Annotated in this window: 99 protein-coding genes and 1 tRNA gene (1 of these 100 running past the window's edge); 53 read left to right on the forward strand and 47 right to left on the reverse strand. The window is 62.9% G+C overall.

The genetic code is table 11. The features are described from left to right. The coding region (locus AC5PZ0_RS21050) for a hypothetical protein (RefSeq protein WP_493855675.1) at window positions 1–189 on the forward strand (189 nt) is incomplete at its 5' end. A 59-nt stretch (window positions 190–248) separates the two neighbouring features. On the opposite strand, the gene tyrS is transcribed toward AC5PZ0_RS21050, so the two are convergent. Further along, window positions 249–1,448 carry a tyrosine--tRNA ligase gene (tyrS, locus tag AC5PZ0_RS21055; protein WP_085274082.1) on the reverse strand — a complete coding sequence of 400 codons (1,200 nt, stop codon included), beginning with the start codon at window positions 1,446–1,448 and terminating at the stop codon, window positions 249–251. Window positions 1,449–1,665: 217 nt separating this feature from the next. Between tyrS and AC5PZ0_RS21060 the strand changes: the two genes are divergently transcribed. Further along, window positions 1,666–3,087, forward strand: a complete 1,422-nt coding sequence (locus AC5PZ0_RS21060) for a peptidoglycan DD-metalloendopeptidase family protein (RefSeq protein WP_493855676.1) — start codon at window positions 1,666–1,668, stop codon at window positions 3,085–3,087. A 3-nt stretch (window positions 3,088–3,090) separates the two neighbouring features. After that, complete coding sequence (locus AC5PZ0_RS21065; protein WP_493855677.1) at window positions 3,091–4,182, forward strand: anhydro-N-acetylmuramic acid kinase; 1,092 nt, start codon at window positions 3,091–3,093, stop codon at window positions 4,180–4,182. Window positions 4,183–4,240: 58 nt separating this feature from the next. Here AC5PZ0_RS21065 and erpA read toward each other — a convergent pair whose 3' ends face one another. Together erpA and argC are read right to left on the reverse strand one after the other, a co-directional pair. Continuing rightward, a complete protein-coding gene (gene erpA, locus AC5PZ0_RS21070) occupies window positions 4,241–4,591 on the reverse strand; it encodes an iron-sulfur cluster insertion protein ErpA (protein ID WP_027594416.1) in 351 nt (116 codons plus the stop codon). Window positions 4,592–4,737: 146 nt separating this feature from the next. Next, window positions 4,738–5,772 (reverse strand): N-acetyl-gamma-glutamyl-phosphate reductase, encoded by a 1,035-nt coding sequence (gene argC / locus AC5PZ0_RS21075; RefSeq protein ID WP_008089527.1) that lies wholly within the window; start codon window positions 5,770–5,772, stop codon window positions 4,738–4,740. Window positions 5,773–5,914: 142 nt separating this feature from the next. Between argC and hemJ the strand changes: the two genes are divergently transcribed. The 6 genes from hemJ to AC5PZ0_RS21105 all read left to right on the forward strand — a co-directional run bounded on the left by hemJ (window position 5,915) and on the right by AC5PZ0_RS21105 (window position 10,340). After that, window positions 5,915–6,340, forward strand: a complete 426-nt coding sequence (gene hemJ, locus AC5PZ0_RS21080) for a protoporphyrinogen oxidase HemJ (protein ID WP_027594415.1) — start codon at window positions 5,915–5,917, stop codon at window positions 6,338–6,340. Between the two features lie 26 nt (window positions 6,341–6,366). Then, window positions 6,367–7,323, forward strand: coding sequence for an NAD(P)H-dependent flavin oxidoreductase (locus AC5PZ0_RS21085; protein ID WP_238212307.1), 957 nt, complete (start codon window positions 6,367–6,369; stop codon window positions 7,321–7,323). 68 nt (window positions 7,324–7,391) lie between these two features. Further along, complete coding sequence (locus tag AC5PZ0_RS21090; RefSeq protein WP_493855678.1) at window positions 7,392–8,174, forward strand: SDR family NAD(P)-dependent oxidoreductase; 783 nt, start codon at window positions 7,392–7,394, stop codon at window positions 8,172–8,174. 64 nt (window positions 8,175–8,238) lie between these two features. Next, window positions 8,239–8,577 carry a histidine triad nucleotide-binding protein gene (locus AC5PZ0_RS21095; RefSeq protein WP_027594412.1) on the forward strand — a complete coding sequence of 113 codons (339 nt, stop codon included), beginning with the start codon at window positions 8,239–8,241 and terminating at the stop codon, window positions 8,575–8,577. Between the two features lie 65 nt (window positions 8,578–8,642). Then, entirely contained in the window at window positions 8,643–9,290 is a 648-nt protein-coding gene (gene coq7, locus AC5PZ0_RS21100; RefSeq protein ID WP_027594411.1) for a 2-polyprenyl-3-methyl-6-methoxy-1,4-benzoquinone monooxygenase, read from the forward strand. A gap of 9 nt (window positions 9,291–9,299) precedes the next feature. Beyond that, complete coding sequence (locus AC5PZ0_RS21105) at window positions 9,300–10,340, forward strand: DUF2157 domain-containing protein (protein WP_493855679.1); 1,041 nt, start codon at window positions 9,300–9,302, stop codon at window positions 10,338–10,340. Between the two features lie 138 nt (window positions 10,341–10,478). On the opposite strand, the gene AC5PZ0_RS21110 is transcribed toward AC5PZ0_RS21105, so the two are convergent. Beyond that, on the reverse strand, window positions 10,479–10,901 hold the full coding sequence (locus AC5PZ0_RS21110; protein ID WP_027594409.1) for an OsmC family protein: 423 nt from the start codon (window positions 10,899–10,901) through the stop codon (window positions 10,479–10,481). A gap of 191 nt (window positions 10,902–11,092) precedes the next feature. Here AC5PZ0_RS21110 and crp point away from each other — a divergent pair, with 191 nt between their 5' ends. Next, window positions 11,093–11,737: a cAMP-activated global transcriptional regulator CRP gene (crp, locus tag AC5PZ0_RS21115; protein WP_027594408.1), complete on the forward strand. Its 645-nt coding sequence runs from the start codon at window positions 11,093–11,095 to the stop codon at window positions 11,735–11,737. On the opposite strand, the gene AC5PZ0_RS21120 is transcribed toward crp, so the two are convergent. The 4 genes from AC5PZ0_RS21120 to AC5PZ0_RS21135 form a co-directional block, all read right to left on the reverse strand. Beyond that, window positions 11,734–12,438 carry a lipoate--protein ligase family protein gene (locus AC5PZ0_RS21120; protein ID WP_027594407.1) on the reverse strand — a complete coding sequence of 235 codons (705 nt, stop codon included), beginning with the start codon at window positions 12,436–12,438 and terminating at the stop codon, window positions 11,734–11,736. The two genes, crp and AC5PZ0_RS21120, sit on opposite strands and share 4 nt — an antisense overlap. A gap of 144 nt (window positions 12,439–12,582) precedes the next feature. Beyond that, window positions 12,583–13,416, reverse strand: a complete 834-nt coding sequence (gene trpC / locus AC5PZ0_RS21125) for an indole-3-glycerol phosphate synthase TrpC (protein WP_265968369.1) — start codon at window positions 13,414–13,416, stop codon at window positions 12,583–12,585. Further along, complete coding sequence (trpD, locus tag AC5PZ0_RS21130) at window positions 13,413–14,462, reverse strand: anthranilate phosphoribosyltransferase (protein ID WP_027594405.1); 1,050 nt, start codon at window positions 14,460–14,462, stop codon at window positions 13,413–13,415. The genes trpC and trpD overlap by 4 nt, the downstream gene beginning before the upstream one ends. Before the next feature lie 9 nt (window positions 14,463–14,471). Further along, a complete protein-coding gene (locus AC5PZ0_RS21135; RefSeq protein ID WP_493855680.1) occupies window positions 14,472–15,065 on the reverse strand; it encodes an aminodeoxychorismate/anthranilate synthase component II in 594 nt (197 codons plus the stop codon). 373 nt (window positions 15,066–15,438) lie between these two features. Between AC5PZ0_RS21135 and estP the strand changes: the two genes are divergently transcribed. Next, window positions 15,439–17,328, forward strand: coding sequence for an esterase EstP (gene estP / locus AC5PZ0_RS21140; protein WP_493855681.1), 1,890 nt, complete (start codon window positions 15,439–15,441; stop codon window positions 17,326–17,328). A gap of 81 nt (window positions 17,329–17,409) precedes the next feature. Here the strand turns inward: estP and trpE are convergent, their stop codons facing one another. From trpE to AC5PZ0_RS21185, 9 genes are all read right to left on the reverse strand, one after another. Further along, the gene (trpE, locus tag AC5PZ0_RS21145; protein ID WP_493855682.1) at window positions 17,410–18,891 is read right to left on the reverse strand and encodes an anthranilate synthase component I; all 1,482 of its coding nucleotides are present in this window, start codon (window positions 18,889–18,891) and stop codon (window positions 17,410–17,412) included. Between the two features lie 70 nt (window positions 18,892–18,961). Then, window positions 18,962–19,780 (reverse strand): phosphoglycolate phosphatase, encoded by an 819-nt coding sequence (locus tag AC5PZ0_RS21150; protein WP_027594401.1) that lies wholly within the window; start codon window positions 19,778–19,780, stop codon window positions 18,962–18,964. Next, window positions 19,777–20,451: a ribulose-phosphate 3-epimerase gene (gene rpe / locus AC5PZ0_RS21155; protein ID WP_099430855.1), complete on the reverse strand. Its 675-nt coding sequence runs from the start codon at window positions 20,449–20,451 to the stop codon at window positions 19,777–19,779. The genes AC5PZ0_RS21150 and rpe overlap by 4 nt, the downstream gene beginning before the upstream one ends. A gap of 160 nt (window positions 20,452–20,611) precedes the next feature. Beyond that, window positions 20,612–21,439, reverse strand: a complete 828-nt coding sequence (locus AC5PZ0_RS21160; protein ID WP_099428183.1) for an ABC transporter permease — start codon at window positions 21,437–21,439, stop codon at window positions 20,612–20,614. Between the two features lie 11 nt (window positions 21,440–21,450). Further along, entirely contained in the window at window positions 21,451–22,698 is a 1,248-nt protein-coding gene (locus AC5PZ0_RS21165; protein WP_027594398.1) for an ABC transporter permease, read from the reverse strand. 153 nt (window positions 22,699–22,851) lie between these two features. Beyond that, on the reverse strand, window positions 22,852–23,886 hold the full coding sequence (locus AC5PZ0_RS21170; RefSeq protein WP_493855683.1) for an ABC transporter substrate-binding protein: 1,035 nt from the start codon (window positions 23,884–23,886) through the stop codon (window positions 22,852–22,854). Between the two features lie 40 nt (window positions 23,887–23,926). Beyond that, a complete protein-coding gene (locus AC5PZ0_RS21175; RefSeq protein ID WP_493855684.1) occupies window positions 23,927–25,051 on the reverse strand; it encodes an ABC transporter ATP-binding protein in 1,125 nt (374 codons plus the stop codon). Window positions 25,052–25,345: 294 nt separating this feature from the next. Then, window positions 25,346–25,978: a response regulator gene (locus AC5PZ0_RS21180; protein WP_172960400.1), complete on the reverse strand. Its 633-nt coding sequence runs from the start codon at window positions 25,976–25,978 to the stop codon at window positions 25,346–25,348. Window positions 25,979–25,985: 7 nt separating this feature from the next. Then, a complete protein-coding gene (locus tag AC5PZ0_RS21185; protein ID WP_493855685.1) occupies window positions 25,986–28,373 on the reverse strand; it encodes a PAS domain-containing sensor histidine kinase in 2,388 nt (795 codons plus the stop codon). A gap of 93 nt (window positions 28,374–28,466) precedes the next feature. Between AC5PZ0_RS21185 and AC5PZ0_RS21190 the strand changes: the two genes are divergently transcribed. After that, entirely contained in the window at window positions 28,467–29,465 is a 999-nt protein-coding gene (locus tag AC5PZ0_RS21190) for an alpha/beta hydrolase family protein (protein WP_085274075.1), read from the forward strand. A gap of 139 nt (window positions 29,466–29,604) precedes the next feature. Here AC5PZ0_RS21190 and AC5PZ0_RS21195 read toward each other — a convergent pair whose 3' ends face one another. The 3 genes from AC5PZ0_RS21195 to AC5PZ0_RS21205 are packed head-to-tail and all read right to left on the reverse strand — an operon-like array spanning window position 29,605 to window position 32,058. Beyond that, entirely contained in the window at window positions 29,605–30,369 is a 765-nt protein-coding gene (locus AC5PZ0_RS21195; RefSeq protein ID WP_027594392.1) for a TerB family tellurite resistance protein, read from the reverse strand. 1 nt (window position 30,370) lies between these two features. After that, window positions 30,371–31,042, reverse strand: a complete 672-nt coding sequence (gene murU, locus AC5PZ0_RS21200) for an N-acetylmuramate alpha-1-phosphate uridylyltransferase MurU (protein WP_099428179.1) — start codon at window positions 31,040–31,042, stop codon at window positions 30,371–30,373. Then, the gene (locus tag AC5PZ0_RS21205; protein ID WP_493855686.1) at window positions 31,039–32,058 is read right to left on the reverse strand and encodes an aminoglycoside phosphotransferase family protein; all 1,020 of its coding nucleotides are present in this window, start codon (window positions 32,056–32,058) and stop codon (window positions 31,039–31,041) included. Before AC5PZ0_RS21205 ends, murU begins: the two co-directional genes overlap by 4 nt. 130 nt (window positions 32,059–32,188) lie before the next feature. Here AC5PZ0_RS21205 and AC5PZ0_RS21210 point away from each other — a divergent pair, with 130 nt between their 5' ends. The 11 genes from AC5PZ0_RS21210 (at window position 32,189) to AC5PZ0_RS21260 (ending at window position 46,174) form a co-directional block, all read left to right on the forward strand. Next, complete coding sequence (locus AC5PZ0_RS21210; RefSeq protein ID WP_027594389.1) at window positions 32,189–34,996, forward strand: LPS-assembly protein LptD; 2,808 nt, start codon at window positions 32,189–32,191, stop codon at window positions 34,994–34,996. Further along, window positions 34,977–36,296 carry a peptidylprolyl isomerase SurA gene (gene surA, locus AC5PZ0_RS21215; RefSeq protein ID WP_027594388.1) on the forward strand — a complete coding sequence of 440 codons (1,320 nt, stop codon included), beginning with the start codon at window positions 34,977–34,979 and terminating at the stop codon, window positions 36,294–36,296. The genes AC5PZ0_RS21210 and surA overlap by 20 nt, the downstream gene beginning before the upstream one ends. Further along, the gene (pdxA, locus tag AC5PZ0_RS21220) at window positions 36,293–37,282 is read left to right on the forward strand and encodes a 4-hydroxythreonine-4-phosphate dehydrogenase PdxA (RefSeq protein ID WP_099428175.1); all 990 of its coding nucleotides are present in this window, start codon (window positions 36,293–36,295) and stop codon (window positions 37,280–37,282) included. Before surA ends, pdxA begins: the two co-directional genes overlap by 4 nt. Beyond that, entirely contained in the window at window positions 37,279–38,079 is an 801-nt protein-coding gene (rsmA, locus tag AC5PZ0_RS21225) for a 16S rRNA (adenine(1518)-N(6)/adenine(1519)-N(6))-dimethyltransferase RsmA (protein ID WP_027594386.1), read from the forward strand. The genes pdxA and rsmA overlap by 4 nt, the downstream gene beginning before the upstream one ends. Before the next feature lie 163 nt (window positions 38,080–38,242). Beyond that, entirely contained in the window at window positions 38,243–38,623 is a 381-nt protein-coding gene (gene apaG / locus AC5PZ0_RS21230; protein ID WP_027594385.1) for a Co2+/Mg2+ efflux facilitator ApaG/CorD, read from the forward strand. Then, window positions 38,623–39,489: a symmetrical bis(5'-nucleosyl)-tetraphosphatase gene (locus tag AC5PZ0_RS21235; RefSeq protein ID WP_027594384.1), complete on the forward strand. Its 867-nt coding sequence runs from the start codon at window positions 38,623–38,625 to the stop codon at window positions 39,487–39,489. The genes apaG and AC5PZ0_RS21235 overlap by 1 nt, the downstream gene beginning before the upstream one ends. Before the next feature lie 14 nt (window positions 39,490–39,503). Continuing rightward, window positions 39,504–39,833 (forward strand): thiosulfate sulfurtransferase GlpE, encoded by a 330-nt coding sequence (gene glpE / locus AC5PZ0_RS21240; protein WP_027594383.1) that lies wholly within the window; start codon window positions 39,504–39,506, stop codon window positions 39,831–39,833. Between the two features lie 283 nt (window positions 39,834–40,116). Further along, the gene (locus AC5PZ0_RS21245; protein WP_027594382.1) at window positions 40,117–42,039 is read left to right on the forward strand and encodes a PrkA family serine protein kinase; all 1,923 of its coding nucleotides are present in this window, start codon (window positions 40,117–40,119) and stop codon (window positions 42,037–42,039) included. 119 nt (window positions 42,040–42,158) lie between these two features. Next, window positions 42,159–43,430: a YeaH/YhbH family protein gene (locus AC5PZ0_RS21250; protein ID WP_027594381.1), complete on the forward strand. Its 1,272-nt coding sequence runs from the start codon at window positions 42,159–42,161 to the stop codon at window positions 43,428–43,430. Beyond that, complete coding sequence (locus AC5PZ0_RS21255) at window positions 43,427–44,995, forward strand: SpoVR family protein (RefSeq protein WP_027594380.1); 1,569 nt, start codon at window positions 43,427–43,429, stop codon at window positions 44,993–44,995. Before AC5PZ0_RS21250 ends, AC5PZ0_RS21255 begins: the two co-directional genes overlap by 4 nt. Window positions 44,996–45,055: 60 nt before the next feature. Further along, window positions 45,056–46,174, forward strand: coding sequence for a multifunctional CCA addition/repair protein (locus tag AC5PZ0_RS21260; RefSeq protein ID WP_493855687.1), 1,119 nt, complete (start codon window positions 45,056–45,058; stop codon window positions 46,172–46,174). Between the two features lie 138 nt (window positions 46,175–46,312). On the opposite strand, the gene folK is transcribed toward AC5PZ0_RS21260, so the two are convergent. Together folK and folB are read right to left on the reverse strand one after the other, a co-directional pair. Further along, on the reverse strand, window positions 46,313–46,822 hold the full coding sequence (gene folK / locus AC5PZ0_RS21265) for a 2-amino-4-hydroxy-6-hydroxymethyldihydropteridine diphosphokinase (protein WP_027594378.1): 510 nt from the start codon (window positions 46,820–46,822) through the stop codon (window positions 46,313–46,315). Continuing rightward, window positions 46,813–47,169 carry a dihydroneopterin aldolase gene (folB, locus tag AC5PZ0_RS21270; RefSeq protein ID WP_033703061.1) on the reverse strand — a complete coding sequence of 119 codons (357 nt, stop codon included), beginning with the start codon at window positions 47,167–47,169 and terminating at the stop codon, window positions 46,813–46,815. Before folB ends, folK begins: the two co-directional genes overlap by 10 nt. Before the next feature lie 74 nt (window positions 47,170–47,243). On the opposite strand from folB, the gene plsY reads away from it, so the two are divergent. Then, window positions 47,244–47,813 (forward strand): glycerol-3-phosphate 1-O-acyltransferase PlsY, encoded by a 570-nt coding sequence (gene plsY / locus AC5PZ0_RS21275; RefSeq protein WP_027594376.1) that lies wholly within the window; start codon window positions 47,244–47,246, stop codon window positions 47,811–47,813. Between the two features lie 6 nt (window positions 47,814–47,819). Here the strand turns inward: plsY and tsaD are convergent, their stop codons facing one another. After that, a complete protein-coding gene (gene tsaD / locus AC5PZ0_RS21280) occupies window positions 47,820–48,845 on the reverse strand; it encodes a tRNA (adenosine(37)-N6)-threonylcarbamoyltransferase complex transferase subunit TsaD (protein ID WP_099452716.1) in 1,026 nt (341 codons plus the stop codon). Window positions 48,846–49,049: 204 nt separating this feature from the next. Between tsaD and rpsU the strand changes: the two genes are divergently transcribed. The 5 genes from rpsU (at window position 49,050) to AC5PZ0_RS21305 (ending at window position 57,443) form a co-directional block, all read left to right on the forward strand. Continuing rightward, the gene (gene rpsU / locus AC5PZ0_RS21285; RefSeq protein ID WP_003255575.1) at window positions 49,050–49,265 is read left to right on the forward strand and encodes a 30S ribosomal protein S21; all 216 of its coding nucleotides are present in this window, start codon (window positions 49,050–49,052) and stop codon (window positions 49,263–49,265) included. A 312-nt stretch (window positions 49,266–49,577) separates the two neighbouring features. Continuing rightward, window positions 49,578–51,560, forward strand: coding sequence for a DNA primase (dnaG, locus tag AC5PZ0_RS21290; RefSeq protein ID WP_493855688.1), 1,983 nt, complete (start codon window positions 49,578–49,580; stop codon window positions 51,558–51,560). A 67-nt stretch (window positions 51,561–51,627) separates the two neighbouring features. Beyond that, window positions 51,628–53,475, forward strand: coding sequence for an RNA polymerase sigma factor RpoD (gene rpoD, locus AC5PZ0_RS21295; RefSeq protein ID WP_085274068.1), 1,848 nt, complete (start codon window positions 51,628–51,630; stop codon window positions 53,473–53,475). Between the two features lie 131 nt (window positions 53,476–53,606). Next, window positions 53,607–57,350, forward strand: a complete 3,744-nt coding sequence (locus AC5PZ0_RS21300) for a bifunctional diguanylate cyclase/phosphodiesterase (RefSeq protein ID WP_099428170.1) — start codon at window positions 53,607–53,609, stop codon at window positions 57,348–57,350. A 16-nt stretch (window positions 57,351–57,366) separates the two neighbouring features. Then, a tRNA-Ile gene (locus AC5PZ0_RS21305) sits at window positions 57,367–57,443 on the forward strand. 71 nt (window positions 57,444–57,514) lie between these two features. On the opposite strand, the gene AC5PZ0_RS21310 is transcribed toward AC5PZ0_RS21305, so the two are convergent. Both AC5PZ0_RS21310 and AC5PZ0_RS21315 read right to left on the reverse strand, forming a co-directional pair. After that, the gene (locus tag AC5PZ0_RS21310) at window positions 57,515–58,057 is read right to left on the reverse strand and encodes a DUF2442 domain-containing protein (protein WP_493855689.1); all 543 of its coding nucleotides are present in this window, start codon (window positions 58,055–58,057) and stop codon (window positions 57,515–57,517) included. 93 nt (window positions 58,058–58,150) lie between these two features. Continuing rightward, complete coding sequence (locus AC5PZ0_RS21315; protein WP_099428163.1) at window positions 58,151–58,720, reverse strand: serine acetyltransferase; 570 nt, start codon at window positions 58,718–58,720, stop codon at window positions 58,151–58,153. A 114-nt stretch (window positions 58,721–58,834) separates the two neighbouring features. Here AC5PZ0_RS21315 and AC5PZ0_RS21320 point away from each other — a divergent pair, with 114 nt between their 5' ends. The 10 genes from AC5PZ0_RS21320 to AC5PZ0_RS21365 all read left to right on the forward strand — a co-directional run bounded on the left by AC5PZ0_RS21320 (window position 58,835) and on the right by AC5PZ0_RS21365 (window position 69,972). Further along, window positions 58,835–59,296 carry an Lrp/AsnC family transcriptional regulator gene (locus AC5PZ0_RS21320; protein WP_493855690.1) on the forward strand — a complete coding sequence of 154 codons (462 nt, stop codon included), beginning with the start codon at window positions 58,835–58,837 and terminating at the stop codon, window positions 59,294–59,296. 478 nt (window positions 59,297–59,774) lie between these two features. After that, the gene (locus tag AC5PZ0_RS21325; RefSeq protein WP_027594366.1) at window positions 59,775–61,457 is read left to right on the forward strand and encodes a flavin monoamine oxidase family protein; all 1,683 of its coding nucleotides are present in this window, start codon (window positions 59,775–59,777) and stop codon (window positions 61,455–61,457) included. Between the two features lie 14 nt (window positions 61,458–61,471). After that, complete coding sequence (locus tag AC5PZ0_RS21330; protein ID WP_493855691.1) at window positions 61,472–62,266, forward strand: carbon-nitrogen hydrolase family protein; 795 nt, start codon at window positions 61,472–61,474, stop codon at window positions 62,264–62,266. 240 nt (window positions 62,267–62,506) lie between these two features. Beyond that, the gene (gene pqqF, locus AC5PZ0_RS21335; protein ID WP_493855692.1) at window positions 62,507–64,783 is read left to right on the forward strand and encodes a pyrroloquinoline quinone biosynthesis protein PqqF; all 2,277 of its coding nucleotides are present in this window, start codon (window positions 62,507–62,509) and stop codon (window positions 64,781–64,783) included. Between the two features lie 169 nt (window positions 64,784–64,952). Beyond that, window positions 64,953–65,024 carry a pyrroloquinoline quinone precursor peptide PqqA gene (gene pqqA, locus AC5PZ0_RS21340; RefSeq protein WP_003243383.1) on the forward strand — a complete coding sequence of 24 codons (72 nt, stop codon included), beginning with the start codon at window positions 64,953–64,955 and terminating at the stop codon, window positions 65,022–65,024. A 78-nt stretch (window positions 65,025–65,102) separates the two neighbouring features. Further along, window positions 65,103–66,014, forward strand: coding sequence for a pyrroloquinoline quinone biosynthesis protein PqqB (pqqB, locus tag AC5PZ0_RS21345; protein WP_099428159.1), 912 nt, complete (start codon window positions 65,103–65,105; stop codon window positions 66,012–66,014). A gap of 9 nt (window positions 66,015–66,023) precedes the next feature. Next, window positions 66,024–66,779, forward strand: coding sequence for a pyrroloquinoline-quinone synthase PqqC (pqqC, locus tag AC5PZ0_RS21350; RefSeq protein WP_027594362.1), 756 nt, complete (start codon window positions 66,024–66,026; stop codon window positions 66,777–66,779). After that, window positions 66,776–67,051, forward strand: a complete 276-nt coding sequence (gene pqqD / locus AC5PZ0_RS21355) for a pyrroloquinoline quinone biosynthesis peptide chaperone PqqD (RefSeq protein WP_027594361.1) — start codon at window positions 66,776–66,778, stop codon at window positions 67,049–67,051. Before pqqC ends, pqqD begins: the two co-directional genes overlap by 4 nt. Further along, a complete protein-coding gene (gene pqqE / locus AC5PZ0_RS21360; RefSeq protein WP_493855693.1) occupies window positions 67,023–68,183 on the forward strand; it encodes a pyrroloquinoline quinone biosynthesis protein PqqE in 1,161 nt (386 codons plus the stop codon). The genes pqqD and pqqE overlap by 29 nt, the downstream gene beginning before the upstream one ends. Beyond that, a complete protein-coding gene (locus AC5PZ0_RS21365) occupies window positions 68,149–69,972 on the forward strand; it encodes a S9 family peptidase (RefSeq protein ID WP_493855694.1) in 1,824 nt (607 codons plus the stop codon). The genes pqqE and AC5PZ0_RS21365 overlap by 35 nt, the downstream gene beginning before the upstream one ends. A gap of 33 nt (window positions 69,973–70,005) precedes the next feature. Here the strand turns inward: AC5PZ0_RS21365 and AC5PZ0_RS21370 are convergent, their stop codons facing one another. Then, on the reverse strand, window positions 70,006–70,164 hold the full coding sequence (locus tag AC5PZ0_RS21370) for a YqaE/Pmp3 family membrane protein (protein ID WP_007904205.1): 159 nt from the start codon (window positions 70,162–70,164) through the stop codon (window positions 70,006–70,008). A 457-nt stretch (window positions 70,165–70,621) separates the two neighbouring features. After that, window positions 70,622–71,902: an aspartate aminotransferase family protein gene (locus tag AC5PZ0_RS21375; RefSeq protein ID WP_493855695.1), complete on the reverse strand. Its 1,281-nt coding sequence runs from the start codon at window positions 71,900–71,902 to the stop codon at window positions 70,622–70,624. A gap of 211 nt (window positions 71,903–72,113) precedes the next feature. Between AC5PZ0_RS21375 and AC5PZ0_RS21380 the strand changes: the two genes are divergently transcribed. Beyond that, the gene (locus AC5PZ0_RS21380; RefSeq protein WP_085274061.1) at window positions 72,114–73,037 is read left to right on the forward strand and encodes a LysR family transcriptional regulator; all 924 of its coding nucleotides are present in this window, start codon (window positions 72,114–72,116) and stop codon (window positions 73,035–73,037) included. Between the two features lie 280 nt (window positions 73,038–73,317). Here AC5PZ0_RS21380 and AC5PZ0_RS21385 read toward each other — a convergent pair whose 3' ends face one another. The 9 genes from AC5PZ0_RS21385 to bioB all read right to left on the reverse strand — a co-directional run bounded on the left by AC5PZ0_RS21385 (window position 73,318) and on the right by bioB (window position 83,803). Beyond that, window positions 73,318–75,096 (reverse strand): acyl-CoA dehydrogenase C-terminal domain-containing protein, encoded by a 1,779-nt coding sequence (locus AC5PZ0_RS21385; RefSeq protein WP_493855696.1) that lies wholly within the window; start codon window positions 75,094–75,096, stop codon window positions 73,318–73,320. Window positions 75,097–75,219: 123 nt separating this feature from the next. Then, the gene (locus AC5PZ0_RS21390) at window positions 75,220–76,503 is read right to left on the reverse strand and encodes a GGDEF domain-containing protein (RefSeq protein ID WP_265968338.1); all 1,284 of its coding nucleotides are present in this window, start codon (window positions 76,501–76,503) and stop codon (window positions 75,220–75,222) included. Between the two features lie 261 nt (window positions 76,504–76,764). After that, window positions 76,765–78,570 carry a phenylacyl-CoA dehydrogenase gene (locus tag AC5PZ0_RS21395; RefSeq protein WP_027594354.1) on the reverse strand — a complete coding sequence of 602 codons (1,806 nt, stop codon included), beginning with the start codon at window positions 78,568–78,570 and terminating at the stop codon, window positions 76,765–76,767. Between the two features lie 365 nt (window positions 78,571–78,935). Next, on the reverse strand, window positions 78,936–79,232 hold the full coding sequence (locus AC5PZ0_RS21400; protein WP_099428155.1) for a pyrroloquinoline quinone biosynthesis protein PqqE: 297 nt from the start codon (window positions 79,230–79,232) through the stop codon (window positions 78,936–78,938). A 112-nt stretch (window positions 79,233–79,344) separates the two neighbouring features. Further along, complete coding sequence (bioD, locus tag AC5PZ0_RS21405; RefSeq protein ID WP_493855697.1) at window positions 79,345–80,025, reverse strand: dethiobiotin synthase; 681 nt, start codon at window positions 80,023–80,025, stop codon at window positions 79,345–79,347. Window positions 80,026–80,035: 10 nt separating this feature from the next. After that, on the reverse strand, window positions 80,036–80,854 hold the full coding sequence (gene bioC, locus AC5PZ0_RS21410; RefSeq protein ID WP_085274059.1) for a malonyl-ACP O-methyltransferase BioC: 819 nt from the start codon (window positions 80,852–80,854) through the stop codon (window positions 80,036–80,038). Beyond that, complete coding sequence (locus tag AC5PZ0_RS21415) at window positions 80,847–81,578, reverse strand: alpha/beta fold hydrolase (RefSeq protein ID WP_099428153.1); 732 nt, start codon at window positions 81,576–81,578, stop codon at window positions 80,847–80,849. Before AC5PZ0_RS21415 ends, bioC begins: the two co-directional genes overlap by 8 nt. Beyond that, window positions 81,571–82,743: an 8-amino-7-oxononanoate synthase gene (gene bioF, locus AC5PZ0_RS21420; RefSeq protein ID WP_493855698.1), complete on the reverse strand. Its 1,173-nt coding sequence runs from the start codon at window positions 82,741–82,743 to the stop codon at window positions 81,571–81,573. The genes AC5PZ0_RS21415 and bioF overlap by 8 nt, the downstream gene beginning before the upstream one ends. A 1-nt stretch (window position 82,744) precedes the next feature. Beyond that, window positions 82,745–83,803, reverse strand: coding sequence for a biotin synthase BioB (bioB, locus tag AC5PZ0_RS21425; RefSeq protein ID WP_027594348.1), 1,059 nt, complete (start codon window positions 83,801–83,803; stop codon window positions 82,745–82,747). Window positions 83,804–83,892: 89 nt separating this feature from the next. Here bioB and AC5PZ0_RS21430 point away from each other — a divergent pair, with 89 nt between their 5' ends. Both AC5PZ0_RS21430 and AC5PZ0_RS21435 read left to right on the forward strand, forming a co-directional pair. Continuing rightward, window positions 83,893–84,630 carry a double zinc ribbon domain-containing protein gene (locus tag AC5PZ0_RS21430; RefSeq protein ID WP_493855718.1) on the forward strand — a complete coding sequence of 246 codons (738 nt, stop codon included), beginning with the start codon at window positions 83,893–83,895 and terminating at the stop codon, window positions 84,628–84,630. 26 nt (window positions 84,631–84,656) lie between these two features. Continuing rightward, window positions 84,657–85,421 (forward strand): TOBE domain-containing protein, encoded by a 765-nt coding sequence (locus AC5PZ0_RS21435; RefSeq protein ID WP_493855699.1) that lies wholly within the window; start codon window positions 84,657–84,659, stop codon window positions 85,419–85,421. A gap of 1 nt (window position 85,422) precedes the next feature. Here the strand turns inward: AC5PZ0_RS21435 and AC5PZ0_RS21440 are convergent, their stop codons facing one another. Further along, window positions 85,423–86,766 (reverse strand): DUF1552 domain-containing protein, encoded by a 1,344-nt coding sequence (locus AC5PZ0_RS21440; RefSeq protein ID WP_493855700.1) that lies wholly within the window; start codon window positions 86,764–86,766, stop codon window positions 85,423–85,425. Between the two features lies 1 nt (window position 86,767). Continuing rightward, window positions 86,768–90,694 (reverse strand): DUF1588 domain-containing protein, encoded by a 3,927-nt coding sequence (locus AC5PZ0_RS21445; protein ID WP_493855701.1) that lies wholly within the window; start codon window positions 90,692–90,694, stop codon window positions 86,768–86,770. Between the two features lie 484 nt (window positions 90,695–91,178). Here AC5PZ0_RS21445 and AC5PZ0_RS21450 point away from each other — a divergent pair, with 484 nt between their 5' ends. Further along, entirely contained in the window at window positions 91,179–92,153 is a 975-nt protein-coding gene (locus AC5PZ0_RS21450; protein WP_027594344.1) for a serine/threonine protein kinase, read from the forward strand. Between the two features lie 64 nt (window positions 92,154–92,217). Continuing rightward, window positions 92,218–93,105, forward strand: coding sequence for an EamA family transporter RarD (rarD, locus tag AC5PZ0_RS21455; RefSeq protein WP_493855702.1), 888 nt, complete (start codon window positions 92,218–92,220; stop codon window positions 93,103–93,105). Between the two features lie 334 nt (window positions 93,106–93,439). Here the strand turns inward: rarD and AC5PZ0_RS21460 are convergent, their stop codons facing one another. Next, window positions 93,440–93,958, reverse strand: a complete 519-nt coding sequence (locus AC5PZ0_RS21460; RefSeq protein WP_027594342.1) for a glycine cleavage system transcriptional repressor — start codon at window positions 93,956–93,958, stop codon at window positions 93,440–93,442. 453 nt (window positions 93,959–94,411) lie between these two features. On the opposite strand from AC5PZ0_RS21460, the gene AC5PZ0_RS21465 reads away from it, so the two are divergent. Continuing rightward, complete coding sequence (locus tag AC5PZ0_RS21465; protein WP_027594341.1) at window positions 94,412–96,589, forward strand: malate synthase G; 2,178 nt, start codon at window positions 94,412–94,414, stop codon at window positions 96,587–96,589. Window positions 96,590–96,717: 128 nt separating this feature from the next. Here the strand turns inward: AC5PZ0_RS21465 and AC5PZ0_RS21470 are convergent, their stop codons facing one another. Beyond that, on the reverse strand, window positions 96,718–97,167 hold the full coding sequence (locus tag AC5PZ0_RS21470; RefSeq protein WP_493855703.1) for a response regulator: 450 nt from the start codon (window positions 97,165–97,167) through the stop codon (window positions 96,718–96,720). A 179-nt stretch (window positions 97,168–97,346) separates the two neighbouring features. Here AC5PZ0_RS21470 and AC5PZ0_RS21475 point away from each other — a divergent pair, with 179 nt between their 5' ends. From AC5PZ0_RS21475 to AC5PZ0_RS21510, 8 genes are all read left to right on the forward strand, one after another. After that, window positions 97,347–99,284 carry a DUF294 nucleotidyltransferase-like domain-containing protein gene (locus AC5PZ0_RS21475; RefSeq protein WP_493855704.1) on the forward strand — a complete coding sequence of 646 codons (1,938 nt, stop codon included), beginning with the start codon at window positions 97,347–97,349 and terminating at the stop codon, window positions 99,282–99,284. Further along, window positions 99,281–99,991, forward strand: a complete 711-nt coding sequence (locus tag AC5PZ0_RS21480) for a 3'-5' exonuclease (protein ID WP_493855705.1) — start codon at window positions 99,281–99,283, stop codon at window positions 99,989–99,991. The genes AC5PZ0_RS21475 and AC5PZ0_RS21480 overlap by 4 nt, the downstream gene beginning before the upstream one ends. A 397-nt stretch (window positions 99,992–100,388) precedes the next feature. Further along, window positions 100,389–100,907, forward strand: coding sequence for an RNA polymerase sigma factor (locus tag AC5PZ0_RS21485; RefSeq protein WP_099428143.1), 519 nt, complete (start codon window positions 100,389–100,391; stop codon window positions 100,905–100,907). Then, the gene (locus AC5PZ0_RS21490) at window positions 100,904–101,860 is read left to right on the forward strand and encodes a FecR domain-containing protein (protein WP_099428142.1); all 957 of its coding nucleotides are present in this window, start codon (window positions 100,904–100,906) and stop codon (window positions 101,858–101,860) included. The genes AC5PZ0_RS21485 and AC5PZ0_RS21490 overlap by 4 nt, the downstream gene beginning before the upstream one ends. A 251-nt stretch (window positions 101,861–102,111) precedes the next feature. After that, window positions 102,112–104,544 (forward strand): TonB-dependent siderophore receptor, encoded by a 2,433-nt coding sequence (locus tag AC5PZ0_RS21495; RefSeq protein ID WP_274887176.1) that lies wholly within the window; start codon window positions 102,112–102,114, stop codon window positions 104,542–104,544. 83 nt (window positions 104,545–104,627) lie between these two features. Next, window positions 104,628–105,740, forward strand: coding sequence for a PepSY-associated TM helix domain-containing protein (locus tag AC5PZ0_RS21500; RefSeq protein ID WP_493855706.1), 1,113 nt, complete (start codon window positions 104,628–104,630; stop codon window positions 105,738–105,740). Beyond that, window positions 105,737–105,913: a hypothetical protein gene (locus tag AC5PZ0_RS21505; RefSeq protein ID WP_172960334.1), complete on the forward strand. Its 177-nt coding sequence runs from the start codon at window positions 105,737–105,739 to the stop codon at window positions 105,911–105,913. The genes AC5PZ0_RS21500 and AC5PZ0_RS21505 overlap by 4 nt, the downstream gene beginning before the upstream one ends. A gap of 69 nt (window positions 105,914–105,982) precedes the next feature. Continuing rightward, the gene (locus AC5PZ0_RS21510; RefSeq protein ID WP_493855707.1) at window positions 105,983–108,997 is read left to right on the forward strand and encodes a dermonecrotic toxin domain-containing protein; all 3,015 of its coding nucleotides are present in this window, start codon (window positions 105,983–105,985) and stop codon (window positions 108,995–108,997) included. Here AC5PZ0_RS21510 and AC5PZ0_RS21515 read toward each other — a convergent pair. The 7 genes in view from AC5PZ0_RS21515 to waaF are tightly spaced (each overlapping or abutting the next) and all read right to left on the reverse strand, a layout consistent with a single transcriptional unit that may run on beyond the window. Next, the gene (locus tag AC5PZ0_RS21515) at window positions 108,958–110,400 is read right to left on the reverse strand and encodes a lipopolysaccharide kinase InaA family protein (RefSeq protein ID WP_027594332.1); all 1,443 of its coding nucleotides are present in this window, start codon (window positions 110,398–110,400) and stop codon (window positions 108,958–108,960) included. The genes AC5PZ0_RS21510 and AC5PZ0_RS21515 overlap by 40 nt on opposite strands. Continuing rightward, entirely contained in the window at window positions 110,400–111,152 is a 753-nt protein-coding gene (locus AC5PZ0_RS21520) for a lipopolysaccharide kinase InaA family protein (protein ID WP_085274048.1), read from the reverse strand. The genes AC5PZ0_RS21515 and AC5PZ0_RS21520 overlap by 1 nt, the downstream gene beginning before the upstream one ends. Then, entirely contained in the window at window positions 111,149–111,883 is a 735-nt protein-coding gene (locus tag AC5PZ0_RS21525) for a lipopolysaccharide kinase InaA family protein (protein ID WP_027594330.1), read from the reverse strand. The genes AC5PZ0_RS21520 and AC5PZ0_RS21525 overlap by 4 nt, the downstream gene beginning before the upstream one ends. Beyond that, window positions 111,883–112,689 carry a lipopolysaccharide core heptose(I) kinase RfaP gene (rfaP, locus tag AC5PZ0_RS21530; protein ID WP_085274046.1) on the reverse strand — a complete coding sequence of 269 codons (807 nt, stop codon included), beginning with the start codon at window positions 112,687–112,689 and terminating at the stop codon, window positions 111,883–111,885. The genes AC5PZ0_RS21525 and rfaP overlap by 1 nt, the downstream gene beginning before the upstream one ends. Further along, window positions 112,686–113,810 (reverse strand): glycosyltransferase family 4 protein, encoded by a 1,125-nt coding sequence (locus AC5PZ0_RS21535; protein ID WP_099428137.1) that lies wholly within the window; start codon window positions 113,808–113,810, stop codon window positions 112,686–112,688. Before AC5PZ0_RS21535 ends, rfaP begins: the two co-directional genes overlap by 4 nt. Next, a complete protein-coding gene (gene waaC / locus AC5PZ0_RS21540; protein ID WP_027594327.1) occupies window positions 113,810–114,868 on the reverse strand; it encodes a lipopolysaccharide heptosyltransferase I in 1,059 nt (352 codons plus the stop codon). The genes AC5PZ0_RS21535 and waaC overlap by 1 nt, the downstream gene beginning before the upstream one ends. Next, window positions 114,869–115,343 carry the 3' end of a lipopolysaccharide heptosyltransferase II gene (gene waaF, locus AC5PZ0_RS21545; protein ID WP_099428136.1) on the reverse strand. Its footprint extends 575 nt past the window's final position, so 475 of the gene's 1,050 nt are visible here — the last part of the coding sequence; the start codon falls outside the window, past its right edge; its stop codon occupies window positions 114,869–114,871.

Raw genomic sequence — 115,343 nt, forward strand, 5'->3', positions numbered from 1 at the left:
AAAGCGCTGTCAACCACCATTTCAACCGCTGACGATCTTTCGATCGAAGCCCTTTCAACACTACCTGAATCGATTAACTCGCTGATACTCAAGGAGTTTCTCGTTCCAATCACGCTGGAAGTGGGGCGCATTATAAGGGGATTCGAAACCCCGTCAACCTTTAATTTCACGAAACCTTTATATCGCTAAAAACAAAGCGGGGAGGCCTGTCGACCTCCCCGCTTCTATATAGCTATACCCACTAACGATCACTCAGCCTTTAGGGTGACCCGGGCAAACGCCTTTTTACCGGCCTGGCAAACGTGAGTGGCGCCCAGTGCAAAAACGAAGTCACGATCGACCACCGCACCATCTACCTTAACTGCACCGCCATTCAGCAGATCCCGCGCCATCGCCGAGTTCTTCACCAGCCCCGCCCGGTTCAGCACGGCAGCGATCGGCAGGTCTTCAGCCGCAGCAACTTCGATTTCTGGCAAGTCTTCTGGCAACTCGCCTTCCTTCATTCGGTTGCCCGCCGCACGGTGAGCATTGGCAGCAGCCTCTTCACCATGGAAGCGCGCCACGATCTCTTCCGCCAGCTTGATCTTGATGTCGCGCGGGTTCGCGCCACTGGCAACATCAGCACGGAACTGCTCGATCTCTTCCATCGAGCGGAAGCTCAGCAGCTCGAAGTAACGCCACATCAGCGTGTCCGGGATCGACACCAGCTTGCTGTACATCACCCCTGGCGCTTCCTGGATGCCCACATAGTTGCCCAGCGACTTGGACATCTTCTTCACGCCGTCCAGCCCTTCGAGCAGCGGCATGGTCACGATGTTCTGCGCTTCCTGGCCATAGGCACGCTGCAGTTCACGCCCCATCAGCAGGTTGAACTTCTGGTCGGTACCGCCCAGTTCCACGTCAGCTTTCAGTGCCACCGAGTCATAGCCCTGCACCAGCGGGTAGAGGAACTCATGGATGGCGATCGGCTGATTGGTGGTGTAACGCTTGTCGAAGTCATCCCGCTCAAGCATGCGCGCAACGGTGTACTGCGATGCCAGGCGAATGAAGTCAGCTGGCGTCAGCGTGTCCATCCAGGTGGAGTTGAACGCAACCTCGGTCTTGGCCGGGTCGAGAATCTTGAACACCTGCTGTTTATAGGTCTCGGCGTTATCCAGTACCTGCTCGCGGGTCAGCGGCGGGCGCGTGGCGCTCTTGCCGCTCGGATCACCGATCATCCCGGTGAAATCACCAATCAGGAAAATGACCTGATGCCCCAGCTCCTGGAACTGGCGCAGCTTGTTGATCAGCACCGTGTGCCCAAGGTGCAGGTCAGGCGCAGTAGGGTCGAAGCCTGCCTTGATGCGCAGAGGTTGGCCGCGCTTGAGCTTCTCCACCAGTTCCGACTCGACCAATACTTCTTCCGCACCGCGCTTGATAAGCGCCAGCTGCTCTTCAACCGACTTCATAGACAGACCCGCAAGGCTCAGATTCAAGGGGAGCCAACCATACAAGATCGGCCATCAAATACAAGTTTCGCAACGGAATGTGACCTGACCGCAGGCTTGCGGCGTCTACGCGCCCTTGCGTGAAAATGGATTTGGTTATATTTTATACAGTTATTTCATCTTCATCATGTCATTCATCTTTTCCATATTCACTTTTCTTCAAAAAGTCACCTTACCTATGACCAACGAACCGCCTAAAGCGCCCCCGCTTTATCCGAAAAGCCATCTGTTGGCCGCCAGCGGCATCGCCGCCCTGCTCAGCCTGGCACTGCTGGTATTTCCCTCCAGCGAAGTCGAAGCCAAGAAAACCACCCTCAACCTCGAACTGGAAAGCCCGGTCGAGCAACTGAAAGAAGAATCCAAGGCCGCGCCGCTGGTGCAGGCTGACGCTGAGCAAAGCTCGCCGTTCGCCCAGATCGAAGAGGCCGATTCGGCCACCGAGAAAGCTGAACAGGAAAAGCCTGCAGCAGCATCGGTAGCCGAGGCCGCCAAGCAGCCCGGCCACCGCGAAGTCACCGTAGCGCGTGGCGACACCCTCTCCACCCTGTTCGCCAAGGTCGGCTTGCCAGCCAGCGCGGTTCATGAGGTGCTGGCCAGCAACAAGCAGGCGAAGCAGTTCAGCCAGCTCAAGCACGGCCAGGTGCTGCAGTTCGAGCTCGACAAGGACGGCCAGCTGACCAACCTGCACAGCAAGGTCAGCAACCTTGAAACCATTCGCCTGACCAAAAACGCCAAGGGCTACACCTTCAACCGCGAAATCAGCAAGCCCGTGGTCCGCACGGCCTATGCCCATGGCGTGATCAAGAGCTCGTTGTCGGCCTCCGCCCAACGCGCCGGCCTTTCCCACAGCATGACCATGGACATGGCTCGCGTCCTTGGCTACGACATCGACTTCGCCCAGGACATCCGCCCGGGCGACGAATTCGACGTGGTGTACGAGCAGAAAGTCATGGATGGCAAGGTGGTGGGCACTGGCAACATCCTCTCTGCGCGCTTCACCAACCGCGGCAAAACCTACACTGCGGTGCGTTACACCAACAAACAAGGCAATACCAGCTACTACACCGCCGATGGCAACAGCCTGCGCAAAGCGTTCATCCGTACCCCGGTAGACTTCGCCCGCATCAGCTCACGCTTCTCCGCTGGCCGCAAACACCCGATTCTGAACAAGATCCGCGCCCACAAAGGCGTCGACTATGCCGCCCCCCGCGGCACACCGATCAAGGCAGCGGGTGATGGTCGTATCGAACTGGCCGGGCGCCGTGGCGGCTACGGCAATACCGTGATCATCCAGCACGGCAACCGCTACAAGACCCTTTACGGCCACATGCAAGGCTTCGCCAAAGGCATCAAGACCGGCGGCTCGGTCAAGCAAGGCCAGATCATCGGCTACATCGGCACCACCGGCCTCTCCACAGGCCCGCACCTGCATTACGAGTTCCAGGTCAACGGCGTTCACGTCGACCCGCTGAGCCAGAAAGTGCCGATGTCCGACCCGATCGCCAAGGCCGAACGCCAACGCTTCCTGCAGCAGAGCCAGCCACTGATCGCCCGCATGGATCAGGAAAAGGCCACCATGCTCGCAGCGAACAAGCGCTAAGCCATGGCGCTTTATCTGGGGGTCATGTCCGGTACCAGCTTAGATGGCCTGGACATCGCCCTGATCGAACAGCGCGAGCAGCCTCAACTGCTCGCCACTCACTATATCCCCATGCCTACCGACCTTCGCCAGGACTTGCTGAGCCTTTGCGCCAGCGGCCCTGACGAGATTGCCCGCGCTGCATTGGCCGAGAACCGCTGGGCCAGCCTGGCAGCCGAAGGCATCGGCCACCTGCTCGCGAGCCAGGGCTTGCAAGCCAACGCTGTCCGCGCCATCGGCAGCCATGGCCAGACAATCCGCCATGAACCCGCCCGCGGCTTCACGGTGCAAATCGGCAACCCGGCACTGCTTGCCGAGCTTACCCAGATCAGCGTGATCGGCGATTTCCGACGCCGCGATGTAGCCGCTGGCGGGCAAGGGGCTCCGCTGGTCCCGGCCTTTCACGAAACGCTGTTCGGCCACCTGGGCAAACGGCTCGCCGTGCTTAATGTCGGCGGCTTCAGCAACCTCAGCCTGATTGCCAACGACACGCCGGTGCATGGTTTCGACTGTGGGCCGGGCAACGTGCTGCTGGACGCCTGGATCGAGCACTCGCGCGGCCTGCATTACGATGCTGACGGCGCCTGGGCGGCGAGTGGCGTGGTGATCGAGGACTTGCTTGCGGCGCTGTTGCGCGACCCGTTCTTTGCAGGCGCCGGCCCCAAGAGCACAGGCCGCGAAGTGTTCAACCTGGCGTGGCTGCACAGCCACCTGAGCCAGCCGCCGCCCTATCGTGCCGAGGATGTGCAGGCGACCCTGCTGGAGCTGACCGCGCGCAGCATCATCGAATCACTGTGCACTGCGCAGCAAGGCACTGAGGCACTGCTGGTGTGCGGTGGCGGGGCCCGCAACGGCACACTGATGCGCCGGCTTGCCCAACTGTTGCCAGGTGCCCAGGTGGACAGCACCGCAGCGCATGGCGTCGACCCGGACTGGGTAGAGGCCATGGCCTTTGCCTGGCTTGCCCATTGCTGCCTGGAAGGCATTCCAGCCAACCGCCCCAGCGTGACAGCAGCCCGTGGGCTGCGCGTGCTTGGCGCCATCTACCCCGCTTAACACCCCGCCAGAATGCAAAACGCCGCGCAAATGCGCGGCGTTTTCGTACAGCCCGTGATCAGATCGAGAACGAAGAACCACAGCCGCAGGTGGTGGCGGCGTTCGGGTTCTTGATGATGAAGCGCGAGCCTTCCAGGCCTTCCTGATAGTCCACTTCGGCACCTGCCAGGTACTGGAAGCTCATCGGGTCGACCACCAGCGACACGCCTTCACGCTCGACGATGGTGTCATCTTCGGCCACATCTTCATCGAAGGTGAAACCATACTGGAAGCCAGAGCAGCCACCGCCGGTCACGAACACACGCAACTTCAGACGCTCATTGCCTTCCTCGTTGACCAGGGTCTTCACCTTTTGGGCTGCCCCTTGGGTGAATTCCAGACCGGTAGGGGTGAAGGTTTCGACGCTCATGCTGATTCTCCCGGCGCAGTTGCCGCCATAAAACTCGATGACGCGCATTATCCGCTTCTCCGAGAAAAATGGTCAAGAATTGTGCGGCTTTAGTCGCGCCCACAAAAAGGCCCGCACACGGCGGGCCTCTGTGCCAGCTTACCCTGTTAGGGGAGCAGGCCCGCGTGGGACAGGCCCATACGCTCATCCAGGCCGAACAGGATATTGAGGTTCTGCACCGCCTGGCCCGACGCGCCCTTGACCAGGTTGTCGATCACCGACAGCACCACCACCAGATCACCGCCCTGCGGACGATGGACAGCGATTCGGCAGACGTTCGCACCGCGCACGCTGCGGGTTTCCGGGTGGCTGCCAGCTGGCATCACATCGACGAACGGTTCATCCGCATAACGCTTCTCGAACAGCGCCTGCAGATCGACCGACGTATCTGCCACGGTGGCGTACAGGGTGGCGTGGATACCCCGGATCATGGGCGTGAGGTGCGGCACGAAGGTCAGGCCAATATCCTTGCCCGCCGCCAGGCGCAAGCCTTGGCTGATTTCTGGCAGGTGGCGATGGCCCTTGACCGCATAAGCCTTCATGCTCTCGCCAGCCTCACAGAACAGCGAGCCCACTGCAGCGCCACGCCCAGCACCACTGACACCCGACTTGCAGTCGGCAATCAGGCGCGACGGGTCGGCCAGGCCGGCCTCCAGCAGTGGCAAGAAGCCCAGCTGGGTGGCCGTCGGGTAGCAGCCCGGGACCGCAATCAGGCGTGCCTGGCGGATTTTTTCGCGGTTGACTTCAGGCAGGCCATAGACGGCGTCCTTGAGCAGCTCAGGCGCGCCATGAGGCTGGCCGTACCACTTGCCCCACTCGGTAGCATCCTGCAGACGGAAGTCGGCAGACAGGTCGATCACTTTGGTGCCGGCCGCCAGCAGTTCGCCTGCCAGGGCGTGGGCGACACCATGGGGCGTTGCGAAAAACACCACGTCGCACGCCGCCAGGGCCTTGCTGTCCGGCACGCTGAACGCCAGGCCATCATAGTGGCCGCGCAGGTTCGGGTACATGTCAGCTACCGCCACGCCCGCCTCGGAGCGCGAAGTGATGACCGCCACTTCGGCCTGTGGATGCTGCGCCAGCAGACGCAACAGTTCGACGCCGGTGTAACCCGTGCCGCCGACGATACCGACCTTGATCATAACGCTTGCCCCTTATCAACGAGCCCACTGGAAAGCGCACGATAATAGGGGCGCAAGCCGCCTGTAACAACTCTTCGGGTGACCCTTCGGGCGCTTGACCACTACTATCTGACGACCGTGAAAACCTGAAGGAACTCCCTCAATGCTTTACCTATGGATCAAAGCGCTGCATATCGTCAGCGTGGTCTGCTGGTTCGCCGGCCTGTTCTACCTGCCCCGGCTGTTCGTCTACCACGCCCAGAGCCAGGACAGCATCAGCCAGGACCGCTTCGTGACCATGGAGCGCAAGCTGTACCGCGGCATCATGAACCCGGCCATGATCGCCACCTATGTGTTCGGCGCCTGGATGCTCTACCTGACCCCGGGCTGGCTGAGCCAAGGCTGGCTGCACGCCAAGCTCACCCTGGTCATCCTGCTGACCGGCTACCATCACATGTGCGGCGCGCAGCGCAAACGCTTCGCCAGCGGCGCCAATACCCGCAGCCACGTCTACTACCGCTGGTTCAACGAAGTCCCGGTGCTGTTCCTGCTGGGTATCGTAATTCTCGTGGTGGTCAAACCGTTCTGACGGTAACCCCCTACAGGAGCCTTGCCATGTCATTGCCCGCCTCGCTCGAACAACGCCTGCGCCTGCCCGTGGTGGCAGCACCGATGTTCCTGATTTCCAACCCGAGCCTGGTTCTGGCCTGCTGCGCCAGTGGCGTGGTGGGCAGCTTCCCGGCGCTGAACCAGCGCGACAGTGCCGGGTTCAAGGCTTGGCTAGAAGAGATCGAGGCAGGCCTGGCACAGTTGCAAGCACCGGCCCCCTATGCGGTGAACCTGATCGTGCACCCGACCAACCCGCGCTTGCAGGCCGACCTGGCCCTGTGTGTAGCGCACAAGGTGCCGATCGTCATCACCAGCCTGGGCGCAGTGAAGGAAGTGGTCGATGCCGTGCACAGCTACGGCGGCCTGGTGTTCCACGATGTCACCACCCGCCGCCATGCCGAGAAAGCCGCCGAGGCCGGCGTCGATGGCTTGATCGCCGTCGCAGCGGGTGCCGGCGGTCATGCCGGAACCTGGAGCCCTTTCGCCCTGGTGGCCGAAATCCGGCAGTTCTTCGACAAGACCCTGCTGTTGGCGGGCTGCATCAACCATGGCCATGAAATTCTCGCGGCACAACTGCTCGGTGCGGACCTGGCATACATGGGCACCCGCTTCATTGCCACCGCGCAAAGCCAGGCCCAGGATGCCTACAAGCAGATGCTGCTCGATGCCCATGCCGTCGATATCGTCCACACCCCGGCGGTCTCCGGTGTGCCAGCGAGCTTCCTGCGCCCCAGCCTGGAGCAGGCGGGCTATGACATGAACGCACTCAAGAGTGGCCACGAACTGGGCAAGCTCAAGCCGATCGACGACGAAGCCAAGGCCTGGAAAACCGTATGGTCGGCAGGCCAGGGGGTGGGCGATATCCATGACCTGCCGGACGCCCGCGTGCTGATCGAACGCCTGCAAAGCGAGTACCGGGAAGCCCTGGATCGCTGCCAGGGTATTCGCGCTCAGGCCTTGTAGCAAAAGGCAACACCTTGCCCAGCCAAGCTGTACACTAGGCGCCCTCTTCAGCCCCCAGGAGCCTTTGCATGACCCGTTACGCCATGATCACTGGTGCTTCCAGCGGCCTGGGCCTGGCCCTGGCGGAAGCGCTGGCACGGCGCGGGCGCAATCTGATCCTGGTGGCACGTCAGCGCGAAACGGTGGAGCCGGTGGCCATCGAGCTGACCCAACGCTTCGGTGTCGAGGTGTTGTTCCGCGCCTGTGACCTCAGCCAGCCGCTTCGCCTTTCGGGCTTTGTGCTAGAGCTGGAAGAAGGTGAGCGGCGTATCGACCTGCTGGTCAACTGCGCGGGGCTGCGCACCTACGGGCCGTTCCTGGCCCACGAGTGGGCCGACGAGCAGGACCTGCTGGAGGTCAATATCCTGGCCATGAGCCGCCTCTGCCATGCCATCGGCAACCTGATGGCTGTACAGGGTGGCGGGCAGATCCTCAATGTCGCAGGCCTGGCCGGCGTCGCACCGGGCCCCTGGATGGCGGCCTACGCGGCCAGCAAAGCTTACGTGTTGAGTTTCTCCCAAGCATTGCGCGAGGAGCTCAAGCGCACCGGCATCAAGGTCTCGGTACTCTGCCCTGGCCCGGTACGCTCTTCGCGCCGGCGCATTCCGCGGCTCGAGGGCAGCACGCGCTGCTTCAGCCCCGAGGAAGTGGCGCTGTACACCGTGCGTGCCCTGGACAAAAACCGCACGCTGATCACCCCCGGTCGACGCAATCGCTGGCTGGCGTTCGCGCCACGCCTGCTACCGCGCTGGCTAGTGCGCAAGCTCGCCGGGGTAATCCATCGCCGTTACTGCCCGGTCGGAATGGAATAGCCACTGGGCGAGCGGCGCCCGGCTGAGTACACTCGGCCCGGACCCTCACCATGGAGCAAGTGCTGTGGACGATTTATTCACCAGGATCATCAACCGGGAAATCCCGGCGAAGATCATTTACGAGGACGACCAGGTTCTGGCGTTCCACGATATCGCCCCCCAGGCGCCCGTGCATTTTCTGGTCATCCCGAAAAAGCACATCCGCACCCTCAACGATTTGACCGAAGAGGATAAAGGCCTGGCCGGCCACATCCTGTTCACTGCTCAGCGCCTGGCCAAGGAACTGGGTTGCGATGACGGCTTCCGCGTGGTCATGAACTGCAACGAGCAAGGTGGGCAGACCGTCTACCACATCCATATGCACGTGCTTGGCCAACGCCAGATGCACTGGCCACCGGGCTGATCCAGGGCAAGCGACCCTGGCGCTATTGCGGTAAACTGTCGGGCACACTCTTGCGGAGGTGCCCGATGGCTACCGAACGTCACTACTCGCCGCTCGACCGCTTGTTGCTGCAGGCCGATACCGCCATGCGCACCTTGCTGCCCTTCAGCGGCCAACCGTCCCGCCCATCCCCGGCCATCGTCCAGCCGGATGCCGACCTGGACGACGCCCAGAGCCGCCACATTGCCGGCCTCATGCGCATCAACCATACCGGCGAAGTCTGCGCCCAGGCGCTGTACCAAGGCCAGGCCCTGACCGCCAAGCTGCCCCAGGTACGCAAAGCCATGGAGCACGCCGCCGAGGAAGAAATCGACCACCTGGCCTGGTGTGAACAGCGCATTCGTCAGCTGAACAGCCACCCGAGCGTGCTCAACCCGTTGTTCTACGGCATGTCGTTCGGTATTGGCGCCCTCGCCGGCCTGGTCAGCGACAAGGTCAGTCTGGGCTTCGTCGCAGCCACCGAGCATCAGGTGTGCAAACACTTGGACGAACACCTGGAGCAAATCCCGCACGAGGACGAAAAGTCCCGCGCGATTCTCGAGCAGATGCGCATCGATGAAGAGCAGCACGCCGAATCTGCCCTCGAAGCGGGCGGCTATCGCTTCCCTGCCCCTGTGCGTTTCGGCATGAGCCTGCTGGCCAAGGTCATGACCAAAAGCACTTACCGCATCTGAAGGCCCCCCATGACGGAACGTTTCAGCGCCAAGGACCTGGCGCGTGCCGTGCAAGCCGGCATCCTCCAGCCGGGCCAAGACCAGGCCCTGCTGCAGTTTCTGCGCCAGCAACCGGCAACACGTGGCAGCTTTCAGCTGGCGCACGTCGCCTTCTATTTCGGCGCCTTGCTCATCATGGGCGCCATGGGCTGGCTGCTGACTGAAGCCTGGATGTCGATCGGCGACTGGGCACTGCTGGCCATTGCCACCTTGTACATCGTCCTGCTAACCCTCTTTGCCATTAATTTGCAACGGCGCGCTCAGCCGATTGCCGCCGGTGTACTGGCGGCGGTCGCGGTCAGCATCGTGCCGCTGGCGGTATTCGCCATCGAGCGCCTGGTGGGCTGGTGGCCGATGGGTGACAGGCAAACCGCCTATCACCAGTACTACACCTATGTGCAGGGTGGCTGGCTGATGATGGAAGCGGCAACTGTGATTGCCGGGTTGCTCATGCTAAGGCTGATCCCCTTCCCGTTCATCATGATGCCGATTGCCGTGGCGCTGTGGTTCATGTCGATGGACCTCAGCGAATGGTTCTATGGCTCGCCGTTCAGCTGGGAACAACGACGCGAAGTGTCGCTGTGGTTCGGTTTGGGCATGCTGCTGGTGTTTCTGGTGGTGGACGGCCGCACGCGTGAGGACTATGCCCACTGGGGGTATCTGGCTGGGCTTGCGGCGTTCTGGGGCGGGTTGACCCTGGTGGACAGCGGTAGCGAACTGGGCAAGGCCCTCTACTGCCTGATCAATATCGGCCTGATGGGCATCGCCGTGCTGTTACGCAGGCCGGTGTTCATGGTGTTCGGGGCATTGGGCGTGGCGGCTTACCTGGGGTACCTGTCTTACGAGGTATTCGCCGAATCGCTGCTGTTCCCAGTGGTGGTGACGGTGATTGGGCTGGGGGTTATCTGGCTGGGTCTGGTTTACCAGAAGCGGCGGGAGCGGTTGAGCCAGGCCTTCAGAAACGGTTTACCGCAGTGGTTGCGGGTGGCCCTTCCGGCATTACGTGACTGAAGATAGCAGGGGCCGCTTCGCGGCCCATCGCAGGCAAGCCAGCTTCTACAGGTTAAACGCAAGCCTCCAAAACGGCGCGGGCCTGTAGGAGCTGGCTTGCCTGCGATGGGCTGCGAAGCAGCCCCAACAATCCAGCACTTAACCCAGCTCTACAATCTCGTAACCGTGGGTAATCTCGACACCTGCACGCTCCAGCATGATCGAAGCCGAGCAGTACTTCTCAGCCGACAGCTCCACGGCGCGTTTGACCTGGGCCTCTTTCAAGCCACGGCCCTTGACCACGAAGTTCATGTGGATCTTGGTAAACACCTTCGGGTCTTCACTGGCGCGCTCAGCCTCCAGAAACGCCTCGCAGCTTTCCACGGCCTGGCGCGACTTCTTCAAGATGCTCACCACATCGAAACTGCTGCAGCCACCCAGGCCCAGCAACAGCATTTCCATCGGGCGCACGCCCAGGTTTCGGCCACCGGCCTCGGGTGGGCCGTCCATCACGACGACATGCCCGCTCCCCGACTCGCCGAGGAACATCGCGTCACCGGCCCACTGGATACGTGCCTTCATCTACCCGGACTCCTAATATTCGGAAAAGGGTGTCAGCTTAGACCTTGTGTGGCTGTCGGAAAAGCTCGAGACGTGTCGGTTTAGTACCGAAACATCCTGTAGTGTCTGATAAGCTGGCGCCAAATGACTGGCGCGTTCTGCCAGACACTCTCTATAAGAAACCTATGCGTCGTATCGAACAGGATTTCGTGATGGTTGCCTCCGCCCTACCCGCCAAGATCAAGAACATCGACAAACTGCTGGTGCACTGCCAACGCCGCCGCTACACCGCTAAAAGCAACATCATCTGCGCCGGCGACAAGGCCGAAACACTGTCGTTCATCATCAAGGGTTCGGTGACCATCCTGATCGAGGACGACGATGGTCACGAAATGATCATTGCCTACCTCAACAATGGCGATTTCTTTGGCGAGCTGGGCCTTTTCGAGCCCGTAGAAGGCGAGCAGCAGCGCAGCGCCTGGGTCCGCGCCAAGACTGAATGCGAAGTAGCAGAGATCAGTTACGACAAGTTTCGCGAACTCTCCCGCCAGGACCCCGACATCCTCTACGCCCTGGGCGGCCAGATGGCACAGCGCCTGCGTAATACCACGCGCAAGGTTGGCGACCTGGCCTTCTTCGATGTCACCGGGCGTGTTGCCCGCTGCCTGCTCGAACTGTGCAAGCAACCCGATGCGATGACCCACCCGGACGGTATGCAGATCAAGATCACTCGGCAGGAGATTGGGCGTATCGTCGGTTGTTCGCGGGAGATGGTCGGCCGCGTCCTCAAAGACCTCGAGGAACGCAGCCTGGTGCAGGTCAAGGGCAAGACCATGGTGGTCTACGGTACCCGTTAGTCCTTGGGCAAATCGGCCAGCACCTTGGCATAAGCCTGTGACAGGCGCTCGAACCAGGGCGCTTGGGGCGCCACTTCGTGCAAGGCAATGTGCGCATCGGCGCGGCAGCGCTGCTCCAGTTCGCAGCATTCGTTGAAGCGGTTGACTGCCGCGACCATCGATTCACGCTCGTTATCCAGCAGCAACGCGCCATGCACCAACACCACCGGGCGTTTGCCACCCAGCCCCTGGCGCCAGCGTTGGGCCGTGCCGACCAGTTTGCGGCCATTGAGGTTGACGTTATAGCGGCCGTCGCAAAACGCCCCGTCGATCTCGCCCACCGAAGCCACCCCGCCCCACTCGCGTAGCACCTCGCACAGCGGCAGGCACAGCCGCTCGTAGGCATTTTCGATGCGTCCATGGTCACCTTCAACGCGCGGCGCCACATAGACCAGCGCCACATTGACCGTGGCATGCGACTGCGGCACCGGTTCACCGCCGGTCTCGCGCAACAGCACCGGCCAGCCAGCGATCGCCAGCTCGGCACAGGCGGCTTCGAAGTTGTCCAGGCGGCTCATGCGCCGCGGCATGACCAGGGCATGGTCGGTCGGGCGCCAAAACAGCACACCGCTGTCGCGTTCGCCGCGGCAGACAGCGGCCAGCAGGTCCTGTTCGGCATGCAGGCCTTGTTCAACGGTCAGTGCCAGGGGTTGATCGGTCATTGATCCACCTTTGATGTTGTTATCGATCCCCGCAGGTTCAACACAGCCCCAAGGGTGCCGAAGTACCTGTGGGTGCGGGTTTACCCGCGAAAGGGCCATTACAGGCATACAAAAAAGCCGGCAGTCACGCCGGCTTCGTTTCGATCAGTCCAGTGGCTGACCAGTCTTCTTCACCTGCTCCGGGAAGAACAACCGCTGCAGTTCCAACCCTGGCTGATCAGCGCGCATGAACGCCTCACCCACCAGGAACGAGTAAACCTCGTTGATTGCCATCAGCTCTACATCGGCCCGGTTGAGGATACCGCTCTCGGTAATCGCCAGGCGATCACGCGGAATGCGCGGCAGCAGGTCAAGGGTGGTTTCCAGGCTGACCTCGAAGGTGTGCAGGTTGCGGTTGTTCACCCCCACCAGCGGCGTGTCGAGGGTTTTCAACGCACGCTCCAGCTCATCGCCGTCATGCACTTCGACCAACACATCAAGGCCGACATCCTTGGCTGTGGCGGCCAGTTCGGCCATCTTCACGTCATCCAGCGCCGAGACGATCAGCAGCACGCAGTCAGCGCCCAGTGCACGGGCCTCGACGATCTGGTAGGGGTCGATCATGAAATCCTTGCGGATCACCGGCAGCGACACTGCCGCGCGCGCCTGCTGCAGGTACACATCCGCGCCTTGGAAGTAATCCACATCGGTCAACACCGACAGGCAGGTCGCCCCGCCCTTCTCGTAGCTGACGGCGATTTCCGCTGGCACGAAGTGCTCGCGGATCACGCCCTTGCTCGGCGACGCCTTCTTGATCTCGGCAATGACCGCCGGCTGCTTGCGCTTGGCCTGCTCGATCAGCGCATTGGCAAAGCCACGTGGCGCGTCGGCGGCCTTGGCCAGGCGCTCCAGCTCAGCCAGGCTGACCCGGGCACTGCGCTCGGCCACTTCCTCAACTTTGCGAGCGATGATCTTTTCCAGCACGGTCGGTACGCTCATGCTTCGTTCTCCAGCTTGAATACGGCGGTGAAGGCACCCAGCTCCTGCAGTTTTTCCCAGGCAAGGCCGGTGTGCAGCACGTCATGGGCAAGTTCCACGCCCTGTGCCAGGGTCATGGCATGATCCGCGGCGTACAGCGCGGCGCCCGCATTGAGCACGATCATTTCCGCGGCTTTCTGGCCGTTCTCGGTCTTGCGTCGGCCCAGGGCATCACGAATCAACTCGAAAGAGGCCTGTGGGCCTTCAACCGCCAGGCCATGCAGGCTCTGGCTCTTCATGCCGAGGTCTTCCGGCTCTACCCAATACTCGGTGATCTGGCCATTTTTCAGCTCGGCGACAAACGTCGGCGCCGCCAGGCTGAACTCGTCCAGGCCGTCCTTGGAATGCACCACCAGCACGTGCTTGCTGCCCAACCGCTGCAGCACTTCGGCCAGCGGGCGGCACAGGGCCTGGGTGAACACGCCGACCACCTGGTGCTTCACACCGGCCGGATTCGTAAGCGGGCCCAGCATGTTGAACAGGGTGCGCAGGCCCAACTCACGGCGCGGGCCAGCGGCGTACTTCATTGCCTTGTGATGGCTCTGGGCAAACATGAAGCCGATGCCCAGGCTGTCGATACAGCGGGCGACCTGCACCGGGGTCAGGTTCAGGTAGATGCCAGCGGCTTCCAGCAGGTCGGCGCTACCGCTCTTGCCCGAGACCGCACGGTTACCGTGCTTGGCCACCGGGCAACCGGCCGCGGCGAGCACAAACGAGGAGGCGGTGGAGACGTTGAAGATGTTGGCGCCATCGCCACCGGTGCCGACGATATCGACCACCCCATCGAGGCTCTTCAGCTCGACCTTGTCGGCCAGCTCACGCATCACCGACACCGCGCCGACGATCTCGTCGATGCTCTCGCTTTTCATGCGCATGCCCATCAGGAAGGCGCCGATCTGCGCCTCACTGCATTGACCGGTCATGATCTGACGCATGACGTCGCTCATTTCTTCGGTGGACAGGTCCAGATGACCGACGATGCGGCTCAGCGCGCTCTTGATATCCATGTTCGATCCTTAGCGGTGGCCGCCGGTCTGCGTGAGGAAGTTGGCGAACAGCTCGTGGCCCTGCTCGGTGAGGATGGACTCGGGGTGGAACTGCACCCCTTCGATATTCAGGGTCTTGTGGCGCAGGCCCATGATCTCGTCGACCGTACCGTCTGCATGGGCAGTCCAGGCAGTGACCTCCAGGCAATCGGGCAGGGTTTCACGCTTGACCACCAGGGAGTGGTAGCGAGTCACGGTCAGCGGGTTGTTGAGGCCGGCGAACACGCCCAGGTCGCGGTGCAGCACGGGGCTGGTCTTGCCGTGCATCACCTGGCGGGCACGCACGACGTCGCCGCCAAATGCCTGGCCGATGGACTGGTGGCCCAGGCAGACGCCCAGAATCGGCAGTTTGCCAGCAAAGTGCAGGATCGCCTCGATCGACACACCCGCCTCGCTCGGCGTGCAGGGGCCAGGGGAGACAACGATGCGCTCCGGGTTGAGGGCTTCGATTTCAGCGATGGTCATTTCGTCATTGCGAATGACCTTGACCTCGGCACCTAGCTCGCCGAGGTATTGGACGACGTTGTAAGTGAATGAGTCGTAGTTGTCGATCATCAGTAACATCGGGCTAAACCTCTTGAATCTACTGACTTCAGAATACGAACCTTCCTACACCGCCCGCAGCATGGCATTGCCACTAAGGGCATTCGGAAACGGATAAGAAGGCAAACAGAAACGGGCCGGGCTGGCCGGCAGGAGATAAAGTCAGGCGCGCCAACGCCAACGGGCGTGGGCCTTGATAACGCGCATCAAGAGTTTGCTGACGATCAACACAGGATAGGTCTCGCTCATACGTCCCGGCACAGTAGCCTACCGGGGCGATGGGCGCAATATGCCTGTAAACACGGGGAAACGAATGGACTTGGGAGACAAGCCCCGCGATTTGCTATGGTCGATCGGGTAGTCCTCATAAAAACAAAGAAAAGGATGTTCTCTGATGCGAAAAGCCCCCTTGTTGCGCTTTACCCTCGCCTCTTTGGCCCTGGCCTGCAGCCAGGCATTCGCTGCCCCTTCCCCTTATTCGACCTTGATCGTTTTTGGCGACAGCCTGAGTGATGCCGGCCAATTTCCTGACCTGACCGGCGGTACGGCAGGCCAGCGTTTCACCAACCGCGATGCCGACGGTAACTTCGCGCCGGTTTCGCCGATGATTCTTGGCGGTCGGCTGGGCATCGGGCAAGACCAACTCAACCCCTCCACGTCGGTCGGCATCCGGCCTGATGGCAACAACTGGGCAGTGGGCGGCTACACGACACAGCAGATTCTCGATTCGATCACCGAGTCATCGAAAGTGTTCGTCCCCCCCAATGGACCGGCGCCAGGCTTTGTCTTCCGTGAACGCCCCGGCTACCTGGCCAATGGCCTACGCGCCGACCCCAACGCGCTCTATTACCTCACCGGTGGCGGTAACGACTTCCTCCAGGGCCTGGTGAACAGCCCCGCCGATGCCGCTGCTGCTGGAGGCCGGCTGGCTGCCAGCGCCCAAGCCCTGCAACAAGGCGGCGCCCGCTACATCATGGTCTGGTTGCTGCCCGACCTGGGCCAAACGCCGAACTTCAGCGGCACCCCGCAACAGAACCCGCTGTCGCTGCTGTCGGGCGTGTTCAACCAGTCACTGCTCAATCAACTCGGGCAGATCGACGCCGAGATCATCCCACTGAACATTCCGGTATTACTGGGTGAGGCCTTGGCCAGCCCGACCCAATTCGGCTTGGCCAGCGGCCAGAACCTGGTCGGCACCTGCTACAGCGGTCAAGGCTGCGTCGAAAACCCGGTCTACGGCATCAACGGCGCCACCCCGGATCCAACCAAACTGCTGTTCAACGACTCGGTACACCCGACCATTGCCGGCCAGCAGTTGATAGCCGACTACGCCTACTCGATCATCTCCGCCCCCTGGGAACTGACCCTGTTGCCGGAAATGGCCCACGCCACCCTGCGCGCCCACCAGGACGAGCTGCGCAACCAGTGGCAAACGCCCTGGCAAGCCGTGGGGCAATGGCAGGCCTTCGTCGCCACCGGCGCGCAGGACCTGGACTTTGACGGCCAGCGCAGCGCGGCCAGCGGCGACGGCCGTGGCTACAACCTGACCCTGGGTGGCAGCTACCGTTTGAACGATGCCTGGCGCCTGGGCCTGGCGGGTGGCGTATACCGGCAGAAACTGGAGGCGGGTGAACAGGACTCGGACTACAAGCTCGACAGCTACCTGGCCACGGCGTTCGCCCAATACCGCCAGGACCGCTGGTGGGCCGATGCTGCACTGACGGCCGGGCACTTGGACTACAGCGACCTCAAACGCACCTTCGCCCTGGGCGTGAATGACCGCAGCGAAAAAGGCGATACCGATGGCGAAGCGTGGGCGGTGACGGGTCGGCTGGGTTACAACCTGGCCGCCGAGAGCAGCCCGTGGCAACTGGCGCCGTTCATCAGCGCCGACTATGCCCGGGTCAAGGTCGATGGTTATGACGAGAAGAGCGGGCGCTCGACAGCGCTGGGCTTCGATGACCAGGAACGTACCTCCCGGCGGCTCGGTATTGGGCTGTTAGGCAGTGTGCAGGTGGCAACGGGGACGCGGCTGTTTGCCGAGGTTGCCCAGGAGCACGAGTTCGAGGATGACCAACAGGACGTGACGATGCACCTGACGACGTTGGCGGCGCACGACTTCACCCTGACCGGGTATACGCCGCACAGTGACCTCACCCGGGCCAGCTTGGGCTTGAGCCATGAGCTGATGGCAGGGGTGCATGTGCGAGGGAATTACAACTGGCGCAAGAGTGATGAGTTGACGCAGCAGGGGGTGAGCCTGGCGGTCAGCTTGGACTTCTGAGTGATTTGGGCCCTGAGGAAGCGGGTTCACCCGCTCCCTCATGCCGGCAAGGGGCTGCACAGCAGCCCCCAATTCCCAGCATTACTTGGCGGACGTCTGCTCAGCCAAGGCCACCGCGCGGAACATTGCGCGGCGCTTGTTGATGGTTTCTTCCCACTCCAGCGCCGGCACGGAGTCGGCCACAATGCCGCCACCCGCCTGCACATGCAGCTCGCCGTCCTTGATCACTGCGGTACGGATGGCAATCGCGGTGTCCATGTTGCCGTTCCAGGCAAAGTAGCCCACTGCACCGCCGTAAACGCCACGCTTGACCGGCTCCAGCTCGTCGATGATCTCCATGGCGCGGATTTTCGGTGCACCCGACAACGTGCCGGCTGGCAGAATCGCCCGCAATGCATCCATGGCGGTAAGGCCTTCACGCAGCTGACCGGTGACGTTGGACACGATGTGCATCACGTTGGAGTAACGCTCGATCACCATCTTCTCGGTCAGGCGCACGCTGCCGGTCGAGGACACACGGCCCACGTCGTTGCGGCCCAGATCGATCAGCATCAGGTGCTCGGCAATCTCTTTCTCGTCCGACAGCAAGTCGTCTTCCAGCGCACGGTCGGCTTCTTCCGTCGCACCCCGTGGGCGCGTACCGGCGATTGGGCGCACGGTGACCAGGTTGTCCTCGACACGCACCAGCACTTCAGGCGAACTGCCGACCACATGGAAGTCGCCGAAATTGAAGAAGTACATGTATGGCGTCGGGTTGAAGCAGCGCAACGCACGGTACAGGTCGATGGGCGCAGACTTGAAATCGATCGACATGCGCTGGGACGGCACCACCTGCATGCAGTCACCGGCCAGGATGTACTCCTTGATGCGGCCAACCGCGTTCTCGTAATCCTCGCGGGTATAGCTGGAGCGGAATTCCGGCTCGGCAGCGAGCGGGCCGCTCAGGTCCAGGCCACGGCGCGGGGTAATCGGCTGGCGCAGGGTCTCCAGCAAACCGGCCAGGCGAGCCTTGCCCTGTTCGAAGGCTAGCTCTTCGGCCGGGTCGACCAGCACGATTGCATGCATCTTGCCCGCCAGGTTGTCGAACACCACCACGGCGTCAGACACCATCAGCAGGATATCCGGCACGCCCAGCGGGTCCGGGTTCGGGCTCGCGCCCAGACGCTTCTCCACATAGCGCACGCAGTCATAGCCAAAGTAGCCGACCAGCCCACCGTTGAAACGCGGCAGACCGGGAATATCCGCGACCTTGTAGCGGTCCTTGAACGACTCGACGAAGGCCAGCGGGTCGTCGACGTCGTGGCGCTCTACCTCGACCCCATCCTGCAAGATACTGACGTGGTAGCCATGCACACGCATCACCGTGCGCGATGGCAGGCCGATCATCGAGTAACGCCCCCACTTCTCGCCGCCCTGTACGGACTCGAGCAAATAGGAGTTGGGCTGGTCGGCCAGTTTCAGGTAGATCGACAGCGGCGTGTCGAAGTCGGCCAGGGTTTCACAGGCCAGGGGGATGCGGTTGTAGCCGGCAGCGGCCAGGCGCAGGAATTCTTCGCGGGTCATGAGTAGCCTCGTGGCAAGCAGCAGTAAGGTCAGGCAAACGGACGGGCCGGCAGCGGCCGGCGAGCAGAAGTCAGGCGCGCCAACGCCAACGGGCCAGGGCCTTGATGACTTTCATCCAGAATTTGCCAGTAACCGCCACGGTGGACTCTCTGTCTTGTGAGGCTTGAAGGTCCGCCAACGTTATCCCAGTGGCCGGGTCTGCGCAACCGGGCAGCAATGCACGCAGGTCGTCGATCACCAGGCTCGGCGATTCGTCGTTGATCGGCCGGCCGTGGTTGTAGCCGTAGGTCAGGCCCACGCACTGAACACCGGCAGCCTTGGCGGCCAGCACATCGCTGCGCGAATCGCCGACGAACAGCGACTGTTGCGGCGTGACACCGGCCATCTGCATGACGAACAGCAGTGCCGCGGGGTCGGGTTTCTTTTGTGGCAGGGTGTCTCCGCCGATGATCCAGCGGAAGTAGCGACCGATCTTCATCTGGTCCAGCAGCGGGGCGACGAAGCGCTCGGGCTTGTTGGTGATCAGCGCCATCTCCACGCCTTGCTTGCGCAGCCAGCGCAGGGTGTCGCGTACGCCGGGGTAGACCACGGTCAGTTCATGGCTTTCGGCATAAGCCTCCATGAACAGCGCCAGCGCCTGTTCGGCCAGCGCATCGTCCACCGAGGCATGCTCGATGCCCCCGGCCAGCGCCCGGCGCACCAGCACCTGGGCACCGTTGCCAACCCAGTGGCGTACGGCGTCCAAGCCCGCTGGCGGGCGCCCAAGTTCGAGCAGCATGCGGTCCACGGCGGCGGCCAGGTCTGGCACGGAGTCGATCAGGGTACCGTCCAGATCGAACATCACCAGCCTTGGCAGCGTCCCTGGGAACAGCTGCTCGAAGCCGCTCATGGGCGGGCCTGGGCCAGTTCGGCGCGCATTTTGGCGATGACTTCCTGATAGTCCGGGGCATTGAAGATGGCCGAACCGGCAACGAAGGTGTCAGCGCCAGCAGCGGCGATTTCGCGGATATTGTTGACGTTGACGCCACCGTCGATTTCCAGACGGATATCGCGGCCACTGGCGTCGATCAGCGCGCGCGCCTCACGCAGCTTGTCGAGGGTGCCCGGGATGAACTTCTGCCCGCCAAAGCCTGGGTTGACGCTCATCAGCAGCACCATGTCGACCTTGTCCATCACATACTTGAGGACATCCAGGCTGGTCGCCGGGTTGAACACCAAGCCGGCCTTGCAACCACCGTCGCGGATCAGCTGCAGCGAGCGGTCGATGTGCTGGCTGGCTTCCGGGTGGAAGGTGATGTAGGTGGCGCCGGCGTCGATGAAGTCGCCGATGATACGGTCGACCGGGCTGACCATCAGGTGCACATCGATCGGGGCGGTCACGCCGTATTTGCGCAGGGCGGTGCACACCATCGGGCCGATGGTCAGGTTGGGGACGTAGTGGTTGTCCATCACATCGAAGTGAACGATGTCGGCACCCGCGGCCAGCACCTTGTCGACGTCCTCGCCCAGGCGGGCGAAATCGGCGGAGAGAATGGAGGGGGCAATAGCGTAGGGCTGCATGGCGCACCTGTAGGTCAGAATCACGGTGGCGCGCATTGTAACTCAGGCGAACGGGTAGAGGCTGATTGGTATCAATCCGTGTCGACCGTTTCAACCTGTACCGGCCTCTTCGCGGGGGCAAGTCGGATCGCCGCGAAGAGGCCGGTACAGGCAACCTCAATCAAGCAGGCTGCTGGGTTCTCAGCTTCTCACTGCGCCCACGCAACCACTCCAGGGTCAGCAGCAGCACCACCGAAAACGCGATCAGCAGCGTGGCCGCTGCCGCAATGGTCGGGCTCAGGTTCTCGCGGATACCGCTGAACATCTGCCGTGGCAAGGTCGCCTGCTCAGGCCCGGCGAGGAACAAGGTCACCACCACCTCGTCGAACGACGTCGCAAAGGCAAACAGCGCACCCGAGATCACCCCCGGGGCGATCAACGGCAGCGTTACCCGGCGGAACGCCACCAGCGGCGAAGCGCCCAGGCTGGCCGCCGCGCGCACCAGGTTGTAGTTGAAGCCCTGCAACGTCGCCGACACGGTGATGATGACGAACGGCACACCCAACACCGCATGCACCAGGATCAACGAGGTAAAGCTGTTGCCCATCCCCAATGGCGCGAAGAACAGGTAACTGGCCACACCGATGATCACCACCGGCACCACCATCGGCGAAATCACCAGCGCCATCACCAGCGACTTGCCCGGGAAGTCGCCGCGGGTCAGGCCAATCGCCGCCAACGTACCGAACACCATCGCCAGCACCGTGGCCGCCGGAGCGACGATGATGCTGTTCTTCAGTGCCCGCATCCACTCGGCAGAGCCGAAGAAGTCCTGGTACCACTGCAGCGAAAAGCCCTGCAACGGGTACACCAGAAAGCTGCCACTGTTGAACGACAGCGGCACGATCACCAGCACCGGCAAAATCAGAAACAGCAGGATCAAGCCGCAAAGAATGCGCAGGCTGTAGTACCAGACCCGCTCCACGGGTGACATGTAAGGGCTCAGCATGACAAGGCTCCTCAGCTCAGGCGCAGGCGGCTGGCGCCGACCAGCCAGCTATAGATCAGGTACAACAGCACGGTCGCCAACAGCAGCAGGCCGCCCAGCGCGGTCGCCATGCCCCAGTTGATGCTGGTGTTGGTATAGAAGGCCACGAAGTAGCTGACCATCTGGTCGTTCGGGCTGCCCAGCAATGCCGGGGTGATGTAGTAGCCGATCGCCAGGATGAACACCAGCAGGCAGCCCGCGCCAACACCGGCGTAGGTCTGCGGGAAGTACACCCGCCAGAAGCTGGCGAACGGGTGGCAACCCAGCGAGATGGCCGCACGCATGTAGCTGGGCGAAATGCCCTTCATCACGCTGTACAGCGGCAGGATCATGAACGGCAGCAGGATATGGACCATCGAGATGTACACACCGGTGCGGTTGAACACCAGCTCCAGCGGTTCATCGATGATGCCCATGGCCATCAGCGCACTGTTGATCAACCCGCCCGACTGCAGCAGCACGATCCACGCCGCCACCCGCACCAGGATCGAGGTCCAGAACGGCAGTAGCACCAGAATCATCAGCAGGTTGCTCTGCCGGGCCGGCAGATTGGCCAGCAAGTACGCCAGCGGGTAGGCCAGCACCAGGCAGATGGCGGTGATCACCACCCCCATCCACAGGGTGCGGGCAAAGATATCCAGGTAAATGGCCTGGTCAGGCGTGGCCTTGGCCAGCTCGCCAAGGTCATCGATACGGTGGTCGAGCGACGCCAGCAGGTAGAACGAGGTGACCGAGCTGGTATTGCGGCGGATCGCCTGCCAGTAGGCGGGGTCGCCCCAACGCTCATCGAGGGTTTGCAGTGCTTCTTTATAAGAGGCAGGTTCAGCCTTGAACGGCAACGCTCGTGCGGTCTTGGTCAACAGGCTGCGGTAGCCCGCCAGTTCCATGTTCAGGCGCTTGGAGAGGTCGCCCAGGGTCTGGTTCTTGCGCGACTCGGCCAGGTCCTGGCTCAGTGCCTTGTATACCGCCTCACCGGGCAAGCTCTTGCCATCCCACTGCGACACCGCTTCGACGGTACGCGGCAGGCCGGCGACCACCTCCGGGTTGCCGACGCTCTTGTACAACAGCGCGGCGATCGGCACCAGAAACACCAGCAGAAGGAACAGCGCCAGCGGCGCGATCAACGCCTGCGCCTTCCAGCGGTTGACCCGCTCGGCGTGCTTGAGGCGCTGCTTGAGACTTGGACCTGCGCCTTCGTTGAGGGGCACTGCAATGGCCATGGCGAACTCCGTAAAAACCGGCTGAAATCAGGGCTGCTGCGCAGCCATCGCCGGCAAGCCGGCTCCCACAGATACAGCGTTGGGCTCAGGCGCTACGCCTGGCCTGTGGGAGCCGGCTTGCCGGCGATGAGCCGCGTAGCGGCTCCTTGTCGTTTACTTCTTCGCCGCCCAGGCGTTGAAGCGTTGCTCCAGCTGCTCGCTGTTGTCAGCCCAGAAGCCCACGTCGATCTGCACCTGGTTGGCAATGTTTTCAGGCGTGGTCGGCATGTCTTTCTTCACCTCGTCCGACAGCAGGCTCACGGCCTTGGAGTTGGCCGGGCCGTAGGCGATGTTCTCGGAGTAGGTTTTCTGCTGCTCGGGCTGAACGCTGTAGGCGATGAACTTCTTCGCCTCTTCGACGTTCTTGGCGCCTTTTGGAATTGCCCAGGCATCGAAGTCGTAGATGCCGCCGTTCCACACCACCTTGAGGTTGCTCTCTTTCTGCACGGCGGCGATCCGGCCGTTATAGGCCGAGCTCATGACCACGTCGCCCGAGGCCAGGAACTGCGGCGGTTGGGCGCCGGCTTCCCACCACTGAATGCTGGGTTTGAGTTCATCGAGCTTCTTGAAGGCGCGGTCTTGGCCTTCCTTGGTTGCCAGCACCTTGTACACATCCTTGGGCGCAACGCCGTCGGCCATCAAGGCGAATTCCATCGTGTACTTGGCACCTTTGCGCAGGCCACGTTTGCCCGGGAACTGCTTGGTGTCCCAGAAATCGGCCCAGCTGGTAGGCGCAGTCTTGAGCTTGTCGGCGTTGTAGGCCAATACCGTCGACCAGACGAAGAAGCCCACGCCGCATTGCTGGATGGCACCCGGCACATAGTCGGCTGCATCGCCGAACAGCGCAGGGTCGAGCTCCTCGAACATGCCCTCGTCGCACCCGCGGGACAGCTCTGGCGACTCGACTTCCACCAGGTTCCAGGACACGCTCTTGGTGTCGACCATGGCCTTGACCTTGGCCATTTCACCGTTGTACTCACCGGCGACGATCTTGCCGTTACCCGCCTTTTCCCAAGGCTCGTAGAACGCCTTGACCTGGGCGGCCTTGTTGGCGCCACCGAAAGAGATCACCGTCAGGTCGGCCGCCATGGCCTGGCCAGCGGCGAACAGCCCCAGGGCCAGGGCCGTCAGTTTCAACTGCTTGCGCATTATTATTCTCTCCACAGTACAGGGTTGGTGAAGCAATCCATCAATGGGCTTCGGCAATCGGATCGAGCGCGCGAGCGTGCTCCACCTCCCAGCCCAGCGGTACCACATCGCCCACGGCCAGCGCCGGGTCGAGCTCGGCGATCGGCTGCTTCACGAAGAAGTCGGCCTTGCCACAGACTTCCAGGCGTACCCGTACGTGGTCGCCCAGGTAAATGAACTCGGCCACACGGCCAGAGAAGCGGTTGACGCAATTTTCGCTGTGGCCATTGAGGCGCACCCGTTCCGGGCGGATCGACAAGGTCACCGGCTCGCCGGCCTGGCCGACATTCACCGCCAGTGCCTCGACCCGCTCGCCCCGCGCCAGCTGCACCTGGCAGCGATGGCCATCACTGGCCAGCAGGGTGCCGTTGATGCGGTTGTTCTCGCCGATGAAGTTGGCGACGAAGGTGTTGCACGGCTTTTCATAGAGGGTGCGTGGGTCGGCGATCTGCTGGATTTCGCCCTGGTGGAACACCGCCACCCGGTCAGACATGGTCAGCGCCTCGCCCTGGTCGTGGGTCACATACACCACAGTCACTCCCAGGCGCTGGTGGATATGCTTGATCTCCATCTGCATGTGTTCACGCAGCTGCTTGTCGAGTGCGCCCAGGGGTTCGTCCATCAGCACCAGCTGTGGCTCGAACACCAAGGCCCGCGCCAGCGCCACCCGCTGCTGCTGGCCACCGGACAGCTGGCCGGGGTAGCGCTTGGCAAAGGCATTGAGCTGCACCATGTTGAGCACACGCTTGACCCGCTCGCTGATGTCGGTCTTGCTCAGGTTGCGCACGGTCAGCGGGAAGGCCAGGTTCTCGGCCACGGTCATGTGCGGGAACAGCGCGTAGTTCTGGAACACCATGCCGATGTCGCGCTTGTGCGGCGGCACGTTGTTGATCGAGCGCCCGGCCAGCTGGATCTCGCCGGCGGTGGGGGTTTCGAAACCGGCCAGCATCATCAGGCTGGTGGTCTTGCCCGAGCCGGACGGGCCGAGCAAGGTGAGGAACTCGCCCCTGCGGATGTCCAGGTTGAGGTCTTTGACGATCAGCGACTCGCCGTCGTAGCTCTTCTGCACACCACGGAAGCTGACCAGCGTTTCGCTGGTTGCAGCGTTCGAATTCGCCTCGCTCATGCCTGCACCTTCTTGTTGGATGACTGCGTAGGCAAAGACTAGACAAGACGCAAACGCCCGAAAATCGGGGGTACTGAGAGAATGCCATCATCCAGATGGAAGATTCTGTGTAGGGATCGCCCTACAAGAATGACGGGATTGGAATGGACCCCAGGCACACCACTTCACCTTGTGGGAGCGGGCTTGCCCGCGAAAGCGGCAGCACAGGCACCGCGATCCGCAGGCCAGACCTCTTCGCGGGCAAGCCCGCTCCCACAAGGTCGGTGGCAGGCTCAAAAAGCCTGCAGGTCGCAATCAGACCAGCTTGTGCTCCATGGCGTACTTCACCAGTTCCGCCAGCGAGTTCACCTTGAGCTTCTGCATCAACCGCGCCTTGTGGGTACTGATGGTCTTGCTCGACAGCGCCAGTTGCTGGGCAATGTCGTTGACGTTGGCGCCCTGGGCCAGGCGCTCGAACACCGAAAATTCCCGCTCCGAGAGCAGCGTGTGCAACGGCCGGGACTCGGTCAGGCCCACCTCGAAGACCATGCGGTCGGCCAGCGCTGGGTCGATGTAGCGCCCACCCCCGGCAACCCGCCGAATAGCGGTCAGCAACAAGGCAGGGTCACTGTCCTTGGTGGCATAACCTGCGGCACCGGCCTTGAGCGCCCGCGCCGCCATCTGCGCCTCGTCATGCATCGACAGCATCAGGATCGCCGGAGGGTCGTTCAGGGCGCGGATTCTGGGGATGGCCTCAAGGCCGCTGACGCCGGGCATCGAGATATCCAGCAACACCACTTCACACGGCATATGGCGCAAGGCTTCGAGCAACTGCTCGCCATTGCCGGCCTCGCCCACCACTTGCATGTCCTTGGCCAGGCCAATCAATTGCTTGATGCCTTCACGGACAATGGTGTGGTCTTCCGCCACCAGCACTCGAATCACGATCGGTCTCCTACTCCAACGGAATGGCCACGCTCAGGCTGGTGCCCTCGCCCGGTTCACTGTCCAGCGTCATGCTGCCACCCAGCATCAGCACGCGCTCGCGCACGCCCACCAGGCCGAACGAGGTGGGCCGGGTCTGATCGCGGCAAAAACCCGTGCCGTCGTCGCTGACGGTCATGCGCAATTGCCCCGCTTCACGCACCAGCTCGATCTCTACGCTGTGCGCCTGGGCATGGCGCATGACGTTGGTCAGCGCCTCCTGAAGGATACGAAACAGCCCGGTCGCCTTGGCATCACTCAATGCTGGCAGATTATCCGGTACCTGCACCAGGCAGGGAATCTGTGTACGCGCCTCGAAACGCCGTGCTTGCCACTCGATGGCCGAGGCGATACCAGCGTCGAGAATGGGCGGGCGCAATGCCGTGGCCACATCGCGCACCAGCTGGAACAGCTGCGCGATCAGGCGCTTCATGCTCGACAAACGCTCGTTAAGCCCCGGATCCAGCTCGGCAAAGGCCAGCTCACACATCGAGACTTCGAGCTTGAGCACGGTCAGCATCTGCCCCAGCTCATCGTGCACTTCGCGGGCGATGCGGGCCTTTTCTTCTTCGCGCACGCTCTCCAGGTGCGCCGACAGTTCGCGCAGTTGCTCTTGGGAACGCGCCAACGCCAGTTCTGCCCGCTTGCCCTGGGTAATATCCCAGACGATACCGTCCCACACCACCCGGCCATCGGCCAGGCGCCGGGTACTGGCCTTGATGTCGGCCCAACGCTGTTCCCCCTGGCGCGTGAGGATGCGCCCTTGCCAGGACCAGTCCTGGTTGCTGGCCAGGGCCAGGTCCTGCACCCGGTGATAGTCGCTGCGGTCTTCGGGGTGCACCAGGTTGCGCAGGCCCATGTGGGGGTGCTGGATTTCGGCAGGTGCGTAGCCGACCAAGGCCTCGCTGCCTTCGCTAATGTAGGGGAACTCCAGGTCGCCTTCGGCCGGGTCACGTTCCAGCCGGAACACCAGCCCCGGCACGTTGCCGGCGATGCCTTTGAGGCGCGCTTCACTTTCGCGCAGCGCTGCCAGTGCGCGGTGGCGCTCGGTGACATCGGCGATGTACACCACCAGGTACTCGGCATCACGAAAACGCAGGAAGCTTAACGAAAGCTCCACCGGCAACACGCTGAGGTCGGCGCGCTGGCAGTGGGTCTCGAATTGCCCCACACCCCCTTCCCCCGCCCGCGCGCCGCGCCAAAGCTCCAGCCAGCGGTCCATGTTCAGGTTTGGCTCGAAGTCGCTCAGCGGGCGTTCCAGCAACGCGCCCTCACCATAGCCCAGCATGCGCTCTGCGGCATGGTTGGCATAACGGACATGGCTGTCCCAATTGACCCACAAAATGCCCACGGTGCTCTGGTCGATGGCGAACTGGCTCAGCCGCAGCGCCTCTTCACGCACTTGGCGCTCAGCCAGGTTCTCGCGGGCGGCCAGCAGGCTACGTTCCAGTTGGCGCTGCTGGCGGCGCTGCCAGATCAACGTGGCCAGCGCACACAGCAACAACATGCCAAACAGCATGGCGAGGTTTTGCCAGAAGCCTGCCGACTCGCTCAAGCGTGGGTACTTGGGTTGCAACCAGCGTTGGTGAAGTTGCTCCAAGGCCTTGGCCGGCATGGCCTGCAGGCCCCGTTCGAGCACGTCGGCCAGCAACGGCCAGTCGCGCCGCGACCCCACCCGCAGCAGCTGCGGCAGGCCAATATCGCCAACCACCGCCAGCTCGCCGAACTCGCTTTCACGCGACAGGCGGCTGAGCTGGGCTTCATCGAGCACCGCGTAGCTGGCCTGGCCACCCACGACCAACTGCAAGGCCTCGCGCTCGTTGGGCACGCCCTGCAGGTTGAGCGTGCCGTAGTTGCTGCGCAGGTAGTCCGCCAATGGGCTGGGCATGCGCACCGCGACGCGCTGATCGGGTTCGAGTTTTTCCAGCTCGACGGCCATGGCGCCTGTGCGTGGGCCGACCACCAGTTGCGGCACGCGCATGTACGGGTCGCTGAACAGCCACAGGCGCAGGCTTGCCGGGGTTTGTGTCAGGCCGGGGGCGAAATCGATTTCACCGGCCTGCAACGCGTGCTCCAGGCTGGCCTGGTCGGCAAAGTTGCGCCAGGTGAGGTCCAGCCTCAGTGCCTGCGCCAACGCGTTCACCAACTCGACGTTGGCCCCGTACAGTTGCTGCAAGCGCCGGTCGAACTGCGCATAAGGCGCTTGCAGCACCAGGCCGACACGCAGGCTGCGGTGGGTGTCCAACCACTGCTGTTGCGCGGGCTCAAGGGCAACGCTCGGCACGGCTTCAGGCCTTGCCAAGGCGATCAAGGGTAGCCACAAGCAGCCGATAACCAACAGGCGACGCATTCGCTTCATCTACACGCTCGTCTTGGCAAGGGCGGCCCTAACATGGCCGTCGCGGGCAAATACTATTAGGCTGCCGGTATCATTCTGGCCTTGGGTTGACGCATGTCCACACTTTATCGCACGACGCTGGCAATGTGCTGCCTAGCCTCGATCCTTCCGCTCGGTGCCATGGCCGCCGACGCTGAAAAACCACCGACCACCGCCGAGGCCCCACCGGCCGAAGCCACCCGCCCGCCCCTGCTGGAACGCAGCCAGGAAGACGCCCTGGCCCTGGAGCGCCTGGTGCCCAAGGCCGAGCAGCAAACCCTGCAGGCGGGTGCCGAAAGCTTCCTGGCACTGTGGAAGCCGGCCAACAGCAACGACCCCAAAGGTGCGGTGATCCTCGTGCCCGGTGCCGGTGAGACGGCCGACTGGCCGAACGCCGTCGGCCCGTTGCGGCGCAAGTTCCCCGATGTGGGCTGGCACAGCCTCAGCGTCAGCCTGCCCGACCTGCTTACCGACAGCCCGCAGGCGCGTGTCGAAGCCAAGCCCGCAGCGGCCCCTGCCAAGGACGAGGGCGAAACAGCGCCCGCCAAAGACACACCGACCGATGCCAATGCCAACGTCGCCCAGGCGACTGCCGCCGACCCCGACACGGCAGAAAGCACCGATGCCGCACAGGCCAGCGAGCAGAATGACCCGGCCGACGCCGAACGTATCTTCGCCCGCCTCGACGCGGCGGTGGCTTACGCGCAACAGCATGACTCACGCAGCATCGTGCTGATCGGCCATGGCAGTGGCGCGTACTGGGCAGCCCGCTACCTGAGCGAGAAACAACCCGCGCAGGTGCAAAAGCTGGTGATGATCGCCGCGCAGACGCCGGCCCGGGTGGAACATGACCTGGAAAGCCTTGCGCCGACCCTCAAGGTGCCGACCGCCGACGTGTATTATGCCACCCGCACGGGCGATCGCCGTGCAGCGGAACTGCGTTTGCAGGCCAGCAAACGGCAGAAGGACAGCCAATACCGCCAGTTGTCGCTGATTGCCATGCCCGGTAACAAGGCCGCTGAACAGGAACAATTGTTCCGCCGGGTGCGCGGGTGGATGAACCCGCAAGAGTGAGCTGAAATCGATGGGGTGCTTTGCATCCCTTTCGCGACACAAGGCCGCCCCCACAAGTTCGCGCAAAGCCCGAGGGATGCACAGCACTTGTGGGAGCGGCCTTGCGCCGCGAAAAGGGGCGCAAAGCGCCCCCGCTTTTCTACAACCCCCGCCGCTTGCGAATCAGCGCATACGCCTGATGCAACTCCCGGGTCCGCTCGGTCGCTGCACGCACCTGGGCATCCGTGGCACCGCTGCCCGCCAGCTTGTCCGGGTGATGGCGGCTAACCAGCCGGCGATAAGCCTGCTTGACCTTGTCGCCCTCGGTATCTGCCTCCACGGCCAGCAGGCGCATGGCTGCCGCGTACGTCATGGTGCCGCCGTCCAGCCCGGACTTGCGCGGCTCGTACTCCAGCGACATGGCTTGTACCTGCCGCCGGCTCAAGCCCAGCGTCTGCCCCCAGTCCAACAGCAAGTCGCGCTCTTTGGCGCCGACCTTGCCGTCGGCCCAGACCATGCGCCAACAGGCGCGCAAGGTCCCTTCGGCGGCATGCGGCTGCTCGCGGATACGACGCAGGTGGCCGGCCAGTCGGTCCTTGCCGGCCTTGCCGCGGTTGAACGCGGCAATCGCCCGCAGCCGGGCCGCGTCGGCCAGGTCCAGGCGCACCATCTCTTGGCGTGCCTGCTGGATATGCTGCTCGGCAACCCGGCCATCGCACTTGGCCAGCCTGCCCAGCAGCACGAACAGCAATTCTTCGTCACGCAAGGCCGGGCGCCCGCCCAAGCGCTCGCGCAGGTCCTCCCAGCCGCGCACCTGCAGGCGCCGGTCCATGGCCTGCCCTACCAGGGCACCGAGCAGGGCGCCCGGGATGCTGGCGACGGCAAAACCGGCCCCGGCACCAATTACCGTGCTTGGCCACCACATGTCAGGCGCGCTCGCCGATCAGGCGTTCAGCCTGCGCCAGGCGCTCGAGCGTACCGACGTCGACCCAATGGCCACGGTAGTGCTCACCACTGACCTTGCCCTGCGCCATGGCCTGACGCAGCAGGGGTGCCAGCTTGAAAGCACCCGGCTGGCAACTGGCGAACAACGCCGGGTCCAGCACCGACAGGCCACTGAAGGTCAGGGTACCCGGTGCGTCGTCGCCATCCACCACCTGCTGGGCTACCAGGCGGAAGTCGCCACGGCCGTGATGGCCAGGGTTGTCGACCAGCACCAGATGCGCCAGGCCCGCAAGCGGCGCTTTCAGGCGAGCGAAATCGTAGTCGGTCCAGACGTCACCATTGATCAGCAGAAACGGCGCCTCGCCCAGCAACGGCAGGGCCTTGAAGATCCCGCCACCGGTTTCCAGCGGCTCGCCCTCGGGTGAATAGCGGATGCTCAGGCCGAAGCGGCTGCCATCGCCCAGGTGATCTTCGATCTGCTGGCCGAGCCAGGCATGGTTGATCACCACCTCGGTAACCCCCGCAGCCGCCAAGGCGCGCAGGTGGTATTCGATCAGCGGCTGACCGGCGACGGGCACCAGGGGTTTTGGGGTATGCAAGGTCAAAGGGCGCATGCGCTCGCCCTTGCCTGCCGCCAGGATCATCGCCTTCATGCACGCGCTCCGGCCTGGAGGTCCGCGATCAGTTCACCCAGCTCCGCCAACTCGGGGCGGCGCTTGATCACTTCATCTATATAGGCGAAGAAGCGCGGGACGTCTGTCAGGTAACGTGGCTTGCCGTCGCGGTGGCAGATGCGGGCGAAAATACCGATGACCTTGAGGTGGCGCTGCACGCCCATCAGGTCGCTGGCACGGTGGAACGCCTCGAAGTCGGCCTGTACCGGAATGCCGGCCGCCTGCGCCTTTTGCCAGTAATCCCGCAGCCAGGCTTCGACACGGGCCTGTGGCCAGCTGAGGAAGGCATCCTTGAACAGGCAGGTGATGTCGTAGGTGACCGGGCCGTAAACGGCGTCCTGGAAGTCCAGCACGCCTGGGTTTGGCGTGCTCTGCATCAGGTTGCGCGGCATGTAGTCGCGGTGCACCAGCACCTTGGGCTGGGCCAGGGCACTGTCGATCAGCGCCTGGCTCACACGCTGCCAAGTGGCTTGCTGGGCTTCGGTGAGGGTCAGGCCAAGCGCCCGCCCGACGTACCACTCCGGGAACAGTTCAACTTCACGACGCAGCAAGGCATCGTCGTAGCTCGGCAGTGGCGCATTCATCGGCAGGCGCTGGAACGCCAGCAGCGCATCAATGGCGTCACTGAACAGGGCATCGGCGTTGTCGGCATCAATGATGTCCAGGTATGTCTGATGGCCCAGGTCGCCCAGCAGCAGGAAACCGCGCTCCAGGTCTTCTGCATGGATCACTGGCACATGCACACCGGCACTGGCCAGCAGGTGATCGATGGCGACGAACGGTCGGCAGTTCTCCTGCGGCGGCGGGGCGTCCATGATCACGAAACTGCGCCCAGCGCCCTGCCAGCGGAAGTAGCGACGGAAGCTCGCATCGCTACTGGCGGCCGTCAGGCTACCTGCTGGCACTTCGCCCCAGGCGTTTTTCAGAAAAAGATTGTTGAGCTGCTCATCGAGCCAGACAGTCAGTTGTTGCAAGCGTACATCGTGATCAGGCATTACAAGGGTCTCCGACGGCCCTAGCCGTCAAGCGGGTCATGCTTTATTATCCAGCATCTTTTTCAGACCATCGAGAGGCGTGCGGCCCCACACGCGGGCAGATGGCACGCAGGAAGCCCGGACTAATAAGATGGCATTGAAATCCCCCGCGTTTCGTAGAAAGTTTCCGTTGCTGGTCACCGGCGGTTTGCTGGCCCTGCAACCTCTGGCCACGTCGTACGTCGTGGCAGCCGAACAGTTCGACTGCCAAGTGTCCGCCTCCGGCGGTTGGGACTGCAAGCCCAAGACTCCAGTCAACAACCTGCCGCCGCGTCCGGTGCACGAGGGTGCTGCCCTCAGTTCCGGCACCGAGGCCCAGGCGGCCGAGGCCGAAACCGCGGACAAACCGATGCTGGTCACCGAGGCCAAGGGCCGTGGCCTGAAGTCGCGCAGCGAAGACTACAGCCACCTGGACTGGGTCCCCCGTGACAAGCTCACCGCAGCCCAGCTGGCCGAAACCGGCCCGTACTGCGGTGGCGCGTACATCGAGCCGACCCGCCCAGGCATGGCCGACACCACGCCCAAGGACGAATCGCCGACCTACATCAATGCCAAGGTTTCCAAGTACCAGCAGGAGCAGCAGATCGCTACCCTCGCCGGTAACGTGGTCATGCGCCAAGGCAGCATGCAGGCCGAGGCCGACGAGGCCAACCTCTACCAGACCGAAAACCGTGGCGAGCTCAAGGGCAACGTCAAGATCCGTGACAACGGCTCGCTGGTAGTGGGTGACGAGGCGCAGATCCAGCTCGACACGGGTGAAGCCCAGGTCGACAACGCCGAATATGTGATGCACAAGTCGCACATTCGCGGCAACGCCCTGTACGCCAAGCGTGGCGAAAACGCCATCATCCGTCTGAAAGACGGTACGTACACCACCTGCGAACCGGGCAGCAACGCCTGGCAGCTGAAGGGCAACAACATCACCCTGAACCCGGCGACCGGCTTCGGTACCGCGACCAACGTCACCTTGCGGGTCAAGGATTTCCCGGTGTTCTACACACCGTACATCTACTTCCCGATCGACGACCGTCGCCAGTCCGGCTTCCTGCCGCCGTCGTTCAGCAGCAGCAGCGACACCGGCTTCATGCTGGTCACGCCGTACTACTTCAACCTGGCGCCCAACTATGACGCCACGTTGTACCCGCGCTACATGACCAAGCGCGGCCTGCTGATGGAAGGTGAGTTCCGCTACCTGACCCCATCCAGCGAAGGCCAGTTCGGCGGCGCGTACCTGAACGACAAGGACGACGACCGTAAAGACCAGACTGACTACAAAGATCAGCGCTGGATGGTCAACTGGCAGCACAAGGGCGGGCTGGATGAGCGCCTGATGACCGAGGTGGACTACACCGACATCAGCGACCCGTTCTACTTCCAGGACCTGGAGTCCGACCAGATCGGCGTCGAAAGCCGTGACCTGCTCAACCAGCAGGGTGCCCTGACCTACCGTGGCGACAGCTATACCGCACGGTTGAACGTGCATGCCTACGAGATGGCGACCATCTCGCAGATCACGCCGTATGACCGTCTGCCGCAGATCACCCTCAATGGCGCACTGCCGTTCCAGCCGGGTGGTTTGAATTTTGGGTATGAGACTGAAGCGGTTCGCTTTGATCGTGACCTGAAAAACGACTTCGTACTCGACAAAGATGGCAACCCGGACGCAAGTGCCGGCGTTCCTGGCCGTCGACTGGACGAGAACATCTTCGGTGTTGCCCGCGCCAACGGCACGCGACTGAACGTTGCCCCGTCCATGAGCTTGCCTATGCAAGCCAGCTACGGCTACATCACGCCGAAGCTTAAGTACATGTACACCCACTATGACCTCGATCTGGATGGCAAGGGCAAGAGCGACATCGCCAACAACCCAGCCTCGGTCGCGCTCAACGGCGACTTCAACAGCAGCCTGAACCGCGACGTTCCGATTTTCAGCGTCGACAGCGGCCTGTACTTCGATCGCAACACGTCGATGTTCGGTACCAACTACCGCCAGACCCTCGAACCGCGCATGTTCTACCTCTACGTCCCTTACGAGGACCAGAAGGACATCCCGCTGTTCGACTCGGGCGAAACCCTGTTCAGCTACGACTCGCTGTTCCGCGACAACCGCTTCAGCGGTACCGACCGCATCGGCGACGAGAACAAGCTGTCGCTGGGCGTGACCACGCGCTGGATCGAAGACAACGGCTTCGAGCGTCAGAGCTTCAGCATCGGTCAGGCGCTGTACTTCAAGGACCGCAAAGTCCAACTGCCAGGCATCGACTACCGCACCCGTAAAGACTCGCAGTCTGACGTGTCGCCGTACGCACTGCTGTACAGCTACAACTTCAACCGCGACTGGCGCTTCAACTCGGACTTCAACTGGGACCCGGACAGCCGCAGCACCCGCTCGGGCAGCGCGATGTTCCACTACCAGCCTGAAGACAATCCGAACAAGATCGTCAACCTCGGCTACCGCTACCGCAACGACACCATTGCCTACGACTCGACCACGGGTACCTGGAAAGTGGGTGGCGGCGACTACGGCACGCCTGGTGATCCGAACTACATCAAGGATTACTACAAGATCCAACAGCATGACTTCTCGGTCATCTGGCCGATCGTTCCACAGTGGAGCGTGATCGCTCGCTGGCAGCATGACTACAACCGCAACCGCACCCTGGAAGCCATGGGCGGTTTCGAATACGACAACTGCTGCTGGAAGCTGCGCCTGGTCAACCGTTACTGGATCGACTACGACGACTTCAGCCAGGCACTCCCGCAGAACGAAAAAGGCGACCACGGTATCTTCCTGCAGATCGTGCTGAAAGGCCTCGGTGGTGTAGTAGGCAACAAGGTCGAATCTTTCCTCGACGAAGGCATTCAAGGTTACCGTACACGTGAAGACCAAGCTTATTGATCGTCTGCGCCCAGTGTTGCTGGGCGCTGCATTGCTGAGTGGCGCGGTGCATGCCGCGGTACAACCCCTGGACAAAGTGGTGGCCATCGTCGACAACGACGTGGTCATGCAGAGCCAACTGGACCAGCGCGTCCACGAAGTTCAGCAAACCATCGCCAAGCGTGGCGCCGGTGTGCCACCGACCAGCGCCCTGGAACAGCAGGTGCTCGAGCGCCTGATCGTCGAGAACCTGCAGTTGCAGATCGGCGAGCGCTCCGGTATCCGCATCACCGATGAGGAGCTGAACCAGGCCATCGGCACCATTGCCCAGCGCAACGGCATGTCGCTGGACCAGTTCCGCGCAGCCCTCGCCCATGATGGTCTGTCGTTCGACGACGCGCGCGAGCAGGTCAAGCGCGAAATGATCATCAGCCGCGTGCGTCAGCGCCGTGTGGCCGAGCGCATTCAGGTTTCCGAGCAGGAAGTGAAAAACTACCTGAACTCGGACCTGGGCAAGATGCAGCTCTCGGAAGAGTACCGCCTGGCCAACATCCTCATCCCGACCCCAGAAGCCGCCAATTCGGACGACATCCAGAAAGCGGCGCGCAAGGTCGGTGAGCTCTACCAGCAACTGCGCCAGGGCGCGGACTTCGGCCAGGTGGCGATTGCCAACTCGGCCAGCGAAAACGCCCTTGAGGGTGGTGAAATGGGCTGGCGTAAAGCCGGCCAGCTGCCACCTGACTTCGCCAAGATGCTCAGCAACATGTCGGTCGGCGACATAACCCAGCCAATCCGCATCCCCAACGGCTTCATCCTGCTCAAACTCGAGGAGAAGCGTGGCGGCGGCGAGAACGTGCTGCGTGACGAAGTGCATGTCCGCCACATCCTGATCAAGCCGAGCGAAATCCGCAGCGAAGCGGCCACCAAGCAGCTGGCCGAGCGCCTGTACGACCGTATTCAGAACGGCGAAGACTTCGGCGAGCTGGCGAAGAGCTTCTCGGAAGACCCGGGCTCCGCACTCAACGGCGGCGACCTCAACTGGGTCGACCCGAACAGCCTGGTACCGGAGTTCCGCGAGCAGATGGCCACCGCCCAGCAAGGTGTGGTGACCAAGCCGTTCAAAACCCAGTACGGCTGGCATGTTCTGGAAGTGCTGGGCCGCCGCGCCACCGACAGCACCGAGCAGGCACGCGAGCAGCAGGCCATGAATGTGCTGCGCAACCGCAAGTACGACGAAGAGCTGCAGACCTGGCTGCGCCAGATCCGCGACGAAGCCTACGTTGAAATCAAGCTGCCTGGCGCCGACCAGGCCGCCCAGTGAAGCCCCTGCGCTTCGCCGTCACCCCCGGCGAGCCAGCTGGCATAGGCCCTGACCTGTGCTTGCTGCTCGCCGCAGACGCCCAGCCCCACCCCCTGATCGCCATCACCAGCCGTGACCTGCTCGCCGAGCGGGCCACGCAGCTGGGGCTGGCCGTCAACCTGCTGCCGGTAGCGCCGGGGCACTGGCCCGACCAGCCCGCGCCTGCGGGCAGCCTGTACGTGTGGGATACGCCCTTGGCCACCGCCGTGACGGCAGGGCAACTGGACAAGGCCAATGCTGGCTTCGTATTGGAAACCCTGACCCGCGCCGGCAACGGCTGCCTCGACGGGCATTTCGCCGGGATGATCACCGCCCCGGTGCACAAGGGTGTGATCAACGAAAGCGGCATTGCCTTCTCCGGGCATACCGAGTTTCTGGCCGAGCTGACCCACACCGCACAGGTGGTGATGATGCTGGCGACCCGTGGCCTGCGCGTGGCCCTGGTGACCACGCACTTGCCACTGCGCGACATTGCCGACGCCATCACGGCCGAACGCGTCGAGCGTGTCACCCGCATCCTGCATGCCGACATGCGCGATAAGTTCGGCATTGCCAACCCTCGCATCCTGGTGTGCGGCCTCAACCCGCACGCCGGAGAAGGCGGCCATCTGGGCCGCGAAGAAATCGACATCATCGAACCGACACTGGCCCGCCTGCGTGCCGAAGGCATGGACCTGCGCGGACCGCTGCCGGCCGATACCCTGTTTACCCCCAAATATCTGGAGCACTGCGACGCAGTGCTGGCGATGTACCACGACCAAGGCCTGCCTGTACTCAAGTACAAAGGTTTCGGCGCCGCAGTCAATGTGACCTTGGGCCTGCCGATCATCCGCACGTCGGTCGACCACGGCACCGCCCTGGACCTGGCCGGCACCGGCAAGGTCGACACCGGCAGCCTGCGGGTCGCGCTGGAAACCGCCTACCAGATGGCCGAGAACCGACCATGAACGAGCAATACCAACACCGGGCGCGCAAGCGCTTCGGCCAGAACTTCCTGCACGACGCCGGCATCATCGACCGCATCCTGCGCGCCATCAACGCCAAGGCAGGTGAACACCTGCTGGAAATCGGCCCGGGCCAGGGCGCCCTCACCGAGGGCCTGCTGGGCAGCGGCGCGCAATTGGACGTAGTGGAGCTGGACAAGGACCTGGTGCCGATCCTGCAGCACAAGTTTGCCGGGCGCGACAACTTCCGCCTGCACCAGGGCGACGCCCTGAAGTTCGACTTCAACCAGCTGGGTGTGCCACCGCGCAGCCTCAAGGTGGTCGGCAACCTGCCCTACAACATCTCCACCCCGCTGATCTTCCACCTGCTCAGCCATGCCGGCCTGATCCGCGACATGCACTTCATGCTGCAGAAGGAAGTGGTCGAGCGCATGGCCGCAGGCCCAGGTGGCGGTGATTGGGGCCGCCTGTCGATCATGGTGCAGTACCACTGCCGGGTCGAACACCTGTTCAACGTTGGCCCTGGCGCGTTCAACCCGCCGCCGAAGGTGGACTCGGCCATCGTGCGCCTGGTGCCACATGAAGTGCTGCCGTTCCCGGCCAAGGACCACCTGCTGCTGGAGCGTGTCGTTCGCGAAGCCTTCAACCAGCGCCGCAAGACACTGCGCAACACCCTTAAAGGCCTGCTCGACAGCCAGGCGATCGAAGCCGCTGGCGTAGATGGCAGCCTGCGGCCTGAACAGCTGGACCTGGCCGCCTTCGTGCGCCTGGCTGACCAGTTGGCCGATCAGCAAGCCTGATTAGCGCCTTTTACGGCCTCTTCGCGGTCCGACTTGCCCGCGAAGAGGCCGGCACTGCCACCCCACCCCGCCTGCACATACCTGCCCGCGACCACACCGCTGGCCCTCCCCCCCGCCAATGGCCTAGACTGCATTATTGCGTCAGTTCGCCCAAGGCCTTTGCATGTCCGATCCCCGTTACCAGATCGACGTCAGCGTCGTGACCCGTTACCTCAAAGAACAATCCGACCCCGAAAACAGTCGTTTCGCTTTCGCCTACACCATCACCGTGCAAAACAACGGTTCTGTCACAGCCAAGTTGCTGTCCCGGCACTGGCTGATCACCAACGGCGACGGTGAAGTCGAAGAAGTGCGCGGCGCCGGCGTGGTCGGCCAGCAACCTAACATCGACCCGGGCCAGAGCCACACCTACAGCAGCGGCGCGGTCATCAGCACCCGCGTGGGCACCATGCAGGGCAGCTACCAGATGTTCGCCGAAGACGGTAAACGCTTCGACGCCGAGATTGCGCCTTTCCGCCTGGCGGTACCTGGGGCCCTGCACTGATGGCAACGTACGCCGTCGGTGACCTGCAAGGCTGCCTGCAACCGCTCAAGTGCCTGCTCGAACGTGTTCGCTTCAACCCCGCCGTCGACCGCCTGTGGCTGGTCGGCGACCTGGTCAATCGTGGCCCCGAATCGCTGGAGACCCTGCGTTTCCTCTACTCGATCCGCCAGTCGCTGGTCTGCGTACTGGGCAACCATGACCTGCACCTGCTGGCCGCCTGGCACAACGTCGAACGCCTGAAAAAAAGCGACACCCTGCGCGAAATCATCGAAGCGCCGGATGCCGACCTGCTGTTCGACTGGCTGCGCCGGCAAAAACTGCTGCACTACGACGAGCCCCGCGGCATTGCCATGGTGCATGCCGGCATACCGCCACAATGGACCCTGGGCAGAGCCCTGGAGCTCGCCGCCGAAGTCGAGGAAGCACTGCGCGACGACGGCCGGCTCAAGCTTTACCTCGACGGCATGTACGGCAACGAGCCCAACAAGTGGAGCAAGAACCTCACCGGCATCGAGCGCCTGCGGGTGATCACCAACTACCTCACGCGCATGCGCTTCTGCACGCCCGAGGGCAAGCTCGACCTCAAGAGCAAGGAAGGCCTGGGCACCGCCCCCAAAGGCTACAAGCCCTGGTATGCGCACAAGGACCGCCGTTCACGCCACGTGAAGATCATCTTCGGCCATTGGGCCGCCCTTGAAGGGCGCGTCGACGAGCCCGGCATCATCGCCCTGGACACCGGTTGCGTGTGGGGCGGTGCCATGACCCTCTACAACGTCGACAGCGGTGAATACCATCGCTGTGACTGTTCCGACGACGGCACCGTACGCCCGCCGGCACAACCCACTAGAATCAACGATCAGCCCTGAAGGAAACCGTAGCCATGAGCGAATTCAAACGCATCCCTCCCGAGCAGGCTCTGGCCCTGCGCGCGCAAGGTGCGGTAGTGGTCGACATTCGCGACCCACAAGCCTTTGCCGCCGGCCACATCAGCGGCGCCACCCACCTGGACAACCATTCGGTCGCCGATTTCATCCGCAACGCCGACCTCGATGCACCGACCCTGGTGGTCTGCTACCACGGCAATTCCAGCCAGAGCGCTGCCGCCTACCTGGCGGGCCAGGGCTTTTCAGAGGTGTACAGCGTCGATGGCGGCTTTGAGCTGTGGCGCGCCACCTACCCGGCCGAGACCGCCCAAGGCGCTGCCGAATAATTTTTTCATTTTTACTGCAGCCCGCGCCCCATGCGGGCTCGCGGCTCACCTGACGAACGGTCGCGAGCAACTTCTCGGCCTCACGCCCTTGACCTTGCGTATTACCAACTATCCTTAAGCCCAGGCCATCCAAAAAAGGGGAGAGCCGGTACACCGGCGTGCGGGTCATCGGTAGCGTTTCAAGGGTGTTCTGGGGGGTATACAGCAATCGGCGAACCCGGTTGCATGCCAGCATCAGCTGACTGATCCGGCGTCGTCTCCACGTATCGAGCGAGGTGACGTCATGAGCATTTTTAGCCACTTCCAACAACGTTTCGAGTCCACCCGCCAGGAAGAACTTTCGCTGCAGGAGTACCTCGAGCTGTGCAAGCAGGATCGCAGCGCCTACGCATCGGCGGCAGAACGGCTGTTGCTGGCCATCGGCGAACCGGAGCTTGTCGACACCTCTAACAATTCCAGGCTATCGCGGATCTTCTCCAACAAGGTGATCAGGCGCTATCCGGCCTTTGAAGACTTCCATGGCATGGAAGAATGCATCGACCAGATCGTGTCGTACTTCCGCCATGCGGCGCAGGGCCTGGAAGAGAAGAAACAGATCCTTTACCTGCTGGGCCCGGTAGGTGGCGGCAAGTCGTCGCTGGCCGAAAAGCTCAAGCAACTGATGGAAAAGGTGCCCTTCTACGCCATCAAGGGCTCACCTGTATTCGAATCGCCACTGGGCTTGTTCAACGCCACCGAAGATGGGGCCATTCTCGAGGAAGAGTTTGGGATCCCACGGCGCTACCTGAACACCATCATGTCGCCCTGGGCCACCAAGCGCCTGCAGGAGTTCGGCGGCGACATCTCCAAGTTCAAAGTGGTCAAACTCTATCCGTCGATCCTCAACCAGATCGCCATTGCCAAGACCGAACCTGGCGATGAGAACAACCAGGACATCTCTGCCCTCGTCGGCAAGGTGGACATCCGCAAGCTCGAGGAATACCCACAGAACGATGCCGACGCCTACAGCTATTCGGGCGCGCTGTGCCGGGCCAACCAGGGCCTGATGGAATTCGTCGAGATGTTCAAGGCGCCGATCAAGGTCCTGCACCCACTGCTTACGGCGACCCAGGAAGGTAACTACAACAGTACCGAAGGGCTGGGGGCGATTCCCTACACCGGTATCCTGCTGGCCCACTCCAACGAATCGGAGTGGCACACGTTCCGTAACAACAAGAACAACGAAGCCTTCATCGACCGGATCTACATCGTCAAGGTGCCCTACTGCCTGCGCGTCAGTGACGAGATCAAGATCTACGACAAACTGCTGGTCAACAGCTCGCTGGCCAAGGCCCACTGTGCGCCCGACACCCTCAAGATGCTGGCCCAGTTCACCGTGCTCTCACGCCTCAAAGAGCCAGAGAACTCCAACATCTATTCGAAGATGCGCGTCTACGATGGCGAAAACCTAAAGGACACCGATCCGAAGGCCAAGTCGATCCAGGAATACCGCGACTCGGCAGGTGTCGACGAAGGCATGAACGGCCTGTCGACCCGCTTCGCGTTCAAGATCCTCTCCAAAGTCTTCAACTTCGACCCACACGAAATCGCAGCCAACCCGGTTCACCTGCTGTACGTGCTCGAACAGCAAATCGAACAGGAACAGTTCCCGGCCGAAGTGCGCGAACGCTACCTGCGCTACCTGAAGGAATACCTGGCGCCGCGCTACATCGAGTTCATCGGCAAGGAAATCCAGACCGCTTACCTGGAGTCCTACAGCGAATACGGCCAGAACATCTTCGACCGCTATGTGCTGTACGCCGACTTCTGGATCCAGGACCAGGAATACCGCGACCCGGAAACCGGCGAGATCCTCAACCGCATTGCCCTCAACGAAGAGCTGGAAAAGATCGAGAAGCCGGCCGGCATCAGCAACCCGAAAGACTTCCGCAACGAGATCGTCAACTTCGTACTGCGCGCACGCGCCAACAACAACGGCAAGAACCCGAGCTGGCTCAGCTATGAAAAGCTGCGGGTGGTGATCGAGAAGAAAATGTTCTCCAACACCGAAGACTTGCTGCCGGTCATCAGCTTCAATGCCAAGGCCAGCAAGGAAGACCAGAAGAAACACAACGACTTCGTCACCCGGATGGTGGAGCGTGGCTACACCGACAAGCAGGTTCGTCTGCTGTCGGAATGGTACCTGCGGGTCAGGAAATCGCAATAAAGCGGCAAGCTACACACCGCACGCCCAAGGCTGCAGTGCCAGCCTCGGGCGGCGGCAGCTGCTTTTACGTGCAGCTCGTAGCTTGAAGCGTGCAGCTGTTCCCAGCTACCGGAGGGACCATGAGCTACGTAATCGACCGACGCCTGAACGGCAAGAACAAGAGCACGGTCAACCGCCAGCGTTTTCTGCGGCGCTACCGTGACCACATCAAGAAGGCCGTCGAAGAGGCCGTGAGCCGCCGCTCCATCATGGACATGGAGCATGGCGAGCAAATCAGCATTCCGGGACGGGACATCGATGAACCGGTGTTGCACCACGGTCGTGGCGGCAAGCAGACCATCGTGCACCCTGGCAACAAAGAATTCACTGCCGGCGAACACATCCCCAGGCCTCAGGGGGGCGGTGGTGGTGGTGGCCGCGGCAAAGCCGGCAACTCCGGCGAGGGCATGGACGAATTCGTCTTCCAGATCACTCAGGAAGAGTTTCTCGAGTTCATGTTCGAAGACCTCGAACTGCCCAACCTGGTCAAACGTCACCTGACCGGTGCCGACACCTTCAAGACCGTACGCGCCGGTATCGCCAACGAAGGCAACCCCTCGCGCATCAACATCGTGCGCACCCTGCGTTCGGCCCATGCCCGGCGTATCGCCCTGACCGGCAGCAGCCGCGCCCTGTTGCGTGAGGCGCAGAAAGAACTCGACCGCCTGAAGGTCGAGGAACCTGACAATTTCACGGACATCCAGGAAGTCGAGCAAGAGATCGAACGCCTCAAGGCGCGCATCAACCGCCTGCCCTTCCTCGATACCTTCGACTTGAAGTACAACCTGCTGGTCAAGCAGCCCAACCCCAGTTCGAAAGCGGTGATGTTCTGCCTGATGGACGTGTCCGGCTCCATGACCCAGGCCACCAAAGACATCGCCAAGCGCTTTTTCATCCTGTTGTACCTGTTCCTCAAGCGCAATTACGACCGTATCGAAGTGGTCTTCATCCGCCACCACACCAGTGCGCGTGAAGTGGACGAAGAGGAGTTCTTCTACTCGCGGGAAACCGGCGGCACCATCGTCTCCAGCGCACTCAAGCTGATGCAGGAAATCATGGCCGAGCGCTACCCGGCCAGCGATTGGAACATCTACGCCGCGCAAGCCTCTGACGGTGACAACTGGAACGACGACTCGCCGATCTGCCGCGAGATCCTCTCCAAGCAGATCATGCCGCACGTGCAGTACTACACTTACGTTGAGATCACCCCCCGTGAGCATCAGGCGCTGTGGTACGAGTACGAGCGAATCGGCGAGGGCTTCCCCGACACGTTCGCCCAGCAGCAGTTGGTATCGGCCGGCGACATCTACCCGGTCTTCCGTGAACTCTTCCAGCGCAGGTTAGCCACATGACCGCCAGAGCTCAGAAACGCCAACCCATTTCCACCGGGTCCGAGTGGACGTTCGACCTGATCCAGACTTACGACCGGGAAATCAGTCGTCTGGCCGAGCGTTACGCCCTGGACACCTACCCCAATCAGATCGAAGTGATCACCGCCGAGCAGATGATGGATGCCTACGCCTCGGTCGGCATGCCGCTGGGTTACCACCACTGGTCCTATGGCAAACAGTTCCTCAGCACCGAAAAATCCTACAGTCGGGGCCAGATGGGCTTGGCCTACGAAATCGTGATCAACTCCGATCCGTGCATCGCCTACCTGATGGAAGAAAACACCATGTGCATGCAGGCGCTGGTGATTGCTCACGCCTGCTACGGCCATAACAGCTTCTTCAAAGGCAATTACCTGTTCCGCACCTGGACCGATGCCAGTTCGATCATCGACTACCTGGTGTTCGCCAAGCAGTACATCGCCCAATGTGAAGAGCGCCACGGCATCGATGCGGTCGAAGACCTCATCGACTCCTGCCACGCCCTGATGAACTACGGCGTCGACCGTTACAAGCGCCCCTACCCCATTTCCGCCGAAGAGGAACGGCGCCGGCAAAAAGAGCGTGAAGAGCACCTGCAGCGGCAAATCAACGACCTGTGGCGCACCATTCCCAAGGGCGCAGAAAAAGGCGGCGACCGCGATGATGCGCGCTTCCCCGCCGAACCTCAGGAAAACATCCTCTATTTCATCGAAAAACACGCCCCGCTGCTCGAGCCCTGGCAACGTGAAGTGGTGCGCATCGTGCGCAAGATCGCCCAGTATTTCTACCCGCAGCGCCAGACTCAGGTCATGAACGAAGGGTGGGCTACCTTCTGGCACTACACCCTGATGAACGACCTGTACGACGAAGGCCTGGTCACCGACGGTTTCATCATGGAGTTCCTGCAATCGCACACCAGCGTGGTGTTCCAGCCAGGCTTTGACAGCCCGTACTACAACGGCATCAACCCCTATGCGCTGGGCTTCGCGATGTACACCGACATCCGCCGGATCTGCGAAAACCCTACCGAGGAGGATCGCCACTGGTTCCCCGACATTGCCGGCAGTGACTGGCTATCGACCATCAAGTTCGCGATGAGCAGCTTCAAGGACGAAAGCTTCATCCTGCAGTACCTGTCGCCCAAGGTGATCCGCGACCTCAAGCTGTTCAGCATTCTGGACGACGACCAGCGCGATGACCTGCTGGTGCCCGCCATCCATGATGAGACCGGTTATCGGGTCATCCGCGAGCAGCTGGCGGCGCAATACAACCTGGGCAACCGCGAACCGAACGTGCAGATCTGGAGCATCGACCGGCGCGGCGACCGCTCACTGACCCTGCGCCACCAACAGCACAACCGCAAACCACTGGGCGACTCGACCGAGGAAGTGCTCAAGCACCTGCATCGCCTGTGGGGCTTCGACATCCACCTGGAGACCGTTCAGGGCGACCAGGTCATGAAGACCCACCACATGCCACCCCGCGGCGAGCACAGCGAAAGCGCCGACTATGGCCGCATGGACCTGGCCGTCATCCACCACCTCTAGCACTGCTGCCCCTGCATGACTGCCAACAGGTTATCCTGTGGGCAGTTATGGAGGCTGTACATGCACATCTACAAAGTCGGCGGCGCCGTGCGCGACCGCCTGCTCGGGCGCCCCGTCAGCGATATCGACTGGCTGGTAGTTGGCGCGACCGTCGAACAGATGCAAGCCCTGGGCTATCGCCCGGTGGGGGCTGATTTTCCGGTTTTCATCCACCCCAAAAGCGGTGAGGAATATGCCCTGGCGCGCACCGAGCGCAAGAGCGGGCGGGGGTATGGCGGGTTTACCTTCCATGCAAGCCCCGACGTCACCCTCGAAGAAGACCTGATCCGCCGCGACCTGACCATCAATGCGATGGCGGAGGATGATGCGGGCACGCTGTACGACCCCTACCACGGCAAAGAAGATCTCGACAGGCGCCTGTTACGCCACGTTTCCCCGGCATTCGCCGAAGACCCGCTGCGGGTGCTGCGGGTTGCCCGCTTTGCCGCACGCTACGCCCCCCTCGGCTTCAAGGTCGCTGACGAGACGCTGGCGCTGATGCGCCAGATCAGCGCCTCCGGCGAGCTGCAAGCGCTCACCGCTGAGCGCAGCTGGAAAGAGATCGAGCGCGCGCTGATGGAGCCGCAACCCCAGGTGTTCTTCGAGGTCTTGCACGCGTGCGACGCCTTGCAGGAGCTGCTGCCTGAGCTCAACGACAGCCCCCACGCCCTGGCAGGCCTGGAGCAGGCTGCGCTGCACGGTCAACCGCTGCACGTGCGCTGGGCTTGCCTGCTGCGCGAGTTGCAGCCGGCTGTAATCAAGGCGGTCAGCCAGCGCTTCAAGGCACCGCGCGAGTGTCAGGAGCTGGCCATGCTGGTGGGTGATTGCCTGACACACTGCAACCAGGCCTTTGAACTGGATCCTGAGGCATTGCTGGGGCTGTTGCAGAAGTTCGATGTGTACCGCCGGCCACAGCGTTTTGACGACTTCCTCAGCGCCTGCGAGATGGATGCGCGTGCGCGTCAGGGCGAGCGGGCTTATCCACAGGCTGATTACCTGCGGGGCGCAGCGGTGGCGGCGAGGGCTGTGGATGTGAAGCCGCTGGTGCAGGCTGGGCTGACCGGGCAGGCGCTTGGGGAGGCGCTGAAAGGTGAGCGGCTGAAGGCGCTTGTTGCTTACAAAAGTGGTGCAGAAGGCTGATTTATCGATTGCCTGAGCCGGCCCTTTCGCGGGTAAACCCGCTCCCACAGAGACCCCACAAAACCTGAGGGCAGCGGCGTACTTGTGGGAGCGGGTTTACCCGCGAAGAGGCCCGCTCAGGCAACAAAAGAGTTCGGATCAGGCAGGTGTCAGTTGCAACCCGCGCCACTCAAAGGCAACCGGCGCCAACACCTGATCGATCCGCGCCTCCTGCCACACCTGCGCCATCGGCTTGCCCACCCCCGGGTGCACCAGCTCTGGCGCCAGCAGCGACAATGGCCACAGCACAAACGCGTTTTTCAAAATCTCGGCCCGCGGCAGCACCAACCCATCGAACGTGCCGTGCAGATCGTCATACAGCAGCACGTCGATATCCAGCGGCAGCCCTTTACGCTCTGGCGCGTAACGGCCGTTGTCGGCTTCGATGAACTTGAGGCGGCGGTCCAGCTCCATCAACGGCAAATCGGTCTTACCGGTCACCACGAAGTTGATGAACGGCCCACTCTTGATCCCAACCGCCTGGCTTTCGAACGCTGGCGAACAGCGCATGTCGGTAAGAATGCCCGCCAAGGCATCGAGCCCGGCACACAAGTGTGCATGCCGGTCGATGTTACTGCCTAAGCCCAGGTAAACCGTGTTCAGAGACATCCGCGCTCGATCTCCACGCCAACACCGCCACGGGCAGCCGGAACCGCACCTGGCTTGGTCAGCTTCAACCGCACCCACGGAATCTGGAATTCTTCCATCAGCACCGCGACCAGGCGCTCGGCGAAGGTTTCTACCAACTCGAAGCGTGCCTGTTCGGAAAATGCCTGGATACGCGCCGAAACACTGGCGTAGTCCAGCGCCAGGCTGAGATCGTCGCCGGCCGCTGCCGGGCGGTTGTCCCAGGCAAAACTTAGGTCCAGGCGCAAGCACTGGCGAATATCCCGCTCCCAGTCATAGGCACCGATGACGGTATCGACTTCCAGGCCTTCGATGAACACTCTGTCCAAGCACTTCTCTCCACAGCACGACAAGGGCGACTGGCGCCGTTAGAATCAGGGCGTCCTCGCCCGGAATAGTTAGCATGTTTTGGTTATTGGCGCTGCTCGCCTACCTGCTCGGCTCGCTGTCCTTCGCCATTGTCCTGAGCCGCCTCTTCGGCAGCCCGGACCCCCGTGCCAGCGGTTCAGGCAATGCCGGGGCCACCAACATGCTTCGCCTGGCAGGCCGCAAGCTGGCGATCCTGACCCTGCTTGGCGACCTGTGCAAGGGCTTGTTGCCCGTATTGCTTGCCCGCGCTGCCGGCCTCGACCTGCAGGAGCAGGCCTGGGTTGGCGTGTGCGCGGTGCTGGGCCACCTGTTCCCGCTGTACTTTCGCTTCCAGGGCGGCAAGGGCGTGGCAACCGCGGCCGGCATGCTCATGGGCCTGTACTTCCCGGCGGCATTGCTGGCCATCGCTGCCTGGTTGCTGACCTTCTACCTCACACGTACCAGCTCACTGGCGGCGCTTATTGCCACGCCGCTGACCTTGCCCCTGCTCGCCTGGCGCGAACCCGAGGCATTGCTGCCGATCAGCGTGCTCACGCTGATGATCGTCTGGGGCCACCGCAACAACTTACGCGACCTGTTCGCCGGGCGTGAACGCCACTTCTGACAACTTTCAGACCGGCGGCAACTGCTCCATCGGCCAGCGCGCCTGCACGCTGATCGCCAGGTCCTGCTGCTGCCCGGCCAACAGGCGCTGGCAGCCGGCATAGGCGATCATCGCGCCGTTGTCGGTGCAGAACTGCGGGCGGGCGTAGTACACGTTGCCCTTCATGCCAGCCAGCATTTCCTCGAGCGAGGCACGCAAGGCCTTGTTGGCGCTGACACCACCGGCAATCACCAGCCGCTTCAGGCCCGTCTGCTTCAGGGCCCGCTTGCACTTGATGGTCAAAGTCTCCACCACCGCCTGCTGGAATGCCAGCGACACGTCGCAACGGGTTTGCTCACCGTCGTCGCCAGCATCACGGCACTGCTGCCAGGTATTCAGGGCGAAGGTCTTGAGGCCACTGAAGCTGAATTCCAGCCCCGGGCGATCGGTCATCGGCCGTGGGAAAACAAACCGCCCTGGCACGCCCTGCTCGGCCAGCCGCGCGATTTCCGGGCCGCCGGGGTAGTTCAGGCCGATCAGCTTGGCGGTCTTGTCGAACGCCTCACCGGCTGCGTCGTCCAGGCTTTCGCCCAACAGCTCGTACTGGCCGATGCCATCGACCCTGACCAACTGGGTATGGCCACCCGACACCAACAAAGCGACGAACGGAAACTCGGGCGGGTTTTCTTCCAGCATGGGCGCCAGAAGATGGCCTTCCATGTGGTGCACGCCAATGGCCGGGATGTCCCAGGCAAACGCCAGGGCCTGGGCGCAGGACGCGCCGACCAGCAGTGCGCCGACCAGCCCAGGACCCGCGGTGTAGGCGATGGCATCGATCTCGGTGGCGACGCAGCCAGCCTCGTCCAATACCTGGCGGATCAACGGCAGCATGCGCTTGACGTGATCGCGCGAGGCAAGCTCCGGTACCACACCGCCGAACACGCGGTGCAAGTCGATCTGGCTGAACAGCGCGTCGGCCAACAAACCGCGTTCGCTGTCATATAATGCGACGCCAGTTTCGTCGCAGGATGTTTCCAATCCCAGTACTAGCATGGGCTCGTCCCTTGTGGGGGCTGAATTCGAAGCCGCGCATGATAGTCGCCGTGTCGGGTGCCGACCAGCGGTTTTCGATCAGAGGCTTTGCATTCCGGCCAGCTAAGGGTTAACATCCGCAACCCTTGAAAACCGACGTTCTCCAGCACACCTTTGTTTTGCCAGGAGCACGTCTACCCCGGTAATGAATTAAGGTAGCCCTGGATGCCAGCCGTCAAAGTTAAAGAGAACGAACCCTTCGACGTAGCTCTGCGTCGTTTCAAGCGCTCCTGCGAAAAAGCCGGTGTACTGGCTGAAGTTCGTAGCCGCGAGTTTTACGAGAAGCCGACCGCCGAGCGTAAGCGTAAAGCAGCTGCTGCTGTTAAGCGCCACGCCAAGAAAGTTCAGCGCGAACAGCGCCGCGCCGTTCGTCTGTACTAATACAGACGTTCTACGCAAAGCTTCTGCCCTGCCCGGCTCACCGCCGGGCCGATGGCAGCGGTTGCTTCACAACTGCTTCAAACTTGGGCAGCTAGCTCAAGGCCTTTTATGCACTCGCGTCATGCGAACTGCATGGGGGCAACTTGCCTGAAACGTCAGAGCTGGTCATTGACCAGATCGTGCACGTCCTGTCTGACGAGCCTTCATTGGCTGGCGACGAGCACATACTTCCCTCGCACTTCCCCTTGCAGCATTCGCCCCAACCGGCGCGTGAGCGATTAGACTTGCCAGTTGCCAGATGACGAGACTGCCATGGCCGGGCTGATTCCCCAGAGTTTCATTGACGACCTTATCAACCGCCTCGACATTGTCGACGTGGTGAGTTCGCGCGTCCAGCTGAAAAAAACCGGCAAGAACTACTCGGCCTGCTGCCCGTTCCACAAGGAAAAGACCCCGTCCTTCACGGTCAGCCCCGACAAGCAGTTCTATTACTGCTTCGGTTGCGGCGCCGGTGGCAACGCCCTCGGCTTTGTCATGGACCACGACAACCTGGACTTCCCCCAGGCGGTCGAGGAACTGGCCCGCGCCGCTGGCATGGAAGTACCCCGCGAGGAAGGCCGTCGCGCACAAAAGCCGCGCCAGCCAACCGATTCACCGCTGTATCCGCTACTGGATGCCGCCACCGAATTCTACCGCCAGGCCCTGCGCAACCACCCCAGCCGCAAAGCGGCGGTGGACTACCTCAAAGGCCGCGGCCTGTCTGGGGAGATTGCCCGGGACTTCGGCCTGGGCTTCGCGCCGCCCGGCTGGGACAACCTGCTCAAGCACCTGGGTGCCGACACCCTGCAGCAAAAGGTCATGATCGATGCCGGCCTGCTGATCGAGAACGCCGAAACCGGCAAGCGCTATGACCGCTTCCGCGACCGCGTGATGTTCCCGATCCGCGACAGCCGTGGCCGCGTGATCGCCTTCGGCGGCCGTGTACTGGGTGACGACAAGCCCAAGTACCTCAACTCCCCGGAAACCCCGGTTTTCCATAAAGGCCAGGAGCTCTACGGGCTTTACGAGGCGCGCAAGCACAACCGCAACCTCGACGAAATCATCGTCGTCGAAGGCTACATGGACGTCATCGCACTGGCCCAGCAGGGCCTGCGCAACGCTGTCGCCACCCTCGGCACCGCCACCAGCGAAGAGCACCTCAAGCGCCTGTTCCGCGTGGTGCCCAGCGTGCTGTTCTGTTTCGACGGCGACCAGGCCGGGCGCAAGGCGGCCTGGCGCGCGCTGGAGTCCGCCCTGTCGGCCCTGCAGGATGGCCGCCGCGCACGCTTTCTGTTCCTGCCCGAAGGCGAAGACCCGGACAGCCTGGTGCGCGCCGAAGGCACCGATGCCTTCATGGCACGCATCAACCAGCATGCCCAACCCCTGGCGGATTACTTTTTCGAGCAACTGAGTGTCGAAGCTGACCCGCGCTCGCTGGAAGGCAAGGCGCATTTGGCGACCCTGGCTGCACCGTTGATCGAAAAAATCCCTGGCGCCAACTTGCGTCAGCTGATGCGTAACCGCCTGAAGGAAATCACCGGCCTCGACCCTCAGCAAGTCGAGCAACTGGCCCAGCAGCCGGCAGCCAGTAGTAGCGTCCCGGACTATGATCCGGGCTATGACTACGATGCCATGGCCAGCTACACGCCTGACTACGGCGACATGCCGCAGCACGACTACGCGCCGGCGCAGCAAGAGCAACAATGGAAGCCGAACAAAGGGGGCGGCAAGAAGCCGTGGAGCGACAAGCCCTGGGACAAAAACCGCAAAGGCGGCAAGCCCTGGCAGCAACGCGACGAGGCCCCACCGCGCACCCCGGCCCCCGTGGAGCCCCCGACCCTGGCGGCCTTGCGCACGTTGCTGCACCACCCATTACTGGCCGGCAAGGTGGAAGATGCCAGCCACTTCGCCGACGAAGAGCACCTGTACAGCCAGTTGCTGGTGGCATTGATCGAAGCCGCTCAGAAGAATCCTGGGCTAAGCTCAATGCAGTTGATCGCACGTTGGCACGGCACCGAACAGGGCCGTTTGCTGCGGGCGCTGGCCGAGAAGGAATGGCTGATCGTAGCCGACAACCTTGAACAACAGTTTTTCGACACTATAACTAGCTTGTCCGCCCGCCAACGCGAGCGCAGCCTGGAACATCTGCTCAGGAAAGCACGTCAAAGCGAGTTGAGCAGTGAGGAAAAATCGCAGCTTCTCGCCCTGCTTAGCAGGAATGTTCCCGCACAAACGCCGACCTCATCTGGCGCGTGAGGCCCATGCTCGGGTATAATCCTCGGCTTGTTTTTTGCCCGCCAAGACCTTCAGTGGATAGGGTGTTATGTCCGGAAAAGCGCAACAGCAGTCTCGTATCAAAGAGTTGATCACCCGCGGTCGTGAGCAGGGCTACCTGACTTACGCGGAGGTCAACGACCACCTGCCTGAGGATATTTCAGATCCTGAACAGGTGGAAGACATCATCCGCATGATCAACGACATGGGGATCAACGTATTCGAGAGTGCTCCGGATGCGGATGCCCTTCTGTTGGCGGAAGCCGACACCGACGAAGCCGCGGCCGAAGAAGCCGCTGCTGCGTTGGCGGCAGTTGAAACCGATATCGGCCGCACGACCGACCCAGTGCGCATGTACATGCGTGAAATGGGTACTGTCGAGCTGCTGACCCGCGAAGGCGAGATCGAAATCGCCAAGCGTATCGAGGAAGGCATCCGTGAAGTCATGGGCGCCATCGCTCACTTCCCGGGTACTGTCGACTACATTCTCAGCGAATACGACCGCGTCACCACCGAAGGTGGCCGTTTGTCCGATGTGCTCAGCGGTTATATCGACCCTGATGACAACATCGCTGCCCCGACCGAAGAAGTGCCTGTTCCAGGTGCCAAGGTTGCGGCTGCCAAGGAAGAAACGGACGACGAAGAAGAAAGCGAAGAGAGCGACGATGAGGAAGAGGCCGAAAGTGGCCCGGACCCAGTCGTTGCCGCTCAGCGTTTCGGTGCGGTTTCCGATCAGCTTGCCGTCACCCTCAAGGTGCTGAAAAAGCATGGCCGTAGCCATGCCGAGAGCATCGGCGCCATGCAGGCGCTGGCCGATCTGTTCATGCCGATCAAGCTGGTACCCAAGCAGTTCGAGGTACTGGTCGAGCGCGTGCGTGATGCACTGAGCCGCCTGCGTCAGCAAGAACGCGCCATCATGCAACTGTGCGTCCGTGACGCTCGCATGCCGCGTGCCGACTTCCTGCGCATGTTCCCAAGCAACGAAACCGACCAGACCTGGAGCGGTGACCTGGCCAAGCGTAACACCAAGTGGGCTGCTGCCCTGGGTGAAAAAGACGCTGCCATCGTCGCCTGCCAACAGAAGCTGATCGACCTTGAGACCGAGACTGGCCTGACCGTCGCGGAGATCAAGGAAATCAACCGTCGCATGTCGATCGGTGAAGCCAAGGCCCGCCGCGCCAAGAAAGAAATGGTCGAGGCGAACCTGCGTCTGGTGATCTCCATCGCCAAGAAGTACACCAACCGTGGCCTGCAGTTCCTCGACCTGATCCAGGAAGGCAACATCGGCTTGATGAAAGCGGTGGACAAGTTCGAATACCGTCGCGGCTACAAGTTCTCGACCTATGCCACCTGGTGGATTCGCCAGGCGATCACCCGTTCGATCGCCGACCAGGCCCGCACCATCCGTATTCCGGTGCACATGATCGAGACGATCAACAAGCTCAACCGTATTTCCCGCCAGATGCTGCAGGAAATGGGCCGTGAACCGACCCCGGAAGAGCTGGGCGAGCGCATGGAAATGCCTGAGGACAAGATCCGCAAGGTACTGAAGATCGCCAAAGAGCCGATCTCCATGGAAACCCCGATTGGTGACGACGAAGATTCGCACCTGGGCGACTTCATCGAGGACTCGACCATGCAGTCCCCGATCGACGTAGCCACGGTCGAAAGCCTCAAGGAAGCCACCCGTGACGTGCTCTCGGGCCTGACCGCCCGCGAAGCCAAAGTGCTGCGTATGCGCTTCGGCATCGACATGAACACCGACCACACCCTCGAAGAGGTAGGTAAGCAGTTTGACGTGACCCGTGAACGGATCCGTCAGATCGAAGCGAAGGCGTTGCGCAAATTGCGTCACCCGACGCGCAGCGAGCATCTGCGTTCCTTCCTCGACGAGTGATGACAAACCCCGGCCCAGGCCGGGGTTTTTCTTTTGTGGGCAAAGCGGCGACACAATGCCTGATTTCTGCCCCACATCCCCCTGAATGCCCGTCTACACTCGACGTCAGACACTCTGATAGCGAGGCCGCTATGCCCCTAATGCCGGCCATTCTGTTGCTGCTCCTTATCCTGTGGACCACAACGGCCGGCGCCCTGACCCTGACAGACGAGGAAAAAGCCTGGCTGGCTGCCCACCCGCAGTTAAGCCTGGGCGTAGACGCCTCTTGGCCACCGTTCGAGTTTCGCGACCAGGAGGGCCGGTACCAGGGATTGGCCGCCGACTACATCGACACGATCCAGGAACGCCTGGGCGTGACGCTAAAACCGGTCGAGCCCAAGAGCTGGACCGAGGTATTGGCGCAGGCGCGCAATAACCAGCTCGACCTGCTACCCGGCATCATGTCGACTCCCGAGCGCCAGGGTTACCTGGCCTTTACGCGCCCCTACCTCGACTTCCCGATTGTCATCCTGGCACACAAAGGCGGCGCACAACCCCGCTCATTGAAGGACCTGTACGGCCTGAAGATCGCCGTGGTCGAAAACTACGCCCCGCACGAACTGCTGCGCACCCACCACCCCGACCTCAACCTGGTGGCCATGCCCAACGTCAGTTCGGCTCTGCAGGCACTGGCCACAGACGAAGTCGACGCCGTGGTCGGCGACCTCGCCTCGAGTATCTGGAGCCTTCGCCAGCTCAAGCTCGACGGCCTCTATGTCAGTGGCGAAACGCCCTACCGCTACCAACTGGCCATGGCCGCACCACGGGACAACAAAGTCCTGGTGGGCATTCTCGATAAAGTCATGGCCGACATGAGCAGCGCCGAGATCAACCGTATTCAACAGCGCTGGGTCGGTAACGTGGTTGACCAGCGCCTGTTCTGGTCCGACATGCTGGTGTATGGCCTGCCTGCGGTGCTGTTGCTGGTGGCGATTCTTGCCGTGGTGATCCGCATCAACCGCAGGCTTAGCTCGGAAATTTCCCGCCGCATCGCCCTCGAACAAGAGCTGCGCAGCAGCGAATATCACTACCGCGGCCTGGTCGAGAGCCTGTCGGCCATCGCCTGGGAAGCCGACGCCAACGATTTCACCTACAACTATGTCTCGCCCCATGCCGAAGACCTGCTTGGCTACCCGTTGCATGACTGGCTCAAGCCCGGTTTCTGGCGCAGCATCCTGCACCCGGAGGACGCGCTCTGGGCCCAGGCTTATTGCGACAGTGAAACCGCAGCCGGCCGCGATCACAGCCTCGACTACCGGGTCATCCGCGCCGACGGCCAGCCCCTGTGGATTCGCAACATCGTCAGCATGATCGAGCATGGCCACCGGCCGGTAATGCGCGGGCTGATGATCGACATCAGCGAGACCAAACGCACTGAAGACGCCCTGCGCCTGTCGGAGCAGAAGTTCGCCTCGGTGTTCCAGCAGTGCCCGGACATCCTGCTGATCGCCCGCCATAGCGACGGCTGCCTGCTGGAGGTCAACGAAGCCTTCGAAGAGCAGATCGGCCTCACCCCAGGTCAAGTGATCGGCCGCACCGCCACCGAGCTGAACCTGTGGGCCGTCGCCGGCACCGGGCCGCGGCTGCTCGAACGCCTGCACCAAGGCGGCATCCGCAACCTGGAAATGAGCTTCCGCCGCAGCAATGGCCAGTTGTTCACAGGCCTGACTTCGGCAGAAACATTCGAGCTCGATGGCACGCCGGCGCTAGTCGTGGCCGTGCGCGACATCAGCCAGCTCAAAGAAACCCAGGAGCAACTGCAAACCTCGGAAGAGAAGTTCGCCAAGGCATTCCACGCATCGCCCGACGGTCTGCTGCTGTCGCGCCAGAGCGACGGGCTGCTGATTGAGGTCAACGAAGGCTTCTGCCGCCTCACCGGCTACGACCTGAACCCGACCATCGACCAGACCTCCCTTGACCTGGGCATCTGGGTAGACCTCAACGAGCGCAAGCGGCTGGTCGACCAGCTCAAGCGTGATGGCTTCGTACGTGACTTCAGCTGCCACATCCGCCGCAGCGATGGGCAGATCCGCCTGTGCGAACTGTCCGCCCGGCCCCTGCCGATTGGCGGTGTCGACTGCATGCTGACCATTGCCCGCGACATCACCGAGCGCCACCTCATGCAGGAAAAACTGCAGCTGGCCGCCACCGTGTTCGAAAACACCGCCGAGGGCGTTCTGATCACCGACATCGACCAGCGCATCAGCGCGGTCAACCGCGCCTTCAGCGAAATCACCGGTTACGGCGAGATCGAGGCGCTCGGCCAAACCCCGCGCCTGCTTGCCTCAGGCCAGCACGACAGCGCCTTCTATGCCGCCATGTGGCATCAGCTGACCGACGAGGGGCACTGGCAGGGCGAGATCTACAACAAACGCAAGAATGGCGAGCTGTACCCCAGTTGGCTGACCATCAGCGCGGTGCGCAACAGCGAATACGAGATTACCCACTTCGTCGCCGTGTTCGCCGACATTTCCAGCCTTAAGCACGCCCAGGCCAAGCTGGATTACCAGGCTCACCACGACCCGCTCACCGGCCTGCCCAACCGTGCCCTGTTCGAGAACCGCCTGCAGGCCGTACTCACCTGCGCCCAAGTCTCGAACCGCCAGGGCGCGGTGTTGTTCCTCGACCTCGACCGCTTCAAGCACATCAACGACAGCCTCGGCCACCCGGTCGGCGACCTGTTGCTCAAAGGCATCGCCCAGCGCCTGAAAGAACAGGTGCGCGACGTCGACACCGTGGCGCGCCTGGGCGGTGACGAGTTCATCATCCTATTGCCCGGCCTGCACAGGCCCAGCGACGCCAACAGCATCGCCGGCAAACTGCTGGCTTGCTTCAGCGCGCCCTTCCAGGCCGGCGAGCACGAGTTTTTCACCAGCGCCAGCATCGGCATCAGCCTTTATCCACAGGACGGCAGCGACGTCTCCACACTGATCCGCAATGCCGACGCCGCCATGTACCGCTCCAAAGCCAAAGGCCGCAACCGCGTAGAAGCCTACACCCGCGACCTCACCGCCCAGGCCAGCGAGCGCATCGCCCTCGAACATGAGCTGCGCCGCGCCGTCGAACGCAACGAAATGAGCCTGTGCTTCCAGCCCAAGCTCAGCCTAAAGACCCAGAGCCTGGTCGGCGCCGAAGCGCTGATCCGCTGGAGCCACCCGACCTTTGGCGAAGTGCCGCCAGAGCACTTCATTCACCTGGCGGAAGAGAACGGCACCATTTTGCAGCTCGGTGACTGGGTGCTTGAAAAGGCGTGCCAGCAGATGCACATCTGGAAGATGCACTACGAAGACTTTGGCCCACTGTCGATCAACCTGGCCGGCGCCCAACTGCGCCACCCCCACCTGGCACGGCGCATCGAACAGTTGCTAAAGACCTACCAGCTCAAGGCCGGCGACCTGCAGTTGGAGATCACCGAAAACTTCATCATGAGCCAGGCAGAAGAAGCCCTGGCCGTGCTGCACCAGTTGAAAAAACTGGGCGTGCAGCTGGCCATCGACGACTTCGGCACGGGTTATTCGTCCCTCAGCTACCTTAAACGCTTGCCGTTGGACATCCTCAAGATCGACAAGTCGTTCATCCGCGGCCTACCTGACGACCCCCACGACGCCGCCATCGCGAGGGCGATCATCGCACTGGGCCGCAGCATGCAGTTCACGATCATTGCCGAAGGTGTGGAGAACCAGGCCCAGCAGCGCTTCCTGGCAGCCGAGGGCTGTGAGCAGATCCAAGGCTACATCGTCAGCCTGCCCCTACCCCCAGAGGAGTTCGCCGCGACGTTTCTTCGTATAGCACTATCCGATCTTTCGGATGGCACCCTTTCAAAACCCTCGTTATAATCCGGCCACTAACTGAGGGCCTATAGCTCAGTTGGTTAGAGCAGAGGACTCATAATCCTTTGGTCCACGGTTCGAGTCCGTGTGGGCCCACCAAATACGACAAAGCCGCGCAATCGCGCGGCTTTTTTGTGCTTGTTGTCCCGTCCTGATTAAGGACATGCCGCTTAGGCCCGCTTCTTGGATGCCTGGCCTGCATTCGCAAACCCGTTGGCGCCCTTGTTGAGTGACACCTTCCGGCGCCTAGAAGCCTCTTGAGCTTCCTCTTGCCTAGTACAAAGCGCATCCCAGCCCTTCATCGCTAAAGCGACCGTCCTCGGCACAGGTTTTTCGCCACTGCGATAGTAAGCCAGCATACGCCTGCTAAGGCCCAATTCCTGCGCGGCACGGTCCAACGTAAGCCCGTTTTTGGCCATCCAATTCCAAACCAGCTCATGCGAACAATCACCGCTTTGCTCCACTGCTCTGGCGCGGAGGTTGTCGGCAGCAAGCTCCAATTCGTCGTCATCGGCCCAAATAACGGTATCGCTCCACTCGCCAATTGCAGCGGTCGCAAAAACCTCGGGGTCAGATAGCCGGCGCAACGTTGGGTGTTTCGCGATGATAGCGTCCATCCTCAATGGGTAGTGCTTTTCATCGGCGAAGGTCAGCAGTAACTCGTTGGGGGCAGTGACAGCGAGCTCTGTCAGCCGGAAGTGTTTGTTGGTCATGGATTCAATCCATCCGAGCGGCAGCGATACCCCTTGGATGTCGCAGCCTCGAAAACCTCATTGTCCGCTCAGCAATGGCGATCATGACAACAGTTAATCGTTAGATTTTGTGATCACCCGAGGCTGCATCTCTACCTGCCGCGTATTGTAAAACGTGTTCCCCGCCGGAATGTCCCGCATCACCAGCGACATGGCACCAATCACCACGTCGTCGCCAATGCTGATCCGGTCCGCCACGATGCAGCTGTTGGCGCCCACGCTGACGTTATCGCCAATGCGCAACGCATACGCCTCCAGCCCTAGGGTCTTGATGCCGATCGAGCAATTCTGGCGGATGAAAAAGTTACGCCCGATGCTCACGTGGCGGGTAATCACCACGCCAGGCAGGTGGGCGATGCGCAGCCCGGGGGCGATCTGGGCGCCGATGTCGATGTCCACGGCGTACTTAAGATTGAGCCGTTGCTGCATACGCATGGCATGACGCTGGGCCAGGCCGCCTCGTGCGTCGAGGTACTGGGCCAGGCGGAAGGCAAAGAGAAAGCGCAGCTTGTTGTCCTTGCGGGCGCGGCGCAGCACGTTGAACAGCAGGCTGATGCGGCGGCCGGGCTTTTTCTTGTTGGAGACTTCCAGTCGCCAGCATTCGAGCAGGTTTGCGAAGTTCACGGCGTAGGTCCAGTACGGTCGGCCTGCCATGATGCCGAAAGAAAGCCAGTGACGCAGCCTTGCCCTGGTTGCCATTGGCTGGCTAGGCTAGCGGGCCCACTGTAGAGACTTGCCATGTCGGATGCCCGCCCCATTACGCTGGATGAAATCGACCGCCAGCTGATCGCCCTGCTGCAAATCAATGCCCGCGAAAGCGTTGCCACCCTCGCCCGCCTGCTGGGTATCGCGCGCACCACGGTCAACTCACGCCTGGAGCGGCTGGAGAAGAACAAGGTGATCTCAGGCTATGGTGTGCGCCTGGGCCAACACGTGATGGGCGGTGGCTTGCAGGCGTATGTCGGGATCAAGGTGCAGCCCCGTTCCGGCAAGGAGGTGGTGCGGCGTCTGAGTGCCATGGGGCAGGTGCAGCAACTGTGCGCGGTGAGTGGTGAGTTCGATTATGTGGCCTGGCTGCGGACCGATTCGCCGGAGCAACTGGACCAGTTGCTTGACCAGATTGGCAGTGTCGATGGGGTGGATAAAACCACCACGTCGATCATTTTGAGCAGCAAGGTGGACCGGGGGCAATTGCTGTGATGTGAGGGGCACGAGGTGCCTGGCTTGCGATTGGCGGCGCGCATGAGATCGAGCGCCGCCCGCGCGGCGCTTCGCAGCACAAGGCTGCTCCTACATCTGTTTCGGGCCAATTATTCCTGTGACATGGGCGCGCGGCACCTTTGCGCCCACCTCAATATCGAGTTGGACCAACAAGGCGGTCGCGCGCCTCTCTCATAGGCTTTACTGGCCGGAAACAGATGTAGGAGCAGCCTTGTGCTGCGAAGCGCCGCGCGGGCGGCGCTCGATCTCATAGGCGCTGCAAATTTCCGACAAACCCTTAACCGTCACCATCGATCTCGTCAAAAACAACCAATTAATGCTCATTTCGACGACAAAACATACATTCAGACAACACTCTGCATCTTAATTACGAACCCCCCACGCCCTAAAATGACCCCCAGGCATCTCCTATACTCAGGCTCCGCTCTCTGCGCAGCCCCTCTGGCAAGGTCACTTCATGAACAACAAGAACCGCCACCCCGCCGACGGCAAAAAGCCCATCACCATCTTCGGCCCGGACTTCCCCTTCGCCTTCGATGACTGGCTGGAACACCCGGCCGGCCTGGGCAGCATCCCGGCCGAGCGCCAGGGCGAGGAAGTGGCGATTGTCGGGGCCGGGATCGCTGGCCTGGTAGCGGCTTACGAGTTGATGAAGCTGGGCCTCAAGCCTGTCGTCTATGAAGCGTCGAAACTGGGTGGCCGGCTGCGCTCGCAAGCCTTCAACGGCACCGACGGGATCATCGCCGAGTTGGGTGGCATGCGCTTTCCGGTCTCTTCGACGGCCTTCTACCACTATGTGGACAAGTTGGGCCTGGAGACCAAGCCATTCCCCAACCCGCTGACCCCCGCCTCTGGCAGCACGGTGATCGACCTGGAAGGCCAGACCTACTACGCCGAAAAGGCCGCGGACCTGCCCGACCTGTTCCACGAGGTGGCCGACGCCTGGGCCGACGCCTTGGAAAGCGGCGCGCAGTTTGCCGATATCCAGCAGGCGATCCGTGACCGTGATGTACCGCGCCTGAAAGCGCTGTGGAACACGCTGGTGCCCCTGTGGGACGACCGCACGTTCTACGACTTCGTCGCCACCTCGCGCTCGTTCGCCAAGCTGAGCTTCCAGCACCGGGAGGTGTTCGGCCAGGTCGGCTTCGGCACCGGAGGCTGGGACTCGGATTTCCCCAACTCGATGCTGGAAATCTTCCGCGTGGTGATGACCAATTGCGACGACCATCAACACTTGGTCGTGGGCGGCGTCGAGCAGGTGCCGCAAGGCATCTGGCGCCATGTGCCGGAGCGCTGCGCCCATTGGCCGCAAGGCACCAGCCTCAGCTCGCTGCACGGCGGTGCGCCGCGCACTGGGGTCAAGCGCATTGCCCGCGCCGCCGATGGCCAGTTGGCGGTGACCGACAACTGGGGCGATACCCGCCATTACGCCGCCGTGCTTGCAACGTGCCAGACCTGGCTGCTGACCACGCAGATCGACTGCGAAGAGTCGCTGTTCTCGCAGAAGATGTGGATGGCCCTGGACCGTACCCGCTACATGCAATCGTCGAAAACCTTCGTGATGGTCGACCGCCCGTTCTGGAAGGACAAAGACCCGCAAACCGGCCGCGACCTGATGAGCATGACGCTCACTGACCGCCTCACCCGCGGGACCTACCTGTTCGACAACGGCGACGACAAGCCGGGGGTGATCTGCCTGTCCTACGCGTGGATGAGCGATGCCCTGAAGATGCTCCCGCACCCGGTGGAAAAACGCGTGCAACTGGCCCTCGACGCACTGAAGAAAATCTACCCGAAGACCGATATCGCCGGGCACATCATCGGCGACCCGATCACCATATCGTGGGAGGCCGACCCGCACTTCCTCGGTGCCTTCAAGGGCGCGCTGCCGGGCCATTACCGCTACAACCAGCGCATGTACGCGCACTTCATGCAGCAGGACATGCCCGCCGAACAGCGCGGCATGTTCATCGCCGGCGACGACGTGTCGTGGACGCCGGCGTGGGTGGAAGGCGCGGTGCAGACGTCGCTCAATGCCGTGTGGGGTATCATGAATCACTTCGGTGGCCAGACCCACCCGGACAACCCAGGCCCAGGCGATGTGTTCGATGAAATCGGCCCGATCGCCCTGGCCGACTGAGACAAGGAGGCGCCATGCGCATCGCTCTGTTCCAAGGCGCGCCCAACCCACTGGACGTGCCCGGCAATCTGCAACGGCTGCAGCACCAGGCGCAACGGGCGGCTGAACGCGGCGCCCAGCTGCTGGTGTGCCCGGAGATGTTCCTCACCGGCTACAACATCGGCCTGGCCCAGGTCGAGCGCCTGGCCGAGGCCAGTGATGGCCCCGCGGCCATGGACGTGGTGGAGATCGCCCAGGCGCATCGCATCGCCATCGCCTATGGCTACCCGGAGCGCGGCGATGATGGCGCGTTCTACAACAGCGTGCAGTTGATCGATGCCCACGGTCGCAGCCTGTGCAACTACCGTAAGACGCACCTGTTCGGTGAGCTGGACCGCTCGATGTTCAGCGCAGGCCCGGACCATTTCCCGGTTGTGGAACTGGAAGGCTGGAAGGTCGGCATGCTGATCTGCTACGACATCGAGTTTCCGGAGAACGCCCGGCGCCTGGCGCTGAACGGCGCCGAACTGATCCTGGTACCGACGGCGAACATGGCGCCTTACGATTTCATCTGCCAGGTGACGGTGCGAGCGCGGGCGCAGGAGAACCAGTGTTACCTGGTGTATGCCAACTATTGTGGGGCCGAGGGCGACATCCAGTATTGCGGGCAGAGCAGCATCATCGGCCCGGATGGCAGCCTGCTGGCCATGGCCGGGCGGGACGAGTGCCAGTTGCTGGCCGAGCTTGCGCGTGAGCAGGTGGTAGAAGGGCGCAAGGCGTTTCCTTACCTGACCGATTTGCGCCAGGAGCTGCATGTGCGCGAGGGCTGACTGGGGCCGCGTTGCGGCCCAATCGCCGGCAAGCCGGCTCCCACCCGAACTGTGTAGCCTCAAAGGCTAGCGCCGCACCTGTGGGAGCTGGCTTGCCAGCGATGAGGCCGGCACAAGCACCACAAGACAGTTGCTCCCACAATGACAACGCAAACAGGCCCAGTAGGCGCCGGCTTGCCGGCGATTGGGCCAGGCCAGGCAGCACAAATGCGTTAGCATGAACGCCTACCTGGAGCCCTCATGCCTGACGCCACGCAGCACCTCACTCTCGCCAACGGCCTGCAGCTGACCCTGCGCCATGCCCCGCGCCTCAAGCGTGCGGCGGCCGCGTTGCGGGTGCAGGCAGGCAGCCACGATGCCCCGGCAAAATGGCCGGGTATGGCGCACTTTCTCGAACACCTGTTCTTCCTGGGCACAGCGCGCTTCCCGTTGGAAGACGGCCTGATGCGGTATGTGCAGGCCCTCGGTGGCCAGGTCAACGCCAGCACCCGTGAGCGCACCACCGACTTTTTCTTCGAAGTCCCCCCCGCGGCTTTGGCCGGCGGGCTGGAGCGCCTGTGCCAGATGCTGGCCGAACCCGACCTTGGCATCGAGCGCCAGCGCCGGGAGCGAGAGGTCATTCATGCCGAATTCATCGCCTGGTCGCGTAACCCGCAGGCTCAGCAGCAATTCGCCCTGCTGCAGTCGGTTTCGCCCCAGCATCCGCTGAGCAGTTTTCAGGCGGGCAATCGTTACACCCTCGCCCTGCAAGATCCTGCATTTCAACGCGCCCTTGGCCTGTTTCACCAACGCTTCTACCAAGGTGGGCAGATCACCTTGAGCCTGTGCGGCCCCCAACCGCTGGAAGCACTGGAACGCCTGGGTCGGGAATTTGGCAGCCTGTTCCCGGCCGGTAGCCGTGCCGCGCAGGCATCGCCGCCGCCACTGCGCAGGGCCGGGCAGCCACTGACGTTCGCCCACGAAAGCCTGCCAGAAGGTGCCGAGCGCGCACTGGGGTTGCTGATCGACCTGCTCGACGACAGCCGACCAGGGGGATGGCTGAGTGCGCTTCGCCAGCGCGGTTGGCTGCAAGGCTTCAAAGCAGAAACGCTGTATGCGTTCGCCGGGCAGTTGCTTTGGCACATCGACCTGCAGCTCGGGGCTGATGCCTGCAAGGATGAGGCGATCGCATTGCTGCATAGCTGGTTCGGTTTTATCCGTCAGGCCAATCCGCAGCGGCTGAACGCCGCGTTCAGTCAATTGCAGCGCAGCCGTGAGTGGGCCGCCAGCCCGCTGGAGCTGGCACGACGGGACAGCTCAGGCCAGCCCTTCGCCGCACTCGACGAACAAGGCCTGAGTGCGCTGAAGGCACTGCTTGCCAGCCTTCCCAGCGGCGAGCATGGTCAATGGCAGATACCCGCCGCAGACACTCTGCTGACCGCCGCACCGCCCCCCGCGACCGCGCCGTTACCCAACGCACTGGCCATAAGCGACGTGCTCCCGGCATCACGCCAATACGCCGCCCTTTATCTGCGCTGGCACCTGCCCTCAAGCCTGCGCCATGGCGTGTTCCCAATCCTTTGCCAGGCGCTGCGCCCCTTGCAGGAGCGCGCCGAACGCGCCGGGCTGCACCTACAGTTCAGCGAAGCTGGCGAATACTGGCAGCTACAGTGCGCCGGCCAACCGTCGGCAGTGATGAACGCCGTCACTGAAGCCCTCGCGCTGCTGAACGCGCCCTCACCTGCCGATTGGCAGACCCCGCCGCCCGCGCCCGCACTGATCCCGATCAGAGCCCTGCTCAAGCGACTGCCTGATGCCATGCATGCCCACAAGGCCGAACCGCTACCCGCGGGCTCGCTCGAACCGAGGCAGCTGGCGCAGGCGTGGGAACAGGCCCGCTGGCATGGCCTGGCACTGGGCTTTGAAGACACGGGCCCTCTCGGCACCGTGCTGACCCACTGCCCCGGGCAAGGCGCCACGGCCACTGCCCCGCCCCAGTGGCAGGCCCGTCGATGGGTAGACGCTGCACTGGCCGGCAGCGAAAACGCGGTGTTGCTGTTCTGCCCAGTGCCCGCTGACCAGCAAGCCATCGGCCGCCTGCTCGCGCAGCTGTTGCAGGGGCCGGTGTATCAACGCCTACGGGTAGAGCTGCAACTGGGCTACGCGGTGTTCAGCGCCTTCCGTCAGATTGAAGGCTGCGCTGGCCTGCTGTTTGGCGTGCAATCGCCCCATGCCACCCCTGCTCAAATTCTCGCTCACCTGCAACCGGTCCTAAGCAAAGGCGTGGTGCTCGACAGCGCAGCACAGCAGGCGCTGGCCGAGCAGTTCGCCGAGCCTGCGATGGCCAATGCCGAGGTGGCCGAATGGGCGTGGCAGACACACCTGGCGACACGACCCGACAGGCTGAATGACCTACAGTGGTCTATCCTCATGGCTCGGCAAGCGGACCTTGATGCGCTACTTGGCAGTCTTCTGGCCCCTCATGCCCCTTGGCTCTGCCTGGCCAACAGCGCAGCGCCAGACCCATCCTGGCAATAGCAAAAACGAGGATTGTTACGTTAACTGCAAGGGCGCTTTTCGAAGAATTAACCTTTCGGTACATATTTTTCTTGTAAGATAGCGCAATCTCAGTCAAGGGAACCTCCGGCGTACGGCGGTACCCAATAAGTAGCTGACCAACCCAACCCCGTTCGGAAGGAGTCATCCCATGTGGACTAAACCTGCATACACTGATCTGCGTATCGGCTTCGAAGTCACCATGTACTTCGCCAACCGCTAAGCCCTGCTTACGGTTCGACGCCTCGGCCCGCCGGGGCGTTTGTGTTTTTTGGAAACGGTTTTCCGGTAGAGAGTGGCCATGTACATCCAGATTCTCGGTTCTGCCGCCGGCGGCGGCTTCCCCCAGTGGAACTGCAACTGCGTCAACTGCAAGGGCTACCGCGACGGCAGCCTGCGGGCCACGGCGCGCACGCAATCGTCCATCGCGCTGTCCGACGATGGCGAGCACTGGGTCTTGTGCAATGCCTCGCCCGACATCCGCGCCCAACTGCAGGCCTTCGCGCCGATGCAGCCGGCCCGCGCCCTGCGCGATACCGGCATCAATGCCATCGTCCTGCTCGACAGCCAGATCGACCACACCACCGGCCTGCTCAGCCTGCGCGAAGGCTGCCCGCACCAGGTGTGGTGCACAGACATGGTCCACCAAGACCTGACCACCGGCTTTCCGCTGTTCAACATGCTCAGCCACTGGAACGGCGGCCTGCAATGGAACCGCATTGAGCTCGAAGGCAGCTTCGTTATCGACGCCTGCCCCAACCTCAGGTTCACGCCCTTCCCCCTGCGCAGCGCCGCGCCCCCCTATTCGCCGCACCGCTTCGACCCGCACCCGGGTGACAACCTGGGCTTGCTGGTCGAAGACACCCGCACCGGTGGCAAGCTGTTCTACGCCCCGGGCCTGGGCCAGGTCGACGACAAGCTGCTGGCGATGATGCACGGCGCCGACTGCCTGCTGGTCGACGGCACCCTGTGGGAAGACGATGAAATGCAGCGCCGTGGTGTCGGCACCCGCACCGGTCGCGAGATGGGCCACCTGGCGCAAAACGGCCCCGGCGGTATGCTCGAGGTGCTCGATGGTTTCCCGCGCCAGCGCAAGGTACTTATCCACATCAACAACACCAACCCAATTCTCGATGAAGACTCGCCAGAACGGGCCGAGGTTCAGCGTCGAGGCGTTGAAGTCGCCTTCGATGGCATGAGCATCGAGCTTTAAGGAGGCCTGATGAGCGACCCGTTGCCGATGTCCCCTGCCGAATTCGAGCAGGCCCTGCGCGCCAAAGGTGCCTACTACCATATTCATCACCCGTATCACGTGGCGATGTACCAGGGCCGCGCCAGCCGCGAGCAGATCCAGGGCTGGGTAGCCAACCGCTTCTACTACCAGGTCAACATCCCGATGAAGGATGCCGCGATCCTGGCCAACTGCCCGGACCGCGAAGTACGCCGTGAGTGGATCCAGCGCCTGCTCGACCATGACGGCGCGCCTGGCGAAGACGGCGGTATTGAGGCCTGGCTGCGCCTTGGCCAGGCCGTGGGCCTGGACCCTGATCAACTGCGCTCCCAGGAGCTGGTACTGCCCGGCGTGCGCTTTGCCGTCGACGCCTACGTCAACTTCGCCCGCCGCGCCAGTTGGCAAGAGGCGGCCAGCAGCTCGCTGACCGAGCTGTTCGCCCCGCAGATCCACCAGTCGCGCCTGGACAGCTGGCCACAGCACTACCCCTGGATCGACCCCGCCGGCTACGAATACTTCCGCACGCGCCTGGGCCAGGCGCGGCGTGATGTCGAGCACGGCTTGGCAATCACCTTGCAGCACTACACCACCCGTGCGGGCCAGGAGCGTATGCTGGAGATCCTGCAGTTCAAGCTGGATATTCTGTGGAGCATGCTCGATGCCATGAGCATGGCCTACGAGCTGAACCGCCCGCCTTATCATTCGGTCACCCAGGAACGGGTCTGGCACAAGGGGATCGCCCTATGAGTTTCGATCGCAAGCAAGTGCCCAACTGGCGCCCCGGCTACCGCTTCCAGTACGAGCCGGCACAGAAAGGCCATGTGTTGCTGTACCCCGAGGGCATGATCAAGCTCAACGAAAGCGCTGCGCTGATCGGTGGCCTGATCGATGGCCAGCGTGACGTCGCGGCAATCATTGCCGAACTTGCACGGCAGTTCCCCGATGTGCCGGAAGTTGCCGACGACATCGAGCAGTTCATGGAGGTGGCCCGTGGCGAACACTGGATCGTCCTCGCCTGAGTTGCCGGCCACGCCCGAGGTCGGCTTGCCGCTGTGGCTGCTGGCCGAGCTCACCTACCGTTGCCCGCTGCAATGCCCGTACTGCTCCAACCCGCTGGACTTCGCCGCCCAAGGCCAGGAATTAAGCACCGCGCAGTGGTTCAAGGTGATGGCCGAAGCGCGAGAAATGGGCGCCGCGCAGATTGGTTTCTCCGGCGGCGAACCGCTGGTGCGCCAGGACCTCGCCGAGCTGATCGGTGAGGCCCGTCGGCTGGGCTACTACACCAACCTGATCACCTCCGGCATCGGCCTGACTGAAGCCCGCATCGCCGAATTCAAAAAAACCGGCCTGGACCATATCCAGATCAGCTTCCAGGCCAGCGACGAGCAGGTGAACAACCTGCTGGCCGGCTCGAAAAAGGCCTTCGCGCAGAAGCTGGAGATGGCCCGTGCCGTGAAGGCCCACGGCTACCCGATGGTGCTCAACTTCGTCACCCATCGGCACAACATCGACAAGATCGACCGCATCATCGAGCTGTGCATCGCCCTCGAAGCCGACTTCGTCGAGCTCGCCACCTGCCAGTTCTATGGCTGGGCGCACCTCAACCGCCTGGGCCTGCTGCCGACCCGCGCGCAGTTGGAGCGCGCCGAGCGCATCACCAACCAATACCGTGACAAGCTCAAAGCCGAGGGCAACCCCTGCAAGCTGATCTTCGTCACCCCGGATTATTACGAAGAGCGCCCCAAGGCCTGCATGAATGGCTGGGGCAGCCTGTTCCTGACCATCACCCCGGACGGCACCGCCCTGCCCTGCCACGGCGCCCGCCAACTGCCGGTGCAGTTCCCCAACGTGCGTGACCACGACCTGCGGCATATCTGGTACGACTCGTTCGGCTTCAACCGTTACCGCGGTTACCAATGGATGCCTGAGCCCTGCCGCTCCTGCGATGAGAAGGAAAAGGACTTCGGCGGTTGCCGTTGCCAGGCCTTCATGCTCACCGGCGATGCCAGTAACGCCGACCCGGTGTGCGCAAAATCGGCTGACCACGGCATCATCCTCAAGGCCCGCGAGGAGGCAGAAACCGCCCAACTCGCGATTGAAGAGATGACCTTCCGCAATGAACGAAACTCCCGTGTCATCGCTCGCGGCTGAATTCAGCGCAGCCCAGGCCGTTGCTGCAGGCACCGACTTCGCCGAGCTCAAGGTCAGCCCGGCCGGGCTGTTCTGGAACGAATTTCGCCCGGCCGATGGTGCCTGCCGAATCTGGCACTGGCACCAGTACCAAGCCCAGTGCCTGACACCGGATGGCTTCAGTGTGCGCAGCCGGGTGTACGAATACGGCGGCGGCAGTTTCTGCGTCGGCGGTGACGGGCTGGTCTTCGTCAACGAAACGGATCAACAGGTGTATACCCAAGGGCTGGACGGCGAAGTGCCGCGCCCGCTGACCCAGGCTGACGACTGCCGCTACGGCGATGTGCACTGGCATGACGGCCAGGTGCTGGCAGTCGAGGAGCACCATGGGCCAACCGTGGAGCATCGCCTGGTTGCCCTGCGCGAAGGCGCCCGCGAGGTGCTGGCTGAAGGTGCCGACTTCTACGCGTCCCCCACCTTGAGCAGCGACGGGCAGCGCCTGGCCTGGGTCGAATGGGACCGCCCGGCGCAACCTTGGACACAGACGCGCCTGCTGTTGCGCGAGCGTGATAGCAGCGGCGCCTGGGGGCCTGCGCGTTGCGTGGCGGGCTTGGACGAATCCCTGCAACAACCACGTTTCGATGCACAAGGCCGCTTGTATTGCCTGTCGGACCGCAATGGCTTCTGGCAGCCCTGGGGGGAGATCGCCGGGCACTGGCAGGCCCTGCCCGCCGAGCCCGCCGACCATGCCGGCGCGCCCTGGCAACTGGGTACCAGCACCTGGCTCGCCCTGGGGCCGCAACGCTATGTAGCCAGTTGGTTCGAGGATGGCTTTGCGCAGTTAGGGCTGATAACCGCGAACCAGCAAGTGGAGCGTTTTGCCAGCGCCTACACCCGCTTTCGCAGCCTGGCGATGGATGCCGGGCAGCTCTATGCCATCGCCGCCTCGCCCGTCAGCCCACCCGCCGTCATTGCCATCGACCTGAGCAATCATGAGGTGCGGGTACTGGCCGGTGGTGCCGAGGTGCTGCCCGCCGAATGCATCAGCAAGCCGCAGGCCATGCGCTACGCCAGCGGCAACGGTATCGCCCATGGTTTCTTCTACCCGGCCATGAACGCCAAAGCGCCCGCGCCCTTGGTGATGTTTATCCATGGCGGGCCGACCTCGGCGTGCTACCCAGCGCTCGACCCACGCATCCAGTATTGGACCCAGCGCGGCTTCGCCGTCGCCGACCTCAACTACCGCGGCAGCACGGGTTATGGCCGGGCCTATCGCCAGGCGCTGCACCTGCGCTGGGGCGAGAGCGATGTCGAGGATGCCTGCGCGGCGGTTGCGCACCTAGCGAGTCTGGGGCTGATCGACCCGAGCAAGGCCTTCATTCGCGGCGGCAGCGCGGGCGGCTACACCACGCTATGTGCTTTGGCCTTCCATGATGTGTTCCGGGCCGGCGCCAGCCTGTATGGCGTCAGTGACCCTGTCGCACTGGGCCGCGCCACGCACAAGTTCGAAGGGGACTACCTGGACTGGTTGATCGGCGACCCGCTGCAGGACGCCGAACGTTATCGCGCACGCACGCCCCTGCTGCATGCAGCGCAGATCAAAGTGCCGGTGATTTTCTTCCAGGGTGAGCTGGATGCGGTGGTGGTGCCGGAGCAGACGCGCCTGATGCTGGACGCCCTGAAGGCAAATGGCATTGCAGCCGAGGGGCACTTCTATGCGGGAGAGCGGCACGGGTTCCGTAATGCACAGAACCTGGCGCATGCGTTGGAAGAGGAATGGGCGTTTTATTGCCGGGTGTTGGGCCAGTAAAGCCAAGGGGGCCGCACTGCGGCCCCGCGTTTCTTAGCGCTTGGCGATGATATACACCGCGTGCACGATCCCCGGAATGTACCCACACAGCGTCAGCAGAATATTCAGCCAGAACGCCCCGGCAAAGCCCACCTGCAGAAATACCCCAAGCGGCGGCAGCAAGATGGCGATGATGATGCGAATGAAGTCCATGCACGTCTCTCCTGAAGGGTTACAACAGAGACTAGCCGCGCGTCGTAGAGGTTCCACGTTGGGCGCCAGGTAAAAAGGTAAAGATAGGGTGAAGGCTGCCAAGTGCTTGTCTTGGTTTTTGAGGTGGTGCGCAAATCGAGCGCCGCCCGCGCGGCGCTTCGCAGCACAAGGCTGCTCCATCTGTTTCGGGCCAGTTACGCCTGTACCTACGCGCGCGACCGCCTTGTTTGTTCCGCACGATATCGAGGTGGACGCCAAAGGGCCGCGCGCCTCTGCCTCAGGACTCATTGGCCGGAAACAGATGGAGCAGCCTTGTGCTGCGAAGCGCCGCGCGGGCGGCGCTCGATCTTCCAGGCGCAGAAGATCCAGCGACAAGCACCCCAAAAAAAACGCCCCGGGCCAAATGAAACAGGCCAGGGGCGATGCGCAGGAACGCCAGACGGTTCGTTGAATTCGGTTACGCCGGCATTTCGCGGCGGGCTTGCTGCTGTGCATGCAGGCGGGCAAAGGCGCGGGCCAGGCGCAGGAGCATTTCGTCGATGTTGCCCTTGCTCACGGTAAGCGCCGGCGAGAAACGCACCACATCCGCCTGCGGAGCATTGAGCAGCAGGCCTTCATGCAGGGCGGCCGTTACCAGGTCCTGGGCGACACCTTCGTGCAGTTGCAGGGCCCACAGCAGCCCCTGGCCACGCACCTCGCCCTGGCCATAACGGCCAGCCAGGCGGCTCAGGCCTTCGCGCAGGTGGCGGCCGCTGTCCTGCACATGCTCGAAAAAGCCAGGCTCCAGCACGCTGTCCAGCACTGCCAGGCCTGCGGCGCTCATCAGCGCGTTGCCATGGTGGCTGCCTTCCAGCTCACCCGGCTCGGCGCAGCAAGCGGTGCCGCGTGCCAGCAAGGCGGCCAGCGGTACCCCACCGCCCAAGCCCTTGCCCAGGGTGATGATGTCGGCGCGTACCCCGTAAATCTGCTCGGCGAGCAGCGCACCACACCGGCCGATACCGGTCTGGACTTCATCCAGAATCAGCAGGATGCCCAGCTCGCGGCACAGCGTTTCGACGCCTTTGAGGTACGCCTGTGTGGCGGGAATGACCCCCGCCTCGCCCTGGATCGGCTCAAGCATGATCGCCACGGTGCGCGAGTTCACTTCCGCATGCAGTGCCGCCAGGTCATTGAAAGGCACCTTGCTGAAGCCCGGCAGCCCAGGCTCGCAGCGATTGCACGGCAGCGGGTCGGAGGCTGACAGCGCGCCCAGGCTGCGGCCGTGGCAAGCCTGGCTGGCGGTGATGATGTGATAGGCGCCATTGCGGTGCAGCTGGCCCCATTTGCGCGCCAGCTTGATCGCCCCTTCGCACGCTTCGGCGCCGCTGTTCAGCAGGTAGGCCTGGTCGCTGCCGGTGCTCTGGCACAGGCGGTTGACCAGCGCCAGCCGGCCGCGGCTGTGAAACCCCGACCCCGGGTTGATCAGCGCCTGGGCCTGATTGCCCAGCGCCTTGATCAGTACGCTGGGGCTGTGGCCGAGGCTGTTCACCGCGCCGCCCTGGGTGAAGTCCAAGAAGGCATGCCCTTCGCTGTCCCACAACCACGAGCCCTGGCCGCGCACGAAAACCTGCGGGGCACGTTCGGTACTCGGCATCAGGCGCTCACGGGACAACTGCGGCGCATCCGCCACGGTCACCGGCGCACGCTCGGGCTCAGCGACGGCGGCGGCAGCCGAGCGACGCAGGTTGAACAGGTTCATCAGGGCTCCAACCAATCACGGTAAAGGGCGGCCAATGTGCGGTCTTGATGCCGGCACTTGATATTCAGCCTTGCCTATCAAAAGTGTTTTTCATCCGGGGTAACAATCCGGCTCGATGACCGCTGTAACCCATTGGAATACGGCGATAGACTAGGCGCCACGACGGGTTTCGACCATTTCGTTTTTCCAGCATTTTCGATAAGTGTTACTTATGGATTTCCGCCAACTGCGTTATTTCGTCGCGGTGTACGAAGAAGGCCATGTCGGCCGCGCCGCCGAGCGCCTGTCTTTGTCCCAACCCGCGCTTTCTCAGCAAATCCGCCAACTGGAGCACAGCCTCGACCTGAGCCTGTTCGAGCGCAGCAACAAGCGCCTGCTGCCGACCTTGGCCGCCCACACGCTGTACAACCATGCCCTGCCGCTGCTCGATGGCCTGCAACGGGCCCAGGAGGCCATGCGCAACTTCAAGGGCCAGTCTTTGCGTACCCTGGCCATCGGCGTGCTGCAGACCGTGCGGCCCAGCCTGGTGCCGCAGTTGCTCGAACGCTTGCGCAAGGCCCAGCCGCACCTTGTGGTGCAAATCTACGAGCTGTCGGGGCTGGAAATCGAACGGCGCCTGCTCAATGGCAGCCTGGACATCGGCATCAGTTACCTGCCACCGCGCCAACCCGGGCTGCATGGCCTGTTGCTGTACGAAGATGAACTGCAGTTGGTCATCCCCGACACCCATCCCTTGAAGGACTTCAAGAAGGTGTCGATCCGCCAGGCCGCTGAACTGCCCATGCTGATGCTGGGCGAAGAGTTTCAGATTCGACAGATCTGGCAGGCGCAACTGGCCAGCCAGGGCCGTCGGCCGCAGGTGCAGGCAGAGATGAACAACATGGCGGGGATTCTCGACAGCCTGGCCCATACGGCGCTGGCTACCATCTTGCCGGGGCGGGCCAAGGACGCGGCCGAGGATGACCAGGGGCTGCTGTGGAAGCCATTGAGCGAGCCGCGGGTGCCGCTCAAGGTCGGGCTGGTGTTCCGCGATGCGCAGCGCCAGCAAGCCTCGGTGGAGCTGCTGCGTACGTTACTGGAAGAAGAGACAGACGCGCGCCAGCTGGGGGGCTCGCCTCTGGATGTGCTGGGCTGACAAAACACGCGCACAAAGAAAACCCCGCCGAAGCGGGGTTTTCCAGACTGTTTCCCTGTGACATCCGTATCGCCCCGCCATCCTGGCAGGTGGTCCTTCGTCGTCTTCCTTGATCTGTCCTTTGCGCTTCCTGCGCAACGTCCATGTGGTAAAGATTACCTGTGGATCCAATCTGAGAACAGTGGTGAAAAGTCACCACGTCGTGTAGGAAAAAGCTTACAAAGGGGATTCATTCCCAGACATGCCAATACTGGGGGCCGCTTTGCGGCCCCACAATCTATCAAAACTGCTCAGCGTCCAGCAGGTACAGCGACTCGCTCCCCGCCTTCACCGACGCCACCAGCGAATCTACCCGTGGCAGCAACCGTGCAAAGTAGAACCGCGCCGTACCCAGCTTGCCCGAGTAGAACGCCTCATCCCCCTCACCCGCCTGCGCCGCACGCGCCATCAGCGCCCACATGTAGCCATAGGCCACATAACCAAAGGCATGCAGGTACTCGACCGAGGCCGCGCCAATTTCATTGGGGTTGCCCTTGGCCTGCTCCAGCACCCACTCGGTCAGCCCGTCCAGCTGGTCGAGGTACGCGCCCAGCGGCTTGGCGAACTCGTCCAGCGCGCTGTCGGCACCGGCGATGAAGCGGCGGATCTCGTCCGAGAAGAGCTTGTAGTATGCGCCGCCACTGGCAACCACCTTGCGCCCCATCAGGTCGAGGGCCTGGATGCCGTTGGTGCCTTCGTAGATCTGCGTAATCCGCACATCACGCACCAGTTGCTCCTGGCCCCACTCACGAATGTAGCCATGCCCGCCAAACACCTGCTGGCCGTGCACCGTGCACTCCAGGCCCAGGTCGGTCAGGAAGGCCTTGGCCACCGGCGTCAACAAGGCCACCAGCTCTTCACTGCGCTTGCGCGTGGTGGCGTCTTCGCTGTACTTGGCACTGTCGAGTTGCAGCGCCACGTAGCTCGAGAAGGCGCGCCCGCCTTCGATCAAGGCTTTCATGGTTAGCAGCATGCGCCGCACATCAGGGTGCACGATGATCGGGTCGGCAACCTTGTCCTTGGCGTGTGGGCCGGTCGGGGCACGGCTCTGCAGGCGGTCACGGGCGTACTCAACGGCGTTCTGGTAGGAACGCTCAGCCGATGCCAGGCCCTGAATGCCGACGCCCAGGCGCTCGTAGTTCATCATGGTGAACATGGCCGCCAAGCCCTTGTTGGGCTCACCGACCAGGTAACCGACCGCTTCGTCGAAGTTCATCACACAAGTGGCGGAGGCTTGAATACCCATCTTGTGTTCGATCGAGCCGCAAGTGGCCGGGTTGCGCGCGCCCAGGCTGCCGTCTGGGTTGACCAGGAACTTGGGCACCAGGAACAACGAAATGCCTTTCGGCCCGGCGGGCGCGTCCGGCAGCTTGGCCAGCACCAGGTGGATGATGTTCTCGGTCAGGTCGTGCTCACCACCGGTGATGAAGATCTTGGTGCCACTGACCTTGTAGCTGCCGTCGGCCTGGGGTTCGGCCTTGGTGCGGATGATGCCCAGGTCGGTGCCGGCATGGGGCTCGGTCAGGCACATGGAGCCAGCCCAGACGCCGGCATACATGTTGGGCAGGTACTGTTGCTTGAGCGCTTCACTGGCGTGGGCATTGATCGACAGGCAGGCACCGGCAGTCAGCATCGGGTACAGGCCGAAGGCCAGGCTCGACGCGTTGACCATTTCCTCGACCTGGGCCGAGATAACCTTGGGCATGCCCATGCCGCCGAACAAGGGATCGCCACCAACGCCCACCCAGCCACCTTCGGCGTAGGTGTTGTAGGCCTCGATGAAGCCGGCCGGCGTGCTGACCGCGCCGTTGTCCCAGTGGCAGCCCTCTTCGTCGGCGGCTCGGCTGAGTGGGGCGATGGTCCTGGCCGTCACCTTGCCGGCCTCTTCCAGCACAGCGAGGGCGGTCTCGGCATCCACCACTTCGGCCAGCGCGGGCAACTGCGCCCATTGCTCGGTCACGTTGAAGACTTCATTCAAAACGAAGCGCATGTCGCGCAGGGGCGCTTTATAGTCGGCCATGACAACCTCTCACTAGTAGGGTCGGGGCGGTCTCGGGGAACCGCGACACTGGGTTGCAGGCAGTGTAACCGAACAACTTTTACGAGACATAGGGTCATCAGCTGACCGTATAGTCTTGTTTGGTCACGCCATGCGGACCGCCCCACGCTGCGATTGTTGCCCATGCACCATGACACAATTGCGCCCGGCCTCTTTGGCGCTGTACAGCGCCTGGTCGGCCGACTTGAGCACCGCCTCCGGGTTGCGATGATCGGCCTGGCGCTCGGCCACACCGATGCTGATGGTCACCGACACCGTACCCGCGCCGCTGCCTGCACGGCGCTGGCGCCCAGCCGAGTCGTCCTGCGGTCGGCTGTTCTGGTCGCGCAGCTGCATCGCATAGTTAGCAATCACCCCGCGCACAGCTTCCACATGCGGCACGCATTCTTCAGCCGTCTTGCCCGCAAAGACCAGGGCGAATTCCTCGCCACCATAACGGTAGGCGCGGCCGCCACCGGTGACCTTGGACAACCGGCTGGCAACCAGGCGCAACACCTGGTCGCCGACATCGTGGCCGTGGGTATCGTTGAATTTCTTGAAGTGGTCGACGTCGGTCATGGCGATCACATAGTTGCGCCCCAGCCGCTGCATGCGCTCGTTCAAAGCACGGCGCCCCGGCAAGCCCGTCAGCTCGTCGCGGAAGGCCATCTGATAGGCCTCGTGCGCCACGGCCGCGGCAATCATCAACATCACCTGGCTGCACATGATGTTCAGGGTAAACGGCAGGATGAACGTCTGCGGCAGCATCCAGAACAGGCCGATCAGGCCAATGACCTGCGCCGCATGCAACGGCCTGGGCGCACGCAGGTACTGCACCACCAGCAGGATGAACACGCCGAGGAACAGCGGGTAGACCATCTGGATCAAGCTCATCCACTGGCCATGCAAGGCCGGCCAGCGGATCTCCGCCAGCCAGGCCAGCAGCGCATCGGGGTAGCTTTGCTCCAGTGCCACCGCAACGCTGGCAACAGCGAACAACACTGCGAAGCGGGCGACCAGGTCCTGCAGCAGGTGGGTGCGCTCCTGCCAGGCGCCATACAGCCCGAACAGGGCCGGCAGCAGCAGGCACACCAAGTGGAAGATGACCGCGGCGTCCGCACGCACGTGGCCGTTGTCGCGGTAGAAGTCGGTCTGGGTGTCGAGCAGGAAGTAGGCGATGTACACCGTCACCATCAGAAACAGCTCACGCTGGCGTCGGTAGACGGCGCAGTAGGCACCGCCCAATAGCAGTACCAAGGTGGGCAAGACATTGAACAGCGATGTGAAAAAGACACTGAGGTCTCTTACGTAAGCCGCCGCAAGGCCTGCCAGCAAGAGAAACAGCGAAGGCAGGAAGTGGGTTACGCGTACAGCATCAAGACGAAACAAGGGTAATCTCCAACCCGGCAGATCAATAGTGGCATTGTGCCCTTATTTCATCGGCAGCGCGCGTGAACAGTTGAATACAGTCTGATGCCGCCCCTGTGTAGGAGCAGCCTTATGCTGCGAAGAGGCCGGTATGACAAACGATTTTCTGTGGCCGTTATGGCCTCTTCGCAGCACAAGGCTGCTCCTACACAGGCATCTGGCTGCAGAATAAAAAAACCCGCCTGCCGGTGAGGGCAGGCGGGTTTTTGTGCACGCGGTGGATCAGTAAGAGAGGCCGAAGTGCTCTTCGTCCATCGCCATCAGGTTCCCAGCACCCGACAGCATGGTCGCCACATGGGTACGGGTGCGCGGCAGGATGCGCTGGAAGTAGAAGCGCGCGGTCTGCAGCTTGGCGGTGTAGAACGCCACTTCTTCAGTACCGGCAGCCAACTTCTCGGCAGCCAGGCGGGCGATGTCGGCCCAGAAGTAAGCCAGGCAGGCGTAACCGGAATACATCAGGTAATCGACCGAAGCGGCACCCACTTCTTCGCGATCCTTCATGGCGGCCATACCCACTTTCATGGTCAGCTCGCCCCATTCCTTGTTGATGGCCGCCAACGGCTCAACGAACTCTTTGACCGCCTCATTGCCTTCCTGCGCCTGGCAGAACTTGTGCACGATCTTGGTAAAGCCCTTCAGCGCTTCGCCTTGGGTCATCAGCACTTTACGGCCAAGCAGGTCCAGCGCCTGGATACCGGTGGTGCCTTCGTACAGCATGGAGATACGGCTGTCGCGCACGTTCTGCTCCATGCCCCACTCGGCGATGAAGCCATGGCCACCGTAGATCTGCACGCCGTGGTTGGCAGCCTCGAAACCGACTTCGGTCATGAAGGCCTTGGCAATCGGGGTCATGAAGGCCAGCAGGGCGTCGGCTTTTTTGCGCTCTTCCTCGTCCTGGCTGTACTTGACGATATCCACCTGTTTGGCGGTGAAGTAGACCATGGCGCGGTTGCCTTCGGCGAAGGCCTTCATGGTCAGCAGCATGCGGCGCACGTCCGGGTGGACGATGATCGGGTCAGCCGCCTTTTCAGGGGCTTTAGGGCCGGTCAGCGAACGCATCTGCAGGCGCTCACGGGCGTATTTCAGGCCACCCTGGAACGCCACTTCGGCGTGGGCCAGGCCTTGCAGCGCGGTGCCCAGGCGAGCAGTGTTCATGAAGGTGAACATGCAGTTCAGGCCTTTGTTGGCCGGGCCGATCAGGTAGCCGGTAGCGCCGTCGAAGTTCATCACGCAGGTGGCGTTACCGTGGATGCCCATCTTGTGCTCGATCGAGCCACAGGTCACCGCGTTGCGCTCACCGATAGCGCCTTCGGCGTTGGGCAGGAACTTGGGCACGATGAATAGCGAGATGCCTTTGGTGCCGGCCGGTGCATCGGGCAGGCGGGCCAGGACGATATGGACGATGTTATCGGCCATGTCGTGCTCACCGGCGGAGATGAAGATCTTGGTACCGGACACTTTGTACGAACCGTCGGCCTGTGGCTCGGCCTTGGTGCGCAGCATGCCCAGGTCGGTACCGCAATGCGGCTCGGTCAGGCACATGGTGCCGGTCCACTCGCCGCTGACCAGCTTGGTCAGGTAGGTGTGCTGTTGCTCTTCGGTGCCGTGCTCGGAAATGGTGTTCATCGCGCCATGGGACAGGCCTGGGTACATGCCCCACGACCAGTTCGACTCACCGACCATCTCGCTCAGGGCCAGGCCCAGCGACTCTGGCAGGCCTTGGCCGCCGTGGGCCACGTCGTGGGCCAGGCTCGGCCAGCCACCTTCGACGAATTGCTCGTAGGCCGCTTTGAAACCGGTCGGCGTCTTCACGCCCGACTCGCTCCAGGTGCAGCCTTCCTGATCGCCAACGCGGTTCAGCGGGGCCAGTACCTGCTCACAGAACTTCGCGCCTTCTTCGAGGATCGCGTCGACCATATCGGGCGTGGCGTCCTGGCAACCCGGCAGGCTCTGATAATGCGCTTCGTAGCCGAGCAGTTCATCGCGAACGAAACGGATATCACGCAAGGGGGCTTTGTAGTCAGGCATTGCGATGAACCTCTGTGATGAGTTCGGGGGTGATCGGAACTGCCGGCAAGGCTTGGCGGCCGTCGATCAAACAGTTGTTTGAAACTTACGTTTAGCGCGAGCGGATGTCAAGAAGGGACGATAGTGCCATTTGCGCCACGAAAAATGGCGTTTACGCCACCCCACGCCTTAAATCAACACAACCCCTTGTAGGAGCAGCCTTGTGCTGCGAAGAGGCCAGCAATAAAAATGAACATTCCCAGGGTGTTTAGCGGCCTCTTCGCAGCACAAGGCTGCTCCTACAGAGGGCGCGCAGGGGCGCAATGAGGCGCAAGGGAAGCCCGCGCCCACAAAGGAAGAGTCGCTAAGTTGAGTGCCGCGAGGGATCAGGCGTAGGTGTCGATGATCCGGCCGAGCATTTCGTCGGATGCCTTGACGACTTTCGCGCCAAGCTCCACTTCATGTTTGCCCAGTGCCAGTTGCACGGTACTGGTGGCCAAGTCCATCTGCTGGCTGCGATCAACAGCGCGCAGACGCTCAGCCTGGAAGTCGCTCGACTGGCTGGTGGCGGTGCGTTCGGCGGTATTGTTGGCGATCTGGCTGGCGGCTTGATCGACGCGGTTCTGGCCGCTTTGGATTGCGCTGAGGCCCGCGTAATAGGCGGAGCTGCCGGTGATTTCCATGTCAGGACTCCATTGACGCTGGATGACGAACAGGCCTCATTAAAGCAGCAGATGGCAGAAAAGGCCCGTTTAAATCGTTAATGGCCCAGTGCCAGTCGATAGGCAGCGGCCGTTAATCCAGCAAATCCAGCTGCAAATGCTCAGCCACCATATCGGCACTCGCCAGCTTCAACTTCGGTACCCGCCCCAGGCAAGGCGCCGGCAAGCGCTCGGCGAGGCTGGCCAGGTTTTCTTCCAGGCGCGATGTGCGCGGTTCGATGATATTCGCCACCCAGCCCGCCAGTTGCAGCCCATCGCGGGCAATCGCTTCGGCGCTGAGCAAGGCATGGCTGATACAGCCCAGGCGCACCCCAACCACCAGGATCACCGGCAGTTGCAGGGCAATGGCCAGGTCAGACAGGTTGGCCTGGCCCGACAGCGGCACACGCCAGCCACCGGCGCCTTCGATCAACGTGAAGTCGGCGTTTTGCTGCAACACGTTGCGCATCGCCACCAGCAGCTCGGGTACACCCAGCGTAACGCCGGCCTCGCGTGCGGCGACATGGGGTGCGATCGCAGGCTCGAAGGCGAATGGGTTGACCTGTTCGTACGGCAATTTGATCGTGCTTTCATCGATCAGCGCCTGTGCGTCGCTGTTGCGCAGCCCCTTTGCGGTTACCGTGCAACCCGACGCCACCGGCTTGGCGCCCAATGTGCTCATGCCCTGCAACCGCGCTGCATGCAGCAGGCCGGCAGCAATCGTGGTCTTGCCGACATCGGTATCGGTACCGGCAATGAAATAGGCCTGGCTCATCTGACTCCCCTTACGCCTGTGGCTTGCGCAACACACCATAGACCACTTGGTAAGTGGCGGGCAGCCCCTGAGGCTGGCGAAATGCCTCGTACGCCTGCAACAAGCCCTGCATGCGGGCACGGCCGGTGAGGCCCGAAGGCCGGCCCGGGTTGATATTGTGCGCGCCAAGCGCCTTCAACTCGTGGGTCAGGCTGCGTACATCGGGGTAGTGCAGCACGTGCGCGCGCTGCTGCAGCGCTACCTGCTCGAAGCCACTGCCCGCGCACAGGCGCTGATAATCGTCAAAGCGGCGGAAGCGGTTGACATGCACCAGGCCATCCACAGCCTGCCAGCTGGCACGCAGCTCATCGAGCGTGCCGACGCACAGGCTGCTGAATGCCAGCACCCCGCCTGGGCGTAACACCCGGCGCGCCTCGTCCAGCACACTGGCGAACTGCCCGCACCATTGCACCGCCAGGCTGGAGAACACCAGATCGACGCTGGCATCGCGCAGCGGCAAGCGCTCGGCATCGCCGGCCACGTGGTACTGCGCGCCGCGCTGTTCGTTGCGGGCATGGCGCAGCATGCCTTCGGCGATATCCACCGCCACGCCACTGGCCTGCGCGAAGCGCTCAGCCAGCACCCGGCTGAAGTGGCCGGTGCCGCTGCCCAGGTCCAGCCAGCGCGACGGTGCCAAGCCCTCTGGCAACTGGCCCAACAGGTTCAGGCCGACGTCGCGCTGCAACGCCGCGACGCTGTCGTAGCTGGCCGCCGCGCGGGAAAACGAGGCCGCCACCTGGCGCTTGTCCGGCAGCGCGCCGGGCAGGGTCGGACGGGAAAGGTCAGTCATCGCCACTCTCATGCAGAAAACTCTTGATACCCGCCGCCAGCTCCTGTGGGTACTCCAGCAAGAACGCGTGGGAACTCTCTTCGACCAGGCCCACTTCCACGTCTGGCAACAGTTCGCTCAGGGCCTTGGCAGCTTCCGCCGGCACCAGTGCGTCGCTGCCGGCAAACAAGTGCAGTTGCGGACCGCCATAGGCCTGCAGTGCCTCGCGGGTATCCAGCTGGGCCAGTACTTCCAGCCCGGTGGCGAGGTACAGCGGGTCGGTATCCGGCACACCGACGCCCAGCTGGCGCAGCAGGGTACGAGGCTGTTGGGCGCCGTCGCTGCACAAGCTGCGGAAACGCTTGAGGGTTACGGAGGTATGGCTGCGGCACCCATCAAGGAAGGTCCCGAAGGTGTCATCGGCCATGCCGTGGGGCCAATCGGCACGGGCCACGAAGCTTGGATTGCTGGCCAAAGTCAGCAGTCCGCAACAGTGGTCGCCGCGCTTGCGCGCAAGTTCGCTGGCGAGCATGCCGCCCAGCGACCAACCGCCCAGCCAGGTATCACTGGGCAACTTGCGGTCAAGGTGGTCGACCCACGCCTGTACATCGGCGTCGGCCAGCTCCGGCAGGGGCATCAGTTCGACCTGCAGTCGGGCATCCTGGGCGCGCAGGCTGGCCGCCAACGGCTCCAGCGCAGCAGTACCCAGGCCCCATCCGGGGAGAAGGATCAGTCGGTTACGCATCGGCGGCCTCCAGCTGTGGATAACACTCGGCCAATGCATTCAACAATAGCTGCACCTGCGCCTCGCTGTGCGCGGCGCTCAAGGTAACCCGCAAGCGTGCACTGCCGGCAGGCACGGTGGGCGGGCGAATTGCCGTCACCAGCAAGCCACGTTCGCGCAACATCTGCGAAAGGCGCAGCGCTTGTGCGCTGTCGCCAATCAGGATCGGCTGGATCGGCGTCGGGCTGTCCATCAGCTGCAGGCCGATCTGTTCGGCACCCAGGCGGAACTGGCGAATCAACGCAGCCAGGTGCTCACGGCGCCAGGTTTCGCGGCGCAGCAGCTCCAGGCTCTTGAGTGTCGCGCAGGCAAGCGCCGGGGGTTGGCTAGTGGTGTAGATATAGGGCCGGGCAAACTGCACCAGCGCTTCGATCAACGCTTCGCTGCCGGCGACAAAGGCCCCCGCCGTACCGCAGGCCTTGCCCAGCGTGCCGATCAGCACAGGCACATCATCGAGGCCCAGGCCGAAGTGCTCGACGATACCGCCACCTTGCGCACCCAACGTGCCCAGGCCATGGGCATCATCGACCATCAGCCAGGCGCCGCGGGCGCGGGCAATCTTGGCCAACGCCGGCAAATTGGCAAGGTCGCCATCCATGCTGAACACCCCGTCGGTCACCACCAGGGTATTGCCGACGGCCTTGTCCAGGCGGCTTGCCAGGCTGGCCGGGGCGTTGTGCAGATAGCGGTTGAAACGGGCGCCGCTCAACAGCCCGCCGTCGAGCAAGGACGCGTGGTTAAGGCGGTCCTGCAACACCGTGTCACCCTGCCCCACCAGCGCGGTGATTGCACCCAGGTTGGCCATGTAGCCGGTGGAGAACAACAGCGCGCGCGGGCGCCCAGTGAGTTCTGCCAGGGCCTCCTCGACCTGGTGGTGCGGCGTGCTGTGGCCAACCACCAGGTGCGACGCCCCGCCACCGACACCCCACCGCTCGGCGCCCGCCTGCCACGCAGCGATCACCTCGGGGTGGTTGGCAAGGCCCAGGTAATCATTGCTGCAAAACGCCAACAGCGGCTGGCCATCGACCACCACCTCAGGCCCTTGCGGGCTTTCCAGCAGGGGCCGTTGCCGATACAGGTCTGCGGCGCGCCGTTCGGCCAGGCGCGCCGCCAGGTCAAAGGCCATCTCAGGCCGATGCTGCGTTGTAGAACATCTCGCTGCTGCGCTGTTCGACCAGCGCCTGCTCGATGGCCGCCTGGTGCACTTCATCAGCATGCTCTTCGCGGGCCTCAGGCTTGATGCCGAGGCGGGCGAACAGCTGCATGTCTTTATCAGCCTGCGGGTTGGCGGTGGTCAGCAGTTTTTCGCCATAGAAGATCGAGTTGGCGCCAGCCATGAAGGCCAGTGCCTGCATCTGTTCGTTCATCTGCTCGCGGCCGGCAGACAGGCGCACATGCGACTTGGGCATCAGCAGGCGGGCCACCGCCAGCATGCGGATGAAATCGAACGGGTCGACATCTTCTTCCTCGGCCAGCGGCGTGCCAGCGACCTTGACCAGCATGTTGATCGGCACCGACTCTGGGTGCTCCGGCAGGTTGGCCAACTGGATCAGCAGGCCGGCGCGGTCGTCCAGCGACTCGCCCATGCCGAGGATGCCACCAGAGCAGATCTTCATCCCGGCATCGCGCACATAGGCCAGGGTCTGCAGGCGCTCGCTGTAGGTGCGGGTGGTGATGATGCTGCCGTAGAACTCCGGCGAGGTGTCGAGGTTGTGGTTGTAGTAGTCGAGGCCGGCCTGGGCCAGCGCCTGGGTCTGGTCCTGGTCGAGCTTGCCGAGGGTCATGCAGGTTTCCAGGCCCATGGCCTTCACCCCTTTGACCATCTCCAGCACGTAGGGCATGTCCTTGGCCGACGGGTGCTTCCACGCCGCGCCCATGCAGAAGCGGGTCGAGCCGATGGCTTTGGCGCGGGCGGCTTCTTCCAGCACCTTCTGCACTTCCATCAGCTTCTGTTTTTCCAGCCCGGTGTTGTAGTGGCCGGACTGCGGACAATATTTGCAATCTTCTGGGCAGGCACCGGTCTTGATCGACAGCAGGGTCGAAACCTGAACACGGTTCGGGTCGAAGTGCGCGCGGTGCACGGTCTGCGCCTGGAACAGCAGGTCATTGAACGGTTGCTGAAACAGCGCCTTGACCTCGGCCAAGGTCCAGTCGTGACGTGTTGTTGCAGTTGTGCTGGCGCTCATCGGCGTTTCCTTGTTTAGGCTGTAACTGGCGCCGGGACAGGAAAGCCCGCCAGCGCATCACGGATAGCTCGCATAGTCATGGAAGGCCTATGAACTGTCAACCTTGGATAAAAGCACTGGTTTACAAGTGTACAAATATTAACCATAACTGTTTGCTGTGCGATGAAACTGCCGAACAGCCCTACCCTTTATGCGTCGCATGCGAGCAGGAGCTGCCATGGTTAAGTGAATACTGCCTGCGCTGTGCGCTGCCGCTACCAATGGCCGAGCTTACCTGTGCCCAGTGCAGCCGCCGCGCACCGGCCTTCGATCAGGTCGTCGCGCTTTGGCATTACGGCTTCCCTGCGGATACGCTGATCAGCCGTTTCAAGCACAACCGCCAATGGCCGCTGGGGCTTTTGATGGCCGAAATGTTGAGCCATGGCCTGCAGCATCGCTACGCGGAAGGCTTGGCCAGGCCTGACCTGCTGTTACCTGTACCACTGGCCAGGCGTCGACAGCGCGAGCGCGGTTTCAACCAGGCCGGCATGTTGGCGGGCTGGCTGTCGAAACGCCTGGCAATCAACTTCAACGAGCGTTTGCTGCAGCGCACACGCGACACACCCGCGCAGCAAAGCCTGGATGCCAAGGCGCGTCGGCGCAATCTGCAGCGGGCCTTTGCCCTGACTGAAGAGGGCGCATTCAAGGGCCTGCATGTGGCCGTGGTTGATGACGTGCTAACCACCGGCGCCACCGCACAGGCCATTGCCACACTGCTGCGAGAGGCCGGTGCGCGACGGGTCGATGTGTATTGCCTGGCACGCACGGCAAAACCGGGGCAAGCTTGACGGGTCAGTCTCAGATAGGCGCCATCATGTCCCTGCCCGCTCTCCTCACCCAGCACATCGCTCGCCGCCCGCAACGCATTGCCTTGCTCCAGCACATCGCCGAGCAAGGCTCGATCACCCGCGCCGCCAAGGCTGCCGGCATCAGCTACAAAGCCGCCTGGGACGCCATTGATGAGCTCAACAACCTGGCCAGCCAGCCGCTGGTCGAGCGCAGCACCGGCGGGCGTGGCGGCGGTGGCGCACGTCTGTCGGCCGAAGGCGAGCGGGTGCTGCGGCTGTACCAGCGTTTGCAGGCCTTGCAGGCACAGATCCTGGAAGCGGCCGAAGACTCCAGCGACCTCGACCTGCTCGGGCGTTTGATGTTGCGCACCAGCGCCCGCAACCAGCTGCAAGGCCAGGTCAGCGCATTGCGCAGGGAGGGGCGCCATGACCGCGTCAGCCTGGCACTGGGCGGCGGGCTGGAGATAGAAGCCTTGATCACCCGCGGCAGTACCGAGCGTTTGGAGCTGAGCTTGGGCCGCATGGTAGTGGCGTTGCTCAAGGCCGGATGGGTTCAACTGCTGGGGGCTGATGATGAGCCGGAGCCAGGCAGTAACTGCCTGACGGCTTGTATCGAGGAAGTCTTGGCTGAGGAAGGGGGCAGCAGTGAATTGCGCATGGCACTGGGCAATGGCCAGACGCTGTGTGCACTCGCCGAAACAGCGTGGCTGGCCCAGCAGGGCCTGAAGGCGGGTGACGAGGCCAGGGTGCAGTTTCACCCGTCCTTCGTCCTGCTGGGGGTACCGGTCTAGGTCAGGTTACGTTGGTGAAGATGCCAGTCACCGGCGACACGTTGCCGGCATAAGGAACCGAGGTCCCGGCGGCCAGCGCGATCGTTGACCAGATGCGTTGCATGTCGACAAACCTGAGTTTTGCATCCGAGTGCAATTCCCGATCCCACTGGCTCTTGATACTGAAATAGCGGCCATTCCCGCTGCCATTGCGCAGAAGGCCACTGGCGCCACCCATGAGTACCATGGGCATGTTCATCATATGCTCTGGCGCGCCGTCGGCCATTTCGCTGGTGAAGACCACCAAGGTATGTTTGAGCAGACTGTCGCCTGGCACATCAGGATCGCTGTAGCGAGCCAGCTCATCCATGAACAGTTTCACCTGTCGTACATACCACTGCCTGGACCCTCTCCAGACTTCCTCGCCAGCATAACGGTGAGCGCAGTCATGGGGGTTGGTGCTGGCGCTGACATCAAGAATATTCAGCGACTCGGCAGAACGCCCAACCTGCACCGTCGCAACACGGGTCACACCGCAACCCAAGGCCGCGGCCACTACCTTGTGATGGCCGGCCTGAACTTCATTGCGGAACTGCGCCGAACTGATCGGGTGATCTTCCAGCGACAACGGTTCACAAACTGAGGGTATCGCCCCTTCCAGATCCTTGGCGACCTGCTCTAACGCATCCAGATGAGTCACCAGCTTTTCTCGCTGGGCGCCTGCCACGCGCCCTCTGAGTTCTGCGATATCGGCCCTAATCGGGTCAAAAACGTGGGCGTTGCGTGACTGGCTATCGCGCACCGCGCGGGAGGTCGCACCAAACACCGACTCGTAAAGACGCACGGGGTTCTGCTGAGGCGCCCTGATCTTGTCCCCATCCCAAGACACATACCAAGGCGTGTTGTCGATGCCCGCATGCGGGCCAGCAAACAGGCTGCGATGGGTTGGCTGAGTGCCAGGCATCGCATCTCCCAAAATCTTGTCTATGGAACTCATTTGCCCCTTGTTATCACGCAATGCGTAGTTCCAGGCACCATGACCGCCCTGCCCCGAGGCTACGATGATGCCCTGCAAATACAGTGACTGGTCGCGGTAATCTGCCAACTCCTGACTGACTGCGTTTAACTCGAAGTTAGTGCTGTCATCACTTACCGCACGCGGAAACCACAGGCCGTCACCGTAGCCGCCGCTGTACGAGTCAACTGCCAAGCCGTCCGGCACGATGAAGAACACCACTTTCAGACGGGGCACCTGCCGTTCCCCCTGCAGCAGAAATTGAGCAAACCCACTGCTGCTAAGCGGCAACAGCGTACCCGCCGCAGCCAATTGCATCAGGAAACGCCGGCGGCTCTTCAGGATGTCCATGTCAATTCTCCTCTTGGCGCTTGAGGAACACAGGTGAGGTAGCCAGCTCGCGAATCATCTGGATCAACGAACCGTTGGTCTTGAGCGATTCGGCGGCAGACTTCAACGTGCCAACCGACCCTGCAGACACTTTGTTGCCGAACATGAAGCGGAAATAGCTGTCGGCCATGCAGGTTTGCGCCGTGAGATTTGCGGACAGCAGCCGAGCGATATCGCGCACATTGTGAACATTTGCCCAAGTCTCCAGGCCCGTGTTGCTGATGAACGGCCCTGCGGCATCAATGTTCACCGGCACCGGGAACTGCGCATGGTTGTAAGCCGGCTCAGTTTCCCGGTAGCGCCCGGAAGCATCGTAGTTTTCCATGCTGGATCCGGTGTCGTTCATGTACTTGTGGCACTGCCAGCAACGGCCCTCCGAGGCTTGCTCACCGTTGACCAGGTCCCAACGCTCGCGGGTTGTGATCGCCCTTGGCGGATACTGCGGCTCTTGCGGGTCGGCATCGACCGGCGCACCGAACTCCCGGCACAGCAGTTGCTCACGGATCATGATGCCGCGCTTGACCAGTGATGTTGCCTGGTAGTCAGAAGTGGCCGCCTGGGTAGCACCCAGGTGCAACAGCCCCCCCCTTCGCTCATCGACCGTAACCTTGCGCATATCGCCCCCGGTCACCCCGGCAATACCGTAGTGTTCTGCCAGCCTTTGATTGAGGTAGGTATACCCAGGGTTGAACAGTGCATTGAATGCCCCGCCGCTCTTGAGCACCTCACCCACCAGACGTGCCTGCTCCTGCCGCATGCTCTGGATAACCTCAGGCGCCAGCCCGGGCTTTTCCTGGATGTCACGGCTGGTTTTGATGTAGTAGCTGATGAAGCGGTTGAACTGTGTGATCCCCTGTTCGCTCATCAACATCTGCTGAGCCAGCGCACCCATCTGCTCGGGCGTCTCGAGCTGGCCTTGTTCGGCTTTGCGCATGAGTTCTTCACTCGGCGTGGTACCCAGCATTGCGTAAGAAAGCGCTGTCGCTCGTTCGTTGGCGGTCAACTGATAGGTACCGGATGTCCGGCCATCTGTTACGCCCAATTCGGAGCGATACAGGAAGTGAGGTGACAACAGTAATGCTGCGACCAGCGAGGCATCATCATGGTCAGCCTTCACGGCCTCATACCGGCTCAACTCAGCCCCGCTCAGCGGCCGTCGGAAGACGCGATGGCCTAGGCTTTCGACGCTCTGTTGAGCCAGCCATTGCGGGTCGACCTTGCCTGCCACATTCCACGCCACGTCATACAGCGTCTTCAGGTCTTCGGCGTTGATCATCCCCAGATCTGCCTCCCCGACGTACTTGAATTCTTTATCAAACTTGTCGGCCGGCAACGTATCGGCCTGCACGTGCACGGCAAACAGGTCGTGCACGCTGTTCACATACTCGTCACGGGTCAGCAGGCGCAGTTGCCGCTTGCCGAATGCTTGCCCCGGGTCCAGATAGCCGGCCCACAGTTCGTCGTAGAAGTAGTCGGCAATCTGCCCCGAGCAAGACGCATCGCAATGCCCGCTCACGCTCATGCCAAGAATCTGCTGAACCAGGGCTTCCTTGCCCGCCAGGCTCCAGTTGATGGCCTTGTTGGCGTCCTCGAAGTACTGCACGGTATGGCACCTCGCACAGGTGGTCGCCACAACCTGTTTGCCGAGTTCGGCCACGTGCTGGTAGCGCATCTCAACCTTTACTGCATCCCGGCTTTCTTCATCGATGTTCACGACCTGTTGGGTCGGCTCTGGCAGTTCGCTCTGGTAGTACGGGAAGTTGAATTTGTGCTCGCCGACTGGCAGCAGCACGTCCTGGGATCTGCCCCATGGCACCTTGATGACCTGCGCCTCGCCGTCGCTGATCAGGGTGACTTCCCACTGCGCCGGCGCCTCGCCACTGAATGCAGGCTTGTCCGGTGCAACCACGGTGGCCTTGACGGGTTGGAACGGTGGCCGTTCGATGTAGGCGAGTTGCACGACCTGCGCGTCCGGCGAGTCGCTCAGCGTCACCTGTTGCTGGCGCTGGCTGGGTATCAGCTCACCGACGTTGTCCAGCGTGACCGTATACGTGCCGGCAGCCAGCCCCTTGATGCTCAGTGGCGACTCACCCCAGGCGACATCGAAACGCCGGCTGCGCCCATCGCTGCCCGTGAGCGTGCCACTGATCATCAGTGGCCGTACCTCGGGGCTTGGCGCCGCAGTGGGTTGCAGTTTGAGCAGGCTCTTGCCCACCACTTGCCCCATGTCGAAGGTGATGCGATAGATCACCCCGGCCAAGTCGTCAGACACCAACAGCGAGTTGTCGCTCAACGGCAACATGTCGGCTGGGCGGCCAAGGCACGAGTCGTCCAGGCAATACACATTGAAGTGCTCTGTCGAGCCGCCCCACCCCGTTACCAGCGGGATCTGGTTGATAACCTCACGTCCGTCCTTGACCGTGAGCATACGCAACTCCATGCCTGGGCTGGCCTTGGTCCCCGTGCCATGCACGGCCACCAGCAGGCGTTGGAGATTGGCGTCATCGTTGTAGAACCCTTTCCAGAACTCGATGGCGAGCGGTGCGGTGTTGCTGCCCAGTTCATAGGCGGGCGCCTGATAATCTTCAGGCTTGAGCAGGTGCAATGGCTTATCCGAAACGATCGCCCCATCGGCCAATGGCGGCACGATGGAGCCTGGCTCCTGGTATTCCTCCTGGGTAAACCCAGGCACATCGCGGCCGTAGAAATACGGCACGCCGAAATGCTGCCCTTCCTGGCTGATCAAGTTGACTTCGTCAGAGTTCAGGTAGCCCTGCCGGTTGTTATCGGTGAACCAGATCTTGCCGTCCGGGTGCCAGGTGAAGCCGACCGCGTTGCGCACGCCTCTGGCCAGCACCCGCGAGGTGGCGTTTTCGATGTCATAGCGCAGGACTGTGCCATAACGCCCATCTGGCGGAATGATGCAGGTATTGCAGGGAATACCGACGGCGGTATAAAGGCCCTTATCCGATGGATCGATCGGGTTGAAGTGCAAAGGGTGCTTCTGGTGCCAGATGCGCTGACCAGGCCGGGCAAGCGGGAAGGCGGTGTCGTCGGCGGGGAAGTTCATCACCACTTCAGGCTTAGCATCACGATAGTGCTCATCGACATTGCGCACCCGATACAACTTGCCGGAGGTCGAGAAATACAGGTCGCCATCGCGGTACACCACGCCATGCGGCTCTTCCAGCCCTGAGGCCAGCAGATACACCCCTGTTGGCTTACCGGCCTCGTCCAGCGGGATCGCATAGATGAACCCTGCCGTGCGCGCTTCATAGGTGTAGACGGGGATGGCACTGGAGCCGACGTAAAGCACCCGGTTGCCCATCGCCATCTGCCGCGGTTGATACAGGCCGCTGGCAAACAGCTCCACCTTCACACCTGGCAGCGTCACTAGCCTGCTCAGGTCCAGTGGCTGGCGAAACTTGACCTCGAAGCTGATCTTCTCTGGCGTGTCAGGTTTGAATTCGACCTGGGTAGGCGTGGTCAGCGGCAGGTAACCCTGCGCGTCGTTCATGATCAGGTCGTACTTGCAGGCAGGGAGGTCAGGCAAGGTCAGCACTTCATCGGAACGCCCGGAGAACGGAATCGTCTCTTTTTTGCAGCGCAGCACGCCACTGACCTCGAGGTTGCGCCGCCCTGCCGGCCCGACCCCTTTCATCGATGCCGTGAACGGTACCTTGCCCGTCACTGTGCTGAATGACAGCTCCAGCGTGTTGGTCTGGGGCTGAGCACTACAAGCACCAAGGTCGTTCCACGCATCGCGCCAGAGCTCGCTACCGTTGAATGCTTCACCGGGGGAGTAAGGTGGCTGATTACACCACTGCCAGGCACCGACAGTGCCTTCTCTGTCGTTTTTGCATTGGAAGGCCCTGCCAATATTGGTCACCAAACTGTCCTGGCTGTAGGGAGTTTCGCCAGCAGCGGGCTTTTCATAGGCAGGCGCTTGGCACTGTTCAGGCGTTGCCTGTCGTGTTTTCGTGCGCTCCTGCGAAGGTGCGAGGCTCATGTATCCCAACAGGCTTGTCAGCAGTGCAGCAAGACCGAACGCAGCAAGACGGCGCATGAATCGTCTCCTTGTCGAAGCCACCCCGCGCACATGCGCAGGTGACAACCGCCCCGGTGCTCCAGTGGCCAATATGACCAGCCGAATCCGGGATCTCTGAACCGTTCGTGCGCAACTGCCGATATGCGAGAGCGATGAGCAGGACGGTAAACCAGCATCGCTTTTGTGGGTACTGGCAGAAATGCTAGGTACTCGGCAAGTGGGCGGCGCTTGATTGCTTGCGCCTGCGAACCGATTGAGGGAGGCTGGACGCTCAGAGCGTCATTACAATGCGGGCGCTATGCCCCATTCCCCCTGCGGAGCTTTCATGTCCCACCCCTTCGACACCCTCACCCCCGACCTGGTCCTGGACGCAGTTGAAAGCATCGGCTTTCTCAGCGACGCCCGGATCCTGGCCCTGAACAGCTACGAGAACCGCGTCTATCAGGTGGGCATCGAAGACTCGCAGCCGCTGATCGCCAAGTTCTACCGCCCAGGCCGCTGGAGCGATGAGGCCATCCTCGAAGAGCACCGCTTCACCGCTGAGCTTGCCGATTGTGAAGTGCCGGTAGTCGCGCCTCTGCAACATGACGGCCGCACGCTGTTCGAGCACCAGGGTTTTCGCTTCACCCTGTTCCCCCGCCGCGGTGGCCATGCCCCTGAGCCTGGCAACCTCGACCAGCTGTATCGCCTCGGCCAGTTGCTCGGCCGCCTGCACGCCGTAGCCGCGACACGCCCGTTTGAGCACCGCGAAGCATTGGCTGTGGATAACTTCGGCCACGCGTCACTGCAAACCCTGCTTGAGGGCAACTTCGTACCGCGGGAATTGCTACCTGCTTTCGAGTCCGTCGCCCGCGACCTGCTGAAGCGGGTCGAGGACATCTACGCGCGCACCCCGCACAAAGTGATGCGCCTGCACGGCGACCTGCACCCAGGCAACCTGATGCATCGCGACGAGGTCTATCACGTCGTCGACCTCGACGACTGCCGCATGGGCCCAGCGGTGCAAGACCTGTGGATGATGCTCGCCGGCAGCCGCGAGGAACGCCTCGGCCAACTGGCAGAGCTGATCGACGGCTACAACGAGTTCCACGACTTCGACCCTCGCGAGTTGCCCCTGATCGAGCCCTTGCGAGCCTTGCGCCAATTGCACCACAGCGCCTGGCTGGCCCGCCGCTGGGACGACCCGGCCTTCCCGCGCAGCTTCCCCTGGTTTGGCCAGCCGCGCTACTGGGGCGACCAGATTCTCGCACTGCGCGAGCAGATGGCGGCCCTCGATGAACAACCGCTGAAATTGTTCTAGATGTGTGCTGACCTCTGTCTACAATAGGCGTCGCTTTATTTAGCTACCTAAGCAAGGATTCTGCATGCACGCCGCAAACCCGCAACGCGGGTACATCCTGGGCCTCAGCGCCTACATCATCTGGGGCCTGTTCCCCCTTTACTTCAAGGCCATCCAGAGCGTCCCCGCCGTGGAGATCATCGTCCACCGGGTGCTCTGGTCAGCGTTGTTCGGTTCGCTGCTGCTCCTGGTATGGAAGCACCCAGGCTGGTGGCGCGAACTGCGCGACAACCCGCGCAGGCTGGCCATCCTCGCCCTGAGCGGCGCGCTGATCGCGGGCAACTGGCTGACGTATGTGTGGTCGGTGAACAACGGCCGCATGCTCGAAGCCAGCCTGGGCTACTACATCAACCCGCTGATCAACGTGTTGCTGGGCATGCTCATCCTCGGCGAGCGCCTGCGCCGCCTGCAATGGCTGGCGGTGGCCATGGCGGCCGTGGGGGTGGCCCAGCAGGTGTGGCAAGTGGGCAGCCTGCCCTGGGTGTCTCTGGTGCTGGCGCTGAGCTTCGGCTTCTATGGGTTGATCCGCAAACAGGCGCCGGTGGCAGCGCTGCCGGGCCTGGTGGTGGAAACCTGGATGTTGGTGCCGCTGGCCCTAGGCTGGATGTTGCTGCACCCCACTGCCCTGAGCGCACAGGGCGCGTTCTACACCAGCAGTGAAGCGTTGTGGTTGATGGCGGCAGGGCCAGTGACCCTGGTGCCGCTGGTGTGCTTCAACGCCGCCGCACGCCACCTGCCGTATACCACCTTGGGCTTCCTGCAGTACCTGGCGCCGACGCTGGTATTGCTGCAGGCAGTGTTGCTGTTTGACGAGCATTTGTCGTCGAGCACGCTGGTGGCGTTCATGTTCATCTGGGCGGGTTTGGCGATCTATAGCGTCGATGCCTGGTTGAATTTGCGCAAACGCGCCTGATCAATAAATGATCAAAACTCTGCAAGGTACGCCAGCCGTGGCTTGCAGAGACATCTCCAGAGGTTATCCACACCCTCGTCCCCGTGCTTTGTGCACAAGCTGCTGATATTTGGGTGTTTTTTAATCAAAACCTTGCAAGGCGCATGTTACCTGGGCTGGAGAGGTGCGCCCCCAGGTTATCCACAGGGCCGTACCTGTGAAATGGGGGATAACCCTGGGGTCGGCTTCGCGGCCCATTCGCAGCACAAGGCTGCTCCCACAGGTATCACGCAACCTCTGTAGGAGCAGCCTTGTGCTGCGAATGGGCCGCAAAGCGGACCCCGGCAATCCCAAATCAATCCTCCGCCCGCAACTCCAACTCCACCATCAAATCATCCGCCAAACTCTCCAACCGCTGCCGCAGCTCATCCAGCGACAACGTCAACGGCAGCGCCAACAACGCATTGGCATGAAACAGCGGCTCGCTGCTCATCGGTGCAGGCCGCACCTCGGTGGTAAAGCGCTCCAGGTTCACCCCAAGCTCGGCCAGCAGCCGGGTGATATCACGCACGATCCCCGGCCGGTCATTGCCCACCAGCTCCATGGCGATCGGCTTCCAGGTGCACGAGGGCTCGATGCCGCTCTCGGCAATCAGCACGCGAATGTCATACCGCGCCAAGCCCTGCAACGACGCCACCAGCTCTGTGTAATTTTCTGCCGGCACCGCCACCCGCAAGATGCCGGCAAACTGCCCAGCCATGCGTGACATGCGGCTTTCCAGCCAGTTGCCGCTGTGGTCGGCGATGCATTGGGCAATGCGTTCGACCTGCCCGGCCTTGTCAGGGGCAATCACAGTGAGTACAAGATGATCCACAAGCCCTTCCTCTGCGTCGAACCGCGCTGGGCGGCGATAAACCGGGGGATCGATTGAGTATAGGCAAGGCGCGGCAACCTGCCGCAGGGCAATCGACATAACGAATCGTGTACTGTTTCAAGATTTATCTGGAACAATCCACCTGTTTTTTGCGAACATACCCACTCCCAGCGTGACCATACGCGACCAACGGGTCGCACAACGACGCTTTTAGTCTGATTTTGCCCCGCCTACTGCTTCATGTAGTATCCCGTGGCGCGGACTACAAAACGTCGTTTGGATGTCTGCCAAGGCGCCTGTGAAAATACGCACACTGCCCGCCAGCCCGTCTGGCAGGCCGCACCCAGCCGCCCTAGGGTTCATTCACCCAGGGCACGCACTGGTGCCGTGTTTAGAGAAGCGCTACAGGCTTAATACAGAAGAGCGAAATAGCTGAGCAGAGTGAGGCAAGCAATGACTGGATACGTTCAAGTCGGTGGCCTTCAGGTCGCCAAGGTCCTGTACGACTTCGTGAACAACGAAGCCATCCCAGGGACCGGCATCGTCGCCGAGCAGTTCTGGGCAGGTGCAGAGAAGATCATCAATGACCTCGCTCCAAAGAACAAAGCCCTGCTCGCCAAGCGCGACGAGCTGCAAGCCAAGATCGACGCCTGGCACCAGGCACGCAAAGGCCAGGCCCATGACGCCGTAGCCTACAAAAGCTTCCTCCAGGAAATCGGCTATCTGCTGCCACAAGCCGACGATTTCCAGGCCACCACACAAAACGTGGACGAAGAAATCGCCCGCATGGCCGGCCCGCAGCTGGTCGTGCCGGTGATGAACGCCCGTTTCGCCCTGAACGCCGCCAACGCCCGCTGGGGCTCGCTCTACGACGCCCTGTATGGCACCGATGCCATCAGCGATGAAGGCGGCGCCGAGAAAGGCCAGGGTTATAACAAAGCGCGTGGCGACAAGGTCATCGCCTTCGCCCGCGCCTTCCTCGACGAAGCCGCGCCACTGGCTGCGGGCTCGCATGTCGACTCCACCGCCTACAGCATCCAGGGCGGCAAGCTGGTGGTCGCCCTCAAGGGTGGCAGCAACAGCGGCCTGCGTGACGACGCACAACTGATCGGTTTCGTCGGTGACGCCGCCGCGCCGACCGCCGTGCTGCTCAAGCACAACGGCCTGCACTTCGAAATCCAGGTCGATGCCAGCACCCCGGTCGGCAGCACCGATGCCGCCGGCGTCAAAGACATCCTGATGGAATCGGCACTGACCACCATCATGGACTGCGAAGACTCGGTTGCGGCTGTAGACGCCGATGACAAGGTGATCGTCTACCGCAACTGGCTGGGCCTGATGAAAGGCGACCTGGCCGAAAGCGTCAACAAGGGTGGCAAGACCTTCACCCGCACCATGAACCCAGACCGCGAGTACGCCGCGCCTAACGGTGGCAGCGTCACCCTGCACGGTCGTTCGCTGTTGTTCGTGCGCAACGTGGGTCACCTGATGACCAACCCGGCGGTCCTCGATGCCCAGGGCAACGAAATCCCGGAAGGTATCCAGGACGGGCTGTTCACCAACCTGATCGCCCTGCACAACCTCAACGGCAACACCAGCCGCAAGAACACCCGCACCGGCAGCGTATATATCGTCAAGCCGAAGATGCACGGGCCTGAAGAAGTGGCCTTTGCCGCCGAAATCTTCAGCCAGGTCGAAGACCTGTTGGGCATGCCGCGCAACACCGTCAAGGTCGGCATCATGGACGAGGAGCGCCGCACCACGGTCAACCTCAAGTCCTGCATCAAGGCAGCCGCCGAGCGCGTAGCGTTCATCAACACCGGCTTCCTCGACCGCACCGGTGACGAAATCCACACCTCCATGGAAGCCGGCGCTGTGGTGCGCAAAGGCGCCATGAAGAACGAGAAGTGGATCGGCGCTTACGAGAACAACAACGTCGACGTCGGCCTGGCCACCGGCCTGCAAGGCCGTGCGCAGATCGGCAAAGGCATGTGGGCCATGCCCGACCTGATGGCCGCCATGCTCGAGCAGAAGATCGCTCACCCGCTGGCCGGCGCCAACACCGCCTGGGTACCTTCACCGACTGCCGCGACCCTGCATGCCCTGCACTACCACAAGGTCGATGTGCAGGCACGTCAGCGAGAGCTGGCTACGCGCACCCCGGCGTCGGTCGACGACATCCTGGCTATCCCGCTGGCTGCCGACACCAACTGGTCGGACGAAGAGATCCGCAACGAGCTGGACAACAACGCCCAAGGCATCCTCGGTTACGTGGTGCGCTGGATCGATCAGGGCGTGGGTTGCTCGAAAGTGCCGGACATCAACAACGTCGGCCTGATGGAAGACCGCGCCACCCTGCGCATCTCGGCCCAGTTGCTGGCCAACTGGCTGCGCCATGGCGTGGTCAGCGAGGCGCAGGTGCTGGAAAGCCTCAAGCGCATGGCGGTGGTGGTTGACCAGCAGAACGCCAGCGACGCCCTGTACCGCCCGATGGCGCCGAACTTCGACGATAACGTCGCGTTCCAGGCCGCTGTAGAGCTGGTGATCGAAGGTGGCAAGCAGCCGAACGGCTATACCGAGCCGGTGCTGCACCGCCGTCGTCGCGAGTTCAAGGCGCGTAACGGGCTGTAAATCGCAAGGGGCCGCTGTGCGGCCCATTCGCGGGCAAGCCCGCTCCCACAGGTACCCCACTCAGCTCCAATGCAGCGGGGTACTTGTGTGCGGGCTTGCCCGCGAATGCTATGGCACAAGCAACCGACCTACTTGAGCCCTAACTCCTGCTTCACCAACCTCAGCAGTTTCTCCAAATCCACAGGTTTGAGCAGAAAATCCACCACCCCAAGGTGCATCACATCCACCGCCTCTTTCACATCGGTGTCACCCGACACCACGATGATCGACAACGCCGCCCACCTCGATTCACGAATCTGCCGGATCAACGCCATTCCGTCCTTGGGCTCCATGCGCAGATCAGTAATCATCAGGGCAATTCTGGGTTCCCAGTGCAGTTTCCACAGCGCTTCCAGAGCACCATCGGCCGTCATGCAATCGATGCCCCGGCTTTTCAGGTAGTAGCTCAGCGCCTTCCTGTTCACGGCATTGTCATCGACCACCAGCACCACCGGTCGGGGCGCAGCAGGCGCACTCACCACGGCCAGTGCCTCGCGTTCGGCGTCACTCAAGAGGTCGTCATGCTCAACCATGGTCATCTCGTCAAAAAGTCGTGCTCACGGTAAGACCGCATCATGCGATATTGATCACACGCCGCTCATAGACTTACGTCCAATGGGCACCACAGCGCAGCCAGCCGACCATGGGGACCGAGAACAACAAGGCCGGCACCTATATATAGATATATATAGTTCGGCGTAGCGATACGGTCAGCTTCATGAGTAAAAAGGACGCCTACAGCCAGGCGGGCAGGACGGCTGTGCTACAGAACATACAAGGCACGTTGCAGTTCCTGCAGCGCTTCCCCCCGTTCAACCAGATGGAGCACGGCCACCTGGCGTATCTGGTCGAGCAGTGCCAGCTGCGCTTCTATGCCAGCGGCGAAAGCATCGTCAAACCCGCCGATGGCCCGGTCGAGCACTTCTACATCGTCAAGCAGGGGCGCGTCGTCGGCGAGCGCCAGCACCTGGTCAAACCCGGGGTGGAAACCACCTTCGAGATCACCAGCGGCGAGTGCTTCCCCCTGGCGGCGCTGCTGGGCGAGCGTGCCACCCGCACCGAGCACCTGGCCGGTGAGGACACCTTCTGCCTGCAACTGAACAAGGCCGCGTTCATCCGCGTGTTCTCCTTGTCGGAAGCCTTTCGCGACTTCGCCCTGCGCGGGGTCAGCAGCCTGCTCGACCAGGTCAACCAGCAAGTGCGCCAACGCGCCGTGGAAACCCTCGGTACCCAGTACTCGTTGAATACCCCCCTGGGCGAACTGGCCATGCGTCACCCGGTGGTCTGCAGCCCCGACATGCCGCTGCGCGACGCCGTGCGGTTGATGCACGAGCAGCAGGTCGGCAGCATTGTCGTGGTCGACCCCGCACGCTACCCGATCGGCATCTTCACCCTGCGCGACCTGCGCCAGGTGGTGGCGGCCGCCGATGCCGACCTGGGTGCGCCGATCGAGCGGCACATGACCGCCAAGCCGTTCTACCTCAGCCCGCAGGCCAGCGCCTTCGACGCCGCCATGGCCATGACCGAGCGGCACATCGCCCATGTTTGCCTGGTGGACAACCAACGCCTGTGCGGGGTGGTCTCCGAACGTGACCTGTTCTCCCTGCAACGGGTCGACCTGGTGCACCTGGCGCGTACCATTCGTCATGCACCGCGCCTGGAAACCTTGGTTTCCCTGCGCGGTGAGATCAGCCAACTGGTCGAGCGCATGCTCGCCCACGGCGCCTCGTCGACGCAGATCACCCAGATCATCACGCTGTTGAACGACCACACCGTCTGCCGGGTCATCGAACTGGCCCTGGCCGAGCGCGGCGACCCAGGCGTGCCCTTCAGCTGGCTGTGTTTCGGCAGCGAAGGGCGGCGCGAGCAGACCCTGCACACCGACCAGGACAACGGCATCCTGTTCGACGCCCGCGACAGCGCCGAAGCCGACGCGGTCCGAGCCCGCCTGCTGCCACTGGCGCAGTACATCAACCAATGCCTGGCCCAGTGCGGTTTCACCCTGTGCAAAGGCAATGTCATGGCCGGCAACCCCGAGCTGTGCCTGTCACGCAGCGAATGGGCGCAGCGCTTTGCCGGCTTCGTCCGCGAGGCCAGCCCGGAAAACCTGCTGGCTTCGAGCATCTATTTCGACCTGCGCGTGGTCTGGGGTGACGAGCAAGGCTGTGAGCAACTGCGCCAAAGCCTGCTGGCGCAGGTGGCCGACAACCGCCTCTTCCAGCGCATGATGGCCGACAACGCCCTGCGCCAGCGCCCACCCGTGGGCCGCCTGCGTGAATTCGTGCTGACCCGCCAAGGCAATGACAAAGTCGCCACCCTCGACCTCAAGGTGCAGGGCCTGACGCCCTTCGTCGATGGCGCGCGGTTGCTGGCCCTGGCCAATGGCATCGGTGCCTGCAACACCCTCGAGCGCCTGCGCCAACTGGTGACGAAAGGCGTCATCGAGCCACTCGACGGCGCAGCGTATGAAGAGGCTTACCACTTCATCCAGCAAACCCGCATGCAGCAGCACCAGCGCCAGACCCGCGATAACCTGCCCTACTCCAACCGCGTCGACCCAGACAGCCTCAACCACCTGGACCGGCGCATCCTGCGGGAGTCGCTGCGCCAGGCGCAGCGCCTGCAAAGCAGCCTGGCCTTGCGGTACCAGCTATGAGCCTGTTCGCCTGGCTACGCCCCAGCCTGCCCGACCTGGACGACACCTCGCGCCAGCGCCTGGCGCAGTTGCCCAAGCCCGCGGCGCTGGGGGTGTGCACGTTGCGTGAACAGCGCTGGGTGGTGCTGGACCTGGAAACCAGCGGCCTCAACCCCAACCGAGACCAGGTGTTGTCGATTGGCGCGGTGGCCATTGAAGACGGCGCCATCGACTTTGCCCAGCAGTTTGAACGCACCCTGTACCGCCCCACCCAGAAGACCAACGCCAGCGTGTTGATCCACGGGCTGGGGCCCAGTGCCCTGGCGGCCGGCTGCGACCCGGTCGAGGCCTTGCTCGACCTGCTCGACTTCATTGGCGATAGCCCGGTATTGGCGTTCCATGCGCCCTTCGACCAGCGCATGCTCGCGCGCGCGCTGAAAGAAAGCCTGGGCTATCGCCTGCAGTTGCCGTTTCTCGATGTTGCCGAACTGGCGCCGATGCTCAACCCCGACACGGTGCTGCGCGAAGCCGGGCTGGATGACTGGGTTGCGCGTTTTGGCCTGCAGGTGGAAGAGCGCCACCATGCCAGTGCCGATGCCCAGGTGACTGCTGAGCTGGCCTTGATCCTGTTCAGCCAGGCCCGCCGCCAGCAGCTGGACAGCCCGTTGCAGCTGGAGCAGCGGTTGCGGGGGTGGCGTCGGCGTAAGGTGCATAGTCACGGTTTGTAGGGCTTGAGTGTTGTTGCGCCTGTTAGATCGAGCGCCGCCCGCGCGGCGCTTCGCAGCACAAGGCTGCTCCTACATCTGTTTCGGGCCAATTATTCCTGGGGCATTCGCGCGCGGCCCCTTACCGCCCACCTCAATATCGAGTCGGACCAACTAGGCGGTCGCGCGCAAATATCACAGGCCTCACTGGCCCGAAACAGATGTAGGAGCAGCCTTGTGCTGCGAAGCGCCGCGCGGGCGGCGCTCGATTCACAGGCGCCAAATCACCCAATCATTACACCCGGCGGCGCCCCCACCATAGTGGCAATCCGATAAGCGTCCATTGCGCCCCGCCCCCTGCCTCTGCAACAATCGCGAATAATTATCGTTAGTTAATGCATTCGTTCCGGGGGGACGCTGCTTGTCTTCTGCCCACAGCCCACACGCCGAGCTGGTCGGTGCGCTTTACCGCGACCATCGCAGCTGGCTGCTCGCCTGGCTGCAACGCAGCATGGCCTGCCGTCAGCGTGCCGAAGACCTGAGCCAGGACACCTTTGTGCGCCTGCTCGGCCGTGATCGGCTGGAAACGCCCCGCGAGCCGCGCGCCTTTCTGGCCGCCGTGGCCAAGGGGCTGATGTTCGACCATTTCCGCCGCACCGCGCTGGAGCAGGCCTACCTGGCCGAGCTCGCCCTGCTGCCCGAAGCCGAACACCCCTCCCCGGAAACCCAACACCTGATTCTCGAAGACCTCAAAGCCATCGACCGCCTGCTGGGCAAGCTGTCGAGCAAAGCGCGGGCGGCCTTCCTGTACAACCGCCTGGACGGCATGGGCCATGCCGAAATCGCCGAGCGCCTTGGCGTTTCGGTCTCGCGGGTACGCCAGTACATCGCCCAAGGCTTGCGCCAGTGCTATGTGGCCTTGTACGGGGAGCCGACGTGAACGGCTCACCGGTATCGTCCCGCGTCCTGGAAGCGGCCATCGCCTGGAAGCTGAGCCTGGATGAAGGCAGTGGCACGCCTGATGAGCGCAACGCGTTCATGCGCTGGCACGCCGCCAGCGAAGAGCATGCCCGCGCCTGGCGCCAGTTGGGCAGCCTCGACCAACGCGTGAGCGCCGCTGCCGGGCCTGCGCGCCAGGCACTGCTGCAATCGCGGGCCGGGCTGCGGCGGCGTATCGGCAAGGTTGGCAGCGGCTTGGCCGGGATGTTGCTGCTGGGTTCGCTGCTGGCCTGGGTCGGCGCCCCCTCACTGTCACCGAACTACTGGCTAGCCGACCAACGCACGGCCACCGGCGAGCTGCGCACCCTGCGCCTGGAAGACGGCACCCTGCTGAGCCTGAACACCCATACCGCGGTGGATATCGACTACCAAGGCGAGCAACGGGTGATCGTGCTGCACCAGGGCGAGATCTCGGTCGAGACTGGCCACCAAGACCCACGCCCGTTGCTGGTACGCACCGACGACGGTCGCCTGCGCCCGCTTGGCACACGCTTCCTGGTGCGCCGTGAGGCACAGGGCACACGCCTGGAAGTGCTGCAGGCCTCGGTCGCGGCCATGCCGCTGAACAGTGGCGACGAGCAGGTGTTGCGCGAAGGCCAGCAGGTACTCATGGATGCCAACGGGCTTGGCCAGGTCGGCACAGTCGCCGTCGGCGCCGATGCCTGGACCCGCGGCATGCTGGTGGTGGACAACGTGCGCCTGGCTGACTTGCTGGCCGCGCTTGGGCGTTACCGCAGCGGCCATCTCGGGGTGGCTGACGAAGTCGCCGACCTGCGTGTCACCGGCAGCTTCCCGCTGACCGACACCGACCTGGCCCTGGCGTCGCTGGTGCCAGCACTGCCGGTGCAGATCGAGCGGCATACGCCGTGGTGGGTGACCGTCAAGGCCAAATAGCGAGCTGTTGTTCTGGCGCGAATTCACTGTAGGAGCAGCCTTGTGCTGCGAAGAGGCCAGTGAAAGCAGCGAAGATTCACTGTGTTTTCGCCGGCCTCTTCGCAGCACAAGGCTGCTCCTACAGTGGATAGTGTTTGAACAGGCATTGCCGGTTCTTGAAGTTTTTCACTTTTTTTTCGACAGCCCCTGTCACTTTTGAAATCTCGCTCGGCAAGGAAGCAGTTAGCACTTATCCGTCTTGGAGCCGCTGCATGTCCCGTACTGTCGATCGTATCCTGCGCCCCAGCCTGATGGCCCTGGCCATTGGCCTGGCCGCGCCGTTGGCCAGCCCTGCCCTGTTCGCCGCCGAGCAATCCGCCCAGCGCGCCTACGACCTGCCTAGCGCGCCCTTGGCCAGCACCCTCAACCAGATCGCCAGCCAATCGGGCATCGCCCTGGCCATCGACCCGGCCCTGGTCAGCGGCCGCACCTCGGCCCCGGTCAACGGCCAGTACGACGGCATCGGCGCCTTGCAGGCCGCCCTGCGCGGCACCGGCTTGCAGCTGCAGCAGAGCAGCGTTGGCAGCTACAGCCTGGTGGCCGTCCCTGACGGCACCCTGGCACTGCCGGAAACCACCGTGAATGCCGACAGCGTCAGCGAAAGCGCCTGGGGCCCGGTAGAGGGCTACCTCGCCAAGCGCACCGCCGCCGGCACCAAGACCGATACCGCGCTGGTCGAAGTCCCCCGCTCCATCTCTGTTGCCACGCGCCAGCAAATGGCCGACCGCGGCGTGCACAGCCTGGATGATGCCGTGCGCTACATGCCCGGCATCGTGTCTGCCAGCTTCGGCAGCGACACACGCTATGACTGGATGCGCGTGCGTGGCTTCGAGCCGACCCAATTCCTCGATGGCCTGCCGCTGCCCCGTGGCGTCTACGCCAACCCGAAAGCCGAAACCTGGAACCTCGACCGCCTCGCACTGCTGCGCGGCCCGGCGTCCTCGATCTACGGGCAAACCCCACCGGGCGGCCTGCTGGACATGGTCAGCCGTCGCCCACAAGCTGAAAGCGCCCACGAAATCGAACTGCAGTACGGCAGCGACAACCACCGCCAGATCAACTTCGCCAGCACCGGCAAAATCGATGACCAAGGCCAGTTTCTGTACAGCGTCAGTGGCGTGATCCGCGATGGCGGCACCCAGATCGACCATATCGACGACAAGCGCTACAACATCGCCCCGAGCCTGACCTGGAACATCGACGACGACACCTCGCTGACCTTGCTGACCCAGTTCACCCGCGACGATACCGGCGCCACCAGCCAGTTTCGGCCGATCCAGGGCACCAAGATCGACATGCCGTTCGGCAAGATCTCCCACCACAAAAACCTGGGCGATCCGGACTACGAGTTCTACGACCGTACCTACTACGCGCTGGGCTATGCCTTCGAGCATCGCATCAACGATGTCTGGCAGTTCCGCCAGAACCTGCGCTACACCAAGTCGGACCTGGCGTTCCAGACCATCACCCCCGGCAGCTACTACGCGCCCGGTGGCCCGGTGCAAGACGATGGTACCGTCAGCCGCATGTCCACCAACGTCGACGAAGACATCAGCCAATTCGCCGTGGACAACAACTTCCAGGCTGACTTCGCCAGCGGGGACATTACCCACACCCTGCTGATCGGCCTGGACCACCAGCGCGTCAACACCAACTACCTGTCGATCTACGGCTTCAACGTACCGAACAGCAACGTCAACAACCCGGTTTACGGGCTGCCGATCACCCGCCCGGACCGCTCCACGGCGTTCTATGACTACAACCAGAAAACCCGTCAGACGGGCCTGTATGTTCAGGACCAGATGGCACTGAACAACTGGCGCCTGACCCTGGGTGGCCGGGAAGACTGGGTGCACACCGGCACCAAGTACCTCAACCAGGGCGATGCCACCAACACCCAACGTGACAAGCAATTCAGCGGCAACGCGGCGATCAGCTATGTGTTCGACTCGGGCTTTGTACCGTACCTGTCGTATGCGGAGTCGTTCCAGCCGGCCAGCAATGCCGCCGTGTCTGCCACGGAGTCGTTCAAACCGACCGAAGGCAAGCAATGGGAGCTGGGTATCAAATACCAACCGCCAGGTTCCAACACGTTGCTGTCAGCAGCCGTGTATGACCTGACCCAGAAAAACGTCTCGGTCACCAACACCATCGGCAACGTGAGCGTCACCAGCCAGACTGGCGAAGTGAAAGTGCGCGGCCTGGAGCTGGAAGCGGTATCCGACGTCAGCGAAAACCTCAAGCTGACCGCTGCCTACACCTTGGCCAAGTCCGAAGTGCAAAAGGGCGACTACAAAGGCAACCGCCTGCAACTGATGCCCAACCAGCAAGCCTCGCTGTGGGCCGACTACACCTGGCACAGCGGCGTGCTTGACGGTTTTGGCATCGGCGGTGGCGCGCGCTACACCGGCAATACCTATGGCGACCAGGCCAACACCTACCTGGGCAAGGCCAATGCCTACACCGTGTTCGATGCTTCGGTGCACTACGACCTCGGCCGCCTGAACAACAGCCTCAAAGGCGCGTCGGTGGCGGTCAACGCGACCAACGTGTTCAACAAGGACTACCTCTCCACCTGTGACAGTTACTACTGCTACTACGGAGATGAGCGCAGCGTCGTCGCCAGCGCCACCTACAAGTGGTGATGACCTGACGCCCCACGCGCGCCGACCAAGCCGTCCTTCAGGGGGCGGCTTTGGTCTTTCTGGACGTCGAGAAACAAAATGAAATGAAAAGCTCAACCATCCGCCGCTGGTCCTTCATCCACACTTGGAGCAGCCTGGTCTGCACCCTGTTCCTGCTGTTGCTGGCCCTCACCGGCCTGCCGCTGATCTTCCACCACGAACTGGAACACCTGCTCGGCGATGCCCCGGAACTGCGCGAGATGCCCGCAGGCACCCCGCACCTCGACCTGCAACAGCTGGTGCTCAAGGCCGAGCAACACCGCCCCGGGGAGGTGATGCAGTACTTCGGCTACGACGAGGACGAACGCAACGGCGTGGTGGCAATCACAGCCGCGACCGCCGGCACCGAACCCAATTCGTCGCACACCTTCATGCTCGACGCCCGCACCGGCGAAGCCGTCGCCATGCCGGCTGCGAACGGCGGGTTCATGATGGTCATGCTGCGCCTGCACGTGGACCTGTTCGCCGGCCTGCCTGGCAAGTTGCTGCTGGCGTTCATGGGCGTGCTGTTCGTCGTGGCGATCGTCTCTGGCACCGTGCTCTACGCGCCGTTCATGCGCCGCCTGGATTTCGCCACGGTGCGCCACGACAAGTCCCGCCGCTTGCGTTGGCTCGACCTGCACAACCTGATCGGCGTGGTGACCCTGGCCTGGGCGCTGACGGTTGGCGTCACCGGTGTGATCAGTGCACTGTCCGACCTGGTCATCGCCGCCTGGCGCAACGACAGCCTGGCCGCCATGGTCGCCCCCTACCGTGATGCCCCGCCGCTCACCGAACGCGCTCCGGCCAGCCGCCTGTTGGCCATCGCTGAGCACGCGGCGCCCGGCATGCGCCCGGATTTCATCGCCTTCCCCGGCACGCGCTTTTCCAGCGAGCACCACTACGCCGTGTTCATGAAAGGCGCCACGCACCTGACCTCGCACCTGCTCACCCCGGTGCTGATCGATGCGCAGACCCTGCAGGTGACCGCCGTCGGCGAGCGGCCCTGGTACATGGACGCCATGGGCCTGTCGCAGCCGCTGCACTTCGGTGACTACGGCGGGCGCCCCATGCAGATCCTCTGGGCGGTGCTCGACGTGCTGACCCTCATCGTGCTCGGCAGCGGCCTGTACCTGTGGTGGGGCAAGCAGCGCAAACCACGGGAGTGCAAGGCATGAGCCACGCGTCGCGATCGACCACTAAGATTTTCGCCTGGCCGGCACTCATCGCCCTGCTCGGTGCCTTGGGCCTGTTCGCTGCGCTGCTGGGCGACGGCGCGTGGGATGGCTTGTCCTGGGTGGGCCTGGGCCTGCCGGCGTACTTGGCACTGCGCGGTTTCTGGCGGCGTTGAGGTAATGGGTTAACGCAGCCGCCCGGCCAACGCGGTGCAGCATGGTCCCCTTTCACCAGGAGATAGGCCATGACACCGCTGCTGCGCCTCCAGTCGCTGGACAGCCAACTCGACTCACTACTGCCCCCCTTGCCGGGTGTGGAACACAGCCTCGACCAAGCCCTGAGCACCCTGTTCCCCAACCCAGCGATCACCGCCCGGACCTTGTACTTCGGGCGCTTCCGCCTGCTGGACCTGGTCGGCTTCCACCTGTTCGACGGCGGCGCCTTCAAGCCACCGGCCGGTGCGCAAGCCCGACACGACGACCGCCCGCTCAACCTACCAAGCGACTTCAACGCCCACATCGAACGCTGCTGCGCGACGCTTCGCCAAAGCTTGCATGCGCACCTGGCCAGCTATTGGCTGGCGCGTGACGAAAATGGACTGAGCCGGCAAGCACGCCTGGCCACCCTGCGCCGCGATCAACTGTTCACCGAGATGCGCTTGCGCAGCCACGACCACACCTTGTCTGTGGAGCACGCCCGGTTGCTGACCACTTGCCTTGAATACCCACAGCCCTGGCAACGCCAGCACCTGCCCGCCGCCAGCCGCCCGCAGCTGTACCGCCCGTTGCTGTCGGGCTCGGCGCCCAACTGGCGCAGCCACTTGCCAGGCGTGCTGATCCTCACCGAGAACGGCCCGGTGGGCCGCTTGCTCGACGCACAGGAACCGGTCGGGCGGGTGCTGTTGTGCAGCATCGTGCATGGCATCGAAGCGTTCGACAGCCTGGCCGCCTTGCACGTGGAATTATGCGAGCGCCTCGAAGACCCGGTGCAGAGCGAACCGCTGACCCGACTGCTAGTGGTGAGCGCAGACCGCCAACGTGCCCACCGGGCCGAACGCCTGCGCTACGACTGGTTCAGCGAGGACCTCGCCGAGGCGCAGGCCCTGGCCATTCGCGAGGCCCATGGCAAGCGCCTGACCGCCGCGTGGCAAGCCGCCTGGGCCCAGGGCCTGCAACGCAATATCGAACACCTCGACGCCCAACTGAGCAACGCACTGGACCTGCACCGCGAGCTCGGCAGCCAAGGTCCGGTAGCCACCCGCTATGGCCTGTTGCTGGAAAAGCACATGCCCGACTGGTTGCGCTCGACCCCGCAGCAAGGCGTTGCCCACATCATGCAAGCCATGCAAGAGCAGGTGGCGGCCATCACGGTCGCAGCCGCGCCAGGCATCCTCACGTTGGAGCAGTTCAACCAACGGCACACCCTGCTGGCCTGGGTGCGTCAGCGGCTGCGCGAGTTTCTGCAGCAAGACCCGGGCATCGACACCGCACCAGAGCAGATCTCGATTAGCGTAACCCTGGCGCGCCAGGTCGGCCCCGTCAGCAACCCGCTCGACACCAGCGCCTACATCCCCGTGGCCAGCCGCCCGCATGCCGGCGGGACGATTGAACTGGTCAACCACAGCTATCGGCTCGATGAACTGGCACTGCTTAATATTGCCTGGTTCGACGTCGATTACTGGCTGACCGCCCGCGTGCACCTTGACGCCGATCAGCCGCTGCCGGCCCTGACGCCACTGCGGGTCAAGCAAATCGTACGGCGCCTGAATGCCGGCAGCGGCTACCAGGCCTATCTGCGCACCCAACTGCTCGACTCGCCCCATGGCCGCTGGCGGCAGCAGGCCTACGGGCAACTGAGCCGCACGCGCATGTACGCAGAAGCGGTCAAGGCGCGTTACGCTGGGCATTTCCAGCCGAGCATGATCGAGCAGGGTTATGGTTGGGCCGACTGCGTTATTCACTCACCTGACAGCCATACCCGCCCGCACCGCAATGAACAACAGGTGATCGCCCGACAGATGCTGATACAGGGGCAAACCCTGCAAGGTGTCGTGCTACTGGTCTCGCCGGAGCACTCTTATCGCATCGTGGTCTACAGCCCCGACGCGCCAGACCGCCGCCCCTGGCGTGAATACGACAACGCTCGAGCATTGATTCGCGCCGTGCGCAGCGATGCGCAGTTGCGCCGCTATGTGTTGCAGCGCCTGCCGTTAGGCAATGGCAAAGCCCTGGAAGCACTACTGGTGCGTGGGCGCCTGGGCTCGCATATCAGTTTGCAGACCATCACCGGCAACCTGTACGACGCCCTCTACCGCGCCGAGGTCAGTACCCTGATGGCCCAGGCCGATGCCGTGACGCGCAGCAACGAGGAGCTGCTGGGAGAGTTCTCGGTCAATGTGCTCAGGCTGGTGCTGGATATCCTCACCCTGGTGTTGCCGCAGGCGGGCTCGACCGCATTGGCATTCGGGCGCATGGGCATTTCCATCTGGGACGGTTTCGAAGCGCTCGACAGGGACGACCACAGTGGCGCGCTCCATCACGCAGTCGCCGCACTCGGCCACGCCGCGGCGGGGCTCAACGACATGGCAGGCTCTGGGCTGATGCGCCGGGTGATGCGCGGCCTGCCCAAACCGCCACCGGTGCCGCTGCCCAAGCATTACGAAGCAACCCCTGACGTGGCCAGGCTGCGCTACCGCATCGATGCACTGCACGGCGAGGCCGTGTACGAACAGCAGTCGGCGAGCCCCGGCCTGTCGCAGTACTACGTGAGGGATAACCTGGGCCGCTACTTCAATGTCAGCTTCGACGGCACACGCTGGCGCGCCACCGACCCGAACCAGCCGAACACCTACCTGAAGCTGCCGATCAAGCGCTGCCTGGATGGCAGTTGGGTGGTCGACTCCCCAGTGCTCTGGTACGACGGGTTGCCGAATATCCAGCAACTGTTGGACGACTGCCGCCTGACCACCTCGTTACACGGCACCGCGACCGAAGACGATGCCCAGCTGTTTCAGGACAACACCACGCTGTACCTGCAACTGGGCAGCCACCAGTTACCTGTGCGCCGCCATCTGCTCGCCGCTCACTACCACCTGGTATTGCCTGAGACGCTGCGCGGCACGGTGCCCGCGTGGGCAGTGCTGCGCTGGCAGGATGCGCAATGGCGCATCCGCGTGCGCCAGACCGGCCGCAGCAGCAACTGGCTGGCGCTGCCGGCAGCTTACTCGGACAACCGCGGCAGCAACCGGTCCAGCCGCTGATGCAAGGCACTGTCACGTGGCCAGTTGCGCAGCAGCCTTGCCCGGTCACGGGCATAGGCTGGGGCGAAGCTGAGCTGGGTGGCATGCTGGCACATGGCATCGAGGTCGATCAGCGACCACTGGCCGTTATCCCAGAACAGGTTGTGGCCCTTGAAGTCGCCATGGCTGATGCGCTCGCGGATCAGTTGCTGCATGACCTTCACCAGCGCATCGACCTGCTCTTCAGGTGCCTCGCCGTTTTCCACATAGGGCGCGAAGCACGCGGTCAGGTCCGGGCCATCGACATAGTCGGTGACCAGGTAGGCACGGCTGCGCAGGCCCATGACACGCTCCTCTAGCACTGCCAGAGGGCGTGGCGTGGCGATGTCGAGAAATTCCAGGCGGTGGCCTTCGATCCACGAGTGCCAGGCCCGGCTCGGGCGCCAGAAGCGCTTGAACCAGTGCGCAGTGTTCTTGATGTTGTAGCGTTTGAGCACCAGTTGGCGGCCATCGACCTCGATGCGGGCCACACTGGCGGCGCCACCGGTCTTGTACAAGTGGCCCTTGTCGATCAACTCATCAGCGTGTTCCAGCACCGGCAGCATGGCCTGCACCTCAGCGCGGCGAATCGCCCGCAGGCCCGAAAGGCTACGCTCGACGCTGAACAGCGAGCACTCGCGGCCGGCCTTTTCCAGGTAGTCCTTCTGGCGCCAGTTGCGCACCTTGTCCACCTGCTTCTGCAGCGCTTCGAGTGGCAGCGCGTGCTCGGCATTGGCCAACAGGTAATGCACCAGCAGCTCTTCGATGAACGGCTCCAGGCGCTTGGGCAATTGGGCGAAGAACACCCCGAGGTTTTCCAGCACACGCGGGCGCGACAACTGCTGGCCCGGGGTCTCGGCCTTGATGCCCGCGCCGTCGATCAGGTACAGCTTGCCGCCATGGCGCAGCAGGTTGTCCAGGTGCAGGTCTTCCTGCCACAAGCCCTTGGCGTGCATCTGCGCCACCGCCGTCAGCGCCTCACCCAACACCGCGTGTTGCTCGTCTGCCAGTACCGGCAGGTGCTCCACGGCGGCCCAGGCATCGGCCAGGCTTTCGGCGCCATCCAGAAACGCGAACAGCAGCCAGCCGCCCTCGCCTTCCTTCAAACCATCGGCCAGCAGTTTGGGCGTGGTCAGGCCCTGCTCGGCCAGCCACTTGACGCCTTGCAGCTCGCGCTGGAAGTGCCGGGCAGCATTGCTGCCCACCAGCAGCTTGGCCAACACCGGCGTGCCACGCCAAACACCAGCACCCACATAGCGCTGGCCGGGCAGCACGCGCAGCAGGCTCAGCAGTTGCAGCTCGGCGCTGCCGGCGGCATCGGCCAGGCTCACGTTAAGGGGCAATGCCGGGGCGCGCCCGGCCTCTTTCAGTTCAGACAAACGCATCAGCGGGCCTCTTTTTCACGACGGCGTTGCGTCAGGCGTTGCAGCCAGGTGCCGACCAGCGTGCTGTCCGCCGGCTGCACCAGGTAGGCTGCCAGCAGGTGACGCACATCCGCCTCGCTCCAGGCCCGGGCACGGCGCAACAGGGGCTCCAGGTCCTTGAGCCGGTCACGCATGCCGAACAGCAGGGGCCGGGTTTTTTCCAGGTCGATCAGTTGGGCATCCCAGCCTTCGCGGCGTTGGCGCAGGAAGATGTGCTTGGGGTAGAAGCAGCCGTGCACCTGGCCAGCACTGTGCAGCGTGCGCGCCAACTGGCCGCAGGCCTCGAGGATGCCGTTGCGTTCGGCATCGCCCAACTGCGGCCACTGAGCCAGCAGGCTGTCCAGGTCGGCCCACTCGTCCAGGGCACGGGTCATGAGGATCGCCCGGTGCTCGCCGGCCTGCTTGCGCTCGCCATAGAACACCGCTTGCAAGGCCGGAATGTGCAGCTTCTGGTAGCGGCTGATGTTGCGGAATTCGCGGGCGAAGGTTGGCTCGCCGAATGGCCGGTGCAAGGTACGGGTGAGGTAGTCGCTCTGGCGCTTGAGGTAGTAGCCCTTGCCTTCGAGTTCCAGGCGGAACACGCTGCTCCAGCCCCCACGCCCGGTGTTGGGCTCGTCCACGGCATCGAGCTGCAGCGCCCACAGCGCGTCGAAATCGTTCAAGCCGTGGCGTTTGAGCAGCGCGAGGTCCGCGCTGGCCAGGTAATCGGTCATTCCCTTCCCTCGAAAAAGCTCAGCACTTGGCGAATCCGCTGCTTGTCGCGGGCGTTGAGCCTGTCGCGACCACGGTATTGCAGGTAGAAACGCAGGCGCTGGGTCGCCGACAGGTGGTATTTGGCGACCTTGTCCAGGCACGCCAGGTCTTTGATCATCCGGTGCCGCCACATGAAGCCGCGCCAGAAGTCGCCGGTCGGGCAGTCGATGAAGAACAGCGTGCCCTGGTCGTCGACCAGCAGGTTGCGCCACTTCAAGTCGTTGTGGGCAAAACGGTGCTCGTGCATGACCCGGGTGTGGCGCGCCAACTGGCGGCTGACGTGGTCGACCCAGGCGGGGTCTGCCAGGCGCGGGTCTTTGCGTTCGGCCAAGGCCGACAGGTCTTCGGTGCGCGGCAGCTCGCGGGTGATCATCGCCCCGCGGCCAAACGCCAGGCCCTTGCGCTCCAGGCCCCAGGCGACCACTTCGGCGGTGGGAATGCCCCACTTGGCGAACTGCTTGAGGTTTTGCCATTCGGCCTTGATGCGCGGCCGGCCGAGGTAGCGGCGCATGTGCTTGCCCGCCCCGGTGTAACGCTTGACGTAGTAATTGACGCCCTCGCGCTCGATGCGCACCACTTCGCTGAGCGGGTCGCGGGTCAGGCGTTCGCCCTGCAGGGCGAAGACTGCGTCAAGGCTGCCGAAATCCGCCGCCAGGTGTTCGTAGCCTGGCGCCAGTGTCCAACCCGCCATCAGAGTGCATCCCCATAGCGTTGTTTGCGGTCATAGAGTTTCTGCGCCTTGCGTTCGAGCCAGGCGAGCAGCGCGGCCTCGTCGGCAAGCACTTGGCGCAGCGGGCGCTGGAAGTAGCCACGCAAAAAGCGCAGCTTGTCGCGCCGGGTCAGGCCGATGTCCAGCGCCGAGAAGTACAGCGCGGCCAGGTCTTTGTCACGCCAGCGGCGGCTGATTGTCGCCCGGGTCTGGGCACGGTGCAGGTCGATGACCGACAGTTTGAAGTCTTCTGGCGTCACCGGGCGATCGGTGTGCAGCAGGAAGTGGCAGATGTAGCAGTCGCGGTGGTTGACCCCGGCGCGGTGCATGCCGCCAGTCATCTTCGCCACTTCGGCGATCAGCGCACGCTTGAGGCGTGGCGCGGGCGGCTGCTTGACCCAGTCGATACTGAAGTCTTCCAGGCTGATGGTCGGCGCCAGTTCTTCGGTCACGATGAACGAATGCTGAGTGGCCGGGTTGCTGCCGCGCTCGCCATAGGCGACGGCGGTCATGGTCGGCACGCCGACCTCGTGCAGGCGCTGGATGGCTCGCCATTCCTGGCCGGCACCGAGCACCGGCAGCTTGGCGCTGAACAAGTTCTTGAAGATCTCACCCCAGCCGATGCCGCGGTGGATCTTGACGAAAAACCCCTCGCCCTCGACGACGGTGCGCAGCGTGCGGCGCCCTTCCAGCTCGCGGTACACCTCGCCTTGCAGCGCTTCCACGGCCTCGAAGGCATCACGCCCGGCCCACAAGCGCTTGAAGGGTTCGGCCAGTATCAGCTTCATGCGGTCTCCTGCCCCAGGATCACATCAGCAGCATGCTGCGGCATGCTGTACAGGTCGGCCGTATCGGCAAAGGCCAGGCCGTTGCGCGACCAGTCGGCACGGGCCTGCGGGTCTTCGAGCATGCGTTGCAGGTAGCCGTTGAGCTGTTCCTGTTCGAACGGCTCGTCCAGCACCAGGCCGCTGTCGGCTTCGGCGATGTAATGGGCATAGCCACACACCTTGGAGACCAGCACCGGCAGGCCTGCCACCAGCGCTTCGAGCAGCACGGTGCCGGTGTTTTCGTTGTAGGCCGGGTGGATCAGCAGGTCAGCGCCCAGCAGGAAGCGCGGGATATCGCTACGCCCCTTGAGGAACTGCACCTGGTCGCCCAGGCCGAGGGTGGCGCTCTGCAACTGGAAGACCTTGGGGTCGTCCTGGCCGATGACCATCAACCGGGTGCGCTTGCGCAAGGCCGACGGCAGCGCGGCCAAGGCCTTGAGGCTGCGGTCGACGCCCTTGGTCTTGAAGCCCGAACCGATCTGCACCAGCAGCAGGTCATCGTCGCCCAGGTTGAATTCCTGGCGGAACTCGGCGCGGATCTCGGCGGCGTTGGCCGGTGCCCGACGGTCCTGGGAAATGCCCGGCGGCAGCAGGTGGAAGCGTTCAGCCGGGGTGCCGTAGTGTTTGACGAACAGCGGCTGCTGCACCTCCGAGATCATCAGCACCTCGGTTTTCGAGTCTTTGGCGAACACCGCCCGCTCGTACTCGGCAAAGTGCCGGTAGCGGCCCCAGCGCTTGTAGAGGCCACCACGCAGGGTCTGGGCCTTGTCCTCGAAGCAGCCGTCGGCGGCGTAGTACACGTCCAGCCCCGGCATCTTGTTGAAGCCAATCAGGCGGTCGACCGGGCGCTTGGCCAGGTCGGCTTCCATCCAGGCGCTGAGCTTCTCGTTGCGGCGGTGGTTGAACAGCGCCTTGACCGGCGCCACCAGCACTTCGAAGCCAGGCGGAATGTCACCTTCCCAGATCAGCGTGTACACACGGATCTGGTGGCCCCGCTTCTGGCATTCCAGGGCAATGCGCATGAAATCGCGCTGCAGCCCGCCGAAGGGGAAATATTTGTAAAGCACGAAAGCCAGTTGCATCAACGAACATCCTCAGCCAGCAGCAGCGCGCTCAAGCGGCTCGCCACATGCTCGGGATTCAGGCGAGTGAAGCACAGCGGCCACTCGCGTTTGAGATCGAACCGGCGCAGGTCATCGGCGCTCGGCTTGTAGGTGCACTTTTTCTGCAGGCACGGCGCACAGGGGAAATCGCTGGCCTGGTGAACCTGGGCGCGGCCATAGGCGCCGGTCAGGCCCGGGTTGGTCGGGCCGAACAGTGAAATGGTCGGCACATCCAGCGCCGCAGCCAAATGGCCCAGGCCGGTGTCCACCGCCACGCAGGCCTTGGCCGCCGCCAGCACGCGGGCGACGCCGACAAGGTTCAACTTGGGCAGTACCTGGCAGTTATTCAAGCCCTGGGCGATACGTTCGGCGCGTGCCTTCTCGGCCGGGTTGCCCCACGGCAGGCGCACTTGCAGCTTGCGCCGGCCCATGCGCTCGGCCAGCTCGCGCCAGTAAGCCTCGGGCCAATGCTTGGTGGCCCAGGTGGTGCCGTGCAGGAACACCACGTAGGGCGCGGCGGGCGGCAATTGCAGGCGATCGAGGTCCAGGCCGTAGTTGCCGATGCCTTCCGGCAAGTCGTAGGCCAGGGCCAGGGCGAACAGCTGGCGCACACGCTCGACCGCGTGCTGGCCCGTGGCGACCGACAGGCGCCGGTCATAAAAACGGCTGGCCAGGCCTTCGCGCGCCGAGTAGCGGTCCAACCCGGCCACCGGTGCCTTGACGTAGCGGGTCAGCCAGGCCGACTTGACCAGGCCCTGGGCATCGATCACCAGGTCGTACTTGCGCGCGCGAACGCGCTGCTTGAACGCTTTCCACTCGCCGCTCTTGAGGGTCTGCCAGATGTTCTTGCGCCAGCGACGGATCGCCACCGGGATCACCTGGTCGACCGCCGGGTGCCAGCTGGGGATCTCGGCAAAGCCTTCTTCCACCACCCAGTCGAAACGAATGCCCGGTATCGCGTGGGCGGCATCGGTGATCGCCGGCAGGGTGTGGATCACATCCCCCAGCGACGATGTCTTGATGATCAGTACCCGCACTTAGTCGACCTCGGCCACGGTATCGATCAGGTTCGGACCGCCCAGGCTGTGCAAGGCGGCGATGACTTGCTGCGGGTCGAGCAGGCGCAGGCAGTTGTAGTGGCCGAAGCGGCAGGTGCGGTCGAAGCACGGGCTGCATTCGATGCCGGTGCGCACCACTTCCACCTGTTCGGCCAGCGGCGGCGTGAAGCCCGGCGAGGTCGAACCATACACGGCGACCAGCGGGCGATTCAGCGCGGCCGCCACGTGCATCAGCCCGGAGTCGTTGGACACCACGGAATCGGCGCAGGACATCAGGTCGATGGCCTCGGCCAGCGAGGTTTCGCCGGCCAAGTTGTAGGATTCTTCACGCAAGCCCGGGATCAGCCGGTCGCGGATCTGCTCGCCGACGGGGTGATCGCTTTTCGAACCGAACAACCACACCTGCCAGCCCTGGCGGATCATCGCCTCGGCCACGGCGGCGTAGTGCTCGGCC

This window comes from Pseudomonas sp. 5.2 (assembly GCF_059025405.1).

Bases quoted from the DNA above. Each gene is read 5' to 3' on its own strand.
- AC5PZ0_RS21465 (WP_027594341.1), top strand. From the start codon at position 94,412: ATGACTGGATACGTTCAAGTCGGTGGCCTTCAGGTCGCCAAGGTCCTG.
- AC5PZ0_RS21065 (WP_493855677.1), top strand. From the start codon at position 3,091: ATGGCGCTTTATCTGGGGGTCATGTCCGGTACCAGCTTAGATGGCCTG.
- bioC (WP_085274059.1), bottom strand. From the start codon at position 80,854: ATGACTGACCTTTCCCGTCCGACCCTGCCCGGCGCGCTGCCGGACAAG.
- pqqB (WP_099428159.1), top strand. From the start codon at position 65,103: ATGTACATCCAGATTCTCGGTTCTGCCGCCGGCGGCGGCTTCCCCCAG.
- AC5PZ0_RS21210 (WP_027594389.1), top strand. From the start codon at position 32,189: ATGGCATTGAAATCCCCCGCGTTTCGTAGAAAGTTTCCGTTGCTGGTC.
- AC5PZ0_RS21365 (WP_493855694.1), top strand. From the start codon at position 68,149: ATGAACGAAACTCCCGTGTCATCGCTCGCGGCTGAATTCAGCGCAGCC.
- AC5PZ0_RS21375 (WP_493855695.1), bottom strand. From the start codon at position 71,902: ATGAACCTGTTCAACCTGCGTCGCTCGGCTGCCGCCGCCGTCGCTGAG.
- AC5PZ0_RS21385 (WP_493855696.1), bottom strand. From the start codon at position 75,096: ATGGCCGACTATAAAGCGCCCCTGCGCGACATGCGCTTCGTTTTGAAT.
- AC5PZ0_RS21520 (WP_085274048.1), bottom strand. From the start codon at position 111,152: ATGACCGATTACCTGGCCAGCGCGGACCTCGCGCTGCTCAAACGCCAC.
- AC5PZ0_RS21250 (WP_027594381.1), top strand. From the start codon at position 42,159: ATGAGCTACGTAATCGACCGACGCCTGAACGGCAAGAACAAGAGCACG.
- tyrS (WP_085274082.1), bottom strand. From the start codon at position 1,448: ATGAAGTCGGTTGAAGAGCAGCTGGCGCTTATCAAGCGCGGTGCGGAA.
- coq7 (WP_027594411.1), top strand. From the start codon at position 8,643: ATGGCTACCGAACGTCACTACTCGCCGCTCGACCGCTTGTTGCTGCAG.
- argC (WP_008089527.1), bottom strand. From the start codon at position 5,772: ATGATCAAGGTCGGTATCGTCGGCGGCACGGGTTACACCGGCGTCGAA.
- AC5PZ0_RS21500 (WP_493855706.1), top strand. From the start codon at position 104,628: ATGAAAAGCTCAACCATCCGCCGCTGGTCCTTCATCCACACTTGGAGC.
- AC5PZ0_RS21105 (WP_493855679.1), top strand. From the start codon at position 9,300: ATGACGGAACGTTTCAGCGCCAAGGACCTGGCGCGTGCCGTGCAAGCC.
- AC5PZ0_RS21415 (WP_099428153.1), bottom strand. From the start codon at position 81,578: ATGCGTAACCGACTGATCCTTCTCCCCGGATGGGGCCTGGGTACTGCT.
- rpsU (WP_003255575.1), top strand. From the start codon at position 49,050: ATGCCAGCCGTCAAAGTTAAAGAGAACGAACCCTTCGACGTAGCTCTG.
- dnaG (WP_493855688.1), top strand. From the start codon at position 49,578: ATGGCCGGGCTGATTCCCCAGAGTTTCATTGACGACCTTATCAACCGC.
- AC5PZ0_RS21165 (WP_027594398.1), bottom strand. From the start codon at position 22,698: ATGGCCATTGCAGTGCCCCTCAACGAAGGCGCAGGTCCAAGTCTCAAG.
- rarD (WP_493855702.1), top strand. From the start codon at position 92,218: ATGCACGCCGCAAACCCGCAACGCGGGTACATCCTGGGCCTCAGCGCC.
- AC5PZ0_RS21260 (WP_493855687.1), top strand. From the start codon at position 45,056: ATGCACATCTACAAAGTCGGCGGCGCCGTGCGCGACCGCCTGCTCGGG.
- AC5PZ0_RS21090 (WP_493855678.1), top strand. From the start codon at position 7,392: ATGACCCGTTACGCCATGATCACTGGTGCTTCCAGCGGCCTGGGCCTG.
- AC5PZ0_RS21330 (WP_493855691.1), top strand. From the start codon at position 61,472: ATGCGCATCGCTCTGTTCCAAGGCGCGCCCAACCCACTGGACGTGCCC.
- AC5PZ0_RS21400 (WP_099428155.1), bottom strand. From the start codon at position 79,232: ATGGAAATCACCGGCAGCTCCGCCTATTACGCGGGCCTCAGCGCAATC.
- AC5PZ0_RS21470 (WP_493855703.1), bottom strand. From the start codon at position 97,167: ATGACCATGGTTGAGCATGACGACCTCTTGAGTGACGCCGAACGCGAG.
- AC5PZ0_RS21505 (WP_172960334.1), top strand. From the start codon at position 105,737: ATGAGCCACGCGTCGCGATCGACCACTAAGATTTTCGCCTGGCCGGCA.
- rsmA (WP_027594386.1), top strand. From the start codon at position 37,279: ATGAACGAGCAATACCAACACCGGGCGCGCAAGCGCTTCGGCCAGAAC.
- bioD (WP_493855697.1), bottom strand. From the start codon at position 80,025: ATGAGCCAGGCCTATTTCATTGCCGGTACCGATACCGATGTCGGCAAG.
- AC5PZ0_RS21310 (WP_493855689.1), bottom strand. From the start codon at position 58,057: ATGACCAACAAACACTTCCGGCTGACAGAGCTCGCTGTCACTGCCCCC.
- AC5PZ0_RS21060 (WP_493855676.1), top strand. From the start codon at position 1,666: ATGACCAACGAACCGCCTAAAGCGCCCCCGCTTTATCCGAAAAGCCAT.
- AC5PZ0_RS21120 (WP_027594407.1), bottom strand. From the start codon at position 12,438: ATGACCGATCAACCCCTGGCACTGACCGTTGAACAAGGCCTGCATGCC.
- trpE (WP_493855682.1), bottom strand. From the start codon at position 18,891: ATGACCCGCGAAGAATTCCTGCGCCTGGCCGCTGCCGGCTACAACCGC.
- AC5PZ0_RS21320 (WP_493855690.1), top strand. From the start codon at position 58,835: ATGTCGGATGCCCGCCCCATTACGCTGGATGAAATCGACCGCCAGCTG.
- AC5PZ0_RS21395 (WP_027594354.1), bottom strand. From the start codon at position 78,570: ATGCCTGACTACAAAGCCCCCTTGCGTGATATCCGTTTCGTTCGCGAT.
- trpC (WP_265968369.1), bottom strand. From the start codon at position 13,416: ATGAGCGTACCGACCGTGCTGGAAAAGATCATCGCTCGCAAAGTTGAG.
- AC5PZ0_RS21475 (WP_493855704.1), top strand. From the start codon at position 97,347: ATGAGTAAAAAGGACGCCTACAGCCAGGCGGGCAGGACGGCTGTGCTA.
- AC5PZ0_RS21190 (WP_085274075.1), top strand. From the start codon at position 28,467: ATGTCCACACTTTATCGCACGACGCTGGCAATGTGCTGCCTAGCCTCG.
- rpoD (WP_085274068.1), top strand. From the start codon at position 51,628: ATGTCCGGAAAAGCGCAACAGCAGTCTCGTATCAAAGAGTTGATCACC.
- AC5PZ0_RS21495 (WP_274887176.1), top strand. From the start codon at position 102,112: ATGTCCCGTACTGTCGATCGTATCCTGCGCCCCAGCCTGATGGCCCTG.
- AC5PZ0_RS21325 (WP_027594366.1), top strand. From the start codon at position 59,775: ATGAACAACAAGAACCGCCACCCCGCCGACGGCAAAAAGCCCATCACC.
- apaG (WP_027594385.1), top strand. From the start codon at position 38,243: ATGTCCGATCCCCGTTACCAGATCGACGTCAGCGTCGTGACCCGTTAC.
- AC5PZ0_RS21245 (WP_027594382.1), top strand. From the start codon at position 40,117: ATGAGCATTTTTAGCCACTTCCAACAACGTTTCGAGTCCACCCGCCAG.
- pqqD (WP_027594361.1), top strand. From the start codon at position 66,776: ATGAGTTTCGATCGCAAGCAAGTGCCCAACTGGCGCCCCGGCTACCGC.
- AC5PZ0_RS21535 (WP_099428137.1), bottom strand. From the start codon at position 113,810: ATGCAACTGGCTTTCGTGCTTTACAAATATTTCCCCTTCGGCGGGCTG.
- AC5PZ0_RS21370 (WP_007904205.1), bottom strand. From the start codon at position 70,164: ATGGACTTCATTCGCATCATCATCGCCATCTTGCTGCCGCCGCTTGGG.
- rpe (WP_099430855.1), bottom strand. From the start codon at position 20,451: ATGCAGCCCTACGCTATTGCCCCCTCCATTCTCTCCGCCGATTTCGCC.
- AC5PZ0_RS21515 (WP_027594332.1), bottom strand. From the start codon at position 110,400: ATGCGTTTGTCTGAACTGAAAGAGGCCGGGCGCGCCCCGGCATTGCCC.
- AC5PZ0_RS21110 (WP_027594409.1), bottom strand. From the start codon at position 10,901: ATGAAGGCACGTATCCAGTGGGCCGGTGACGCGATGTTCCTCGGCGAG.
- AC5PZ0_RS21205 (WP_493855686.1), bottom strand. From the start codon at position 32,058: ATGCCTGATCACGATGTACGCTTGCAACAACTGACTGTCTGGCTCGAT.
- AC5PZ0_RS21255 (WP_027594380.1), top strand. From the start codon at position 43,427: ATGACCGCCAGAGCTCAGAAACGCCAACCCATTTCCACCGGGTCCGAG.
- AC5PZ0_RS21135 (WP_493855680.1), bottom strand. From the start codon at position 15,065: ATGTTACTGATGATCGACAACTACGACTCATTCACTTACAACGTCGTC.
- crp (WP_027594408.1), top strand. From the start codon at position 11,093: ATGGTTGCCTCCGCCCTACCCGCCAAGATCAAGAACATCGACAAACTG.
- AC5PZ0_RS21170 (WP_493855683.1), bottom strand. From the start codon at position 23,886: ATGCGCAAGCAGTTGAAACTGACGGCCCTGGCCCTGGGGCTGTTCGCC.
- glpE (WP_027594383.1), top strand. From the start codon at position 39,504: ATGAGCGAATTCAAACGCATCCCTCCCGAGCAGGCTCTGGCCCTGCGC.
- trpD (WP_027594405.1), bottom strand. From the start codon at position 14,462: ATGGATATCAAGAGCGCGCTGAGCCGCATCGTCGGTCATCTGGACCTG.
- AC5PZ0_RS21195 (WP_027594392.1), bottom strand. From the start codon at position 30,369: ATGTGGTGGCCAAGCACGGTAATTGGTGCCGGGGCCGGTTTTGCCGTC.
- AC5PZ0_RS21175 (WP_493855684.1), bottom strand. From the start codon at position 25,051: ATGAGCGAGGCGAATTCGAACGCTGCAACCAGCGAAACGCTGGTCAGC.
- AC5PZ0_RS21525 (WP_027594330.1), bottom strand. From the start codon at position 111,883: ATGGCGGGTTGGACACTGGCGCCAGGCTACGAACACCTGGCGGCGGAT.
- AC5PZ0_RS21160 (WP_099428183.1), bottom strand. From the start codon at position 21,439: ATGCTGAGCCCTTACATGTCACCCGTGGAGCGGGTCTGGTACTACAGC.
- bioB (WP_027594348.1), bottom strand. From the start codon at position 83,803: ATGAGCGCCAGCACAACTGCAACAACACGTCACGACTGGACCTTGGCC.
- erpA (WP_027594416.1), bottom strand. From the start codon at position 4,591: ATGAGCGTCGAAACCTTCACCCCTACCGGTCTGGAATTCACCCAAGGG.
- AC5PZ0_RS21435 (WP_493855699.1), top strand. From the start codon at position 84,657: ATGTCCCTGCCCGCTCTCCTCACCCAGCACATCGCTCGCCGCCCGCAA.
- plsY (WP_027594376.1), top strand. From the start codon at position 47,244: ATGTTTTGGTTATTGGCGCTGCTCGCCTACCTGCTCGGCTCGCTGTCC.
- AC5PZ0_RS21480 (WP_493855705.1), top strand. From the start codon at position 99,281: ATGAGCCTGTTCGCCTGGCTACGCCCCAGCCTGCCCGACCTGGACGAC.
- hemJ (WP_027594415.1), top strand. From the start codon at position 5,915: ATGCTTTACCTATGGATCAAAGCGCTGCATATCGTCAGCGTGGTCTGC.
- AC5PZ0_RS21150 (WP_027594401.1), bottom strand. From the start codon at position 19,780: ATGAGCGGCTTCGAGCAGCTGTTCCCAGGGACGCTGCCAAGGCTGGTG.
- tsaD (WP_099452716.1), bottom strand. From the start codon at position 48,845: ATGCTAGTACTGGGATTGGAAACATCCTGCGACGAAACTGGCGTCGCA.
- bioF (WP_493855698.1), bottom strand. From the start codon at position 82,743: ATGGCCTTTGACCTGGCGGCGCGCCTGGCCGAACGGCGCGCCGCAGAC.
- AC5PZ0_RS21185 (WP_493855685.1), bottom strand. From the start codon at position 28,373: ATGAAGCGAATGCGTCGCCTGTTGGTTATCGGCTGCTTGTGGCTACCC.
- AC5PZ0_RS21430 (WP_493855718.1), top strand. From the start codon at position 83,893: ATGAACTGTCAACCTTGGATAAAAGCACTGGTTTACAAGTGTACAAAT.
- pqqF (WP_493855692.1), top strand. From the start codon at position 62,507: ATGCCTGACGCCACGCAGCACCTCACTCTCGCCAACGGCCTGCAGCTG.
- AC5PZ0_RS21450 (WP_027594344.1), top strand. From the start codon at position 91,179: ATGTCCCACCCCTTCGACACCCTCACCCCCGACCTGGTCCTGGACGCA.
- AC5PZ0_RS21380 (WP_085274061.1), top strand. From the start codon at position 72,114: ATGGATTTCCGCCAACTGCGTTATTTCGTCGCGGTGTACGAAGAAGGC.
- AC5PZ0_RS21085 (WP_238212307.1), top strand. From the start codon at position 6,367: ATGTCATTGCCCGCCTCGCTCGAACAACGCCTGCGCCTGCCCGTGGTG.
- AC5PZ0_RS21235 (WP_027594384.1), top strand. From the start codon at position 38,623: ATGGCAACGTACGCCGTCGGTGACCTGCAAGGCTGCCTGCAACCGCTC.
- folK (WP_027594378.1), bottom strand. From the start codon at position 46,822: ATGTCTCTGAACACGGTTTACCTGGGCTTAGGCAGTAACATCGACCGG.
- AC5PZ0_RS21440 (WP_493855700.1), bottom strand. From the start codon at position 86,766: ATGGACATCCTGAAGAGCCGCCGGCGTTTCCTGATGCAATTGGCTGCG.
- rfaP (WP_085274046.1), bottom strand. From the start codon at position 112,689: ATGAAGCTGATACTGGCCGAACCCTTCAAGCGCTTGTGGGCCGGGCGT.
- estP (WP_493855681.1), top strand. From the start codon at position 15,439: ATGCGAAAAGCCCCCTTGTTGCGCTTTACCCTCGCCTCTTTGGCCCTG.
- murU (WP_099428179.1), bottom strand. From the start codon at position 31,042: ATGAAGGCGATGATCCTGGCGGCAGGCAAGGGCGAGCGCATGCGCCCT.
- AC5PZ0_RS21300 (WP_099428170.1), top strand. From the start codon at position 53,607: ATGCCCCTAATGCCGGCCATTCTGTTGCTGCTCCTTATCCTGTGGACC.
- pqqC (WP_027594362.1), top strand. From the start codon at position 66,024: ATGAGCGACCCGTTGCCGATGTCCCCTGCCGAATTCGAGCAGGCCCTG.
- AC5PZ0_RS21510 (WP_493855707.1), top strand. From the start codon at position 105,983: ATGACACCGCTGCTGCGCCTCCAGTCGCTGGACAGCCAACTCGACTCA.